95 protein-coding genes and 3 pseudogenes (1 of these 98 running past the window's edge) are annotated in these 96,421 nt (G+C 70.3%); 43 read left to right on the top strand and 55 right to left on the bottom strand.

Features of this window, described 5'->3' with window-relative positions; translation table 11 throughout:
• Positions 1–453 precede the first annotated feature (453 nt).
• Complete coding sequence (locus tag B5D80_RS09405) at positions 454–864, top strand: Imm1 family immunity protein (protein WP_088643411.1); 411 nt, start codon at positions 454–456, stop codon at positions 862–864.
• Between the two features lie 55 nt (positions 865–919).
• Here the strand turns inward: B5D80_RS09405 and B5D80_RS09400 are convergent, their stop codons facing one another.
• On the bottom strand, positions 920–1,477 hold the full coding sequence (locus B5D80_RS09400; protein ID WP_144081623.1) for a hypothetical protein: 558 nt from the start codon (positions 1,475–1,477) through the stop codon (positions 920–922).
• 349 nt (positions 1,478–1,826) lie between these two features.
• On the opposite strand from B5D80_RS09400, the gene B5D80_RS09395 reads away from it, so the two are divergent.
• The gene (locus tag B5D80_RS09395; protein WP_245854388.1) at positions 1,827–2,369 is read left to right on the top strand and encodes an excalibur calcium-binding domain-containing protein; all 543 of its coding nucleotides are present in this window, start codon (positions 1,827–1,829) and stop codon (positions 2,367–2,369) included.
• A 1,612-nt stretch (positions 2,370–3,981) separates the two neighbouring features.
• Here B5D80_RS09395 and B5D80_RS09390 read toward each other — a convergent pair.
• The 12 genes from B5D80_RS09390 to B5D80_RS09340 form a co-directional block, all read right to left on the bottom strand.
• Positions 3,982–5,211 (bottom strand): hypothetical protein, encoded by a 1,230-nt coding sequence (locus tag B5D80_RS09390; protein ID WP_144081622.1) that lies wholly within the window; start codon positions 5,209–5,211, stop codon positions 3,982–3,984.
• A gap of 415 nt (positions 5,212–5,626) precedes the next feature.
• Positions 5,627–6,079 (bottom strand): hypothetical protein, encoded by a 453-nt coding sequence (locus B5D80_RS09385; protein ID WP_088643407.1) that lies wholly within the window; start codon positions 6,077–6,079, stop codon positions 5,627–5,629.
• A 42-nt stretch (positions 6,080–6,121) separates the two neighbouring features.
• Complete coding sequence (locus B5D80_RS09380; protein WP_088643406.1) at positions 6,122–7,099, bottom strand: DUF4192 domain-containing protein; 978 nt, start codon at positions 7,097–7,099, stop codon at positions 6,122–6,124.
• Between the two features lie 264 nt (positions 7,100–7,363).
• On the bottom strand, positions 7,364–8,653 hold the full coding sequence (locus tag B5D80_RS09375; protein WP_088643405.1) for a hypothetical protein: 1,290 nt from the start codon (positions 8,651–8,653) through the stop codon (positions 7,364–7,366).
• Positions 8,650–9,351, bottom strand: a complete 702-nt coding sequence (locus B5D80_RS09370; RefSeq protein ID WP_144081621.1) for a GGDEF domain-containing protein — start codon at positions 9,349–9,351, stop codon at positions 8,650–8,652. The genes B5D80_RS09375 and B5D80_RS09370 overlap by 4 nt, the downstream gene beginning before the upstream one ends.
• Before the next feature lie 146 nt (positions 9,352–9,497).
• Positions 9,498–9,881 (bottom strand): hypothetical protein, encoded by a 384-nt coding sequence (locus B5D80_RS09365; protein WP_088643403.1) that lies wholly within the window; start codon positions 9,879–9,881, stop codon positions 9,498–9,500.
• Positions 9,874–10,293 (bottom strand): hypothetical protein, encoded by a 420-nt coding sequence (locus B5D80_RS09360; RefSeq protein ID WP_088643402.1) that lies wholly within the window; start codon positions 10,291–10,293, stop codon positions 9,874–9,876. The genes B5D80_RS09365 and B5D80_RS09360 overlap by 8 nt, the downstream gene beginning before the upstream one ends.
• A gap of 19 nt (positions 10,294–10,312) precedes the next feature.
• The gene (locus B5D80_RS09355) at positions 10,313–10,888 is read right to left on the bottom strand and encodes a hypothetical protein (protein ID WP_144081620.1); all 576 of its coding nucleotides are present in this window, start codon (positions 10,886–10,888) and stop codon (positions 10,313–10,315) included.
• Between the two features lie 282 nt (positions 10,889–11,170).
• Positions 11,171–11,632: a hypothetical protein gene (locus B5D80_RS09350; RefSeq protein ID WP_088643400.1), complete on the bottom strand. Its 462-nt coding sequence runs from the start codon at positions 11,630–11,632 to the stop codon at positions 11,171–11,173.
• A 589-nt stretch (positions 11,633–12,221) separates the two neighbouring features.
• Entirely contained in the window at positions 12,222–12,902 is a 681-nt protein-coding gene (locus B5D80_RS09345) for an SDR family NAD(P)-dependent oxidoreductase (RefSeq protein ID WP_088643399.1), read from the bottom strand.
• 32 nt (positions 12,903–12,934) lie between these two features.
• On the bottom strand, positions 12,935–13,105 hold the full coding sequence (locus B5D80_RS33310) for a hypothetical protein (RefSeq protein ID WP_158224156.1): 171 nt from the start codon (positions 13,103–13,105) through the stop codon (positions 12,935–12,937).
• On the bottom strand, positions 13,102–13,779 hold the full coding sequence (locus tag B5D80_RS09340; RefSeq protein WP_088643398.1) for a DsbA family oxidoreductase: 678 nt from the start codon (positions 13,777–13,779) through the stop codon (positions 13,102–13,104). Before B5D80_RS09340 ends, B5D80_RS33310 begins: the two co-directional genes overlap by 4 nt.
• Positions 13,780–13,845: 66 nt before the next feature.
• Between B5D80_RS09340 and B5D80_RS09335 the strand changes: the two genes are divergently transcribed.
• Positions 13,846–14,547, top strand: a complete 702-nt coding sequence (locus B5D80_RS09335; protein WP_245854386.1) for a TetR/AcrR family transcriptional regulator — start codon at positions 13,846–13,848, stop codon at positions 14,545–14,547.
• A gap of 165 nt (positions 14,548–14,712) precedes the next feature.
• Here B5D80_RS09335 and B5D80_RS09330 read toward each other — a convergent pair whose 3' ends face one another.
• On the bottom strand, positions 14,713–15,552 hold the full coding sequence (locus B5D80_RS09330) for a TRM11 family SAM-dependent methyltransferase (RefSeq protein WP_245854384.1): 840 nt from the start codon (positions 15,550–15,552) through the stop codon (positions 14,713–14,715).
• Positions 15,553–15,556: 4 nt separating this feature from the next.
• The gene (locus tag B5D80_RS09325) at positions 15,557–16,099 is read right to left on the bottom strand and encodes a hypothetical protein (RefSeq protein ID WP_245854383.1); all 543 of its coding nucleotides are present in this window, start codon (positions 16,097–16,099) and stop codon (positions 15,557–15,559) included.
• A 447-nt stretch (positions 16,100–16,546) separates the two neighbouring features.
• On the opposite strand from B5D80_RS09325, the gene B5D80_RS09320 reads away from it, so the two are divergent.
• Complete coding sequence (locus B5D80_RS09320; RefSeq protein WP_088643395.1) at positions 16,547–17,137, top strand: hypothetical protein; 591 nt, start codon at positions 16,547–16,549, stop codon at positions 17,135–17,137.
• Positions 17,138–17,495: 358 nt separating this feature from the next.
• On the opposite strand, the gene B5D80_RS09315 is transcribed toward B5D80_RS09320, so the two are convergent.
• From B5D80_RS09315 to B5D80_RS09295, 4 genes are all read right to left on the bottom strand, one after another.
• Positions 17,496–18,290, bottom strand: coding sequence for a hypothetical protein (locus B5D80_RS09315; protein WP_088643394.1), 795 nt, complete (start codon positions 18,288–18,290; stop codon positions 17,496–17,498).
• A 14-nt stretch (positions 18,291–18,304) separates the two neighbouring features.
• Entirely contained in the window at positions 18,305–18,502 is a 198-nt protein-coding gene (locus tag B5D80_RS34240) for a hypothetical protein (RefSeq protein ID WP_245854381.1), read from the bottom strand.
• A gap of 116 nt (positions 18,503–18,618) precedes the next feature.
• Positions 18,619–19,368, bottom strand: a complete 750-nt coding sequence (locus tag B5D80_RS09305) for a YbaB/EbfC family nucleoid-associated protein (protein ID WP_088643392.1) — start codon at positions 19,366–19,368, stop codon at positions 18,619–18,621.
• Between the two features lie 655 nt (positions 19,369–20,023).
• On the bottom strand, positions 20,024–20,338 hold the full coding sequence (locus B5D80_RS09295; RefSeq protein WP_281253448.1) for a winged helix-turn-helix transcriptional regulator: 315 nt from the start codon (positions 20,336–20,338) through the stop codon (positions 20,024–20,026).
• Between the two features lie 160 nt (positions 20,339–20,498).
• On the opposite strand from B5D80_RS09295, the gene B5D80_RS09290 reads away from it, so the two are divergent.
• The 7 genes from B5D80_RS09290 (at position 20,499) to B5D80_RS09260 (ending at position 27,524) form a co-directional block, all read left to right on the top strand.
• On the top strand, positions 20,499–21,389 hold the full coding sequence (locus tag B5D80_RS09290) for an alpha/beta fold hydrolase (RefSeq protein WP_088643389.1): 891 nt from the start codon (positions 20,499–20,501) through the stop codon (positions 21,387–21,389).
• 527 nt (positions 21,390–21,916) lie between these two features.
• Complete coding sequence (locus B5D80_RS09285; protein ID WP_245854379.1) at positions 21,917–22,654, top strand: hypothetical protein; 738 nt, start codon at positions 21,917–21,919, stop codon at positions 22,652–22,654.
• A gap of 109 nt (positions 22,655–22,763) precedes the next feature.
• Entirely contained in the window at positions 22,764–23,207 is a 444-nt protein-coding gene (locus tag B5D80_RS09280; RefSeq protein ID WP_088643387.1) for a SitI3 family protein, read from the top strand.
• Positions 23,208–23,619: 412 nt separating this feature from the next.
• Positions 23,620–23,907, top strand: coding sequence for a pilin (locus B5D80_RS09275; protein WP_088643386.1), 288 nt, complete (start codon positions 23,620–23,622; stop codon positions 23,905–23,907).
• A 10-nt stretch (positions 23,908–23,917) separates the two neighbouring features.
• Complete coding sequence (locus B5D80_RS09270) at positions 23,918–24,826, top strand: conjugal transfer protein TrbL family protein (protein WP_088643385.1); 909 nt, start codon at positions 23,918–23,920, stop codon at positions 24,824–24,826.
• A 47-nt stretch (positions 24,827–24,873) separates the two neighbouring features.
• The gene (locus B5D80_RS09265) at positions 24,874–25,767 is read left to right on the top strand and encodes a PrgI family protein (RefSeq protein WP_088643384.1); all 894 of its coding nucleotides are present in this window, start codon (positions 24,874–24,876) and stop codon (positions 25,765–25,767) included.
• Positions 25,764–27,524 (top strand): VirB4 family type IV secretion system protein, encoded by a 1,761-nt coding sequence (locus B5D80_RS09260; RefSeq protein ID WP_245854378.1) that lies wholly within the window; start codon positions 25,764–25,766, stop codon positions 27,522–27,524. Before B5D80_RS09265 ends, B5D80_RS09260 begins: the two co-directional genes overlap by 4 nt.
• A gap of 170 nt (positions 27,525–27,694) precedes the next feature.
• Here B5D80_RS09260 and B5D80_RS09255 read toward each other — a convergent pair whose 3' ends face one another.
• The 5 genes from B5D80_RS09255 to B5D80_RS34230 all read right to left on the bottom strand — a co-directional run bounded on the left by B5D80_RS09255 (position 27,695) and on the right by B5D80_RS34230 (position 29,557).
• On the bottom strand, positions 27,695–28,399 hold the full coding sequence (locus tag B5D80_RS09255) for a cation efflux transmembrane domain-containing protein (RefSeq protein ID WP_088643382.1): 705 nt from the start codon (positions 28,397–28,399) through the stop codon (positions 27,695–27,697).
• Positions 28,399–28,728 (bottom strand): ArsR/SmtB family transcription factor, encoded by a 330-nt coding sequence (locus B5D80_RS09250; RefSeq protein WP_088643381.1) that lies wholly within the window; start codon positions 28,726–28,728, stop codon positions 28,399–28,401. The genes B5D80_RS09255 and B5D80_RS09250 overlap by 1 nt, the downstream gene beginning before the upstream one ends.
• 130 nt (positions 28,729–28,858) lie before the next feature.
• Positions 28,859–28,984: a hypothetical protein gene (locus B5D80_RS34770; RefSeq protein ID WP_281253447.1), complete on the bottom strand. Its 126-nt coding sequence runs from the start codon at positions 28,982–28,984 to the stop codon at positions 28,859–28,861.
• Between the two features lie 76 nt (positions 28,985–29,060).
• Positions 29,061–29,384, bottom strand: a complete 324-nt coding sequence (locus B5D80_RS34235) for a hypothetical protein (protein ID WP_245854375.1) — start codon at positions 29,382–29,384, stop codon at positions 29,061–29,063.
• A 20-nt stretch (positions 29,385–29,404) separates the two neighbouring features.
• Positions 29,405–29,557 (bottom strand): hypothetical protein, encoded by a 153-nt coding sequence (locus B5D80_RS34230; RefSeq protein ID WP_169733045.1) that lies wholly within the window; start codon positions 29,555–29,557, stop codon positions 29,405–29,407.
• Between the two features lie 376 nt (positions 29,558–29,933).
• Between B5D80_RS34230 and B5D80_RS09240 the strand changes: the two genes are divergently transcribed.
• From B5D80_RS09240 to B5D80_RS09230, 3 genes are all read left to right on the top strand, one after another.
• Positions 29,934–32,294: a type IV secretion system DNA-binding domain-containing protein gene (locus B5D80_RS09240; protein ID WP_245854373.1), complete on the top strand. Its 2,361-nt coding sequence runs from the start codon at positions 29,934–29,936 to the stop codon at positions 32,292–32,294.
• Positions 32,295–32,506: 212 nt separating this feature from the next.
• Complete coding sequence (locus B5D80_RS09235) at positions 32,507–33,361, top strand: replication-relaxation family protein (RefSeq protein ID WP_088643379.1); 855 nt, start codon at positions 32,507–32,509, stop codon at positions 33,359–33,361.
• A 120-nt stretch (positions 33,362–33,481) separates the two neighbouring features.
• Positions 33,482–34,855 (top strand): ArnT family glycosyltransferase, encoded by a 1,374-nt coding sequence (locus tag B5D80_RS09230; RefSeq protein ID WP_144081619.1) that lies wholly within the window; start codon positions 33,482–33,484, stop codon positions 34,853–34,855.
• Positions 34,856–34,946: 91 nt separating this feature from the next.
• On the opposite strand, the gene B5D80_RS09225 is transcribed toward B5D80_RS09230, so the two are convergent.
• The gene (locus tag B5D80_RS09225) at positions 34,947–37,205 is read right to left on the bottom strand and encodes an NACHT domain-containing protein (protein WP_088643378.1); all 2,259 of its coding nucleotides are present in this window, start codon (positions 37,203–37,205) and stop codon (positions 34,947–34,949) included.
• Complete coding sequence (locus B5D80_RS32855; RefSeq protein ID WP_144081618.1) at positions 37,202–37,516, bottom strand: hypothetical protein; 315 nt, start codon at positions 37,514–37,516, stop codon at positions 37,202–37,204. The genes B5D80_RS09225 and B5D80_RS32855 overlap by 4 nt, the downstream gene beginning before the upstream one ends.
• A 389-nt stretch (positions 37,517–37,905) precedes the next feature.
• On the opposite strand from B5D80_RS32855, the gene B5D80_RS09220 reads away from it, so the two are divergent.
• From B5D80_RS09220 to B5D80_RS09190, 6 genes are all read left to right on the top strand, one after another.
• Positions 37,906–38,595: a hypothetical protein gene (locus B5D80_RS09220; protein ID WP_088643377.1), complete on the top strand. Its 690-nt coding sequence runs from the start codon at positions 37,906–37,908 to the stop codon at positions 38,593–38,595.
• Between the two features lie 81 nt (positions 38,596–38,676).
• Entirely contained in the window at positions 38,677–39,402 is a 726-nt protein-coding gene (locus B5D80_RS09215; protein WP_144081617.1) for a hypothetical protein, read from the top strand.
• Between the two features lie 14 nt (positions 39,403–39,416).
• Entirely contained in the window at positions 39,417–39,992 is a 576-nt protein-coding gene (locus B5D80_RS09210; protein ID WP_088643375.1) for a hypothetical protein, read from the top strand.
• Between the two features lie 142 nt (positions 39,993–40,134).
• Positions 40,135–41,403, top strand: a complete 1,269-nt coding sequence (locus B5D80_RS09205; RefSeq protein WP_088643374.1) for a MarR family winged helix-turn-helix transcriptional regulator — start codon at positions 40,135–40,137, stop codon at positions 41,401–41,403.
• Positions 41,404–41,473: 70 nt separating this feature from the next.
• A complete protein-coding gene (locus B5D80_RS09200; protein ID WP_088643373.1) occupies positions 41,474–42,463 on the top strand; it encodes a DUF932 domain-containing protein in 990 nt (329 codons plus the stop codon).
• Positions 42,464–43,054: 591 nt separating this feature from the next.
• Entirely contained in the window at positions 43,055–44,065 is a 1,011-nt protein-coding gene (locus tag B5D80_RS09190) for an NlpC/P60 family protein (protein ID WP_088643371.1), read from the top strand.
• Positions 44,066–44,187: 122 nt separating this feature from the next.
• Here the strand turns inward: B5D80_RS09190 and B5D80_RS09185 are convergent, their stop codons facing one another.
• Both B5D80_RS09185 and B5D80_RS09180 read right to left on the bottom strand, forming a co-directional pair.
• Entirely contained in the window at positions 44,188–44,781 is a 594-nt protein-coding gene (locus B5D80_RS09185; protein ID WP_088643370.1) for an AAA family ATPase, read from the bottom strand.
• A 206-nt stretch (positions 44,782–44,987) separates the two neighbouring features.
• Positions 44,988–45,299 (bottom strand): hypothetical protein, encoded by a 312-nt coding sequence (locus B5D80_RS09180; RefSeq protein WP_088643369.1) that lies wholly within the window; start codon positions 45,297–45,299, stop codon positions 44,988–44,990.
• Positions 45,300–45,314: 15 nt separating this feature from the next.
• On the opposite strand from B5D80_RS09180, the pseudogene B5D80_RS09175 reads away from it, so the two are divergent.
• Positions 45,315–45,968, top strand: a pseudogene (locus tag B5D80_RS09175) (HAD family hydrolase).
• 72 nt (positions 45,969–46,040) lie between these two features.
• On the opposite strand, the gene B5D80_RS09170 reads toward B5D80_RS09175, so the two are convergent.
• Both B5D80_RS09170 and B5D80_RS09165 read right to left on the bottom strand, forming a co-directional pair.
• Complete coding sequence (locus B5D80_RS09170; protein ID WP_088643425.1) at positions 46,041–46,481, bottom strand: VOC family protein; 441 nt, start codon at positions 46,479–46,481, stop codon at positions 46,041–46,043.
• 110 nt (positions 46,482–46,591) lie between these two features.
• Complete coding sequence (locus B5D80_RS09165) at positions 46,592–46,759, bottom strand: nitroreductase/quinone reductase family protein (RefSeq protein WP_342747094.1); 168 nt, start codon at positions 46,757–46,759, stop codon at positions 46,592–46,594.
• 23 nt (positions 46,760–46,782) lie between these two features.
• Between B5D80_RS09165 and B5D80_RS09160 the strand changes: the two genes are divergently transcribed.
• Positions 46,783–47,169, top strand: a complete 387-nt coding sequence (locus tag B5D80_RS09160; RefSeq protein WP_088643368.1) for a hypothetical protein — start codon at positions 46,783–46,785, stop codon at positions 47,167–47,169.
• A gap of 240 nt (positions 47,170–47,409) precedes the next feature.
• Here B5D80_RS09160 and B5D80_RS09150 read toward each other — a convergent pair whose 3' ends face one another.
• Positions 47,410–50,016: a LysM peptidoglycan-binding domain-containing protein gene (locus B5D80_RS09150; protein ID WP_245854371.1), complete on the bottom strand. Its 2,607-nt coding sequence runs from the start codon at positions 50,014–50,016 to the stop codon at positions 47,410–47,412.
• Positions 50,017–50,307: 291 nt separating this feature from the next.
• Here B5D80_RS09150 and B5D80_RS09145 point away from each other — a divergent pair, with 291 nt between their 5' ends.
• Positions 50,308–52,242: an Hsp70 family protein gene (locus tag B5D80_RS09145; RefSeq protein WP_088643366.1), complete on the top strand. Its 1,935-nt coding sequence runs from the start codon at positions 50,308–50,310 to the stop codon at positions 52,240–52,242.
• A gap of 379 nt (positions 52,243–52,621) precedes the next feature.
• Here B5D80_RS09145 and B5D80_RS09140 read toward each other — a convergent pair whose 3' ends face one another.
• Both B5D80_RS09140 and B5D80_RS09135 read right to left on the bottom strand, forming a co-directional pair.
• Positions 52,622–52,822, bottom strand: a complete 201-nt coding sequence (locus B5D80_RS09140) for a hypothetical protein (protein WP_158224154.1) — start codon at positions 52,820–52,822, stop codon at positions 52,622–52,624.
• 70 nt (positions 52,823–52,892) lie between these two features.
• Positions 52,893–53,270 carry a hypothetical protein gene (locus tag B5D80_RS09135; RefSeq protein ID WP_245854369.1) on the bottom strand — a complete coding sequence of 126 codons (378 nt, stop codon included), beginning with the start codon at positions 53,268–53,270 and terminating at the stop codon, positions 52,893–52,895.
• On the opposite strand from B5D80_RS09135, the pseudogene B5D80_RS35080 reads away from it, so the two are divergent.
• The 3 genes and pseudogenes from B5D80_RS35080 to B5D80_RS09125 all read left to right on the top strand — a co-directional run.
• Positions 53,202–53,368 (top strand): annotated as a pseudogene (locus tag B5D80_RS35080) (nucleotidyl transferase AbiEii/AbiGii toxin family protein); the annotation flags it as partial. The gene B5D80_RS09135 and the pseudogene B5D80_RS35080 overlap by 69 nt on opposite strands.
• 538 nt (positions 53,369–53,906) lie before the next feature.
• A complete protein-coding gene (locus tag B5D80_RS09130; protein WP_088643364.1) occupies positions 53,907–54,752 on the top strand; it encodes an HpcH/HpaI aldolase/citrate lyase family protein in 846 nt (281 codons plus the stop codon).
• An 87-nt stretch (positions 54,753–54,839) separates the two neighbouring features.
• On the top strand, positions 54,840–56,306 hold the full coding sequence (locus B5D80_RS09125; protein WP_088643363.1) for a dihydroorotase: 1,467 nt from the start codon (positions 54,840–54,842) through the stop codon (positions 56,304–56,306).
• On the opposite strand, the pseudogene B5D80_RS09120 reads toward B5D80_RS09125, so the two are convergent.
• The 6 genes and pseudogenes from B5D80_RS09120 to B5D80_RS09095 form a co-directional block, all read right to left on the bottom strand.
• A pseudogene (locus B5D80_RS09120) lies at positions 56,303–56,828 on the bottom strand (transposase); the annotation flags it as partial. The gene B5D80_RS09125 and the pseudogene B5D80_RS09120 sit on opposite strands and share 4 nt — an antisense overlap.
• A gap of 248 nt (positions 56,829–57,076) precedes the next feature.
• Positions 57,077–58,432: an FAD-dependent oxidoreductase gene (locus B5D80_RS09115; protein WP_088643362.1), complete on the bottom strand. Its 1,356-nt coding sequence runs from the start codon at positions 58,430–58,432 to the stop codon at positions 57,077–57,079.
• Positions 58,429–59,526 (bottom strand): amidohydrolase family protein, encoded by a 1,098-nt coding sequence (locus B5D80_RS09110; protein WP_088643361.1) that lies wholly within the window; start codon positions 59,524–59,526, stop codon positions 58,429–58,431. Before B5D80_RS09110 ends, B5D80_RS09115 begins: the two co-directional genes overlap by 4 nt.
• On the bottom strand, positions 59,523–60,497 hold the full coding sequence (locus tag B5D80_RS09105) for an aminopeptidase (RefSeq protein ID WP_088643360.1): 975 nt from the start codon (positions 60,495–60,497) through the stop codon (positions 59,523–59,525). Before B5D80_RS09105 ends, B5D80_RS09110 begins: the two co-directional genes overlap by 4 nt.
• Entirely contained in the window at positions 60,497–61,300 is an 804-nt protein-coding gene (locus tag B5D80_RS09100) for an acetoacetate decarboxylase family protein (RefSeq protein WP_088643359.1), read from the bottom strand. Before B5D80_RS09100 ends, B5D80_RS09105 begins: the two co-directional genes overlap by 1 nt.
• Before the next feature lie 118 nt (positions 61,301–61,418).
• Positions 61,419–62,459: an amidohydrolase family protein gene (locus tag B5D80_RS09095; protein ID WP_088643358.1), complete on the bottom strand. Its 1,041-nt coding sequence runs from the start codon at positions 62,457–62,459 to the stop codon at positions 61,419–61,421.
• Between the two features lie 97 nt (positions 62,460–62,556).
• Here B5D80_RS09095 and B5D80_RS09090 point away from each other — a divergent pair, with 97 nt between their 5' ends.
• Genes B5D80_RS09090 through B5D80_RS09080 form a run of 3 tightly spaced genes read left to right on the top strand, consistent with a single transcriptional unit; the run spans position 62,557 to position 66,180 of the window.
• On the top strand, positions 62,557–64,275 hold the full coding sequence (locus B5D80_RS09090) for a thiamine pyrophosphate-binding protein (protein ID WP_088643357.1): 1,719 nt from the start codon (positions 62,557–62,559) through the stop codon (positions 64,273–64,275).
• A gap of 4 nt (positions 64,276–64,279) precedes the next feature.
• Positions 64,280–65,200 (top strand): isocitrate lyase/PEP mutase family protein, encoded by a 921-nt coding sequence (locus tag B5D80_RS09085; RefSeq protein WP_088643356.1) that lies wholly within the window; start codon positions 64,280–64,282, stop codon positions 65,198–65,200.
• Positions 65,197–66,180, top strand: coding sequence for a D-2-hydroxyacid dehydrogenase (locus B5D80_RS09080; RefSeq protein ID WP_088643355.1), 984 nt, complete (start codon positions 65,197–65,199; stop codon positions 66,178–66,180). The genes B5D80_RS09085 and B5D80_RS09080 overlap by 4 nt, the downstream gene beginning before the upstream one ends.
• A 73-nt stretch (positions 66,181–66,253) precedes the next feature.
• On the opposite strand, the gene B5D80_RS09075 is transcribed toward B5D80_RS09080, so the two are convergent.
• The 5 genes from B5D80_RS09075 to B5D80_RS09055 are packed head-to-tail and all read right to left on the bottom strand — an operon-like array spanning position 66,254 to position 72,160.
• Complete coding sequence (locus B5D80_RS09075; protein WP_088643354.1) at positions 66,254–66,847, bottom strand: cysteine hydrolase family protein; 594 nt, start codon at positions 66,845–66,847, stop codon at positions 66,254–66,256.
• Positions 66,817–68,724, bottom strand: coding sequence for a dipeptide ABC transporter ATP-binding protein (locus tag B5D80_RS09070; RefSeq protein ID WP_088643353.1), 1,908 nt, complete (start codon positions 68,722–68,724; stop codon positions 66,817–66,819). Before B5D80_RS09070 ends, B5D80_RS09075 begins: the two co-directional genes overlap by 31 nt.
• Positions 68,711–69,619: an ABC transporter permease gene (locus B5D80_RS09065; protein ID WP_144081615.1), complete on the bottom strand. Its 909-nt coding sequence runs from the start codon at positions 69,617–69,619 to the stop codon at positions 68,711–68,713. Before B5D80_RS09065 ends, B5D80_RS09070 begins: the two co-directional genes overlap by 14 nt.
• A complete protein-coding gene (locus B5D80_RS09060; RefSeq protein WP_088643351.1) occupies positions 69,616–70,545 on the bottom strand; it encodes an ABC transporter permease in 930 nt (309 codons plus the stop codon). The genes B5D80_RS09065 and B5D80_RS09060 overlap by 4 nt, the downstream gene beginning before the upstream one ends.
• A gap of 13 nt (positions 70,546–70,558) precedes the next feature.
• On the bottom strand, positions 70,559–72,160 hold the full coding sequence (locus B5D80_RS09055; RefSeq protein WP_088643350.1) for an ABC transporter substrate-binding protein: 1,602 nt from the start codon (positions 72,158–72,160) through the stop codon (positions 70,559–70,561).
• 171 nt (positions 72,161–72,331) lie between these two features.
• On the opposite strand from B5D80_RS09055, the gene B5D80_RS09050 reads away from it, so the two are divergent.
• Entirely contained in the window at positions 72,332–73,507 is a 1,176-nt protein-coding gene (locus B5D80_RS09050; protein WP_158224153.1) for an MFS transporter, read from the top strand.
• Between the two features lie 22 nt (positions 73,508–73,529).
• On the opposite strand, the gene B5D80_RS09045 is transcribed toward B5D80_RS09050, so the two are convergent.
• From B5D80_RS09045 to B5D80_RS09020, 6 genes are all read right to left on the bottom strand, one after another.
• Positions 73,530–74,393, bottom strand: coding sequence for an amidohydrolase family protein (locus tag B5D80_RS09045; RefSeq protein ID WP_158224152.1), 864 nt, complete (start codon positions 74,391–74,393; stop codon positions 73,530–73,532).
• Between the two features lie 31 nt (positions 74,394–74,424).
• Positions 74,425–75,810 carry a phenylacetate--CoA ligase family protein gene (locus B5D80_RS09040; protein ID WP_088643347.1) on the bottom strand — a complete coding sequence of 462 codons (1,386 nt, stop codon included), beginning with the start codon at positions 75,808–75,810 and terminating at the stop codon, positions 74,425–74,427.
• 46 nt (positions 75,811–75,856) lie between these two features.
• Entirely contained in the window at positions 75,857–76,657 is an 801-nt protein-coding gene (locus tag B5D80_RS09035) for an IclR family transcriptional regulator (protein ID WP_240762795.1), read from the bottom strand.
• 83 nt (positions 76,658–76,740) lie between these two features.
• Positions 76,741–78,183, bottom strand: a complete 1,443-nt coding sequence (locus B5D80_RS09030; protein WP_088643346.1) for an MmgE/PrpD family protein — start codon at positions 78,181–78,183, stop codon at positions 76,741–76,743.
• On the bottom strand, positions 78,180–79,025 hold the full coding sequence (locus tag B5D80_RS09025; protein ID WP_088643345.1) for a cyclase family protein: 846 nt from the start codon (positions 79,023–79,025) through the stop codon (positions 78,180–78,182). Before B5D80_RS09025 ends, B5D80_RS09030 begins: the two co-directional genes overlap by 4 nt.
• Positions 79,022–80,239: a CaiB/BaiF CoA transferase family protein gene (locus tag B5D80_RS09020; protein WP_088643422.1), complete on the bottom strand. Its 1,218-nt coding sequence runs from the start codon at positions 80,237–80,239 to the stop codon at positions 79,022–79,024. The genes B5D80_RS09025 and B5D80_RS09020 overlap by 4 nt, the downstream gene beginning before the upstream one ends.
• Before the next feature lie 217 nt (positions 80,240–80,456).
• Between B5D80_RS09020 and B5D80_RS09015 the strand changes: the two genes are divergently transcribed.
• The 7 genes from B5D80_RS09015 to B5D80_RS08985 all read left to right on the top strand — a co-directional run bounded on the left by B5D80_RS09015 (position 80,457) and on the right by B5D80_RS08985 (position 86,159).
• The gene (locus B5D80_RS09015; RefSeq protein ID WP_088643344.1) at positions 80,457–81,227 is read left to right on the top strand and encodes an N-acyl homoserine lactonase family protein; all 771 of its coding nucleotides are present in this window, start codon (positions 80,457–80,459) and stop codon (positions 81,225–81,227) included.
• Positions 81,220–82,188, top strand: a complete 969-nt coding sequence (locus B5D80_RS09010) for an LLM class flavin-dependent oxidoreductase (RefSeq protein WP_088643343.1) — start codon at positions 81,220–81,222, stop codon at positions 82,186–82,188. The genes B5D80_RS09015 and B5D80_RS09010 overlap by 8 nt, the downstream gene beginning before the upstream one ends.
• Positions 82,189–82,294: 106 nt before the next feature.
• Positions 82,295–83,383, top strand: a complete 1,089-nt coding sequence (locus tag B5D80_RS09005) for an ABC transporter substrate-binding protein (protein WP_158224151.1) — start codon at positions 82,295–82,297, stop codon at positions 83,381–83,383.
• Complete coding sequence (locus B5D80_RS09000; RefSeq protein WP_211291442.1) at positions 83,368–84,147, top strand: ABC transporter ATP-binding protein; 780 nt, start codon at positions 83,368–83,370, stop codon at positions 84,145–84,147. The genes B5D80_RS09005 and B5D80_RS09000 overlap by 16 nt, the downstream gene beginning before the upstream one ends.
• Before the next feature lie 3 nt (positions 84,148–84,150).
• Entirely contained in the window at positions 84,151–84,975 is an 825-nt protein-coding gene (locus B5D80_RS08995; protein ID WP_088643341.1) for an ABC transporter permease, read from the top strand.
• A gap of 12 nt (positions 84,976–84,987) precedes the next feature.
• Complete coding sequence (locus tag B5D80_RS08990) at positions 84,988–85,461, top strand: RidA family protein (protein WP_088643340.1); 474 nt, start codon at positions 84,988–84,990, stop codon at positions 85,459–85,461.
• A 110-nt stretch (positions 85,462–85,571) separates the two neighbouring features.
• Positions 85,572–86,159, top strand: a complete 588-nt coding sequence (locus B5D80_RS08985; protein ID WP_158224150.1) for a tyrosine-type recombinase/integrase — start codon at positions 85,572–85,574, stop codon at positions 86,157–86,159.
• A gap of 358 nt (positions 86,160–86,517) precedes the next feature.
• On the opposite strand, the gene B5D80_RS08980 is transcribed toward B5D80_RS08985, so the two are convergent.
• The 5 genes from B5D80_RS08980 to B5D80_RS08960 form a co-directional block, all read right to left on the bottom strand.
• Complete coding sequence (locus B5D80_RS08980) at positions 86,518–86,955, bottom strand: hypothetical protein (RefSeq protein ID WP_088643338.1); 438 nt, start codon at positions 86,953–86,955, stop codon at positions 86,518–86,520.
• A gap of 158 nt (positions 86,956–87,113) precedes the next feature.
• On the bottom strand, positions 87,114–88,160 hold the full coding sequence (gene tsaD / locus B5D80_RS08975) for a tRNA (adenosine(37)-N6)-threonylcarbamoyltransferase complex transferase subunit TsaD (protein WP_088643337.1): 1,047 nt from the start codon (positions 88,158–88,160) through the stop codon (positions 87,114–87,116).
• Between the two features lie 3 nt (positions 88,161–88,163).
• Positions 88,164–88,712, bottom strand: a complete 549-nt coding sequence (def, locus tag B5D80_RS08970; protein ID WP_088643336.1) for a peptide deformylase — start codon at positions 88,710–88,712, stop codon at positions 88,164–88,166.
• A 101-nt stretch (positions 88,713–88,813) separates the two neighbouring features.
• Positions 88,814–89,356: a CGNR zinc finger domain-containing protein gene (locus tag B5D80_RS08965; protein ID WP_245854366.1), complete on the bottom strand. Its 543-nt coding sequence runs from the start codon at positions 89,354–89,356 to the stop codon at positions 88,814–88,816.
• A 77-nt stretch (positions 89,357–89,433) separates the two neighbouring features.
• Entirely contained in the window at positions 89,434–89,892 is a 459-nt protein-coding gene (locus B5D80_RS08960) for a Fur family transcriptional regulator (protein WP_158224149.1), read from the bottom strand.
• An 84-nt stretch (positions 89,893–89,976) separates the two neighbouring features.
• Here B5D80_RS08960 and B5D80_RS08955 point away from each other — a divergent pair, with 84 nt between their 5' ends.
• The 6 genes from B5D80_RS08955 to B5D80_RS08930 form a co-directional block, all read left to right on the top strand.
• Positions 89,977–90,591: a superoxide dismutase gene (locus tag B5D80_RS08955; protein ID WP_088643334.1), complete on the top strand. Its 615-nt coding sequence runs from the start codon at positions 89,977–89,979 to the stop codon at positions 90,589–90,591.
• Positions 90,592–90,596: 5 nt separating this feature from the next.
• Positions 90,597–90,857, top strand: coding sequence for a superoxide dismutase (locus B5D80_RS08950; protein ID WP_088643333.1), 261 nt, complete (start codon positions 90,597–90,599; stop codon positions 90,855–90,857).
• A gap of 213 nt (positions 90,858–91,070) precedes the next feature.
• Positions 91,071–93,716, top strand: a complete 2,646-nt coding sequence (alaS, locus tag B5D80_RS08945; protein WP_088643332.1) for an alanine--tRNA ligase — start codon at positions 91,071–91,073, stop codon at positions 93,714–93,716.
• Positions 93,713–93,967, top strand: coding sequence for a superoxide dismutase (locus tag B5D80_RS08940; protein WP_088643331.1), 255 nt, complete (start codon positions 93,713–93,715; stop codon positions 93,965–93,967). The genes alaS and B5D80_RS08940 overlap by 4 nt, the downstream gene beginning before the upstream one ends.
• A gap of 60 nt (positions 93,968–94,027) precedes the next feature.
• Positions 94,028–94,699, top strand: a complete 672-nt coding sequence (locus tag B5D80_RS33865; protein ID WP_211291441.1) for a hypothetical protein — start codon at positions 94,028–94,030, stop codon at positions 94,697–94,699.
• A gap of 494 nt (positions 94,700–95,193) precedes the next feature.
• Positions 95,194–96,421, top strand: partial view of a methylmalonyl-CoA mutase family protein gene (locus B5D80_RS08930; RefSeq protein WP_088643330.1) — the 5' portion only. The gene runs 626 nt beyond the window's last position; 1,228 of the gene's 1,854 nt are visible here — the first part of the coding sequence; the start codon lies at positions 95,194–95,196; its stop codon lies beyond the right edge, outside the window.

Genomic DNA, 96,421 nt, shown 5'->3' with positions numbered 1-96,421 from the left:
GGCGGCGGTGCACGACGAACCCTTGCTGGTCGGCGGGTTTGCGGACGATCTCCAGGGTGGTGCGCAGGATGTCGCGGGCCCAGTCGACCAGACGCCCGGCGAACCCGGAGTCGGCGAACACGTGCCGGATCGGGGTCGCCGCACAGCGGCATGGTGAGGGCGTATTACGCCGCGCCCCCACACCCACCAGGACGAGCACGCGGGGCACCTCCACAAACAGCGCCCCCTCGGAAAGGCGCATCCTTCCCGCGCCCCGAGCCGCAGCAGGAAGTCAGCGCCGTTGCCGGCCGGGTCAACGCCTTAGCCGAACCCGGTCGGCCACCTCCATGCCGTCGAACAGACCGCCCTACACCCGCTACAGACTCGATCTGACCTGACTGTCTGGGCGACACAGGACAGCGGACGAACCTGGTGGACCACGACCTACACAGGCACGGGTGAGAGGATCAGGTGATGACATTCCGCGTGGTGTTCGACATCTGTGAGCAGGAGCTACCTGACGCGGAGGCCACCCGGGTGTTCCTCGACAAGCAGACGCTGATGATCGGACCGCACGGCACCCGGGCACACGCATTCTGGTTCGCACCGAGCGGGGCTGACGACGTCCTACGCCTCGACATCGACTACGACAACGCAAGGGCCGCGCTGCGCTGGCTGCCCGATGGCGGTCACGCGGTGGAACAGCCGCCGGCCGAACCGATCGTGGTTCTGGAGTCGTCTGACTCCCCTCTGGTCACCATCCCCGCCGAGTTGGCGGTGCTGTCGGTGGAAACCGCCCACCGGGCAGTCATTGAGTACATCGCGACCTGTCAACGCCCATCGCTCGTCCGATGGGCAGACCACACGGCATCGCAAGAGAAGTAGGGCTGCTGAGGTTGGGAGATGGTCGTGAAGCGGCAGCTGCCGTTTCCGCACACCGTCACTTCACGTTCAAGTCGACGATGACTCCCTGGTCGGCGCATGCCGACTGCAACCCCGACAGGTGCGTTCCCAGCGGACCCATGAATGCCAGTCCCGCCATCCCGCTGTCGTCGTCCAGCCCCTGCATCTGCCATGCCACGTCCACGATCGCCGTTCCGTGCTCGCGTAGCTTCTCGTACCGTGAATCCTCGAAGATCGCCCGTGCCTTCCGGTATTCGGCCTCGGTCATCTTCTTGTCGACGGTGGTGTCACCGCCGGTGGTCTTGGGGCTGCCGTCCATCTTCTTCCCGGCGGCCATCGCCTTGCACGCGGCCACCCCCGAGTCCTCGCGGATGAACTGGTCGTACACGGCGTACCCGCCGAAGCCGAGGACGACGAACACGGCCAGGGCGACGGTCGCGGCAAGGAGGATCGGCTTCCCCGGCTTCCCTGCCGACGTGGGTGCCCACGCGGTGGTCCCGGCGTTCGGGTAGTCGTGCTTTTGCCCGTCGGGGCTGACCCACTGCTGCTGCGGGCTGGTGTCCTGCGGGCTGCCGGGGTACTGCGGCATGGTCACGATCACTCCTTGGTCGGATACTCGGTTGATGCTGGCCGGTCGGGTCGGCCCGATGGGAGCGATGTCGGCTTGGTGACAGCGAGTGTGGCCAGCTGAGGGATGCGGCTCCACTGGTCGGGCCCGGCATGCACCAACCCGCGTCCGAAGGCCGACCCGAAAAGCCACGCCATCCCGCCAGTTTTCTGCGGCTCGATGCCGCAAGCGCAAAGATCGCCAAGCTTTCGGGTAGGGGCCCATAGGTGGTACGGCAAATCCTGCTGCCGCCGCCGAACCCGCAGTCGCCTACTCGACAGACGCCCGCCTGAAAGGACCATCCCGCGGCCTGGCTCACCGCCAGCACACTCGGCCGGTGACGAAAGCACTCACGGCCAAACAAACCATCGGCATCACTCTCGCCGGATTATTCGGCGTGTGCTGCTGCGGCAGCGGCCTTGCCGGCGCATTCGGCGACAACAATGACACGAAGCCGGCATCGGCACCGACGGCGTCCGCAACGGTAGAGGCGCGCAAACTCGGCGATGCACTTGCCACCGTCACCCCCACCCCCGACGACACGCCAACCCCCACTCCGAGCCCCACCCCGAAGAAGACCAGCAAGCCGAAACCTGCCCTGTACTACAAGAACTGCGACGCGGTCAGGGCAGCCGGTGACGCCCCGTTGTTCGAGGGCGAGCCCGGCTACCGGCCCGGGTTGGACCGAGACGGCGACGGGGAAGCCTGCGAGCCGGGCGGCGGCAACGGCGACCTGGGCGGCTACGACGACACCAACGGCGACGTCTACTACGCCAACTGCACAGCCGTACGCGCGGCGGGCGCGGCCCCGATCCGACGCGGTGACCCCGGGTACTCACGGAAACTGGACCGCGACGGCGATGGGATCGCCTGCGAGTAGCGCCGTCGGTGTGCCGGCTGGGAGGGAACCACCGTCACCTGACCCCGACCGACCGGCCGCCGCGTCAGGGGATGGGGGGGCGTGGGCTTGTCACGGCGATGCATCCCGGGCTCGGGCCCGCTGTATGCCGGGGCCGGTGTCAGTCGCCGGTTGCCTCTCGGGCAGCCCGGTGGGCGGCGACGGCGGCCTGTCGGCGGGCGCTGGCCTCCGCGATGGCCTGGGCGACCCGGTCGGGTCGGCGCAGCGGATTGTGGGGCAGCCGAGGCACGGCTGCCGGGTGGCCGCTGCCGACATCGTGCGGCACCGTCCGGGTGGGGTCGTCCCCGATCGCCCGCAGGGGCGTCGGTCCGCTCGGGGTGTCGAGGGTGGAATCGGGGCCGCCGTCGCGTGTGCGCGCTACAGCAGGGTCCGTACGGACGACAGTGACTTCTTCCTGGGTTGTCTCGCTCCTCCTGGTTCCTCCTGGTTCCTCTGTCACCCGTTTCCCGGGGGACGTGGGGACGGTTTCCGGGGGACGTGCGGACGCATTTCGGGGGACGTCGTGCCCGGTTTCCGGGGGACGTGGCCGATCAGGCGCCCCCGTGTCGTCCCCCGTTTCCCGGGGGACGTGAGGGGTGTCGAGGTGCAGGCGGTACCGGGCGGTGTGGGTGCCGTCGCGCCGCAGGGACGCCTTCCGGTCGGTGCTGATCGCTCCTGCGGCGGCCAGGGGGCCGATGGCCCGTTCGACGGCTTTGATGTCGGCGCGGGTGAGCGGTCCGCTCCTGCCCCGGCCGAGGGCGAACTCGGCGAGGGCGTGGTGGCCCCGACCGAACCAGGGGCGTGCGTCGTCGTCTCTGGATACGGCGGCCATGTAGGCGAGTAGTTGCATCGAGGTGGCAGGTACCTTGCCGGCGTACAGGGCGTACGCGGTGAGGACGTTGCTGGAACCCACAGAAGCCGCTCCTGATCTGTCGCGCGGACAAGACGGTGCCGAGCCGGACAGCGGGAGAGTGCCGCCCGGCTCGGTGGTCAGGGGTCATGCGTCATTGCTGGCGCGCAGTTCATGTGTCCCGCACCCGGATTGCAGCGGTCACGTTCTGCATGCATGCAAACTGCACGTCGTGTGCGTCCTGGTTGACGGGTGCCGCCCGACACCGCCGCCCGGGTCGTTGCGAAGGCCGTGACTGCCCGCAGACTGCGCCCCCGCTGCGCCGTCGGTCGGGATGCTGCCCTGGTCATCGGCCTGGCCCGGTTGCTCTCCGACTGGATGCTCGACCGTGTCGTCCGGCCTGCCGTTCGTCGACATGCCGAAGGGCCCGGACAGCCCGTTCCACGCGATAGTCGTCGGGGTCGAGACCGTCGTCGGCGACGGCATCCAACGCGGCGAGTTCCGCGACGTCGGCGACGTGCACCTCGTGGTGGAGCTGCTCTGCGGGTGTCATGCGCGTCGGCGCGGAACGCCTCGGCCGGAACCAGGACAGCTACTCCCCCACAGTCCGCGCCGCCCGGGAACTCATCCTCGCCTCGCTCGGATAGACGGCAGCACCGTCATCCGCAGGACGACGCCGCCACCGATCTGCTGCTGACGGTGCAACCGGGCTTGCCGGGGTGGATGCCGGCGGACCGCCGAGGGTCAGCCCGCAGGGGCGTCGAGGTAGGCAAGCATCGCCTCCCGGCTGCGCGGCAGCCCGTAGTCGCCGACGAGCGACGCGAAGTTGCCGAACGACACACCGTCGATCAGCCACGCCCCGGGCGAGCGGGCCAGCACCTCGACGAGCCGCCGTTGCCGGGAAGCCAACGCAGCCCGGGGCACCCCGGCGGGCAGCCGGCCATCGGGGAACGCCAGGCGCAGCGCCTCGGCCGCCACCGGCAATGCCTGTTCACCGGCGGCGACGGACAGCCGGTCGAGCAGCGCGTCGAGTGCCCGATCGGTGTGCCGGGGGCCGAGCAGGCGCAGGGACATCCCCGCGTACCCGTTGAGGTCGCCGTCGAGGAAAGGCACTCCGACTCTGCCGGTGGCCGGCTGGTTGTCCGGCTCGGTGGCGGCGGTCCAGGCGAGCAGTTCGTCGACCGTCGCCTCGTCGGCGTCGACGCCGAGCACCCGGGCCCGGCCGATCGCGGCGGCCCAGCGGATCACCGGCCGCGGATCGGCCAGCAGCCCGGCGTCGGGCGCGGCGCCGAGCAACCCGGCCGCCACCAGGGCTGTCGCCGTCTCCCCCTCGTGCACCTCCATTGCGGCCTCGGCTGCCGCGACGAGCGCCGGGATGCTGCCGGCCGCGTCCTGCGGGAACCAGGCCAGCGCGTACGCCGCACCGGCGCGCAACCCCGGGTCGGCGTCGGTGAGCAGGTCACGGAAAAGGGGCACGCCGGCCCGCACCGCGTCGTAGACGGTCAGCTCGATGTACGCCCACAGCCGCTGTTGGTCCGCCTCGTCGAGCGACTCCACATACGTGTACTCGACGTACTCCTTGCGGGTCTCGTCGTCGCCGTGCCACGGGGGCGGTTTGGCGGCGAGTAGTTCCCGCCCGCCGTCGGCCGCCCGACGCAGCTCGACCACCGGGACGCCCTGCGGTAGCCACCTCGCGTCGTGGCCCACCGCAAGCACCGTCACCAGGTAGAGCACCAGTTCCCGGTCGGGGGTGGCCGGGTCGGCGAGCAGCTCCAGCAGGAACGGCACGGCGTGAGCCGACGCATCGTAGCGGGTGCCCTGGTGGAAGATGCTGGCGTAGAGCGCACCGAAGGCAGTGTGGCGCTCTTCCTCGTCGGGCGAGCGCAGGGCGCGGAGCAGGCCGGGCACGTCGCCGGCCGAGCCGTAGGCGTGACCGAGCCGGACCCAGTCGATGTCGTCGATCCCGTCGAACACGCGCCCATCCTCGCGCACCACACCGACGATCCCGCCGGACGGGTTGGCACAGGGCAGCGGCGACCCGGCCGCCTGACTCGGGCCCGTGCTGCCCCGCGCGACCGGGACACCGTGCGGGGCGGCGAACACCTTGTCGGCGGTGCCCTCACGCTGCGCCTGCAGGGTCTCGGGCAGCTGGTCCAGGCCCGTAGAACGCCGGACACCGGCGGTCCAGGCCGAGGGATGCCTCGACGTGATCTGCCTACGCGGCAGCCAGCCGACCCCCGGAGCCCTCAGAATCGGCCTGGACGAAACCTGCATGGGGCTGCCGGCCCAGCATCGCGCCCCAAGCCGGGGGTGACCGACGAGGGGCGCGATGACCACAGTGCTGAGGCGGAGGGGGGACGCGGCGGCCGCGAGCCCTGTCAGGTGGCTGCTATGGCCTCGGGTGGGAGGCGCGTACTTCGGCGGCGGCGATGACCTTGTCGCGGCGGGCTGGGGTGAGGGCGGCGAGGAGGTCGACGTACTGCTGTTCCTGCGCGGTGATCGGTTCGGCGAACGCCTCCCGGTAGGCCTGTCGGGCTGCTTCGTGGGTGGCTTCGATGGGTCCGTGCCGGTCGTAGGGCAGGGCGAGGTCGCGCAGCTGCTGCGCTGCGGTGACGGGGTCGGTGGACAGGGTGGTGTCGTGGATGCGGAAGGTGGCCGGGAGGTCGGCGGCGGTGATCGCGGTGAGCAGGCACAGGTTGGCTTGGATGTGGTGGGCGAACGCCTCGTTGCGGTGGGGCGTTTCGCCGCGGGCACGCACTGCGGCACGGCCGGCCTGCCAGTCCAGCCGGGTCTCTTCGGCCCGTTTGGCGAGGGCGAGCAGCATGCTGCGGGTGGGGTCCACGGGTGTTCTCCTGTCGTGTGGGTTGTGCCGGGAGGGGTCGGGTTATGCCTGGTCGAACGTGGAGGGCGGCAGTCCGGCCTGGAGGGTTTGCAGGAGCAGGTCGGCGAGCGGGTAGTTGGGGTCGATCTGGAGGGCTCGTTCGACGGCGATGAGGGCCAGGGCGCCGTTGCCGTTGCGCCAGGCGGTGAGGGCCAGGACGGTGGCGGGCGCCGGGACGAGGGGTTCGTCGGCGCGGCGGACGGCGTCGACCCAGAAGGTGATGTGGTGCTCCTCCGGTTCGGTGAGGTCCACGGCGGCGTCCCGTACCGGGGTCTGCGTCAGGAGCAGGGTGAGCCACGCCATGTCGGTGTCGGGGAGTCGTTCGCCGTCGTCGTGCTGGCGTAGGGCGTAGCGGATGGCGTCCGTGCCGGCCTGCTCGAGGACGTTGTTCCCGGCGGCGAGCAGGGTGATGAGGCGGGGGGCCGCTTCGACGGTGGCGAGGTGCATGGCGTCGCGGGCGGTGCCGGTGACGGGGGTGATGCGGGCGGCCAGGGCTGCCCGGTTCGGGAGGGCGACCTGCCCGGCGGCGGTTGCCTGCACGGCGACGAGGCTGGTGGTGGGGTCGAACGGGGTTCCCTCGGGCGGGCAGCAGGTGGGGTCGCCGCAGGTGAGGCTGGTGATCCGGGTGCCGGTGACGCAGAGCAGGTGGCGGACGGTGATCCCGCTGGCGGTGAACGCCTCGTCGTAGAGGCGCAGGGCGGGGTCGATGCGGTCGACGGGTCCGTAGCCGATGATCACGGTGTCGGTGATGTGGTGCTGCCGGTGGATGACCGCTGCCAGGTGGGCGGCGTGGTCGAGGAATTCCTGTGCTGCGGCGTCGGTGGCGGGAAGGTCCCCGCGGGCGGCGAAGACGATGCGGTGTTCCCGCATGGCGATGACGACGGCGCTGCCGTCGTCGGGGTGGAAGCCGAGCAGGTACGGCACGGCGGTGGCCAGATCGCTGGAGGAACGGACGGTGAGTTTCTTGTCGGGGAATGACATGGTGCTGTCCTTGTCTGTGTTGGTGGGAGAAGCCGCAGCCGGGGAGATCGGGGTTGCCCCTGGCGCTGCGGTGGTGCAGGTCGGGCCGGGACGCGTACGGCAGTGCCACCAGGTGCGGTGACACCGCCGTACGGCGCGGGACGAGGCGAGGCCGGCAGCGGCTCACCGGGGGGTGGGCCGCCGTGTCGAGGGGCCCGGGGTGTGGGCAGCCGACAGGGGCGCGGGTTCCCCAGGGCAGGCCCTCTGGTGCCGCGTGCGGTGCTGTCAGCCCTGGTCGGGGGACGGTTCGGTGCCGGGGGTGCGGTCGCCGAGGACACGGACGGTGGTGCTGAGCTTGATCGGGAGGTGCTTGTCGCCCTTGAGGAAGGGTTGGATGTCGACCGGGCGGCGCAGGCTTCGGCCGGGGCCGTACGCCTGTTGACGTTCGTGGCCGGAGACCCAGAACCGGTGGTCGGGCTTGGCCCGGGTACGCAGGCCGGCGGGTGCGGAGGGTTGCGGTGCGGTGGTGGGGTGCGGTGCGATCCGCACGATCCGCACGTCGGGGGCCGGTCGCCGTTGGCGTTGGTACGCCCTGGTGGTGCCCTTGGGGAGTTTCGCCGCGACGGTGTCGGTCAGCTGTTGGTGGATCAGCAGCCAGGTGGTGATGAGCGGGCCGAGGGGGTGGTGTCCGTCGAGGGTGGCGCGGCGGGTGAGGTGTTCGGTGTGCAGGGGTGTCAGCCAGCCGATCTCGTGGCGTAGTGCGGGCATCAGGTCGTCGTCGAGGGCGGTGCCGATGCTGCGGTAGCCGGTGAGTTGCCAGCCGTCGCGGTGGGGTGTCCAGGACGCGGCAGCGAGGTGACCGGTGGCACCGATGGGGGTGGGCCAGGTGATGAGGCCGGCGGGTGAGGCGACGAGGTCGTCGGTGACGGTCGCCGGCGGCTGTGTGGTGGTGACGTCGGCGATGTGGTCGGTGAAGTCCTGGTTGATCCAGTAGAGGGGGGCGAGGTCGAGTTGGTCGGCGAGGGTGCGGCGGTGGCCGGGCTCGTGCAGGGGTGCGGGCAGGTGGTCGGGGCCGCGCAGGAGCCGGGTGAGCCGGTCGCGGATCTTCGGGAGCATGTCGGCGGTGATCCGGGCCGACGGCCAGTCGGCGGCGGTCAGCAGCGTCCGGTGTTCCCTGCCGAGCAGGAGGCACCGGTGCAGGGTGCGCAGGATGAGGTACTCGTCGCTGCGGGGTGGCCACTGCATGCGGGCGGCGCAGTGCGCGGTGAGAGCGTCGACGTCGTCGGATTCGATGTGGTGGGCGCACCGGTAGCAGACGTGCCACTGGTCGTTGTAGGTCTCGACCGCGCCCGCAGCGGCGATCTGGATGAGACCGGTGTGGTAGTTCCACACCGGTGGCGCGCCGGTGCAGGTGTGGCAGCGATCGAACACGGCCGGCAGCTGGCGGGCGTCGACGGGGACGACGGCGTGCCGGCCCTCGGCGACAGGATGCCGGTACACGGTGCGGCCCTCCTGCGTGGACTCGGTCAGCACCAGGTGGCAGGTCGCGCAGGCGGTGCGGGAGGTGAGGTTCATTCGACGCTCCCGGACCGGTCGCGGCGCAGGTCACGGGGGCGTGGTCCCCGACGGTGTCCCTGCTCGGGCATGACCATGCCGGGCGTGTAGAGCAGGTGCCGGTCGCCGCCGTGGTGTTTAGCCTGGTACATGGCGGTGTCCGCCCGGTGCAGCGGCCCGTCCTCCAGCCGGTCGGTGCTGGCCGTGATCGTCATGCCGACGCTGGCGGTGACGGTCACCGTGACCGGGCCGTTGCCGGCCTGGATCGTGACCGGTGCGGCGATCGCCGTGGTGATCTGGTCGGCGACGTCGTCGAGGCGGTGGTGGCGCAGGGGCAGGATGGCCGCGAACTCGTCGCCGGACAGGCGGGCGGCGGTGCCGTCGGCGGCGTCGGCGAGGTGCCCGAGCCGGTCGGCGACCTCCATGAGCAGGTCGTCGCCGGCGTCGTGGCCGTGGGCGTCGTTGACCTCCTTGAACCGGTCGAGGTCGAGGAGGATGACGATGAGCGGGCACGGTGGGCCGGCTGCGACGGCGTTGTGGGCGGTGCGCAGGCCGATGCGGTTGAGCAGACCGGTGAGCGGGTCGTGGGTCAGCTGCCAGGCCGCGTCGGCCAGTTCGGCGCGTAGCCGCTCGACGGTCCGCCGGGTGGCCAGGTAGCCGGCAGCGGTCCCGAGGGTGACGGCCACGGGGATGGCGATCATGAGGAGTGTGGTGGGCACGGGTTCCTCCCATCATGGGAAGGACCCGGGACGTACTCCGTGGGCAGGTGGAGTGTCCCGGGTCCTGAACGACGACGGCCCGCCTGTTGGCGGGCCGTATTTTTCGGTGGCCGCCGCAGCGGGGCCGGCGTGGTGAGGTCGACCGATCAGTCGGGCTCGGGGAGGGAGCCGTCGAGGCTCCAGGTGGCGCCGACGTGGGCCGGCCAGCAACCGCAGTGGCCGCCGTCGCCGGGATGCGCTGGCCGGTAGGGGTCGTCGGTGCGTGCACGCCGGCCGATGAGCCGGTCGGGTCTGGCGGGGCTGCCCGCCGGCCGGGAGGCGTGGCGTTCGGAGCGCAGAATGACCAGGTCGACGTGGGAGGCGTAGGGCACGTAGACGCCGTGCAGGACGGTGCCGCCGAGCCGGTCGCAGCACGGCACCGACACCGGGTACCAGCCGCTACGTTCGACGGTGACGAGGTGACCGCAGTTCAGCCACAGGGCGAACACCCGCACCGGGTGCGTCACCTCACCGTTCGGCTGCTCACGCACGACGGTCCCGCCGCAGCTGCTGCTCGACGCCGGCCGCGGTCAGCGGAGCACCGGTGAGCCGGGTCGGGGTGTCGATGGGTTTCCAGCCGACGAACTCGCACGCCAGCCAGGTGGTGTCACCGCGGGCGGTGACCGCGACGACGTCTCCGGTGGACAGCGATCGCAGCCGCAGCAGCCGGTAGGTGCAGGCGATGAGGAAGTCGGCTTCACCGTGCGGTGCCGCCCGGTTGGCTTCCAGGGTGTCGAGGTCGACGTTGAACAGTGTGGAGATCCAGTCGGCGGTGTGCTGCGGGGTGGCGGTGTCGGGCAGATGCCGCCAGTGGGAGATGACCTGGGTGAGTGTGTGGCCCGGCTGGTGGGGCAGGAAACGACTGTCGGTGTTGTGGTAGACGGCGATGACGTGCAGCGTCATGGCAGGACTCCGTTGCGGGTCAGGGGTGCGATGCCGGGCCGGCGGGGGTGCCGGTGTCGTCCGGTCTCAGCGGGGGCGGTCCGGTCGGGCGGACACGCAGGATCTGTTCGGGCAGCACCAGCGCGGCGGGCTGACCGGTGAGGGGGTTGATGATCGGCTGGTAGCCGGTGACCCAGAGCAGGTGCCATCGCTCGGCGGGGGCTGCCGCCCGGCTGCCGGTGGGGTCACCGTGGGAGGTGACGCCGAGGTCGGCCAGGTGCGCGGCGGGGTCGCTGGCGCGGTGGTGGGGTAACCGGCCGGCCAGCATCGGGCAGCCGCGGGCGGAGTAGTCGGCGCAGACGGGGTGCATACCCGGTTCAGGGCTAACGAGCAGCTTCAGGTCGCTGTCGCGCATCGCGAAGACGATCCGTGCAGGGTCGAGTGGACCGCCGCAGGTCTGGCAGAGCCGATCGCGCAATGCGCGGCGGTGCCGGTGGTAGTCGACGGCGCCGAAGCGGTACCGACCGTCGGGCATCCGTACCGTGATCCACGGCACCGCGAGGCCACCCACCAGCGGGCGGGACGCCAGGAGCGCCGGAACGTCGGGCGCGATCATGCCGGCACCGTCGGCAGAGACCCGGGACCGGCGGCCGCAGGGCACGTCCGGTGGATCGACCGCCGCCGGCAGCCGCCGGTGTCCGGGTCTGGGTATGAGTGGTTGGCCGAGGTGGCCCGCAGCGGGCCGCAAGGGTGGGGCATCGGAATCCTCCGCAGGGATGGGAATCCGGGCACGACGGTCGGCCGTGCCCGGACGGTGCGCGGGATTGCGCGGTCGGCCGGGCACGGCCGGTGGAACAACAGGGAACGGCGGAACCGGTCCCGGGGCTGCGCCGGGGTGTTACGCAGTCGTCGTCCGCAGCACCGTGTGGGCGTCCTTGAGGTGGCCGGCGAGGGCCTCACCGACCGCACCCGCCGTGGTCAGACGTGCGGTCAGCGCCTGCACGGAGGTGGCGGGCATCCGGGCGAGGCCACGGAAGCTGCGGTTGTCGGCGTGCCGGGCGGTGTGCTGGATGATCTGGGTGAGGTGGGCCTGGATGAGGTTGAGACCACACAGCAGCCGCCCCAACTCGGTCGTGTCGTGGGTTGCGGCGGCGTACGTCATGGTCTCCCCGACCTGCTCGAGGGCCATGAGAATCACGTACGTGGCGGTGACGGTCGTGGCCGGCCCCAACGGCGCTTCCCCGCCGAACAGGTCGGCGAGCTGACCGATGACGGTGCTGTTGTCGTCGGTCAGACGCGGTGCGTCGGGCAGGGTGGCGAACCAGTCGATGTCGTCCAGGTACCAGGTGTGCTGGAGCATGTCGTCCTCCGTAGGGCAGCACGAAACGGCGAGCACCGGGCGGTGAACGCCTGAGGATGGGTGGAAAACGCTGCTCGCGATCTACAACGCGAGAGGTGCAGCGTGGGATGAGCGCCAGATCCGAAACCGACGACGGCGGCCGACCGAACAGGGTGGGCGCGATGCCGTCGCGGAAGGCATCAGATCAGTGGCACGGAAAGTAGGGAGAGTCCCCAGGTTAGGTTCCGTCGACGGCGGCGAGGCGACGTGTCAGGTTCGGTGGTCTGTCAGCGCCTGACAGCCCGCAGGCGGCAGCGGTACCTGTCCGCCGCAGACCCGGCGGCACCCCGGCCTGCCGTGGCGCGACCACCGGCAGCCCTGGCGGGGCGGACGGCGGTTCACACAGCGGGCCTGTGGATCTAACAGAGCCATTGGCGAGACAGGCCCCGCTGCGGCTACAGCCGACCGATGACTGGCTTTGGGTCGTGAACTATCGGCTCCGGAACACGTTCCGCGAATGACCGGAGCACAACGGGCTTGGGATGGTCAAGCCGCCAAGGCCACATCCGCGTGGGTGAGTGTGGTGGTGCGGCCTTGAGGTTGTGGGCTTTCAGAACGTGTTGTAGTGGTGCTCAGCGCCGTCTCGTTTGGTGTAGAGGTCCCAGTAGTGCTGGGCGATCGTGTCGGGCTGGGTCTCGGGGCCGCCGGTGCCGATCCAGACCGAGAGGGGGACGTGGGCGGCGTAGACGCCTGTGCCGTCGGTGACCTGGTGCAGCTTGAGGACCCAGGAGCGCAGGGCCGCGCCCGCGATGGCGATGTTGGCGAACTCCGGCGCGGCCTGGGTGGGGTTGAGCGAAGCAGCGCCGGTGGTGAACAGCAGGGTGCCGCTGCCGCGTTCGAGCATGTCGGGCAGGACCTGCTGGGCGGCGGTGATGCCGCCGTAGAGGTAGTAGTCGAGCTGCGGCTGGATGTTCTCGACGGTGACGTCCAGAGGGCTCGCCATGGTGATGCCGGGAACCGGGGTGTGCGGGGCGGGCGAGTACTCCAGGACGTCGACGGTGCCGAAGCGCTGCTTGATCCGGGCGGAGGCGTCGACCAGCGAAGGGCGGTCCATGACGTCGGCGGCGAAACCGGCGGCGTCGATTCCGGCCTGGCCGAGTTCGGCAGCGAGGGCGTCGAGTTTGCTTTGGGTACGCGAGACGAGCGCGACGGAGAAGCCGTTACTGCCGAAGGTTTTCGCGATGGACTGGCCGAGGCCGGAGCCGGCGCCGACGATGGCGATTGTGGGCATGATGGTTCCTTTCGGGGTGTGACGGTGGGTTGTCAGTCGCAAAGTTCTCCGGGCCGGCAGGAGTCGCCGCCGGCCACGAGGTGGATGATGGTCCCTGCGGCCGGCTGGTCGCGGGGACCGTCCGGGTCTTCGCCGATCGGTAGCGGATCGTCCTGTGGGATCGGATCGGTCTGGTCGGCGGGAGCGGCCGGGTTGCTGGTCACGAGAGGGACTCGCGGGCGCGGGTGATGGCCTGGGCGTACGCGTCGATCGACTGAGCCCCGGCGACGGCGAACCGCTGGTCGAGCAGGACGAATGGGACTCCGGTGACGCCAAGCTCGCGGGCGCGCCGTTCGTCATGGCGAACCTGCTGGGCGTAGGAGTCACCGGCGAGGACGGTGCGGACCTCGTCGCCGTCCAGGCCGACTTCTACGGCGACAGCGTTCAGGCTCGCGTGGTCGTACGGGTTGATCTCGCCCGCGAAGAAGCGCTTCTGCACTGTCTCGAAGAAGACGGTGCCGGCATCGCGCCGGTTCGCCAGCTGCAGGACGCGGTGCACGTCGAAGGAGTTGGCGTGCAGCCGGTCGGTGGTGAAGGGCAACCCTTCGGCGGCGACCCGGTCGCGCATGGCGGCTTCGGCCTGCATCGCGGCCTGGACCGGCAGGCCGTGCTTGCGGGTGAAGATCTCCGGGATCGTCATCGGTTCGGCCGAGGCGTCCGGGTCCAGCTCGAACGAGCGCAGCATGAGCGTGATCCCGGCCGTGCCGGTGCGGTCCACAGCGTGGCGCAGCCGGTGGATACCCAGATAGCACCAGGGGCAGCCGAGGTCGGTCCAGACCTCGACCGTCAGCCGACCCGCCACGGGCGCGGTGGTCTTCACCGTTGCGGTGTCCGTCATCGCTGTCTCCTCATCACAACACGCATAAGTGGTGCCTTAGCTCCACTTAACCGTAGCAGCAAAGTGGTGACCTGGCTCCACTTGTGCGATGGTGAAGGTGTGACAAGCCGGACACCCGCCGAAAAGCCCCTGCGAGCCGACGCTGCGCGTAACCGCAAAGCGATCATCACCGCCGCCCGGCACGCGTTCGCCGAACAAGGGCTACAGGTGCCGCTCGACGAGATCGCCCGCCGAGCCGGCGTCGGCGAGGCGACCCTGCACCGGCGATTCCCGGACCGCGAGTCCCTGATCGCCGCCGCGTTCAACGACAAGATGACCGACTACGCCGACGCCGCAGCACAGGCGCTCGCCGACCCCGATCCGTGGGCCGGATTCTGCGGCTACGTGCGCCAGGTGTGCGCGATGCAGTCCGGCGACCGCGGCTTCGCCGACCTACTCACCCTGACCTTCGCCGCCACCAATCCCACGATCGAGGACCTCGAAGGCCACCGGGCCCGCGCCTACCGCGACTTTGTCACCATCGTGCGCCGCGCCAAAACCTCCGGGCAGCTGCGCGCCGACTTCCACCCCGACGACATGATCCTGCTGCTCATGGCCAACGCCGGAGTCGTCGCCGCCACCGCCGGCACAGCCCCGGACGCCTGGCAACGCATCGTCGAATACCTGCTCCAGGCATTCGCCAGCGAAAATGCTCGCGAACTGCCCGCCCCGGCACCACGCGGAGCCCTTCTCCGAGCCATGCACCGCAGCCAGCAGACCCCCGTCTGAGCATCAGCGCCCGCGCCACTGTCCGCGAGCAACGCCGCCCGACCCCTTGCGAGTTCTCCGCAATCACTTACCGATTGGGTTCGACCGAACCCGAGTACCCGCATGGCATGATGAGCCCTCCGGACACCCGGATTCGTCGTGCGAACACTTGGGTTCGTCGGAACTTCAGGACTTTCCACTGCGGCGCAGGACCAGTACGTCCTCATGCGCCACCAGGTGCACCGGGATGCCCGCGTCCCTGGCCCGCCGCACGGCCAGCAGACCGAACATGTTCGCCCGGTGCACGATCCGCCCGTCCCGCACGGCGGCGAGCATCGCCGCACACCGCTGCACCGGCAGCAGCCCCACCGACCGGGCCACCGCAAGCAACTCCCCCGGCAGGTCGATCAGATCGTCGCGGTGGCGTCGCACCGGCCGACACGTGATCACCACGAACCCACCCGGACGCAACAACTGGCAACTGGCTGCCAGGATCGCGGCGAACCCGTCGAACAGCCGCGACCAGCCGCCGTAGGCGAGGTTGCCAGCCTCCCGATCCCCGTACAGGTGGTGGCGCTTGCGGACCCCGCTGCTGGTGAACCGCACGAGCCCGTGGGTTCCCCGCCCGTACGGCGGGGAGGTCAGCACCAGAGCCACCCGCCCGACCACCGATGACGGCACCAAATCCAGCAGACCCGTCGCGTCACCCGTGAAGACCTGCCCGCTACCCGCCGCGCCCTGTGACGCCGCGAGCGCCACATTCGCGGCCGCCAACGCGGTGAACCGGGGCTCGACGTCTATCCCGATCCCCTGCCGACCCAGATGCATGGCCTCGACCATCGTGGTCCCAGACCCGCACATCGGGTCGAACACCAGATCCCCCGCCGCGGTGTAGGCACCGATCGCGTGCGCGGCCAGATGCGGCAGCATCTTCCCGGGGTGGCTGGATGTCGCCGACACGTACCGGCCCCGCCGCTGATCCCGCGCCGGCTGCTGACACGTCAACCACACTGACGTCACCGGCATCGGCTCAACCATCGGCTTGCCCGGCCGACGTCGTGCTGCGGGTGAGGATCAGCACGTCGGTGTGGATGTCGAGCAGACCTTGGTGGCCGCGTCGCGGCGGCCGGTCGGCCGCCACCACATGCTGCAGGTACGCCAATCCGGCCTGCCTGGCGGCGACGACCACGTCAACCGGCACGATCACGTCCCCGTGCGGCAACAGGACCGCCACGCACCCACCCGGCACAAGGTTGGCCAGGCACCGCTGGAAGAAGCCGACCGGGGACGCTGCGGTGCCCGGCCAGCCGGTGACGATCAACATGGCCGGCTCACGACCCCACCCCACGTGCCGGCCCGCGTGCAGGTGGCTGCGTCGTCGGGCGGCGATGACCGCACGCGCCAACTGCGGCCCCGTAGTCAGATCGATGACCAACCCCGACGGGTGGGTGAGGTTGTGGACCAGCCGCACCCCCATCGCGTCGGACATGGTCTCGCCCGCCCGGGGCGCGGGAACCGGCCAAACGGTGATCGGCACCGGCGGATCACCGGGCACCACGTCCCCGACGGGCATCGGCGCGCGGTGTGAATCTCTGTCGGCCATAGGCACGATGGCCCCCGGACCGGCGGACGTACTGACGACTCTCAGTGCGCCACTGACAGACCGATCGAACCCACCCCCGGCCTGACAGAAACTGGCAACCCGCCCGGCGCAGGGTGCCGAGCGTAGTCAGAAGGGCGAGAAGGAGCAGGTTGCTCAGGACGAACCCACGTCAGCTCCCGCCAGTCTGCGGCATGGTAGCGAAGCCCACTGGGCAGAGGCGACGGGCCGACCTGCGGGTACCCGGTCGCGGCGGCAGGGTGGCGACGCTGCCCGACCCGTAGCCTTTGACGATGGACCAACCCTTGGAGATGGTGTGGTCGCGGTCGTTGTGCGTCCGATCGTGCGCGACGACAGTTGCCGCCTCCAAGGTCCTTTATCTCACTACCCACGGCAGAGCCGTGAAGGCAGACTGCTGGGATGACTGAGGCAACGGCGGCCACCCCCGACCCCTGGTCGCCAGCACACCACCCAGAATCCATCGCCGTCACCGAAGCGCAGTGGTGGGTCTGGACGCTCCGGCTCTGCGCACGCCGCCTCGACGAGCAGGAGCTTGGCCTGTGGCTGCCTGACCCCCGGCAGATTGACGCTCGGCAGTTCGTGGTTGCCCTGCGGCAGGTCGAGTACGCCACCCGTTTGATGCTGAAGGGGACGCTGCTCGACTGCTGCCCAGCAGCTCGGGCGAAACTAGAGGCCGCTCGGGAGCGCTTCTTGGATAAGGTCCCAGGCGCAATCGCAGCCCGAGACATTCTGATCCACTTCCACGACTACGCCCTCGGTGAAGGCACCCGTCAGAAGCAGCAGAAGAAACGAGACGGTGCAGTAGCCGCAGCTCGCGATCACTGGGGAGGCGGGTACGACCCGGCCACCGGTGAGTTCAAACTCGGCCCGCACCGCATTAACATCAAGCGGGCATTGGAGGAAGCCGAGGTCCTCTCTGATGCCATCTACTTGGCGGCGAAGGCGTTCGACGACTACCAGGCAGCCCAGCGGGGGGCCAGCAGCTCCTAGCGGCGGATCTCTGTCCGACCAGCGGGAAACCGGAGCCGCCCCTCACGCCCGTTGTGGACTAGCACCTGCAGGCCATCTCGACGGCGACGAGGGCAGGCGGAGAACCCCGGCAAGACGAAGGCCGGCCCTTGCTGACAAGCGCTGCCTCGCTGACGGCGAAGCGATACTGCACCCAAGCTCTGAATCTGAAAAGGTTTGCCCGCACGAGTCGGGCCAGCATGGACGGAGCCACCACCGTTGATCATTCTGGACACCAACATCCTCTGGGACGTGACGCCAGACAGCAGCACTGCCGACCTCCTCCGGGCACTCAAGGCAGCCAACATCCACGTGGGTCTGCACGCCCCGCAGCACTGACTTAACCCGGCGCCAGCGACCAGTCCGCGTCTCCGTCCGTCACAGTCGCATCGCTATAGGTGGAGGTGTTGGGCGACGGCCACTTTCCGCCAGGGAACGCCGTCGCATCGACAGCCTCGCCGTGCAGGTTGACCATCGTGGCGGCCTGGGCCGTCAGGAAGGTCGTCAGGGTGCCGATGGCAGTGGCGATGACTGCGGTGCTGAAGCCTGCCTCCTCCAGGAGCAGGGCCGCCCCTGCCCACGAGAAGACAGCTGTCCCCAGGAACCCGATGGCAATGGTGGACGCTGCGATCAGCTTGGTCAGTACGACTGCCAAGGTGGCGTAGAAGGCAGCGCCGGCCGCAGCGCACGCCAGCAGGTGAACTGACGTGCTCGAAGCGATGGTGCCGATCCGAGACGCCGCGGTGGAGTGGCTCTCCACACTGGCCACGTAGGCGTCGCGGGCTTTGCCGGACCAGTCCGAGTCATCGACCACCAGGTGCTGCGCGGACAGAGCGCTGGCTACCCCCGTGGCTGAACCGCGAACGTTCATCCACTCCCAGGCATCCATGAACATGAAGATCGGCGCAGTCGCGCCCTTCAGGATGTCGAGGAAGAGTTCGATCAGGTACTTGCCAACCTTGACGCTCTCGCGGCCCAGCCACAGCAGGGCCTGCGAGACCTCTTCAGGTACGTACCAACGAGCGGCGGCGGCGATGGTAGCCGGCATGATCTCGTCCAAGCGCCTGTCGAAGTCGTCTAGACCGCTCCTGATGTCGGCAATCAGGGCCTCGAACTGTGCCTTACTGAAGTCCACCGGTCAGCCCCAGCTCAGTAGAGGTTTCGGATCTTGTGCGCGTTGTTCCGGTCTTCCTCGTCGTAGGTGTCAGCAACCTTCCGTAAGGTCTGCCCCACCTCGGTGGTGGCAGTCCGTCCCTCGCTGCATCTCTGGCTGACCTGGCGCACTACGTCGTTGTACGGCGACACGATGAGCTGGAACAACCCGGCCTCGACCCGACCCAACTCCATCCCAGCGACCTTCGACCCGATCGTCCCGATGGCTTCGCTCTGAAGGTCCCACTCATTCGCCTCAGAGCGAAGAGTGTTCGTAGCTACGGTTACCTGGCCACGATCTGGGGGCGGCATCAGCGTTCCTCTCGCTCGTGGTCGGCCTGCGCGAGGTGTGCCAGGGTCGCCAACGTCTCCCGGGCCAGGGTGTCGGCAACCGCCGCCGCATCCTCACGTTTCAATACTTGATCATGTAGAGCAGACCGCGCCCGCCCCAACGCCTCGGACAACCCGGAGTTGATCTCCGCTGCGCCTACACGTTGCGCCCAGCTCGCCGCGATCTCGATCTCCTGCAAGCCGGCAGGCGAGAGCGTGATGAAGATCGTCCGTTCACGGTTCCGGCCCGATGCCGACGCCGGCTGCTCCCTGCCACTTGTGCGGACCGCCTGAAGGGCCTTCAACACGTCCTCGGTCAGGGCGAGATTGTCTCGTGGCTGGCCGTATAGCGGGGTCTTGGGCAGCGGGTCCGAGGTCTCACCCCTGTAGTTGCGCTGAGCGCGCGTCTCGATGCGCTCCACCCTGGCCAGCCAGGAGGCGCTGTCGAACCCCTCCGACCATGCACGCTGCGCCTCGGCTACAGCGTCCTGGAGGGCTGCCGTGACGGCCCGCCCCAGGTCCTGCGGCTCCACACGGTGCTGCCAAACGCTCTCAACACGGATAACAGTGGGCAGGCCGTCTGCCCCGACCGTCACTCGCACGGCGCCGCTCGGATCAGTTCCCGTCGCCTCTTCTGAGGGCGTACGCGCGTTGACCGAGGCCATCAAGGCGTTCAGATCCGCCGTGTACTGATGAAGCCGACGCAGCCTGCCGAGGATCTCGTCACTCATCTGCTCGCCGCCGGTCCAGACGTCACGCTGCTGGCCGAGCGAACGGCAAGCAGTCCGAGAGCGGCAAGAGCTACGGACGAGTGAGCGAGCAGTACGCCGAAGATCACCCAGGCGCCACCGACGAAGAATCCGAGCATGACCGTAGCCACGAGGCCCGCCGATACCCAGGCGAGGACTCCAATCCCGCGCCGGGCAGCAGTCGGGACCTGCTTTTCTGCCCACGTCACGACAGCAGCCAGCAGAGCTACCGCGAACGCGGCGGCGAGTGCCACCTGTGTCCAGGGAGAGCCGAGGAGAGCGAATTCGGCGACATCAGGGAAGGAGGACACAGCCATGATCGTCACGGGCAGCTCAAAGATCGGCCCAACCAGCCAGAGCGTGGGGAGTGTCCAAGTCGAACGCGTGCGCCCCGCAGTCGAAGTTGACGGTTCCAATTCTGTCCCCCGTCTGCAGGCCACCGAGGCGAACCCGCATCTCTGTGCAACGAATCAGTAGCTTTCAGTGGCTAATCAGCTTGCCGGAACATCTGACCGTGCAGCAACCCAGTCAGCCACTTCGTCGATGACCGGACAAGTCGGAGACGTGCAGCGCGATCCACGCAACTGGTACCTCAGCTGCTAAAACTCTGCCGGGGCACTGAGGCTCACCCCCTCACCTACTGGTCCCGACGAGACTTGACCGCCGACGTATGCAGCGCGTCGATCGTGCCCATGTTCGTCTCGGCCCAGCGTTTGAGCTCGCGCAACGGACCGACGAGCGTGTCGCCGAGCGCGGTCAGGGAGTAGTGCACGGCGGGCGGACTCGTGGGCTCCACCCGGCGGTGGGCGAGACCGTCGTCTTCGAGTTGCCGCAGGGTGTGGGTGAGCATCTTCTGGGAAACGCCAGGCATCCGCCGGCGCAGCGCACCGAACCGCAACTCCTGGTCGTCGGCGAGCAGCAACACGATCATAACGGTCCATTTCGATCCCACCCGGTCGAGCAGGAGCCGCGTCGGGCAGTCGGCGTCGAAGAGGTCACCGCGCCCTGCGGTGGTTACCTCGGGGTGACCAGGGCTGCCCGATGTGCCTTCTTTCCCGTTCACAGAAACTCTCCTAACGTTCCCAGGTAACCGATGGTAACCAGGAGTTGTGATGAGTTGTACCACCCACGGGTACCGGGCGACGATCGAGAAGATTCAGCTCGACGATCTCCACGTGAGCGTGCGCCGAGCCGGTACGGGAAGCCCCGTCATGCTGCTCCACGGCTTTCCGCACACCAAGGAGATCTGGCGGGAGGTGGAGCCACTGCTGGTCGCCACGGGCCACCAGGTGCTCATGCCCGACCTGCGGGGAACGGGCGGCACCCAACGGACGACGGGCGGCTACGACGCCGCGAGCCTCGCGATGGACCAGATCCGCCTCCTCGACGCGTTCGCCGTGCGGGCAGCGCATGTCGTCGGCTTCGACGTCGGCGCCGCGCCCGCGTTCGCTCTCGCCGCCGCCCACCCCGACCGGGTGCTCAGCCTCACCATCGTCGAGGCGGTCATCAGCGGACTCGCCGGCGCGGAGGATTTCCTGAACGCCAGCGGACCGTGGTGGTTCGGGTTCCACCAGGCACCGGCCGGTCTCGCCGAGAGCGTCCTGAGCGGTGACGAGGACCGCTACCTCCGGTTCTTCCTCGGCAACGGGTCCCGCGCCGGGGTCCCGGAAGACCTCGCACGACACTTCGTCCGCGCCTACACAGGACGGGACAGTCTCCGTGCGGCCTTCGAGCACTACCGCGCGATGCCCGCGAACGCGCAGTGGAACCGTTCCTGGGCCGAGCACGGCCGGCTGACCATGCCGGTGACAGCCGTCGGCGCCTCGACGGTGGGGGACGCCCCGGCGCGGCAGCTCACGCTGATCGCGGACCACCTCGACGAGCACCTGCTCCCGCACAGCGGACACCTCGTTCCCGTCGACGCCCCCGACGACCTCGCCGCGATCGTGGCGGCGACCGCGGCCCGGGCGACATCGGCCCGCACCCGACCGCGAACGAGATGAGCAACTCCGCCCAGGGATGGTTGCCGGACCGAAACGAAGCCGTTGTGTGGCAACGACTGCACGAGGTGCTGCCGGTCGCCGATCAGCTGGGCACGTCCCGGGTGATGGTCGACGGCTCGCACATCCAGGCGCTCAGGGGCGACCTAAAACCGGTACGAGCCCAGTTGACCGCCACAAGCCAGGCTCACAACACCACCTCATCACCGACGCGCCAGATCAGAAGCACTCGTGGTCGACTCCGGCAACGACCCGCCGGCCACGGACGGTCGGCATCGTCGGGCCCCTCGGCGAGCATCGACAGTCAGCGGCAGGTGGCCGGGGCGCGCAGGGACTTCGTCCGCCGGTTGGCCGTGTGTCGTGCCGAGCAGCGAACCTGTCATGGGCTGACAGGTCCTGTCGCGGTCTGACAAACCGGGTCTCGTGTCAGGTCCTGCTGACCCAATCGGTGGTCTCGGTTCCCGCAGTCAGCGAGGGACCATCTGTCGAGGGGCATCTGCATGACTGCGACCAGCCGTTCCCGTGGTGCCGTGACGGCCCTGACCACCGCCGAGTCGGCGTTCGCGTTGTTGACCTGTGAGCCCGCACCGTTGGTGTTCGATGCCCGTCCGGTGCCGGGCCTACCGGATGTGCTGCTGCCGCTGACCGAGTTGCGGGTGTTGCTACGGTGCGAGCGTTTCGACAGCGACACCACCGACGAGTTGTGGCGGCAACTGGCGCAGCATGCCCGCGAATTGGGTCCGGTGTGGGTGGTGGGAGCGATCGGTGTCGCATTGCCCGCGTTGACGCATCTCGCGGCGAAGATCAGTCGTGGTCGGGCAGCCCGGCATGCCGACGATGTGGACTCCGAGGTCCTGGCGGGTTTCCTGCAGGCGCTGCGTACGGCGGACCTTGCCGCGCCCCGGTTGTGGCTACGGCTGTGCTGGGCGGCGTGGCGGGCGGGTGCCTCAGTCGTCAGGGCCGATGAGGGTGAGGAGTTGCCGGCGGATCCGTCTTGCGGGTCGCGGCTGCCGCGGATGCCGTACGGGCATCCGGACCTGCTGCTCGGTCGGGCGGCGGCAGCCGGTCTGATCACCGGGGAGGCAGCCGAGTTGATCAGCGCGACCCGGTTCGGTGACGCGTTGATCGAGCAGTTGGCGGTGGAGCGGGGTGTGACAGCGGCGGCGCTGCGGATGCGTAGGCGGCGAGCGGAACGGGTGGTGGCGGCTGCTGTCGTTCGAGGCGACCTGTCCGGCGGGGTCCGGGTTCCGGTTCCCGCGCGATCGTGACGGTCTGACCGCATGACGTGGTCGGCATGGCGGGCCATACGCTGGGCGTCGCACGTAACCCCGCAAAGTTCATCGGATCGTCGGGCGAGACTACGCAGAGGGGCCGGGGATGGGCGTCGAGTTCCGGCTGGTCCTGGCCGGTGATTCTGCCGTCGGCGAGGTCACCGCCGCGACCCGCGACGAGACGCCGCAGCCGACGTCGAACCCGCGCCTGTTCGCTGCCCGCCTGTACGACCAACGCGGCTGCGCCGTCACCGTGCGCCCCGGCACCCACGGCTACTACGAAGCCGAGGCCGACGACGAGGCCCGCTGGGAATGGGAACCGGCCATCTACGTCAACGTCACCTTCTCGATGCGCGCCGACGACCTGGCCGACAAGGCAATCCCGAACATGCTGACGGCGGTGGCCCGGGTACTGGCCGGTCGGACCGAGGACGCCGCTCTGATCCAGGACGGCAACTACCTGCTGCTGACCCGCACCGACGGAGTCGTCCGCCTGCACCGCAGCACCTGGTGGGACCACTACCAGCTCAGCCACCTCTTCACCGTTTGAACTGGGCTTCCCGGCCACTGCCGCCCCCTGCGCACCGGGCTCATTTGCGTGCGGCGAAGCGGTACCGCCGGTGAGTCGAGAGATCACCGCAGGGGCGTCGAGGACCCGCCGGTGTGTGCGGTGCGCGGGCCCGGGGAACCCCTGTTGATCGGTTCGGTCAGGTCGTGACAGGCCTGCGGTGGGTTCGATCGGCCTGACAGCCGAGATCTGGGTGGTGCATGTCATCCACGGCATGCCCGCCCGGTGGGGACCACCTCTGGGACGAGGCACTCGGTTCGGCACGGTCGGCGCGGCGTACTGACACCGCTATCCCTTTCACCACTGGTAAGGGAGGAGCGCCCCCACCGGACCACCGGTCTCGTCTCTCGGTCCCCGCCTGGCGGCCCCCGCAGACCCGTTGTGGAGCGCCGCCATGCACCTCACGTTCTCCGTGCTGTCCGACCTCGCTGCGTCGCCGCCGTTGGCGGTGAACAGCATCAACCAGGTCATCGCGAACATCACCGCATGGATCATGGGCATCATCGCGATGGTCGCGACGATGTTCCTGGTCATCGGTGGCCTGCGCTACATGTCCGCCGGTGGCGATCCGGCGCAGATCGAACAGGCCAAGACCAACTTCAAGTCCGCTCTGGTCGGCTACGCCCTGGCGGTGTTGTCGCCGGTGATCCTGCAGGTGCTACAGGGCATCCTCGGCGGCTGAGGCCCCGGTCATGGCCACGTGGCTGATGGACGACATGGTCGGTTGGCTCGCCGGGAAGGTCGTCGATCTTCTCGGCGCTCTGCTGACGTTTTTGACGTCGTCGTTGTTCGTCTCGCCGGACGTCACCGTCCTGCCGCAGGTCCAGTCGATCGCCGCCCGCAGCGCACTGGTCGTCAACGCCTGCTTCGTCCTGGCGATCATCGCCGCGGGCGTCACCGTGATGGTCGGTGACGCGGTGGAGACCCGCTACCAGGTGAAACAGCTGCTGCCCCGGCTGGTGGTCGGGTTCGTCCTGTCGGCGTTCGCGGTCCCGCTGACGGGGGCCCTCATCGATGTCGCGAATGCGCTGACGGTGTCGATGGTCGGGGTGTCCGCACCGACCACCGAGGCGGTGACGTTCGTGCGGGCGCGGCTGGTCTCGGCGATGACCGACCAGAGTGCCGCCCTGCTGACGGTGGTGATCGGGCTGCTGATCGTCGGGTTGCTGTTCACCCTGGTGGTCAGCTGGCTGGTGCGGATCGGGGTGCTGGTCATCCTGGTCGGGATCGCCCCGGTGGCGTTGGCCTGCTACGCCACCCCCTGGACGCAGGGTGCCGCGCAGTTGTGGTGGCGCAGTCTCCTGGGTTGTCTGGCCACGCCCACCCTGCAGGCGGTCGCGTTCTCCACCGGCATCCACCTGTTGACCGATCCGGAGTCGAACCTGCCGATGCTGCTCGGCCTGCCCGGCTCCGACGCCCTCAACCTGCTGCTCGTGATCGTCGTGCTCTGGACCACGGTGAAGATCCCCAGCCTGATGGGGCGTTTCGTCACCCGGCCCGGCCGCAGCCCGAACATCGTCGGGCTCGTCCTGCGCACCGTCACCCTCCAGGGGATGACGCGTGGCCTGGGTCGCCTCGCCCCGGTCCGCCGCCCGAGATAACCCACCACCCCGCCCGCCCTGTCGGGCCGTATGCCTGGGAGAGGCACATGAACAACTCTGATGACGGCAGCCCGCATGCTGTGGTTCCGGCGAACATCAACGAACCCGACCGGATCGCGTTCGGGTTGACGTTCCGGCAGCTCGGCATCATCGGCGGCACCGGCCTGGCCGGATTCGCCGCCTACCGCACCTACGGTCCGCTGCTGCCGCCGGTGGTGTGGATCGTCGCCGGGATCGTCGGGTTCGCCGCCGCGACCGTGGTGGCGTTGGGCCGCCGCGACAACCTACCCCTGGACGTGTGGCTACGCCACGGCGTGATGCTGCGCCGCAGCCCGCGCATCCTGACCCCGGGAGCGGCACGAGCCAGCGCGGTCGCCGTGGCTGCCGGCACACCGCCGGTGCCGGCGCCGCTGCGGTCCCCGGTCACGGCAGTCAGCCCGAGCGGTGTCCTCACCTGCGAGGGCAGCGACAAGGTGCTGATCGCCTGCGGCACCACGAACATCCACCTACGCACCGGCAGTGAGCAGAGCGCACTGCTCGACGGGTTCGGTCGGTTCCTCAACGGCCTGACCGGGCCCGCGCAGATCGTGGTCGCCGCACAACGCCACGACCTGACCGGGTACGCGCAGGCGACCGTCGACCATGCGTCCCGGCTGCCGCATCCGTCGTTGCGGGCGGCCGCCGCCGACTACGCCGACTTCCTGGTCGACCTGGACAACACGCGGGATCCGCTGCGCCGGCAGGTCCTCGCCGTCGTCACCGGCGCACACACCGCCGACACGGCTGTGCGCGCGTTGTCCGGTCTCGGTGTTGAAGCCACCGCCCTGGACGGGCCCGCCGTCGCTGCCGCGCTCGCGGGCGCGGTGGACCCGTTCGCTGCCCCACCGCCGGGCCCCCGCGCGGTGCCCGGCATCCCGATCACCCTACGGAGCACCCCATGAAACGACCCACGAGCATGACGAGGAACGCCGCAGGTGGGGACCTGATGCCCTCCCCCGCCGCCGTGTCGGTCACCCCGGGATATGTGCAGGTCGGCGAGGGTTACGCCGCCACCTACGTGCTCTGCGGCTACCCCGCCGAGGTCGGTCCGGCGTGGTTGGATCCGCTGCTGTCGTATCCCGGGCGGGTCGACGTCGCGGTGCACCTGGACCCGGTGGCACCGCAGCTGGCCGCGCCGATGCTCAAGCGGCAACGCGCCCGCCTGGAGTCGTCCCGCCGTCTCGACGCCGACCGGGGACGTCTCGACGACCCGATGGTCGAGGCGGCAGCCGCCGACGCGGCCGGTCTCGCCGACCGGGTCGCCCGCGGCGCTGCGAAGCTGTTCGACGTCGGTATCTACGTCACCGTCCACGCCCGTACCCTCGACGAACTCGCCACCGTCACCGCCGGGGTGAAGGCCGCCGCCGCGGGGGTGCTGCTGGATCTGCAACCGGCCACGTTCCGCCATCAGCAGGGCTGGATCGCCACCCTGCCCGTCGGGGTGGACCCGCTGCGGATGCGCCGCATCCTGGACACCACCGCCCTCGCCGCCGCGTTCCCCCTCGCCTCAGCCGACCTCGCCGCCCCGGCCCCCGGCGTGATCACCCCACCCGACGGGGTGCTGTACGGGGTGAACACCACCAGCAACGGGGTGCTGATCTGGAACCGGTGGGCGCAGGACAACCACAACTCCGTCGTCCTGGCCCGCTCCGGAGCCGGCAAAAGCTATTTCGTCAAACTCGACGTCCTGCGCAACCTGTACCAGGGCACGACCGTCAGCGTCATCGATCCCGAAGACGAGTACGCGGCCCTGGCCGACCACGTCGGCGGCACCGTCATCGCCCTGGGCCGGCCCGGCGTCCGCCTCAACCCCCTCGACCTGCCCGCCGACACCCGCCCCGACACCCTGACCCGCCGCGGCCTCTACCTGCACACCGTCATCGCCGTCCTCCTCGGCACGCCACCACCACCGGCCGAACGCGCCGCCCTCGACCGGGCCATCACCGCCACCTACCACCGCGCCGGCATCACCAGCGACCCTGCCACCTGGACCCGACCCGCGCCGCTGCTCCGCGACCTGGCCGACACGCTGACCGCCGACAGCGACCCGGCCGCCCGGCAGCTCGCCACCCGACTGGCCCCGTGGACGGTGGGGAACTTCGCCAGCCTGTTCGACGGGCCGACCACCACCACACCGGGCGGGCACCTCGTCGTGTGGTCGCTACGGCACCTGCCCGACGAACTGCGCACCGTGGGCACCCTGCTGGCGTTGGATGCAATCTGGTCGGGCATCGACACCCCGACACCCGACACCCACCGCCGGCGGCACCTCGTCGTGGTCGACGAGGCATGGCTGCTGATGCGCGACGGCGAGGGCAGACGGTTCCTGTTCCGGATGGCCAAAGCCGCCCGCAAACGCTCCGCCGGGCTCGCCGTCATCACCCAGGACGCCGCCGACGTGCTGTCCACCGACCTCGGACTCGCCGTGGTGTCCAACGCCGCCACCCAGGTACTGATGCGCCAGTCCACCCAGTCGATCGACGCGGTCAGCGAAGCGTTCGGCCTGACCACCGGGGAATCGCGGCTGCTGCTGTCCGCGTCGCGGGGTGAGGGCCTGCTCGTCGCCGGCGGCAGCCGCATCCCGTTCCGCAGCGTCGCATCGGCCGCCGAGCACACCCTTGCCGTCACCGGCTTCGAGTTGGAGAAATCTGATCGGTGATCCCGACCGAACTCTGGGGTCCTTTGCTCCGGTTCCGAAGGGGGGACCCCAGGGTTTAGGGAACATCGGATTGTCTGGTCCTGCGTGTCGACACATTCGAGGTGCCTTGACCCTCCTCGGTGCCTGGAGGGCTTTGTCGAGGTCAGGGGTTCTGGTCTGCCGGCGGGTGGTCAGGTGGTCTGGTTCGCGGGGGTGCAGCACCGGTCGGTGCAGGCCGAGGCTTCGCCGGTGGGTGCCGGGGCGCAGCAGGTTTCTCCGCGCCAGGCGTCTCGGCCTTCTTTGAGGGCGACGGCGGCGATGACCAGTGCGGCGATCGGGTCGGCCCAGTTCCAGCCCAGGACGCTGTTGAGTCCGAGGCCGACGAGTAGGACGGCGGATAGGTAGGTGCACAGCAGTGTCTGTTTGGAGTCGGCGACGGCGGTGCGGGAGCCGAGCTCGCGGCCGGCCCGTCTTTGTGCGTAGGACAGGCCGGGCATGAACGCGAGGGAGAGTGCGGCGAGCATGAGGCCGATGGTGGAGTGCGCTGCCTCGCTGCCGCCGAGTAGCGCGCGGGCGGATTCGACGGAGATGTAGGCGGCGAGCGCGAAGAAGGAGATCGCGATGATCCGCAGGGCGGTTTTCTCCCGGGCTTCGGGGTCGTGGCCGGCGAACTGCCAGGCGACCGCCGCAGCGGAGGAGACCTCGATGATCGAGTCCAGGCCGAAGCCGATCAGTGCGGTGGAGTCCGCGGCGGCACCGGCGCTGATGGCGACGACGGCCTCGATCAGGTTGTAGCCGATGGTGGCGGCGACCAACAGCCGAATTCGGCGGGCCAGGACGGTGCGACGCGCCGGGTTTGGCCTTGCGGGCGTGACGGGCAGCAGCGGAAGGCTCATCAGCAGCAGCCCTTGTCAGCGGCATCGGGGCAGACTGCGGGGTCGACGGCGAGGACGAGGCCGAGTAGGTCGTCGAGGGCGTGGCGGATGCGGGTATCGGCGAGTTCGTAGCGGGAGCGGCGACCTTCGGGGACGGCAACGACCAGGCCGCAGCCGCGCAGGCAGGCCAGATGGTTGGACAGGTTCTGCCGGGTCACCCCAAGCAGATCGGCCAGGTCAGCCGGGTAGCCAGGCGCGTCGCGCAGGGCGAGTAGCAGTCGGGCCCGGGTCGCGTCCGACAACGCGTGGCCGAAGCGTGCAAGGGCTTGGCCGGGGGTTACGGTCTCCACACCCTCAACAGTACATCAGGCAGTGTATTCAGCAGGTAGTGAACTGATTCTCGTGTGATCTCTGCCCCGTGCACCGCCGACACCTGCGGGGCTTCGTGTTCGAACGCGGGCGGGGACTGATCGAGGCGTGTCAGATGCGGTACGTGGCCCTGCGGTCGGGGCTGTTGACGGTCTCGATGTAGCGCATGGCTCCGGCGGTGGACAGCCCGAACAGTTCGCAGAGCATGCGCAGGTAGCCGCTGGCGGCGTGGGCCACGTCTCTTCGCGCCCCGCCCACGGCTGCCCTTGCCGAACCTGACGTACACACTGCCGTACCCACCCCGATCGCGGCATCATTCCCGCAGGTCCAGCATCCGGGTCTCGTTCATCCTCACCCCGATCCGCCGCCACAACGACGCCGCCAGGTAGTCCCGCGCGGCCGACAGGAACTTCCGCGCCGACGGCAGCCACTGCCGCCACTGCGAGAACAGCAACTCGACGTCGTCCTCGCCCGGCGGCACTCGCGCCGCCCCATGGTCGGCGTTGACCGGCCGGTTGAACTCGTCGATGACCTGGTCGACGACGCAGCCGGTCAGCTCATGGATATCGCCCTGACGTCGGGCGGCCAGGAAGGTGAAGAACTCTTCGACGCTCCACGCCTTCTTCTGCACCGTCAAAGCCGCTCGACCTCACGGCGCTACGCAGCGAGCAGGCGGTCGGCGTCAGCTGGCCTCGCGGTCCACACCGGCCGCCCCAGGAAGCGGATGAACTCGAACAACGTCGACCGATCACCGGCGAGGGTGCTGTCGCAGATCCCCGCCCCCACACACGCGAGCAGGTACTGATCCACCAATTTCCTGCTCGCAGTCCCCTCATCCTCAGCAGATCCGAGCCGACACGGCGAACCCAACGAACGCACGACAGCCAGCCCCACACCCCTCCAACGATCGAAGAGATTGGCAGGACGTCATGAAGCCAGGATTCAGGTCAAGATTCCCGACCAACGGTCAACCGGCTGCACAGCCGACGAGAAACGTGAGATCGCCGCACTGGCCACCGACTACATTCGCCACCAACAGCATCGACAGAGATCAACTCTTGGTAGTTCCGGCAACCGGCATCGGGCAGGCCGCATGACGACCACATCGTGGCCGGCGGACCTTGCACAGTGGGTCCTTGCCCGGCCGTGGCTCGGTGTCGTCGCCGCCACCGCAATCGTCGTTGCGGTGATCAGCTATGACCAGGTGCTCGCCTGGCGGCATCGCCGGTTGACCGCCGGGGCACGCTGGTTGACCATCGCCGTACCCCCGGAGGTCACCGCGCAGGCCGCTGCCGTGTTCTGGACCCTGATGGTCGGTGCGCTGACCCCACCGGCGTGGCGGCGACGGGTGTTCGGCTACCCGCACGTCGGCTGGGAGTACACCTGGACCGGCCGGTCTCTGACCATCCGGGTGTGGGTGCCGGCAACGGTGCCGCTGGGGGCGGTCGAGGCCGCCGTCCGCGCCGCGTGGCCCGCCGCCACCCTGACCGTCAGCGACACTGCCGCGCCGATTCCCACCGACGTCGGCGTGGAGGTGGGTGGGGCGTACTGGCCGCAGCGTGGCGACGGGGTGCCGCTGCGGACCGTGCACGACACGGATCCGCTGCGGGCGCTGTTCGCCGCCGGTGCCGAGGTCCGCTACCGGGAACACGCCTGCGTGCAGATCCTCGCCCGCCCGGCGTCGACGCGCCGGGTCCGCGCCGCCCGCCGCGCGGCGGCGACCGCCGCCACCCACCCCCACGGTCGACCGGACCCGGCCGCCCGGGCGGTGTCGCAGGTGGCCGGGATGGCTGTCGCCCCGCTGCTGTGGTTCCTCGACGTGTTCACTCCCGGGTCGCCTCGACCGGGCAACCCGGCGTCGGGGGTGCGGGTGGCGGAGCGGGACCCGGTGGCCACGGCCGACGCCCGGACGGTCGTGGAGAAGGCGGTGCGGGTGCCGCACGTCGAGATCGCCGTACGGTTCGCCGTCGCCGCCGACGACAGCCCCACCGACACCGACCGCGTGGCGCAGCTGCGGGCGCGTCTGATCGGCCTCGGGCACACGATCGCTACGGCCGCCGCCGCGTACACCGGCCCGAACCGGCTACGGCGGATGAGGATGCCGCAGCCGGTCGCGACGCTCGCCGGCCGCCGGTTACGCCGCGGGTTCCTGGCGACCGTCCCGGAACTCGCGGTCCTCGCCGCGCTGCCGCAGGACCTCGCGGTGCCGGGCCTGGACCGGGCACGCGCCAGAGCGGTGCCGGCGCCGGTGCAGGTGCCCTCCGGTGGACGGGGGGTGAAGGTGCTGGGCCGCTCCCAGCTCGGCGGTCACAGCGTCGGGTTGGCGGTGGCCGACGCCCGGCAGCATGTGCACGTGGTCGGCAAGACCGGCGTCGGTAAGTCCACGCTGCTGCTGAACATGATCCTCGCCGACATCAGGGCCGGCCGGGGAACGGTCGTGGTCGACCCGCGTGGGGACCTGGTCACCGACGTCCTCGACCGGCTACCCGCCTCCCACGCCGACCGGATCGTCATCATCGACCCGGACCAGGAGAATCCGGGCTGCTTCAACCCCCTCGACGACCAGGGTGATCCGCACCTGGCGGTGGACAACCTGGTCGGGATCTTCGCGAAGATCTTCGCCGGGCAGTGGGGGCCACGCATGGACGACACGATGCGGGTGGCGTGCCTGACGCTGATGCGGCATGCGAAACCCACGCTGAGTCTCGTGCCGTCGCTGTTGCAGGACCGCCAGTTCCGGGGCCGGTTCACCCACGGCCTGGACGACCCGGACGGCCTCGGCGGGTTCTGGCTCTGGTACGACGGCATCAACGACCAGTTCCGCGGTCAGGTCATCGCCCCCGTCCTCGCCCGACTCCGGGCGTTCCTGCTGCGGGACTTCGTCAAGAGCGTCATCGGCAACGCCCACTCCTCGTTCGACATGGGTCGGGTCCTCAACGGCGGTGTGCTGCTGTGCCGCCTACCCAAGGGTGTTCTCGGTGAGGAAACCAGCCGCATCCTCGGATCGCTGATCGTGGCCCGGGTGTGGCAGGCCGCCATCGCCCGCGCCAGCATCGCCGAGGACCGCCGCCGCGACGCCGTCCTCTACATCGACGAATGCCAGAACTTCCTGACGTTGCCCGGCAGCATCGGCGACATGCTCGCCGAAGCACGTGGCTTCCGCCTCGGCCTGGTGCTGGCACACCAGGATCTCGCCCAGCTACCCCGGGATGTGGCGGCGGCGGTGTCGGCCAACGCCCGGTCGAAGCTGTTCTTCACCGTCGACCCGGCCGACGCCCGGGAGTTGTCCCGCCACACGAAACCCGAACTCGACGAGCACGACCTCGCCCACCTCGACGTCTACACCGCCGCCGCCCGGCTGCTCGTCGGCAACCGGGAGCTACCCGCGTTCACCTTCACCACCCACCCGCCGACGCCGGTTGTCGGTGCGGCGACCGCGATCCGGCACGCCTGCGCCACCGCCCACACCCGCACCGACGGCGAGCCGCCGATGCAGCAGCTCGCCCGCACCGCGATGAAGCGACGGATGACCTCCCGCGACCGCTGACTCGTCTGAGGGCCCGGCGCGTTCGGGGCCTCGACCGGGTACGGCATCGGGGGCTCGTTTGGGGGTGTCCACGACACGAGCCCCCAACCGAGCCCCCACCACCGGACCTGTCAGGTGCCCGACCTGCGCACACCGTGGCATCAGCCCCCACGACAGGACGATCAACTCATCCAGACTCCCTACGGGATTCTCTCTCCACGGGGTGACCCTTCATGCCCACACCACGTTCTCCCAACCTGCTGTCCCTCTACCCGCACATCACCGCCCGCGACCGGGCCCTGCTGCACCTCCTCGACGACCACCAGGTCCTCACCACCGACCAGATCCACCGCCTGTTCTTCCGAGCCCGCCGCACCTGCCAGATCCGCCTCGGTGAACTCGCCGACCTCGGCCTGCTGGACCGGTTCCGGTTCGCCCGCGCCGGCGGCGGCAGCCAACCCTGGCACTGGACCCTCGGCCACCAGGGATACCGCTTCCAGGCCGCCGCCCACCGACGCCCGGAGCCCACCCTGCGGGCAACCCGCCAGGCCGTGCACCGGCTGTCGGCGAATCCGCACCTGACCCACCTGCTCACCGTCAACGAGTTCTTCGTCCGACTCACCACCCACACCCACCACCATCCGGGGACCCACCTGGACCGGTGGTGGTCCGAGGCACTGACCACCCGCCAGTTCCGCACCATCACCGCCGACGGGCACGGCCTGTGGCGCGTCGGCGACACCACCGTCGGGTTCTTCCTGGAAGCCGACACCGGCACCGAACCCCTCACCCGGGTCATCGCCAAACTCGACCGGTACGCGCAGCTGACCCGCCGCGGCGGCCCCCGCTACCCGGTGCTGTTCTGGCTCGGCAGCCAACGCCGCGAGGAGCATCTGCACCGGGCTCTGCGCGACCGGCACGACGACGTTCCGGTCGCCACCGCCACCCATCCCGGCGACCCCGCCGAAGCGGTGTGGCTGACCGCCGGCACCACCGTCCGGGTCCCCCTCGCCGGGCTACCCAGCAGCCACGGCCAGCCCGTGGCGGACAACCCGAACTTCGACGACGACGGAACCTTCGTCTGTTGACAGCGCTGCTCGCGGCGTCGCAACCGCTCGCTGACTGCCTGATGGGCCCCTCCGCCGGCGACATCCATCGACCGCGCATCTCCAACCGGTTACGCGGCTGCTGTCGTTAGAGTCCTGCCCGTGAATGTCTCCGCTGCGGCGCGTAGCTCGCTGGCCGCCACCGGTGTCGCTGTCGTGGCGAACTTCTTGGTGCGGGCAAGCCACCTGCGGATGGTGCAACTCGACTACGACGACGGGGTGTACTGGCAGACGGCGCTGGCGGTGGCCGACGGACACCAGCCCTACGCGGAGGTGTTCTTCGCACAGCCACCGCTCTACGCGTGGCTGTCCGCCCTACCGTTCGCGCTCAACGGCGGGGAACTGGCGGCACGGATCCTCACGATCGGCTGGGCGGTACTACTCGCCGCCGGAGCCGGCATCCTGGGCCGTGGGCTCGCCGGCCGGTACGCCGGGATGGCTGCGGCGCTTCTGGTGGCATTGCTGCCGCCGGTGCAGCGATACTGCTTCCAGTTCGGTGCTGATCTGCCCACCGCTGCCCTGGTCACCTGGTCGGTGGTGTGCGCAGGCCGGGGACGGCTGCGCTGGTGGCTTGCCTCGGGGACGCTGCTGGGTGTGGCCCTGGCCATGAAGCTCATCGCGGTGGTCGTGCTGCCTGCCCTACTGGTCGTGACGCTGATGAGCCGACGACGGCTGGCCGCCCTCGCATCGATGTCAGTCGCGGCGGTGGCGGTGTGCGTGCTGACGCTGATCGTGACCAGGCCGCCAGCGGTGGTGTGGGACCAGGTTGTCGCCCTGCACCTCAGCGCGGCTGATGCTCCAGGACAGCCGGTCCCCGCTGGGGCGACCACCATGCTCGCCGTATGGATCGTGCCGTTCGGTCTGCTGTCCGCAGCCGGGGCGTTCCTCTGCCTGCGTCGCCTGTCCAGGGCGCAGCGTCCCCTGGTGCTCGCGCTGCTGGTGTGGGGTGTCAGCGGAGTGGTCTTCGCGGGTCTGCACCGGCCGATCTTCGAGCACCATCTGTTGCTGTTCGTCGCTCCGGGAGCGGCGATCATCGCCGCCGGCTTCTTCACGCTGCTACGCCCAAGGATGCACCTGGTGACGACAGCGGCACTCGTGCTGACCTGTGTCGTGCAGGTGCTGACGATGCCGGTCAGTCCGCGCCTGGAAGCCAGCGCCATGCTGCGCTGCCTGCGCACCCTGCCCGTCGGGTCAGTCCTGGTCACTGACGATCAGGAGATCGCCGCCCGTGCCGGCCTGCGTACACCGCCGTGGCTGGCCGACACCTCACGGGTACGGATCAGCAGTGGCTACCTCACCACCAGCGACATCATCACGGGGGCGCAGGGTGCCGTGGGTGTCCTGTTCGCCCCGTCGGACCGGGCCAAGTTCGTTGATCCCGCCATCGCCGAGTGGGCACGGCAGGAATACCCCGCCACCTACAGGGCCGACGGCTACCTCTTGGCAACCGTCACTCCCCTGGGCTGCCGCCAGTGACGGGCACCTCACTTCGGTGCCGTCGGTCTGGATCCGCCGCTCTCGACAGTGCCGCTGGTGCCGTACCACGCGCCGAGAGCGTGGCGCATGCTCAGCGGGCGGCGGTGATGTGCGCCTGCCCGTCCTGGTCGAGGCTGTCGTGGGCGAACCACTCACGCAACTGGCGGTGGCGGAACTGATAGCCGATCCCGGAGATCCGCATCAGCCCTGCCAGGTATGCCCAGTCGAGGAATGCGCCGAGCCGCCACGGCAGGTCACCGCGAAGCTTCATGATCGTCATGGCGATGACGTAGCGCAGCCACGCCTGCAGGCTGAGGACGAAGGCGCCGGCGAAGCCCAGGATCGCTCCGATGGCAGCACCGGCCCACAGCGGATAGCTGAGGAAGATCGGGAAGACCGTGCCGCAGAGCACGGCGCAGAGCAGCGCGAGGATGAGGTCGTTCTGCCAGGCGGTTCGCAGGTCGCTGCCGCCGGAGAGCCCTCGGTCCAGCCGGACCTTGTCCATGACCAGGCCGAAGAGGATCGCAACCACGACCCCCACGACGGCACCGACGATCCAGCCGCCGACCAGCCAGGCCAGAAGGCCCAGCGCCGCGCCGATCGCCAGGCTGATCTCCGCGGCTGCGGCGACGCGCTGGGGGACGGTCATCTGCCGCATCGCGCGGCTGCGGTACTGCGCAGTTTTCGTTTTCGACCGTCGGGGCGTGGGGGTGATGGCGAGCCACCCGGCCCAGACGATCAGCACGATGCCGGCGCCAGCCAGCCAGACCAGGGCGACCGTCTGCTGCTCGGAGAGCCGCACCGAGCCGCTCCAGAGAGCACGCAGTGCCGACCCGCCGTGCCCTGCACCGCCGACGATCGCGAGCAGGCACGGGATAAGGAACCCCAGCGCGCACGCCAGGTGGATGACCAGGTGAACGAGACGCACCAGGTGCTGTCCGGCGATGGCCCACATCGTGTGTAGGGCCAGTGTGGAGTTCGAGTAGCGGGCCAGTACCCGCAACCAGCGCCGCAGTACCTGCTCGTTCGGCACCGTGAAACTCGATCCGGAGCCGCCGCGCTGTCCCGGCCGGATGATCCTCTGCTCTTTCCGACGGCGGTTCAGCATCGCCGACGGGAAGGCATCCAGCAGCATCGCCTCGAACCGTCCCGCCGTCTCACCGAGAAGCGTGGTGGGATCCAGCACGTCGGCGTCTGCCGCGGCCGTCAGCGCGAGGGTGAGCCGCCACGGCGTGCGCAGCAGATGGTACGCCGCCCCGTCTGCTCCGGTCCTCAGCGACGTGAGTACCGGAAGCCACCGCTGCTGCTCCACGCGGTCGCCGTCGAGACGCTCACTGACGAACTCGGTGATCTGATCAACGCTCAACGCACCGACCCGCACGACAACGGCCTCCATGACCGGAGGGTCGAGGGACTCGTAGACCGCGTCCCGGCACGTCAGCACCACCCCGGCGGTGTCCTGATGCGATCTGCGGAAATCGTTGATGCGGTCGACAGCCCACTGCGGGTCCCGTGGGCTGTCCGGCGCGGGCTCCATCTCGTCGAGACCGTCCAGCACCGGCAGGATCAGACCGGAGAGAGCAAGTTCCTCGGCGTCCTCGCGGGGAACCTGGTACTGCGCCTGGAGTTGATGGGCGAGAAACCCGGAGAGGTCACCATCCGACCAGTTCGCCAGATTGAACCGGATAGGGACTGAGTTGGGTTCGGCTGGCCACTCCTCGTTGGACAGCCCAGCATCGAGGAGCTGGATAATCAGCTCCGTCGCCAGCACCGTCTTGCCCGCGCCCGGCTCACCGAGAATGACCAGACGCTTCGCCGAGAGCGCCCGATAGTAGTTCGCCACCTCACGCAGCGACCCGGACGGAAGATCACTACGGGCGGGTCGACCAGTCAGTACGTTGTCGGCCTCGATCGGGGTGAAGGTCAGGTCCGCCGGGAGTTCGGAAGGCCCCTTGTGCAGCAGCACCGAACGACCATCGAGTTCCTTGGTACGCACGACCAGCGCCAACTGCCGTGCACACTCGCGCAGTCGGGCGGGATCAGCGGCACCTGACCTCTCATCCATGTACGCCGCCTTCGATGGTCCCGAGCGGAACCCGGTCACCAGGAAGAGAGCAGCCATGCCTCCGCTGACCACCATGATGCTGTACAGCAGGGTCGACCGCGCATAGAGCGGGGCGGTCAGGAACCCGGCGAGGCACAGCACGCCGAGCCCCCAGGCGCCCACCTGACTGTAGTGGCGGAAGATGTTGATCTGCTTGGCGCCGGGAGCGGCGATCGGTGCGATGCCGCCATAGACGTTGATGGTCTGGTGGTGCGTCTCCGGCGGCGGGCGGGACTGCGTGGTCACGTGCCCGGCGGTGGGGTGTTGAACGTGTTGGTCTGAGTCCCACCAGGACCCACGATCGGTGCGATGCCGCCGTGGACATTGATGGTCTGGACGCCGCTGGACGGCGATGGTCCGCCGTCGCCTGCCGGCGACGACGTCGGGCTCGGCGTCGGATTCGCTGATCGTCGTGCCGTCACCAAGCCGAGAACGCCGAGTACGACAGTCCCGATGAAGGCCGCGACACTGGACCACTTGTCGGCCTTGTCCAAGCCCTCGCTGATCAGGAACACGGCCCAGAGCGCAGATGCCGCACCGGCCACGAAGAACGCCACAGAGGCCCGACCCAGGCGCATACCGTCATCATGCCCGACATCGAGGCGACGAGACGGCCCTCGCGTGGGGTGCCGCTGAGTACAAAACCTGACAGAGGCCCGACACCATCTGGCAGCACAGCTCAGCCGCATGATCACGATTCCTGACAGCGCCGGTGCTGTCAGGTCACCGCGCTACGGTGCGGCTTCTTCTTTCTGCTCGCACCGCCGCCCGTCTGTCCCTCCCGGACCTGCCCCCGCGCCACGGGATCACCCTCAGCCCACCCTCCCGGTCGGCCCGTGATCCCCACCCGCACCCCAAGGCAGTGCTCCGCCGCAGACGCCGCACCCCGGTGACCCCACCCCACACACCACCTCACCCTGCCCTGTCGCGAAGGGAGCACTCCGTCATGCCCACCCCCACTCCCCCCACCGGCCACGTGATCACCGTCTGCTTCACCCCCGGCGTGAACGCCGACTGGTTCGCCGCCTCGGAGAAGGTCCACGACCTGCTCCACATCAACGGCACCCCCATCCGCCGCTACCGGGTCCGCCACCGCCCGCTGATCGGTTGGCTGACCCGGTTCTTCGGCTACTGGCTGCTCGACGCCGCCCGACGGTGCGGCGCGGTCACCCTCGCCGCCGGAGGCCGCAAGAGCCGCCTGGACCTGACCGGCACCGCCGCCCGCGCCGCCCACGACGCCGCGCTGCGCTGGCGGGCCTGGAACACCCACATCGGCGCCACCACCAAACCGGCCCGTCCCTTCGAGGACTTCCTCGCCCAACACCACATCGCTCCGAGCACCGTCACCCTCTACGAGGCCCGCCGCCGCTTCGAGCTGCAACCCCGCGTCCTGGCGATGCTCGCCCACACCTTCGACCCCTACGAGCTGTCCCTCTACCAGGCAGGGGAAGCGACCTACGCCGGCCTGCACTGGCGCATCGCACTCATCGGCGACGCCCTGATCACCACCGACGGCCGCCTCCTCACCCCCGCCACCGACTCCGTCGCCGACCGGTTCCGCTTCCTCAACGAAGCCTGCGCCTACCTGCGCGCCCTACGCCCCGACGCCCGGCTGTGCGCCATCGCCACCGCCTGAACCCCCACACACCCCCCGAAGGCTGGCCACCGCCCCACGCGGTGACCGGCCTTCGCCATCCCGTCTGTGAAGGAGACCCCGGTGTTCCTGACCGATCCCGCGCTGCGACGTATCGCCGCCGACACCAACGACGTCCTACCCGAACACCTGTGGCGACACGACACCGCCACCCTCGACCCACTCGGCGACCTCGCCCGCCTCCTACACCGCACCGCCCGCGACTTCACCGACAGCACCACCACCCTCGACCAGACCCTCACCCGGCTCGGTGCGCTCGCCGACACCACCCGACACCGGCTCACCTCCCACGCCGACGGACCCCTGACCGGCTACCCGCACACCCTCACCGACGTCCTCACCGCCCGTGAACGCCACCGCCTCCTCGGCACCCTGCTCACCGCCTGCTACCGCGCCTGGCGCAGCCACCGGCCGATCAGCGGCACCAACGAACGGCACCTGCTGCTGCACCCCGGCGACCCCGCGCAGGGTGTCGCCACGCTGCGCCGCCACCCCGACCGCACCTGGCTGGTGATGCCCGACGCCGAAGCCGCCACCGCCTTCGACATCCCGTACGCCAACCGCATCGTCGGGGAGGTCACCGACACCGACCAGGGGTGGACACCGACCGCATACACCGACCCCCGCCACCGCCACGGCCCGATGGCGTACCCGCTGCCCGACTGCGACGACCTCCCCACCGCCTGCCGGGCGCTGCTGCGCTGGTGGCAGCTGCGCCACTCCGACGCGTGGCGCAACCGCACCCCCGCACAGCTCACCCCCACCGAACTCGCCCACCTCACCAGCTGACCCCGGGACACCTGATGCCGCACCTCGACCCGGTCAACCGGTGGATCACCCTCACGACCGGCCGCACCCTCGACCAGCACGCCACCGACCCGATCCCCGCCGCCGCGCACCTCCCCGACGCCGCCGCCACCCTGCGGCACCTACGCACCGAACTGCTCCTCGCCGCCGACCAGCTCCGCACCCGGCTCATCAACACCGACGACCTGACCGATCTCACCGCCACGGTCACCGGCGTCGTGCAGACCATCACCGACCTGGGCCGCGAGTACCGGCAGGCCCGCGACCGCGTCGACACCCTCATCGCCGACACCACACGGACCGTCCACGCGCAGACCCACGAGGGCAGGGTGGTGCAGCGGCGCTACGTCAACCCCGGCGACACCGTCCTGGTCGTCCTGCCCCATACCGACTCCTGCCGCCGGCTGCACCTCGCCGGCCACGCCACCCACATCACCGTCGGTAGCTGCGACGCCCGGCTGCGACCGTCCGGCAGCGTCGAGCCGCTGCGACTCGCCCACCCCGACGCCGGTATCTACCGCGACCCGACCAACGGACGCCTCTACATCCTGCGCACCAGCACCGGCCACTGACGTCGCCGACGAGCCCATGCCACCCGTCGGGTCGAGCACCACCGCACGGCAGCGCGGGCCCGTGCTCGCCGCTGCCCACAACCCCGACACACCGCCGTCCGACACCGGGTCGGACGGCTCTCACCCCAGGAGGGAAACCCTGATGAACGACCTGTCCCTGACACCTGCCACGCAGGCCGTCCTCGACGCCCTGACCGAACTCGGCCAGGGCGACATCCACGAATTGGCCGAGAAGGCCGGCAAGGCCCGATCGACCACCGACAAGGCAATCAAGACCCTGACCGACGCCGGCCTGATCATCGCGGTGGACACCGACACCGACGGCATCCCCACCCGGTGGACCCTCCCCACCGCCGCCGGTGACACCGCGCCGCCGGACACCGAACCCGCCGACGCGCACACCACCGGGGCCGACACCACCGTCAACCAGAACGCAGACACCGAAACCGGGGAACGGACCGACCAGCCGGCTGAGGACACCGGCGAGTCGACCGACCACATCGCGAGCAACCCCGACGACGGCAGCAGCGACCGCGACGGCACCGAGGTAGGGACCACTCCGCCCGACCGAGACGACGACACTGACGCGAACGGGCCGGCCGTCCCCGACGAGGAGGGGGCCCACATCAGCGGCGACGACACCGAGCCGAACTCCGACGTGCAGGCCACGGCACAGCCGGCAGCCGCCGTATCGCCTGCCCGCCCAGGTGACCGCAAGGTCATGACCATCAAGGCAGTCCTGGCCGACCACGGCGACATCGGCGCGACCCTGGACGTGATCGTCGCCGAAAGCGGCATCGGACACCCGACGGCCACCCGGCTGCTGACCGCGATGGAGCAGGCCGACGCCGCCCGACGCCTACCCGGCCTGCCGCCACGGTGGATCCCGGGACCGACCAAGGCCAGCGAGGTCGACCCGAACCCGCAGCCGCCCCGCTGCCCGCTGTGCTCCCAGGCCATCCGAGGACTGGCCACCGCACCGACCGCCACGACGGCAGTACAGCCGCTGATCCACCCGGACGGCACCCTGCACATCGTCGCCCCCGACGGCGAGACCCACATCGTCGTCCTACCCACCCGCCCCACCCTCCGCGCGGCGAGCACCACGACCCGGGTCGGTGACACCACCGTCAACGCCGACGGCAACCAGCCGTTCGGCCGCGGCGAACTGGAACGCCTGACCCTCGACTACCTCGCCGCCCACCCCGGCCGCCAGATGACCCCGCAGGACATCACCACCGCCCTCGCCGCGCAGCTCAACCGGGCAGTCAGCAACGGGGCCGTCCGCAACAACCTCACGAAGGCCGCCGCTGCGGGCCGCATCCTCCTGGTCGCCGACAACCCGCTCACCTTCCTCCACCCGGCACCCGCCGAGACCGGCACCGACGCGGGCACCCCCGACCAGTCCTGACCATCGCCAACCACCGCGGGGGCCGAGCCACACGCCCGGCCCCCGCACCCGTATCGACAGGAGAACCCCTGTGCCACACGAACTGGAAACGTTCGCCGACGGGACAACCGCCTTCGCGTCCGCCCGCGTATCCGCCTGGCATCAGCTGGGCACCGTCACCCAGGACACCATGAAAGCCGAAGAGATCATGGCCGCCGCCCGCCTCGGTGACTGGGGCGTACGCACCATCCGCACCGTCGGCATCGACCTCATCGACGGCGTCGAGGTGCAGGTCCCCGCCGACGACAAACGGATGACCGTCCGCCGTAACCCGGCCACCGGAGCCACCGAGTACCTGGGCATCGTCGGCACCGACTACACCGTGGTCCAGAACGAACAGTGCGCCGAGATGCTCGACCGCCTCGTCGACCAGGTCGGCGGCGCCCACTTCGAAACCGCCGGCAGCCTCCGCGGCGGCAAGAGCGTCTTCGTCACCATGAAACTCCCCGACGCGATGCACATCGCCGGCGTCGACCGACTGGACCTCTACCTGATCGGCACCACCTCCCACGACGGCACCGCCGCCCTGCGCGTCGACGCCAGCCCCATCCGGGTGGTCTGCGCCAACACCCAACGCGCCGCCTTCCAACACACCGTCGGGCACTACACCTTCCGGCACACCTCGAACGTCACCTCACAGATCAGCCAGGCCCGCGAGGCCATCGGCCTGATGTGGACCTACATGGACACCTTCGAGAAGGCCGCCGAGCGGATGCTCCAAGCCGAGCTGACCATGCGCGAGTTCGAACAGATCGTCGGCCAGGTGTGGCCCCTCAAGGACAACGCCTCCGAGCAGACCCGCAAAAACGCCAAGCAGCGCCTCGGCACCCTCAAGTACCTGATCCGCGAAGCCGACACCCAGAAAGCCATCACCGGCAGCCGATGGGCCGGATACCAGGCCATCACCGAGTACCTCGACCACTACCAGCCCGCCAAGAACGACACCGCCCGCGCCAATCGGGTCGTCACCGGCAACGTCGGTGACCTCAAGATCACCGCCTTCGACCTGCTCACAGTCTGACCACCCACAGCCCGGGGCAGTGGCCATCGGTGCTGCTGCCCCGGGCCCCGACCTCCGATGGCGCCGACCCCACCGGCCCACGCTCAGGAGCACCGCCGTGGCCTACGCGCCGTCATGGCAGCGACTCTGCGACCGCCGCTGCACATCCATCACCAGCTACCACCTACCGCGAGTCGGACTGCGCCTGCACCATCCCTAGGCAACCCAGCCCCTTGGCACTCCTCGCGGAGCCTCGGAGCCGCGTCTGGTTCCTCGACCAGCACGACACCGTCCGGCACGTCCCCGCCATGTCCAACGGCACCTGGGACTGGGCGTACGCCGCACCCCGGTCCGACCATCCCCACACCAGCCGTGTCATCGACAACCCGCTCCGCTGCGCCGCCACTTGTTCATCCCACCTGCCACCACACCCTGACCGCCACGGTGGGCCGTCCGTTCCGGGCGGCCCACGGTCCTTTTCGTGCTTCACCACCCGACGCGGAAGAGATACGCAGCCACGAGAGCGACTTCGGTGCCGCTGTCCATCAGCCCGGAACCCCCACCTGACCAGCAACATCCGTTCGCACACGACGCAAAGGACGTGCCGTCACGATGACCAAAGTCATCATCGGAGTTGTCACCGTGGTCGTCGTAGCCTGCCTCGGCCTCCCCGCGGCCCTCATGTCGGCCACCACCCGCTCCGGCACCTGCGACACCGCCTCCGCACCCCATCCACCCTCCGACCAGCCGCCCAACACCGGCACGTGGGATACCGAGCAGCTCGACATCGCCACCACGATCATCGACGTCGGACGGGCCAGGGGCGTGCCCCGCCGAGGCTGGATCATCGCCGTCGCCACCGCACTGCAGGAATCCGGACTACGGAACCTGCCCCACCTCGGCCACCGCAACGACCACGACTCCATCGGTGTGTTCCAGCAACGCCCCAGCCAGGGCTGGGGCAGCGCAGCCCAACTGGCCGACCCCGCCTACCAGGCCAACGCCTTCTACCACAAACTGCTCGCCGTTCCCAGCTGGGAAACGATGCCACTGACCCAGGCCGCACAAGCAGTACAGATCTCCGCCTTCCCTGACGCCTACACCAAGTGGGCCGACGACGCCTCCCACCTGGTTCAACGCCTCACCGGCACACTGACCGACTGTGCCGCCACACCTACTGCCATACCGGACGGCTTCAGGGTGCCGGCCGACACTCCGCCGGCCGTCGCGACCGCCATAACCTGGGCCGTCGGCCAACTCGGCACCCCATACCACTTCGGCGGTTCCTGTACCGCCCCGCACTCCGGCGACCCTGCCAGGCAGTGCGACTGCTCATCCCTCATGCAGGCCGCGTACCGGACGGCCGGCATCACCATCCCCCGCACCACCCAAGATCAGATCCACGCCGGCACCCCCGTCACCGACCCGACGCAACTCCACCCCGGCGACCTGATCCTCATCCCCGGCAGCCAGGGCACCCGAACCACACCCCGCCACATCGGCATGTATCTCGGCAGCGGACTCATCATCCACGCGCCGAGTAGCGGTGATGTCGTCAAGCTCGTGACACTGAACGGCTGGGCCAACCAGATCGCAGCGATCCGCCGCATCGTGCCCCGCTGAGCGTCAAGCCTCCGTAGCACTCGGACCGGCCCCCAGCACCCTGACCACATCGGGATCTCCCGGGTGGAGTGCGATACAGGGCATCGCTCCGGTGGTACCTGGTGCGGCGCAGTGACGCGTCGTCACCCTTGCCGTGGCTCTTCAGCCCCGGATTCGGTCGGGCCCGCACCTGGGCCCGCTGATGCTGGTTTCAGGACGTCGAGGATCGCCTCCAGCCGGTTGTCGAGCGGTCCACTCAACTCCAGGACAGGAGTGTCATTCCAAGCATCGAGGGGGTCGTCGTAGACGAGTTCCAGGAGCGCGTCGTTCATGCGCGAGCGGAGCCCGGACAGCTCCGCGGCGGGCAGGACTCGTTCAGTCTCCGGCGTGATCACCGCGATAACCAGTAGATCGAGCGTCGCGAACGCGGGACGCAACATGGAGGCGTCAGCCTCCTGCGCCGGGTCTGCTCCGTTCGCGGCCAGGTAGGCGAGGTAGTCCAGTGGTGTGCGGTCGAAGACGGCCCTGGAGGGTGGCGGCGACCGCAGGCTCCGCACCGAGCAGGCCAACATCGCCCGGTAGTCCTCCCGTGACGGCGGAAAGTCGAACTCGTACCCCTGCTCTTCCAGGAGGTAGTACGGCTCGTCGACCATGACGTGACCCGGCAGACGCGCACACAACGCGTCGGCAAGAGTGGTCTTTCCGATTCCGTGCGTCCCGGAGATCGCGACCCGCATCGGCCCCCACCCTTCACGATCTCGCTGATCATAGGATCGCACCAGCACAGCCGCACCGTCGCACCGGCGCGGTGATGTCGAGGCGGAGTATCGCGAACTGCCGCCGATCGTGCGCCGCACCACGCAAGTGGTACCCCGGGCCCGGCACGGAGGACGAACCCGACACGCCTGCCCGGCGGGCCCGGAACGTCGGACGATCCTGATGCTCAGTCGTCTTCGATGTATCCGCTGCCGGCGTCGATGGTGTCCAGTAAGTCACGGATGTTCGTGGTGTGCTCGTCAAGCGACAGGTTCGCCGTCGGGCTGACGCCGAAGCCGTAGCCGGGGTTCGGCCCGCTGAGCCACGTGTAGGCGGTGCCACCGAACGCGTTCGAGCGGAGAACGAAGGTCTCTCCATCGACCTCAAGCGTGTGGGACGTGGCGTCGGCCGACCCTGTGGTCTCGGGGCGCAGACCGGGCACAGCCTCGGGATCCCCCTCTCGGTCGCCGTCGCGGTCGTCAGGGTAGATCGCCTTCACGGCACAATCCGCCAGGTGATCGCCAGCATGTTCTTTGATGTGGGCGGGACCATCGTTGACGAGTCCCGCGAGTACGGCACCTGGGCAGAATGGTTCGGCGTACCACGCCACACGTTCTCCGCCGTCTTCGGCGCAGCCATCGCCCGCGGCTCCGACTACCGGGAAACCTTCCAGGTCTTCCGACCGGGATTCAACCTGACCCAGGAACGGCAACGCCGCACCACAGCAGGACAACCGAATCAATCACCGAAGACGACCTCAACCCCGACTTCCGCCCCTGCCTGATCGCGCTACCCCCCGCAGGACTCCACGTCGGCCTCGCCGGTGACCAGACAGCACGCGCAGAAGCCATCCTCCGCGCCCTGAACCTACCGGTGGACGTCATCGGCACCTCGGACAGCTGGGGCGTGGAGAAACCGTGCCTTGCCTTCTTCGACCGGGTAGACCGAAGCCGGCTGCCGCGCCGACCAGGTGCTCTACGTCGGAGACCGCCTCGACAACGACATCCGACCAGCGCAAGAAGCAGGAATCCCCACCGCACTCATCCGCCGGGGCCCCTGGGCACACATCCTCAACGACACAGCGATCAGCGACCGCGGCCTGTTCCACCTCGACTCACTCACCGAACTACCCGAACTCATCCGCAAACACAACAAGCCAACCACCTGACCAACCCGAAGAGCCGCCCAATCGCCCGCAATGACGGCACGCGGCACACCGCGGATCCGGGCGTCGCGCGGCTCAGCCGATCCGCTCGGCCAGCGAGACGACGATCCCCTCCGGCCCCCGGACGTAGGCCATCCGCCACGCACCCTCATACTCGCCGATGCCACCGACCAGTCCGTAACCCTCGCCCGCAGCCCAGTCGACGACGGCCCGCACGTCGTCGACCTCGAACGACACGTTACGCAACCCCAACTCGTTGGCCATGGCCGCCGGCGAGCCCGGCACGGCATCCGGCCGGACGAATCTCGCCAGCTCCAGACGGGCACCGCCGTCGGGTGACCTCAGCATGACGATCTCGGTACGGGAGTCGGGAATGCCGCACACCGTCTCCAGGAACTCCCCCTCGACGAACGCCCTCCCCTCGACCTCCAGGCCAAGCGCCACGAAGAAGGCCGTCACGACATCAAGATCCGCCACCGTGATACCGACGTGGTCGAAGCGTCGCACATGTGCCATGGACCGCACCCCCGTCCTATCGATCAAGCATCCTCCCGCTGACGCTACCCGCCCCAACTGCCGATGATCTGCGACGCGCGGTCCACGACAGGAGCGAAGCTGGCCCCCACCTACGGCGCGGGTTCCAGCACCACGACAGGGATCTCGCGGCCGGTCTTCCGCTCGTAGTCGGCGAAACCCGGGAACGCAACCTTCTGCGCGGCCCAGATCCCTTCCCGCTCCTCCCCGTGGCGACCATGGCGACCAACTCGACCGTGTCCGTAAGAGACGTCTCGCAGATCCGAGCGGGGTTCGCAGCCGGATGCAATCCTCAGGGCATGAGGGGCCCAGGCAGGATGACGCCGAGGTTGCCTACCTGCGGGAGGTCACCGCACTGGCCGAGAGCGTCATCACCGCGGAGGATCCTTACGAGGCAGCGCTGAGCATCCACGGGGTGTCCGCGCATACGTCGATCGAAGTGGATGCGGCCGGCTCCGTGCACTTCATCTGGGGCGAACTTACCGACCGGGTGGAACTCAAGCCTGACGAGCATGAGCAGGCCAGAGCTGAGAGGGTCCGGGCAGCACGGGAGTGGCTATCGCTGGACCTCGCCAATCGCGAGGCCGTGGCCAGGTATCTGGGGTACTGGGTGTACGACGTTTGCGGCTATGCAAGGCGGGCCGGACCTCGGGCATTGCCGAGATGCTGAACGGGCGGCCCATGATGGCCGACGGCGGCTACCGCAGGAACCCCGAGAGATCATGCCCTCCCGCAAACCCGCCGACGGCAGCTCGCTACCCGCCTGAAAGGAAGCCCTGAACCTCGAGCACCGGACCGTCCGAGCGGGGGTCGACCATGCCCTGGCCAGGATGAAGTGCTTCAAGGCCCCTTCATGACTACCACCGTGCCGCCCACACATTGACCGAGCCCTGTTTGTACAGCTCTGAGCTTACTTGCTCAGGTTGGTGCGCAGCTGGGTGGCCAGGGTGATGGTGTCATCGTGGGGTTGGGTGTCGAGGTCGGTAAGGGCTTTGGTGAGGGCGCGGAGGAGGGTGCGGATGCCGTCGGCGTCGCCGAGGGTGTGGCGGGCGTGCATCGCTTTGACGTAGAGGGCTTCGTTGTAGTGGTCGAGGGTGATGGCTTTGTCGAGCAGGTCCGATGCAGCCTGCGGATCATGGTGGAGTAGGTCGTCGGCGAGGAGAAGGTGGGCTTCGGTGCCCCAGCGTCGGATGGTCTCGCGGTGTGGGGGTAGCCATTCGTAGTCCTGGCCTTCGGCCAGTGGTGCGGTGCAGAGGTCGCAGGCGGTGGTGAGGAGTTCGCGGCGGCGGGGTCCGGTGGCGATGGTGGCGTTGCGCATCAGGTCGCGCAGGGTCCACACGTCGACGTCGACGGTCGTCGGGTCGAGTCGGTACCGGCCGGCGGTTTTGATGACGTAGGCGTTCTTGGTGTCTGCGGTGCCGGCGCGACCGAGTACGTGTCGCAGGTTCGACACGTTGGTGTGGACGCGTTGGTCGGCTTGGCTGAGGCGGGCGTCGGGTTCGAGGTACTCGCCGATTTCGCGGGTGGCGGCCCCGTCGGGGTGCACGGCGAGGTACACCGCCAGTTCGAGGGCTTTGGCGCGCAGCGGACGTCCCGGCCCGGTGATGCCTTCGATGCGCGGTGGACCCAGTACCCGCAGTCGAGCGCGTCCCGTGGGGACATCGTCGGCGGGCCGGTCGGTGCCCGGCGGTGGTGCGGTGTCGGCGGGTGGCGTGTCAGCTCGGCTGGTGTGCAGGGGCACGGGCACGGCGGGTGCAGCGGCGGGTGGTGTGCCGGTGTGCGCCTCGCGGAGGGTTTGCAGGATCTGCATCGCCGTGGCGGCTTCCAGCACCGGCAGTTGCGGCGGCACCGGTCCGGCGGGCTGCTCGGCCGCAGGGTGGGTGTGTCCGTCGGTGGTGACGTCGACGGTGGCGTCGGGTGTCCATTCACCGAGCAGTAGCGCGGACACGTGCAGGTCCGCGCCCAGGGTGAGGGCGGTCCTGGTTCGCATCCGGGCAGTGGGGGGTGGTGCGTCGGTGATGAGGACGATCGGTGGCAGGGCTCCCGCGTCGGGGGTGTCCGGGGGTGGGGTGGTGTCGAGGTCGGTCAGGGTGTGGTCGTCGAGGATGCGGCTGCGGTGCAGCAGGTGGGTTTCGATCGTGGTGAGTGCGTCGGTGAGGGTGTCGACGAGGTGCAGCCGTGGCCATGGGGTGAGGGTGGTGGCGTCGGGGCCGAGGAGGGTGGTCAGGGTGGCGGTGTCGATGATGATTTCGCCGCGGTTGTCGGGGTGGTGGGGGTCGCCTGCGGCGAGGACGGCGACGAGGGTGGCGCGGGCGGCGGCGTGCGCGCCGTCGCCGATGATGCCGATTCCACCACCGGGCGGCGATGTGAGTACGGGGTGCAGGCGCGGTGGCTGCTCGTCGCTGCCCGGCTCTGATGGGTGGGCGGTGACGGCGCGGCGGACCTGGACGACCGGTGCCGGCAGCGCGGTGAGGGGTTCGGTGTCGGGTTCACCGGTGTAGCGGCGGCGACGGTGCAGCCAGACCATCGTGGCGGCGGCGCTGATCGCGGCGGCCAGCGACCAGGGCAGCCACTCGGTGGCCGACAGCCGTACCCCATGGTCGTCGGTGGTCGTGGGTTCGGTCGGGTCGACGGCGGTGGGTTGTTGCGGGGTGGGGGTCGGCTCGGTGGGTGAGGGTGCTGGCGGCGTCCCGCTGATGGTTGGGGTTGCCGGCGTGCTGCTCGGGCTGGCTGGCGGCGTTTCGGTGGTGGTGTCGGACGGTCGGGTGGTGGGTGCTGGGGGTTGCGGGTCGGCGCTGGCGGAGGTCGGTGGTGGCACCCGACGGGGCGGGGCTTGCGGTGGTGGGGTGGTCGGGGTCGCTGGGGTCGCGGCGTGTGGTGGGCGGGCGTCGGCGGGTAGCCGCAGTTCCCAGCCGGGGTAGATGAGGTCGCAGTCGCGCAGGGTGCCGCCGGTGCCGGGGAAGTGGCGGTGTTTGTTCAGTTGGCAGATCTGCGGCCACCGGTTCGCGTCGCCGAGCCATTCCTTGGCGACCTTGGACAGGGTGTCGTGGCGTTCGACGGTGTAGAGGTACCGCTGGTCGGCGACCTGGATGATTGCCGGGCCGGAGGCGGGTGCCTGGCGGGGAACATCGATGTGTTCGGCGGTGGCGACGGGGGTCGTCGGCCGGTCAGGTGTTGCCGCCGCGTCGAGGGAGCCTGCGGAGGTGACGGCGAGCGCGGCGGTGCCGGCCAGGCCGAACACCAGGCGGTGCAGGGGTGCCGGCAGGGTGAGCGCCGGGATGCGCCACCGGGTCAGCGTGGTGACGAGTTCGGCGACGAGGAGCAGGGCGAACACCGCCCACAGCAGCCACATCACCCAGAACGCCGCGCCGATGAGGACGTCGGGGGTGAACCGTCCGCTGGAGCGTTCGAACCAGGCGGGGATCTGCGACCACTGCGGTAGCCGCCGCAGCGGGTTCCCGCCGGCGAGCCACAGCACGGCTGGCACGACCACCAGGAGGATGCCGGCGGCGGCCACGACCCGGGCTCCGGTAGCGACGGTGCGGGAGAGAGGTACTCGACGGGGTGGGATGTCGCGGGGTGGGTGGACCGTGGCCCGTGTGCCGTACTCGGCGAGTCTGTCGCCCCTGTCCGAGGACACCTTCGGCACCCGTCCCTCCCTGCGACTCATCGGTGAAGCTCTCCGCTTACAGGAGAATGCACGTCGCTGGCTATTGCGTCGAGAAGGATTCTCACCATCCGCGCACAAAGGATCACGCGGACAATCAGGGTTGACGTCGCCACACCCCCACGGGCCAGACTGCCCCCCATGCCACACGGGGACACCACGGCAGCCGTCGATCTGAGCTCCGCCGCCATCGCCGCGACCGTCAGCCGCGACGGCGTCCGCGTCCCGATCCTCATCGACGGCCGCCTCGTCATGCCCCCCGGTGTCGTCATCGGCCCCACCGGGCACCTGTACGTCGGCGTTGACGCAGCGACGTCCATCCCGGCGGACCACCGCTTCGTCGACGACCCGACCGCCCTGCTCGGCAAAACCGCTCTCACCGACGCCACCAACGCCGCACCCACCGACCCCGTGGACCTCCTCGCGGCAGTGCTACGGCATGTCGGCCAGCACGCCGCCCACCAAATCGGTCAGCCGATCACCGCCCTCACCGTGACCATCCCACCGAGCTGGGGGCCACGCCGCCGCCACCAGGTCACCGAAGCCGCACAGCGCGCCGGACTACCGTCCCCTGCCCTGGTCACCGCACCCGCCGCGCTCGCCGCCCACGCCACGACCCTCGGCCACCCCACACCCGCCGGCTCCTGCGTCCTCGTCTGCCAGGCCGACCGGCACCCGGCGACCCTCACCGTCCTACACACCACCGACGGCGGCTACACCGAACTGGCCACCCGAAGCCTCGACGACGCCCCCGACCTCGACCGCCTCATCACCGACCACGTCATCCACACCGCCACCGGCGACGACGATCCCCTCCGCGCCCCCGGCGACGATCCCGCCACCGCAGACGACCACCGCGCCCTCACCGACGCCGTCCGCACCGCCCGGCAACTCCTCGTCACCCAGGAACGCGCCCCCGTCCTCCTCCCCGCACCCCGCCAACCCGCGATCATCACCCGCGCCGACGTCACCCGCGCCGCGCAACCCGTCCTCGACCAGATCCCCCGCGCCGTCACCGACCTCCTCGACGCCGCCGACGTCGACACCGGCCACCTCCCCACCGTCATCCTGCGACCAGACCCCACCCTGCCCTCCGTCGCCGAGCACCTCGCCCACACCACCGGCACCACCCCCGTCCTCGTCGACCACCCCCACGCCCTCACCGACGGCGCTCTGACCCTCACCGCCCACCACCAGCCCGCACCCCGCGCCACCGCCGCTCGGCTGCCCCGCGTCCGGCTGCGCATCAGCGACCTCACCGGCACCCTTCTCATCGGCGCCTGCTCCCTGGCGCTGCTCGTGCAGGCCGTCCTCACCGCCGACATCACCATCCACAACACCTGGGTCGTCGGCGCCCGCACCTCGCTGCCGCAACTCGGTACCGCCGGTGCCCTCGCCATGCTCACCGCCATCGCGATCGCCCACCTCGCCCCCACCACCTGGCTCACCGGCACACCCACCACCCCCACCGAGGAACCCACCACCGGCAGCCTCATCCGCCGCAGCTACCTCGCCGCCGCCGTCGGCGGCACCATCACCGCCACCCTCTACGGCCTCGCCACCGGCACCGCCTTCTCCTTCGACTACACCTCCTACCTCAAATGGACCCTCGGCGGCGCACTTCCCCTCGCCGCCTGCGCCACCCTCATCGCGGCCACCGCACCCCGCATCCCCGCCCACGCCCTCCCCCACTGGCTCACCCTCACCCGCCCCGCCATCACCCACGCCGCCACCGCCGCCGCCGGCATCTGGCTCATCCGCGCCGCCTACACCCTGTCCACACCCATCGACCTCACCGGCATGCCCGGCCTGGCCAGCACCATCGGCGCCGCCCTCCTCGGCACCGCCACCGCCCTGACCGTCAGCCGCACCCGCACCATCCGCCTCATCACCACACCCGGCCTCACCATCGGCTACGCCCTCGTCATCAGCTACAACACCCACAGCGCCCTGATCATCGGCTACCTCGTCGCCCTCACCTGGTGGGGCATCCGCCTCACCGCCGACACCCTGCGACTCGCCTTCCCCCACACCGGAAACGCCCTCCGCCGCCTCATCGATCGCCCCGGCAACTGACGATCCGAGGAAACGCAGACCAGCGCCTACGCTGACAGCCCGACGATTCCGCATGCCGGATCGGCGGCGGGGCTGGGCACGGCGTGGAGAGGTTGACCGTGATCAGTTGGCTCTCGGATGTGTGGTCGCGGACGCACGTCGTGCGGATCCTCGACGGCGGCGAGGACGCCGGCCCCTGGCCGACCGGGCGACCCTGGCCGAACTACGGTCCCCCTCGACGATCGAAGCGGCGCGAAAGCTGACCACGACCGGCCTCTTCACCGAGAACATCTGCCGCTGCCCCGGCGACACCACCATCGCGCTCCGCGATGACTCCGATGCCCTCGTCACCGCTGCCAGCCTCCACGGCTACGACAACGTCAGCTGGGAACGGCAACGCCTACACAACGACCTGCACGTGGCAGATCCCGCCGCGCTGCACCTGTTCCTGGCCACCCACGGCGTCCCGGACCAGATCCCGCTGTTCCTGGCACCACTGACCGACCTGCTGAATCTGCACGAAGGACACCCACAGTTCCGACCCGCTGGAGACGCCGGCAGGCAGCACCTGACCGAGCGGGCCGTCCCCCACGTACTCCATCTGGTCCTGCTGCCCCTCACCGGCCAACAAGTAGGCGAACTGTCCACCACACAACTTGATGCCAGGACGATCAGCTCAGCACCATCGCACCTTCACTGGTCGCGCGCGAATCCTCGCGTATGTTCGGCAGGCTGTGGCTGTTGCGGGAGAGCAGGTCGGTGGTGAGCTGTTGTGCCCAGGGCCGGAACCGGACTTCCTGTGGGGTGTCGTGTTCGGCTGCCAGCAGAGCCTGGAACGTGGCCTGTGGGCGTCCACGGCCGCGCAGCGCCAGGGCGGTGTCTTCCCAGTACCGGGCACGGCGTTCGGGCGAGATGATCCGGGCCGGGTCGACCAACCGGGCGTAGTCGACGGCACTGCCGGCCACCCAGACCAGCAGCACCGCGTGGAACTGGTCGCGGACTGGCACGCCCAGCCGCCAGTCCAGATGGACATCGGTCCGGTCCTGCACCCCGACGACGTGGTGGTCGGCAAGATGGACGCCCTCTACAACCGGGCAGCCGACCGCGACTTCCTTGACACATCGATGCCGCCATCAGCAGCGGCCGTATACACCCTCCAGCAGCCAACCGGCCAGGCTGATCGGGTTCGGCAACGCCGCCGCACCCGCCTTGGCGTACAGGTCCATGAGTCAGGTACGTCAGGGCTCGGGTGATGCGGTCGACGGCCTTGCGCAACACCGGCACCGCGAGATCCGCTCACCCCTCGGCGACCAGTCGATCACACTCCTCGGCCACCCGGCGGGCGGTCTGTGAGTATTCCCGTCGCCCCCGGTAGGGATGCCGCCGGCGATCCCATCGCAGCCGATCCGCCAACACCGTCAGATCGTCACCGGTCATCTCTCCGTCTCAGCGGACCGCTACCCGGCCTCGGGCACGCGCCACCTATCGCGTGGAACATGCCAAATAACCAGGACCTGGACAACCGGATCGGTGCGATCCCCGTTGACCCGGCATTTCTCCGACCGGGGTCGCCGAAGCCCGACGTGACTGCCTGGCACGGGCCGGGCCGGGCCGAACGGCAGGCCGCGCGCTTCGCCTCAGCACACCGCGCTAGATTGGAACACCGTTCCAACTGAGGAGGCGTTATGGTGTCCCGGTCCTGGCTCTATGTCCCCGGCCACTCGCCCCGGATGCTCAACAAGGCCGCCGGCGTCGGAGCCGACGCCATCATCGCGGACCTGGAGGACGCGGTACCGGTAGCGCAGCGGCCGACCGCCCGTTCGGTGGTCGCCGACTGGCTGGACTCCGGCGCCACCGGCGACGCCGACGCCTGGGTCCGGGTCTCGCCGGACGCCCTGGAGGAGGATCTACGGGCGGCGGTCCGCCCCGGCCTCACCGGCCTGGTGGTGGCGAAGGTGGACGGCCCGTCCCTGCTGAGTCGCCTCGACGCCCTGCTCACCGACCTGGAGAGCGAGCGCGGCCTACCGGTAGGGCACATCGCGGTCTCGCCCCGACTGGAGTCGGCGCGCGGGCTCCGGCAGATCGACGCCGTCGCCGCCGCACCCCGGGTGTTGCTGCTCGGACTCGGCGAGGCGGACCTGACCGCCGACCTGGGCCTGCGTGCCGGTCCGGACGAGCTGGAGCTGCTTCCGGCCCGGTTCGAGGCGGTCGTCGCCTCGGCGGCCGCCGGGCTGGCCGCGCCGGTCGGCCCGGCCACCGTGAACTACCGGGACACCGACAAACTGCGGGCCGGCACCGAGGCCCTGCGCCGGCTCGGCTTTTCCGGACGGACGGCGATCCACCCCGCTCAGGTGCCGGTGATCAACGAAGTCTTCACCCCGACCGCCGAGGAGGTGGCCGAGGCCGAGCGGGTCATCGCCGCGTACGCCGGCGGGGGCGGCGGGGCGGCGGCGGTGGACGGCACCGGAACGATGGTGGACGAGGCGGTCGCCCGTTCGGCCCGGGCGGTGCTGGCTCGCGCGCGTCGGTAGCCGATCCATCTGTTCCGCTCAACGGATCGGTGTTGCGCTCAGCGGTCCAACGGGCTTAGCCTGTGCCCACCGCAAGGAGGTGGCCCCATGGCTTATGACCTGCTCATCGCCAACACGCGGGCGGTACGCCCGGGCGAGGACGAGCCCGTCCCAACATCCATCGCGGTCCGGTCGGGCCGGATCGCGGCCATCGGGCCGGACCTCTCCCCCGCCGGTGCCGAGGAGGTGGTCGACGCCGGCGGCCGACTGGCCTTCCCCGGCGCGGTCGACGGACACCAGCACTGGGGGATCTACAACCCGCTCGACGTCGACACCGCCAGCGAGTCGCGGGCCTCGGCGCAGGGCGGTGTCACCACCGGGCTGACCTACATGCGCACCGGGCAGTACTACCTGAACCGGGGCGGCAGCTACGCCGAGTTCTTTCCCGAGGTGCTGAGCCTGGCCGAGGGGCGGGCCTACGTCGACTACGCCTTCCACCTCGCCCCCATGCAGGCCGGCCACATCGACGAGATCGGCATGCTGGTCGACGAGTTCGGGGTCAGCTCTTTCAAGATCTTCATGTTCTACGGTTCGCACGGCCTGCACGGGCGCTCCACCGACCAGTCGTCGTTCCTGATGACCCCGCCCGGTGAGCGCTACGATCTGGCGCACTTCGAGTTCGTCATGCGCGGCCTTCAACGGGTCCGGGAACAGCGGCCCGAGCTGGCGGACGGCATCAGCCTGTCGCTGCACTGCGAGACCGCCGAAATCATGGCGGCCTACTCGAAACTGGTGGAGGAGGCCGGGGATCTGAAGGGATTGGCCGCCTACAGCGCGTCCCGCCCGGCGCACTCGGAGGGGCTCGCGATCACCATCGCCTCCTACCTGGCCCACGAGACCGGCCTGCCGGCGATCAACCTGCTGCACCTGTCCGGCGAGAAGGCGATGGAGTCCGCGCTGCGGATGGCCGCCGCCTTCCCGCACGTGGACTTCCGCCGCGAGGTCACCATCGGCCACCTGATCGCCACCTACGACACCGCCGCCGGGCTCGGCGGCAAGGTGAACCCTCCGTTACGCGCCGAGTCCGACCGGCAGGCGCTCTGGCGGGCCGTGCTCGCCGGACAGGTCGACTGGGTGGTCTCCGACCACGCCTGCTGCCGGGACGAGGCGAAGTTCGGCGCCGACCGGGACGACGTCTTCGTGGCGAAGTCCGGGTTCGGCGGGGCGGAGTACCTGCTCCCCGCCCTGATCACCGAGGGACGGCGGCAAGGGCTGCCGCTGGGCCGGGTCGCCGAGTTGGTCTGCGCCAATCCGGCGAAGCGCTACGGGTTGTGGCCGCGCAAGGGGGACCTGGCGGTGGGCTTCGACGCGGATATCGTCCTGGTCGACCCGGACCGCACCTGGACGGTGACGGCGGAGGCCAGTGAGTCCACTCAGGAGTACACCCCGTTCGAAGGGTTCGAGCTGACCGCCCGGGTGGACGACGTATGGCTACGCGGACATCGCATCCTCCGCGATGGCGCGGTCGTCGGCACCCCGCGCGGTGAATACCTGCGCCGCCCGGTCAGCCGCTAGGCCGTGTTTCGTAGGGCGCGGAGCCATTGGTTGATGGCGGCGATGGTGAGGGTGGCTTCGTAGCGCACGGCGAGTCGTAGCGGATGGCCATGGCGCGGTGTTGTTCGAGCTGGTTGATGCCGCACTCCACGGCGTGACGCAGGCGGTAGGTCTCGGGGTCGAAGGCGGGCGGACGTCCGCCTTTGGAGCCTGTGGCCTTGCGGTGGGCATCCTGGCCGGTCTTGCTCGGAATGCACACGCGGATGCTCCGGGATCGCAGGTGGGCTCGGTTGGCTGTGGACGTGTTCGCCTTGTCGGCCAGCACGGTGTCGGGGCGGGTCCGTGGCCGGCTGCCACCGGGGCGGGGGACGCGCACCTTGGCCAGCGCGGGGATGAACCGCGGGCTGTCGCCGCGTCGTCCGGCGGTCACCACCACGGCCATCAGTTTGCGGCCCTTTCGCAGGCCAGATGGGTCTTGGTGGTCCAGCCGCCCCGCGATCGGCCGAGCCCGTGATCGGCCGGTTCGGTCTGCACACCACGAGGTGAGGAGCCGGGCCAAGATAGCGTCACGCTGCCAGCGCCGAAATCATCGATACAGGGTCTGCCAGGTCATGTCGCCTCACCGCCGCTACGCTCGGCACGAGGTCTCCGGTGTGAAGTTCTGCTTGGTCGCTGAACCAACTACCGGAGACCTCTTCGATTAGCGACCACCGCCATGCCACAGGCCGCTACGAAACACGGCCTAGCGGCACCGCCGGTACCGGCCCGGGTCAGACCGGACCGGTACCGGATCAGGCGGTGGCGTGCCGGCCGGCGAGGTATCCGAGGCCGAGGGCCGCGAGCAGGCCGTTTCCGGCCAGATACCCGTCCGCCCCGTGCCCGGAGATGCCTACGGCCGCGCCACCGGCTGCGTACAGTCCCGGCACCGGCTGCCCGGCGCGCAACACCCGGGCGTGCCGGTCCACCCGCAGCCCGCCCTGGGTGTGGAAGAGCGCCCCGGTGACCCGGACGGCCGCGTACGGCGGACGCAGCGGCGCGCCCCAGGCGCTCCGACCGAACGCGTCGGACGCGGTTCCGGAGGCGGCCGCGTCGGCGTCGGCCAGGGTGGCCGCCAGCGCGTCGGTCGGAGCGCCCAGCACGGCGGCGAGCGCGTCGACGTCGTCGGCCCAGCGGACCGCACCGGCGGCCAGCACGTCCCGGTAGTCCTTGAACGCCCGGCAGGCGTCGTGGACGCGTTCGTCGTAGACCACCCAGGCCCGGCCGTCCGGACGGGACAGCACCGGTACGGCGTACTCGGAATAGCCGACCGTCTCGTCTCCGAAGCGTCGCCCGGTGGAGTCGACGAGGAAGCCGCCGTGCATGACCGTCGCCCAGGTGAGCAGGATGGCGTCCGGTACGGCCAGCGAGCCGTGCCCCTGGTAGGCGTCGAGGTAGCCGGTGTCCAGGCCGAGCCGTTCGGCCAGCCGCAACGCGTCCCCGCGCGACGCCTCCCCGCCGTGGTAGACGCCGTGGGCGATCTCGGGCAGGTGACGACGGACCAGGTCGGGGTCGGCGGCGAAGCCGTTGGTGGCCAGCACCACCGCCGGGCAGCTCAGCTCCTCCCGGCTGCCGTCGGGTCGTTCCAGCACCGCGCCCCGGACCGCGCCGCCCTCGTCGGTGCGCACGTCGACCAGCGTGGCCGGCACGATCAGGTGCAGGTCGTCCCGGTCCGCGGCGGCGTCGAGCAGGGCGCGGTGCAGGGCCGCACCGGAGCGGTCCGGCACACTGTGGCAGCGCAGCGCCGAGTGCCCCGGGTAGCGGAAGTCGGTGACCAGTTCGAGAGGGACCCCGCAGTCGTCGGCCAGCCAGTCGACCAGCTCGGGGGCGACCGAGGTGAGCGCGGCGGCCACGACCGGGTCGACCCGGTCGTGGGTCTTGGCCCGGATGTCGGCGAGGAACCGACCGGGTGAGTCCTCGACGCCGGCCGCCCGCTGCCAGCGACTGCCGGCGGCCGGGATCATCGAGGTGCTCATCGCGGTGTTGCTGCCCTGCCGGAACGTCTCCCGAGCCTCGGCGAGGACGACGGTGCGGCCGGGTCGGGCGGCGGCCAGCGCGGCAGCCATGCCTGCCGCTCCGGCGCCGGCGACCAGGGTGTCGCAGTCGTTCATGAGCCGGCCGTCCCGGGCGGGCTGTCGGGGTCGAGGCCGTAGAAGCGGGCCGCGTTGCGCCAGAGGATCTTCTCCCGGGCCGTGGTGTCCAGGAAGTCGGCGCTACGGATCCAGTTCGCGGCGCCACCGGGGTGGTCCCAGGCGAACGGATGGTCGGTGCCGATGGTGAGCTGGTCCACCCCGACACGCTCGATCACCATCTCCAGCGCGCGCTCGTCGTGTACCAGCACGTCGTAGAAGAGGTTGCCGGCGGAGAGGTACTCACTGGGCGGTCGGGCCATCGTGCGCTGCGCCGGGGAGATCATGTGCCAGCGGTGGTCGAACCGGCCCAGCGAGTGGATCGCGATGCCGCCGCCGTGGGTGAAGCACATCCGGAAGTCGGGGTAACGGTCCAGCAGGCCGGAATGGATCACCGTCATCAGCCCGATGCTCGCCTCGACCGGCGCGGCGAACGAGCTCTCGAAGTAGTACCGGCCGAGCCGGTCGCCGGCGCCGAGCTTGTCGAAGAACGCCGGGTGGACGTTGGCGGTCACGCCGGCCTCGGCCATCGCCTCCAGCACCGGCAGGATCTGCGGATCGTCGAGGTTGCGCCCGTTGACCGCCGGGGTGAGCACGAAGTGCCGCAGCCCCAACTCCGTCACGGCGTGGTCGAGCACGGCCAGCGCGGCTTCGCGGTCCTGGAGCGGTAGTTGCGCCAGCCCCCGGTAGGTGCCCGGGGCGGCGGCCTCCAGTTCGGCCAGCTCGGTGTTGAGTTCCCGGCAGAAGGCCGCGCCGCGGGCCGCGTCCAGGTGGTAGTTGAACAGGAACCCGGCCACCTGGACGGCCTCGAAGCCGATCCCCTGCTGCTCGGCGCGGGCGGCGAGCCGGGCCGTCGGGTCGGCCAGGTCCACCTCGGGCGGGGCGAAGGCCAGCACGGTACGTCCCAGTGCGAACGCCCGCCGGCCGTCGGCCTCGGTGACCGGTCGCCAGCCGTACCAGTCCCGTCCTTCCCGCCCGGCGGTGAGCAGCCCTCGGGGCCAGAAGTGGGTGTGGGTGTCGATGGCCGGCACCCCGGAGACGGCGTCTCCGGGGGCCGGGGCGGATGCGGCGGTCATGCCACCTTCACGATCTTCCCGTCCTGGACCAGGATCTCCCCGTCCACCTCCACGGTGGGGGTGAGCAGCAGCAGGTCGACGTGGATCGGGGCCTTGACCGTCCCGCCGACCACACTGTTGCCCAGCGCGAAGTGGACGGTGCCGACCTGCTTCTTGTCCTCGGTGATGTTGCCGAGGAAGCGGGCCGCCGGGTTGGTGCCGATGGAGATCTCACCGAGGTTGTCGCCGTTCTCCACCCCGTCGATCATGCGGCGCAGCTCGCCGGCCTGGTCGCCGCCCTCGATCCGGACCGCGCGCCCCTGGTCGAAGTGGACCCGGATCGGTTCGCGCAGCTTGCCGAGCTGGTGCGCGGAACCGTCGGCGACCAGGACGCCCTGCCCGGTGCCGGTGGCCGGAGCGCTCCACGCCTCGCCGCTGGGGTAGCTGGAGATCTGGCCGGGCTCACGGGCGAAGGACGCGCCCACTCCGCAGGTGACGCCCTCCAGGCTGGCCGTGAGGTCGGAGCCCTGCTGCGAGGTGACCCGGATCCGGGAGCCGGCGGTGATCGCGTCGGCCAGCGGTTTGGTGATCCGGTGGACCTCCTCGTAGTCGGCGATGCCCGCGCCGCCGGTCAGCTCGGCCCGGGTCACCCCGGTCATCACGATCGCCCGGGCGCCCCGGTTGAGTGCCTGCTTGAGTTCGGGGGTGAAGCTCAGCGCGGTCGAGGTCGGCGAGATGATCACGTCCGCGCCGGCCAGTGCGGCGGCGACGATCCGGTTCGCCGGTTCGCCGGCCCGGGCGCGGGCGGGCTGGACCAGCAGGGTGCCCTCGGCGCCGGCGGCGGCAACCGCCGCGAGGAGCGCGTCGACGACCGCGTGGTCGGAGTTGTGGTCGGCGGCGACGGCGACGAGTTCCCCGGGCCGCACGGCCAGGGAGGTGTTCACGATGTTGTCGGCGGCCTTGGCGACCTGGATCGCGGCCCAGTCGGTCATCAGTGGTCCTCTCGCAGCAGGGTGGCGCCGGCCTTGGTGGTCCAGCCGCGCTGGAAGCTGTACGCCTCGACGATCTCCAGTGGCTGGAAGCCGTCGAGGTCCTCGTTGATCACGTCGGTGAAGATCTCCACGCCGCCGGTGCCCTTCCAGGCGTCGATGGTGGTGGCCCGGTCCAGGTCGAGGGCGAAGAGCTGCCGCTGGTCGGGCACCTGCGGGCTGGGCGAGGGGATGTGCCGGTAGGTGTAGACGCGGTGCCCGTGCGAGGGCACCGCGTCGTCGTCGATCTTCTCGGTGAGCTGGATGTCCACGTTGAAGATCCGCCGGCCGAACCGGTCCACGGTCCCCCGCATCCGGCTGCCGGGGCCGATCGGCCCGAACGCCGGGTTGGCCGGTTGGATCTTGGTCTTGTGGATGACGCCCTGCTTCTTGGCGAAGCCCATGAAGTGGCCGAAGACCACCGACCAGTCCTCGCTGACGTAGATGTAGGCGCTGAACCGGCCGGGCTGGCCCTGGTAGGTGCAGTAGAGGCCGAGGATGCCCTCCTGGTACTGCGACCACTGCGGTTCGGTCCAGGCCTGGTCGGGGTGGCTGTCGCTGACCTTGACCATATCGGCGACGTAGGCGTAGGCCAGGGCCTCCGGGTGCAGGTCGAGGCCGTCGGGCAGGTAGGCGCGGGCCTTGTCCGGGTCGACCCGGTAGATCACCTGGATGGCGTCGGCGCTGATGTGGTGCGGGGGGTCGTCGACGAGCGCCGCCCGACCCGACGGGGACAGGGGATTGCCGAACCCTCGAAGCGTGGCCATCACATTCCTTCCACTCAGCGAAACGGCGTTCCACGAAACGTAGGGGGGCCCGTCGAACCGTGTCAAGGGCCGGACGGACGCCGTGACCAGCGAATCCGCCGTCGGGCGCGACGGGACGTCAGCCGGCGCCGCCGACCGCCCGCCGGGCGCCGTCGAGGAAGAGAGCCGCGTTCTCCCGGACCACCATGTCCTTCTCCCGGCTGGTCAGGAACGGCTGATCGGCGACCCAGCGCACCGCGCCGACCTCGGGAATGTCCCCGCCGTACGGGTGGTCGGTGCCGATCACCACCCGGTCCGAGCCGACCCGCTCGACAAGCAGTTGCAGGGCACGCTCGTCGTGCACCAGGCAGTCGTAGTGGAACCGGCGCAGGTACCGGTCCGGAGCCTCGGCCAGCAGGCCACTGTCCCGCCCCTGCAGGTAGCGCAGGTTGAGCCGGCCGATGCCGTACGGCAGCCAGCCACCCCCGTGCGAGCAGCAGATCCGGGCGCCCGGGTGCCGATCCAGCAGGCCCGAGTAGATCAGCGACGCCAACGCCAGCCCGGACTCGAGAGGCACACCCACCGAGTTGTCGAACATGTGCCGGCAGGTGCGCTCACGCCCGGCACGGGTGTACCAGTTGGCGTGGATGACGATCGCCGCCCCGGCGGCGAGCACCTGGTCGAGGATGGCGACCACCTTCGGGTCGTCCAGATTGGCGTCCTCGACGTTGGTGCCGATGCTGAACGCATACAGGCCGAGGTCCTTCACTGCGTGGTCGAGCACCCGCAGCGACGCGTCGTGGTCCTGCAGCGGCAGCAGTCCGAGGCCGGTGAAGGTGCCGTCGGAGGCGGCCTGTGCGTCGGCCAGGTCCGCGTTGACGTCTCGGCAGTACGCCTCGGCCTCGGCAGCCGGAAGGTCGTACCCCCAGAGGAAGACCGGGACCATCGCCGCCTCGCGGACGATGCCCTCGGCGGCCCGGCGTTCCCGACGGGCGGCCAGGTCGGTCGAGTACAGGTCGACCGGGGCCGGGGCGTCCCGGTCCCCGGCCACGATCCGAGGGGTGGCGGCGGTGAGGTCGGCGTCCCAGGCGTGCCAGCGCCGGCCGGCCCGGACGGCCGACGCGAACTCCCGGGGCCACCAGTGACTGTGCAGATCCACGGCCTGACCAGGTCGATGCATGACACGCACCCCTCTTGTTCCGGTTGATGAAACGGTGTTTCATAAAGTAGCGCAGCCGACGGGGGCGGGACAGGCCGACCGACACAGGACGTGACACATGGATCTGACATACGGAAGCGACGTGATGGTGGCGCTGCTCCAGCGCCTCGGCATCCGGTACGTGGCAGCCAACCCCGGTGCCTCGTTCCGGGGCCTGCACGACTCCCTCACCACCAGCGGAAGCCCCGAGGTGATCTCGGCGCTGCACGAGGGCGTAGCCGTGGCCGTCGCCCACGGCTACGCCAAGGCCTCCGGCGAGGTGATGGCCGCCGCCGTGCACAACCTGGTCGGCCTCCAGCAGGCCGTGATGGCGACCTTCAACGCGTACGCCGACCACGCGCCGGTGCTCCTGCTCGGCGGCTCCGGCCCGGCCGACCAGGCCCGCCGCCGACCGTGGATCGACTGGGTGCACACCGCGAACCAGCAGGGCCAGGCTGTCCGGGACGTGGTCAAGTGGGACACCGAACCCACGTCCGTCGCCGCCCTGCCCGACCTGATGCTCCGCGCCCACCAGCTCGCCGTGGCCCAACCGCCCGGCCCCACCTACGTGGCCCTCGACGCGCTGATGCAGGAGTCGCCCGCGCCCGCGGTCGACCTCGGCGACTGGGGGCCGGCCCCGCTCGCCCCGCCGACCGCCCCGCTGGATCGCCTCGAGGCCGTCGCCGACCTGCTCGTCGCCGCCGACTCCCCGGTCGTCCTCGCCGACTTCGTCGGCCGCAGCCGGGCCGGCTTCGACGCGCTGCGCCGGCTCGCCGAGACCCTCGCCGTGCCCGTGGTGGACCTCGGCAGCCGGCACAACTTCCCCACCGGGCACTGGGCCGACTGCACCGCCGACCGGGCCGGCCGGCTCGCCGACGCCGACCTCGTCCTGGCGCTGGACTGCCGGGACGTCCGCTGGGCCACGTCCCAGGTGGACAACGACCGGCGCGGTTACCGGATGCTCACCCGGCCCGGCACGAAGCTCGCCGTGATCACCCTCAACGACCTGAAACACAACGGCTTCCTCGACCTGGAACCGCCGATCCGGGCCGACGAGTACCTGGTCGCCGACACCGCCGTCGCCCTGCCCGTCCTCGCCGACCTGGTCGCCGAGCGGGTCGCCCGCCGCGCCGACGCCGTCGCCGCCCGACGCGAGTGGCTGACCGGCCACACCGCCGCGCTGCGCGCCGCGCAGGGTCCGCCGCCCGAGTCGCCGCACGGCGGGATCACCGAGGGCGTCCTCGCCGCCGCCACCTACGACGCGGTACGCGACGGCCCCTGGCAGATCGGCTTCACCATGTTCCGGGGCTGGCCCCGGCGCACCTGGGACCTGGTCGACTACAACTGCCACCTGGGCGGCTCCGGCGCCGGTGGCCTCGGCTTCGGCATCGGCGGTTCGATCGGCGCGGCCCTGCACCACCGCGACGACGACACCGTGGTGGTCGACCTGCAACCCGACGGCGACCTGCTCTACACCCCGCAGGCGCTCTGGACCGCCGCCCACCACCGGCTCCCGCTGCTGGCCGTGGTGGTCAACAACCGCAGCTACGGCGCGGACTGGCTGCACCAACGTCGGGTGGTGCAGACGCGCGGCGGCGACCTGGACCGGGCCCGGCACGGCATGGACCTGACCGGACCGGACGTCGACCACGCCGGGATGGCCCGCGCCCAGGGCGTCGAGGCGTTCACCGTGACCGACCGCGACGCCCTGGCATCCACCCTCACCGAGGCGGTCAAGAGCGTCCGCGAGGGTCGTCCCGTCCTGGTCGACGTGGTCGTCGACCTGCCGGAGGTGTGATCCGATGCCGGTACACGCCCCGGTCGGCTTCGCCGACGTCCTCGCCGCCGAACCGCCCGTCTACGCTGCCGGCGTCTGGGACGGGCTCAGCGCCACCCTGGCCGCCGCAGCCGGTTTCCGCTGCCTCTTCGTCTCCGGTTTCGCCGTGGCCGCCTCGCTCGGCCTGCCCGACGCCGACCTCTACACCCGCGCCGACATGACCCGCGCGGTCGGCGTCGCCGCCCGGGCCGGCGGCCTGCCGGTCATCGCGGACCTGGACACCGGCTGGGGCAACGCGGTCAACGCGTACCACGCCGCCCGGGACTTCGAGCAGGCCGGCGCGGCGGCGCTGATGCTGGAGGACCAGATCTCCCCCAAGCCGGGGCCGCTGAGCGAACAGGCCGGAGTGAGCCTGGTGCCCCGGGCCGAGGCGGCGGCGAAGGTCCGCGCGTGCGTCGACGCCCGGGACCGGGCCGCCGTGGTCGCCCGGACCAACGCCGACACCGTCGACGAGGTGCTGCGGCGCGCCGAGGCGTACGCGGCGGCCGGGGCGGACGTGGTCTTCCCGATGCGCCACGACGAGACGTTCCCGTTCGAGGCGTGGCAGGCCACCCGGGACGCCTGCGGCCGGCCACTGGCCGCCGCGGTCGCCCCCGGCAGTTGGCTGGAACGCGAACTCACCCCCGGCATCGCCCGGGAACTCGGCATCGCCGTGGTCATCTACGGGCTCCAGGGCCTGCTCGCCACCGCCCGCGCGCTCACCGCGGCGTACACCGACCTGCTCGGCCCGGAGCCCGGCGTGGTCGCCGCCCGGGGCGTACCGCTGCGCGAGTTCACCCGGCTCATCGGCTACGACGAGGTCACCCGGCTCCGCGACCGCTACCTGGACGCCGGCGGTGTCCCGCCCCGGCCGGGCGGCCCCGGGGCCGGGCCGGGCGACACGTGAGCGGGTCGAGCGGCACCGTCCTGGCCGCCGCGCACGCGCTGATCGCCCCGCTGACCGAGGCGCAGGTCGAGGCGATCCGCGCCGCCGCCGCACCCGAGCAGGTGGTGGTCGCCCGGGACCCCGCCACCGTGCTGCGGCACGCCCCCGACGCGGCCGTCCTCTTCGGTGACATCCAGCCGGCCGCCCTCGACGCCGCGCCGAACCTGCGCTGGGTGCAGTCGGTCGGCGCCGGCGTGGACCGGATCGCCGCCCACCTCGCCGGCCGGGACGTCCGCCTGGTCTCGGCCAAGGGCGGGATCGTCGGCGCGCACCTGGCCGAGCACGCGTTCGCGCTGCTGCTCGCCCTCACCCGGGGCGTGGCGACGGTGCTGCGCGCGCCCGACTGGACCGACGCGTACCGCATCGCGGTGCGGGCCACCCAGTGGGAGTTCACCGACCGGACCATGCTGGTGGTCGGCCTCGGCGGGGCCGGCCGTGCGGTGGCCCGCCGGGCCCGGGGCTTCGAGTTCGCGCGGATCGTCGCGGTCGAGCCGGAGTCCGTCGAGCCCGGCCCCGACGTGGACCTGCTGGTCACCCCGGACCGACTGGACGAAGTGCTGCCCACCGCCGACGTGGTGGTGCTCACCGTGCCGCTCACCCCGGCCACCCGCCACCTGCTGGACGCCAGCCGGATCGCCACGCTGAAACCCGGCGCGATCCTGGTCAACGTCAGCCGAGGCGAACTGGTCGACGAATCGGCCCTGCGCGCCGCGCTCACCGGCGGACGCCTCGGCGGGGCCGGGCTGGACGTGGTGACCAGGGAGCCCCTCGCCCCCGACGACCCGCTGTGGCGACTGCCCAACGTGGTGGTCACCCCGCACATCGCCGGCGGGTCGCCGCGCCGCGCCGAACGGGTGGTCGAGCAGTTCTGCGAGAACCTGCGCCGCTGGCACGCCGGCGAACCCCTGCTCGGCGAGTTCGACCGCGACCGCGGCTACTGAGATCCGGGACCCCGCCCGACCAGACGTCGCGCCGGCGGTCCCGGGGCGGCACGGCGTGCCGCCCCGGGCGGGTTCAGGCGGACAGGACGGCGGCAGCGGGCCGGACGGTGGCGACGGCGTGCGCGAGGGTGGCCAGTGTGGCCCGCTGCACCTGTTCCGCCGGCAGGTCGAAACCGGCTGCGGTGACCGGCAGCGCGGCGGTCAGGTCGGCGACCACCAGCACGTCGAGGTCGCGGGCGCGGGCGTCCTGGGCGGTGGCCTGGACACAGATGTTGGTGGTGACACCGGCGAGGACCACCCGGCCCGCGCCGAGCGTGCGCAGCACCACCTCGAGGTCGGTGCCGTAGAACGCCGACTGGCGGGGCTTGACCACCCGGATCTCGTCGTCGCGTGCGCCGAGGCCGGGATGCAGGTCGGCGGCCGGGCTCCGGAACATCTCGGCGACCGCGGCGCCGTACCCGGCGGTGGTGGCGGCGCCCATCGACACGCCGGGGCGCAGCTCGCGGGTCACCCACACCAGCGGTACGTCGCGGGCGCGGGCCGCATCGGTGAACCGGGCGATCCGATCCACCAGCCCGGCGGCGTCCGGGACGGCCAGCGGACCCGTGACGTACTTGCGTTGGACGTCGATGACGATCAGGGCGTCACCGGGGCCGAGGGGACGCACGACGCCTCCTTCCGGGTCGTCGGGCGATCCCGGTACCGGCCGAGGTCGGTCTCGGGGTCGAGCACCGCGTCGAGGAGTTGCCGGGTGTACGCCGCCGCCGGCCGCTGGTAGATCGCGTCGACCCGGTCCAGTTCGACGATCTTCCCGCTGGACATCACCGCCACCCGGTCGGAGATGTACGCCACCGCCGCCAGGTCGTGCCCGATGAACAGGTACGTCAGGCCGAGCCGGGCCTGCAGATCGCGCAGCAGGTTGAGGATCTGCGCTTGAATGGAGAGGTCCAGCGCGGCGACCGGCTCGTCCAGCACCATCAGCGCGGGTTCCAGCGCGAGCGCGCGTGCGATGGCGACCCGTTGGGCCTGCCCGCCCGAGAGCTGGTGCGGGAAACGTCCGGCGTAGTCGCCGTCCAGCCCGACCAGGTCGAGCAGTTCGGTGACCCGGCCCCGCCGCTGGGCCTTCGAGCCCCGTTTGTGCACCAGCAGTGGCTCGTCGACGATCTGCCCGATGGTCATCCGGGGGTCCATGGAGGAGTACGGGTCCTGGAAGACCACCTGAAGGTCACGGCGGACGTCACGCATGGCCTTGCCGGAGAGCCGGGCGATGTCGACGCCGCCGATGACCACCCGTCCGGAGGTGGGGGCGAGCAGCCCGGACATGATCATGGCGGTGGTCGACTTGCCGGACCCGGACTCCCCCACCAGGCCGAGAGTGGTGCCCTTCGGAATGGTGAAGGAGACGTCGTCCACCGCCCGCAACACCCGGCCCTTACGGCCGGAGCCGAGTGGATATTCCTTGACCAGGTTCTCGACCGCCACGAACGGTTGTTCCGCATCGCCGGGCCGGGCGTCGACGAGCGGATCGCCGCCCGCACGCCAGTAGCCGAGGTCGCCGTCGGCGCTCAGCCGTTCGGTCCAGTGGCAGGCCGCGACCTGGCCGGCGCCGCTCAGTTGCAGGACCGGCAGTTCCTCGGCGCAGCGGTCGGTGGCGAACCGGCACCTGGGGTGGAAGGAGCAGCCGGCCGGCAGCCGGGCCGCGTTCGGAGGCGCGCCGGGAATGGCGGTCAGCGTGGACCGGAGCCGCCGCAACCGGGGCAGCGACCCGAGCAGCGCGGCGGTGTACGGATGGCCGGGCTGGTGCAGCACCTGCTCCGCGGTGCCGTACTCGACGACCCGGCCGGCGTACATGACGGCGACCCGGTCGGCGACGGCCGCCGCCACGCCGATGTCGTGGGTGATCAGGACGACCCCCATCGACAGGCGGTCCCGCAACTCGATCATGGTCTCCAGCACCGCGCCCCGGACGCTGGTGTCCAGCGCGGTGGTCGGCTCGTCGGCGAGGAAGAGCGGCGGGTCCAGGGCGATCGCCATGGCGATCATGACACGCTGACGCATGCCGCCGGAGAGCTCGTGCGGGTACTGCTTCGCCCGGCGGGCCGGGTCGTCGATTCGGACCACGCTGAGCAGGTCCATGGCCCGCTGCCACGCGTCCTTCGCCGACGCGCCCCGGTGCACCCGTAGGATCTCGGCGATCTGGTCGCCGACGGTGAAGCTGGGGTCCAGCGAACTCATCGGGTCCTGGAAGACCATGCCGTAGTTCTCGGCGCAGAACCGGCGCAGCTGCGCGCCGCGCAGCCCGAGCACGTCACGGCCCTGGAAGCGGACCCGGCCGGCGGTGTGGCCGTTGGCCGGCAGCAGCCCCGCGACGGCATGCAGCGAGACGCTCTTGCCGGAGCCGGACTCGCCGAGCACCACCAGGGTCTCGCCCTGCCGCACCGACCAGTCGGCTCCCCGGACGGCGTGCACCGGCCCGCCGAGGGTGTCGAAGGTGACGTCCAGCCCTTCGACCTCGAGCAGCGGTACGGCGTCAGCGCCGGCCATGCGGATCCCACCTCTCACTCAACCAGTCACCGACGACGTTGACGCTCAACACGACCAGGGTGATGGCCACGCCGGGGACCAGCGGGATCCACCATGCGGTGTCGAGGTAGCCACGGCTGGCGCTCAGCATCCCGCCCCAGGTGGCGGTGGGCGGCGGCACCCCGAGCCCGAGGAAGCTGAGCGAACTCTCGATGACGATGGACCGGGCCACCACGAACGTCCAGACGACGATGAGCGGACCGGCGATGTTGGGCAGTACGTGCCGGGCGAGGATGCCGACGCCCCGGCGGCCGATGGCCACCGCCGCCCGGAAGTAGTCGGTGGAGACCACGTTCAGCGTCTTGGCGTGGGCGAGCCGGGTGAACGGCACCCATTCCCAGAGCACCAGCACGATGATCAGCACCGACAGTTTGGCGCCGAAGACGGCGACCACGGCGAGGGCGACGATGAGGAACGGGAATGCGGTGAGGATGTCGACCGTCCGCATGATCACCGACTCCACGATGCCCCGGTAGTAGCCGGCGACGACGCCGAGGACGGTGCCGAGCAGCCCGGCGAAGGTGGCCGCGACGAACCCGACGGTGAAGCTGACCCGGCCGCCGTAGATGGCGCGGCTGAGCAGGTCCCGGCCGAGTTCGTCGGTGCCGAGCAGGTGCCCGCCCTCGCCGCCGAACAGCGACGGTGCGGCGAGCCGGTTGAGCAGTACCTGCTCGTTGGGGTCGAACGGCGCGACGGCCGGGGCGAAGATCGCGGCCAGGACGCCGACGATCAGGAAGCCGAGCGCTATCCGGGCACCGAAGTGTCTCGGCAGGAGGCGTCGGCGTCGGGGCGCGGGGACGACCTCGGCGTCGGGTTCGGTCCCGCCGGGGCCAGGGACGGTCAGCACTGTGCTCATCGGGTCACCAACTGCGCCTTGAGTCGGGGGTCGACCACCTGGTAGAGCAGGTCGACGATGAAGTTGATCAGCACGACGAGCACGCCGATGACGAACACGCCCGCCTGGAGCACCGGGTAGTCGCGGGCGGTGACGGACTCGACCATCAACCGGCCCAGGCCGGGCCAGGAGAACACCGACTCGATCACTACCGAACCCGCGATGAACTGGCCGAGTTCCAGCCCGACGAGCGAGAGCATGGGCACGGTGACGTTGCGCAGGATGTGCCGGTAACGGATCCGCCGGGTGCTGTAGCCGAGCGAGTTCGCCGTCCGCACGTACCCCTTGCTGAGTTCCTCCAGGGTGTACGCCTGCACCAGCCGCATCTGCCGGGCGCAGATGAAGGCGGCGAGGGTGACGGCCGGCAGGATCAGGCTCATCGCCCCGTCCCCGCCGAAGCTCGGCAGCCAGCCCAGGCTGACCGCGAAGATCATGATGAGCACGAGGCCGAGCACGAAGTTCGGCACGCTCTGCCCGAGGATGGCAAGGCCGTTGACGGCCCGGCCGAGGAGCCCGTCGCGGTGCACCGCACCGAGCACCCCGGCCGGTACGCCGAGTCCGACCGCGATGAGCATCGCGATGATGGTCAGCAGCGCCGATGCCGGGAACCGGTCCAGCACCAACGCCATCGCGTCGCTGCGGTACTGGTACGAGTCGCCGAAGTCGAGCACCAGCAGGTCGCCGAGGAACCTCACGTACTGGACGAGCACCGGTTCGTTCAGCCCGAGGTTGCTGCGGATGGCCGCCAGGGTCTCCGGGTCCGCGTCCGCACCGGCGATGGCCGAAGCCGGGTCGCCGGAGATGCGGACCAGGAAGAACACCAGGCTGGACAGTCCGAGGATGACCAGGACCAGCTGCAGGAGCCGCTGTCGCAGAAGCTTCGCCACGGTCGGACCCCGTTTAGCCCGTCACCTTGGTGATCAGCTCCCAGGCCGGGTTGCCCGCCTGGTCCACCTTGAATCCCCGGATCTTGTCGGAGCTGGCCCAGACGTCCGGCATGGTCATCACCGCCACCGACGGGACGTCCTCCTTGTAGATCTTCGACAACTCGCAGAACGCCTGCTGCCGCTCCGGGGTGCCCTCCTCGGCCGAGCGCAACTTGCCGAACCACTCGTCGTACTTCGGGTTGGAGTAGCCGATGTTGTGCTGGGGGTAGCCGCTGACCAGGCGCTCGAGCTGCACGGAGGCATCCACGAATGGTGAACTGCTCATGCCCCAGGCGAAGAAGTCGGCCCGTTCGGTGCGGTTGTAGTACACGTCGAGGTAGTTGGAGAACTCCATGGGGGCGATCTCCACCGACTCGACCGCGTCCAGCTTGTTGACCATCTCGCCGATCGCCTGGGCCAGCAGGGTGTCGTTGAGGATGAAGCCCTGCGAGGTCTGGAACTTCAGTTTGAGCCCGGAGACTCCGGCCTCGGCCATCAGCTTGTTGGCCGCGGCCAGGTCGTACGGGTACCGGGTGACGTCCTTGCAGTAGCCGGACATGAAGCTCGGCGCCAACTGGCCCTGGCCGACCTGACCCTTGCCGCCCATGACGCCCTGGACCAACGCGTCCAGGTCGAGGGACTGGGCGATCGCGCGCCGGACCCGCACGTCGGTCAGCGGCCCGGAGTCGGTGAACAGGTCCACCACGTAGGTGCGGGGTTCGACCGCGTCGTAGAGCGTGAAGGCTCCGGACTCCAGGGGCTTGATTCCGTCGATCGGGACCTTGGTGATGATGTCGACGTCACCGGCGCGCAGGGCGGCCACCCGGGCCGCGTCCTCCGGGATCGCCTTGAAGGTGATCGAGGCCGGCAGGGCCTTGCCCTGTCCGGAGTTGGGGTTCGGCACCAGCACGAGTTCCTTGCCGGGGACGAACTTCTCCACCATGAACGCGCCGGTGCCGATGGGCTTGACGTTGAACGCCTTCGCGCCCACCCGCGCGTGTTCCTTGGGCGGGACGATCGGCATCGCGCCGAGCAGCCGGGGCAGGATCGCCTCCGGCGCGCTCATGGTGAACCGGATGGTGTTGTCGTCGACCGCTTCGACCTGCTTGATGATGCCGAGCTTGCCGCGGATGCTCGCCTCGTTCTTCGGGTCGAGCATGAACTTGGTGGAGTAGACGACGGCCGCGGCGTCGACCGGCTCGCCGTTGGCGAACTTCAGGTCCTTGCGGAGGACGAACTGCCAGGTCAGATCGTTGACGCGGGTCCACGACTCGGCGACGCCGGGGACCACCTTGGCACCCTCACCGAGGGTGTCGACCCGGGTCAGCAGGGACCAGACCGGGTAGGCGTAGAAGGAACGCGGCGGGGACGTGGCGGAGAATGCGTCAAGGTCGGGGTTGATCGCCCCGACCCCGACCACGATGTTCGCCCCGGCTGCTCCCGGGGAGGAGTCCGCCTCCGCCTTCTTGTCCCCGTTGGACGAACCACAGGCTGTGGCCAGGAGGGCCACCACCCCGACCAGAGCAGAAACCTTCAGGGCTCTGAACCGGCCGAGAACTTCCGTCTTCGGACTCATCCCGGCACCCCTCTCCCGTACGATTCGCACTTCGATCCGCTTGGCGGAACAGCGTTTCTACACACTAGGACCGGCTTCTCCGGAGTGTCAACGGCCTGACGTGCCGTTATGGACCCATGCCAGGGTTTACGGTACGTTCAGCGAAACATCGTTCCGCTGAATGGACCGCCTGTGGCGCCTTCTCCACCGCTCGGTACCGACGCGATCCTGACCGTCACCGCCCTGTCCGCGGTCGGCGCCACCGGCTACGGAACACTCGCCCCGGCGATGGCGGAACTCGCCGCCGCGTACCAGGTCTCGGAAACCGCCGTCGGGCTCCTCCAAGGCGTGATCGCGGTGCCGGGCATCGTGCTGACCGTGGCGCTGGGCGGCCTCTCCGACCGACTCGGCCGCGGCCGGGTGGCGCTCGCCTGCCTGCTGCTGTTCTCCGTCGCCGGCACCGCCTGCGCGCTGGTCGACTCGTTCGGCACGGCCGTCGCGCTCCGGACGGTCCAGGGAATCGGCTTCGCCGGCCTGCTCACCATCCCCCCGACCGTGATCGGCGAAACCCTGACCGGCGCAGCCCGGCAGCGCGGCCTGGCGGTCAACACCTTCGTGCTGACCACCGCCTCCACGGTCGGACCGATGGCCGGCGGCGCGGTGGCAAGCCTGGGCGACCCGCGGGCCGCGTTCTGGCTCTACGCGCTGGGCGCGCTGCTGGTGCCCGGCACCGTCCGGGTGCTGGGACTCGGCCCCGGGCGACGGGCGACGGGCGACCACCGCTCCGCCAAGCTCCTGGCCGACCTGCGGCAGACCGGAGAGCTGCGCACCGTGATCGGCGCGCTGACCCTGACCACCGTCGTCATCGGCCTGATGACCGCGGCCACCGCGGCGATGCTGCCGCTGGCCCTGGACCGGGTCTTCGAGGTGCCCCTGGCGGCTCGAGGTCTGCTCGTCGGACTCGGCAACGTGGGCAGCCTCGCCGCCTCGGCGGCCCTGGCCCTGCTCGCCGGCCGAACCGCCGACCGGCACGTCGCCCGGATCGGGCTCGGGTTGTGCGCGGCCTCCCTGCTGCTCACCGCCGCCGCCGCGGCGGTGTGGGTGGTGGCGGTCGCCGTGGTCCTCCTCGGCGTCGGGGTGGGCTGCGCGTACAACGCCTCCGTGCACGCGGTCTCCCGGCAGCCGGTCGACGGCCGGGGCATGCTCATCGGCGCGTGGTCGGCGTCGTCGCGGCTCGGCCAGTCCACCGGCCCGGCCGTGGGCGCGGTGCTGGTCGGCACGGTCGGCCCGATGGCCGCGTTCTCAGTCGGTGGCGCCGCCGCCGTCGTCGCGCTTGTCGCCCTCACCGTGGTCGGTCGACGCCGGTGACGCGGGCCCGGCGGCGGGGCCGTCAGCCGGTGAGGCCGTAGAGGCGCAGGGCGTTGTCGCGCAGCACCGCCGTGGCCGACTCCGCCCGCAGGCCCAACTCGGCGAACTCCGTCATGGCGCGCTCCGGGTCGATCACCGGGTAGTCGGTGCCGAAGAGCACCTTCTCCCGGCCGAAGGTGTTCATGTAGTGCACCAGTGCGGCCGGCCAGTGCTTCGGGGCGTACGCGTCCACCCCGATGTACACGTTGGGGTGCTTGTACGCGACCGCGATCATCTCCTCGGTCCACGGCCACCCGGTGTGGATGCCGACCAGCTTCAGTTCGGGGAACTCGCAGGCGACCGTGTCGAGGGTGATCGGCCGGCCGACGCTGCGCAGCGGCCGGGCGTCGTCGTATCGCAGGCAGTGGCCCACCTGGAGCTGGATCGGTACGCCCAACTCGGCGCACTTGGCGTAGATCGGGTAGTAGCGCCGGTGGTCCGGGGGCAGCCCGAACCAGTGCGGGTACGAGTGCGCGCCGACGAAGCCGTACTCGGTGACCGCCCGTTCCAGGTGCCGCAACTCGGCCATGCCGGCGGTCGGGTCCAACCCGACCAGGCCACTGAATCGGTCCGGATGCGCGGCGACCAGTTCCGCGACCGTTTCGACCTGCAGGGCGTAGCTGTTGACATCACCGGCCGGGCCGAGCTTCGCGGCGATCAGGAACGACCGGGCGATCCCGGCCCGGTCCATCTTGGCCAGATACTCCTCGATCGTCGTCCCGGGCAGCCGGTCCCCGACCCCGATCTTGCGACCGAGGAAGTCCTTCGACCACGCCGGTCGCCCGGCCACGATCTCGGGTGTGTACGGATTGACGACCACGTCGATGGCACCGGTATACACGGTCACGACCTCTCTGAACAGCTTCGTGTCGACGACGTCAGCCGACGTGACGGCGGTCGACGAGACGACGGGGTTTGGCATCGGCCAGGGGGTCGTAGATGTCGTCCACACCGACCACCCGCACCTCGGGAGTGAGGTGGGTCAGGTCGCGGATCCGCGACCGCACGGCCAGGACCAGCGCGTCGGCGTCCCGGCCCGCGACCGGCGCGACCTCGACCACCACGCCGTCGCCGGAGAGCGCGTCACCGGGGAGCCGGTGGTCGAGGACCACCCGGTACTCGGCGACGCCGGCCAGGTCGACCAGGGCGTCGCCGAGCACGGTCAGGTTGACCAGGGTGCCGTTGACCTTGACCAGGTCCTTGGTGCGGATCGGCTGGGAGACGATCCGCTCGGCGCTCCGCCCGCAGGCACACCGCTCGCGGGTCAGCCGGACGATGTCGCCGACGGCGTACCGGAGGAAGGCGGTGCCCCGGGCCCGCAGGTGGGTGATGAGCAGCAGGCCGGGTTCCCCGTCGGGCACCGGCTCCCCGCTGGCCGCGTCGACGGTCTCGAGGTGGATCAGGTCCGGGGTGGGATTGTGCCAACCCGCCCCCTGCCCGCACTCGATCATCGACCAGCCCTCGGTCGAGCCGTATCTGTTGGCGACCCGGGCTGACTCCGCGCCCACCGCGCGCAGCCGGGCACGCAAGTCCTCGATGCCGGCGGCGCTCGTCGCCTCGCCGGTGACGAAGCACCAGCGGACCGCGGGAAGCCGCAGCCCGCGTTCGGCGGCCCGGATCAGCACCCGGCGGACGAACCCGGCCACCCCCCACAGCACTGTCGCACCGTGTGCCACCACCAGGTCGATCGCCTCGTCGAGCCGGCGGTGCACCGGCCAGTCCGGCGAGGGGCGACCGGTGTGCCCCTGGAAGATGGTCGCCCCGACAGCCGCCGCCGTCCGGTCGGCGCGGATCCGGGCGCCCATCGGAAACGGGGTGAGCGGGAAGAGGTTCGCGATCACCTCGTCGGCACCGAGACCAAGCAGTCGGGCGCAGCGCCGGGCGTGCAGCAGGTAGGCCCAGTCGTCGCTGGTGGTGACGTAGAGCGGGGCGGGCGCTCCGCTGGTGGTGCCGGTGGTGTAGATGACGTACGCGAGGGTGCGGTCGGCGACCGGCAGGTCGGCCGGGGCGGTCAGCCGGAAGGACTCGGGGTCACCGAGAAAGTCCTGCTTGCCGGTGACCGGAAGCCGGTGCAGGTCCGCGATCCCGCGTACCCGGTCCGGGTCGACGCCGGCGCGCGCGAAGAGTCGACGGTAGTGGGGGTGGTGCCGGGCCAGTAGCTGGACCTGCGCCGCGATCAGCGGGGCACGTAGCCGGTCCACCTCGCCGGGCTCCGCGTAGAGCACCGAGTCGCCCGATGGGTCGAGCACGGATGGCACCGACACCGCTGTTCCCTCCCGTGGGGCGGCGCGGCCCCACCACTGGCGGGCATCACTCCGTGGAGCGTTGCCCGATGATCGCCGACTCCCGGTGGCCCATCAGGGCCGAGAGTCGCCGTACGGCGTCCAGCAGCGCGTCCGCCGCCTCGTCGATCTTCGGTTCGAAGCGGCGCAGGGGGCCGCACACGCTGATCGCCGCGGTCGGCTTGCCCCGGTGGTCGAAGACCGGGGCGGCCACCGAGGCCGCGTCGGCCTGGCGCTCCCCCAACGACCGGGCGTACCCGCGCTTGCGGATGCGGTCCAGGTCGGCGCGCAGTTGCTCAGGCGTGGTGATGGTGGCGTCGGTCAGCCGCTCGAACGGGCCGGTCGCCAGGTAGGCGTCCTGCTCCTCGGGGTCGAGGAAGGCCAGCAGCGCCTTCGACGACGAACCGGCGTGCAGCGGGTACGGATGACCGAGCCGCACCGACATGCGGATGTCGGTGGGCGGGGTCTCCTGGTCGATGTAGATCCGGGTCCAGCCGCTGCGGATGGAGAGCGTGGAGGTCTCCTGGGTGGCGGTGACCAGCTCGTGCAGGATCGGCTGAGCCATGCGACGCACGTCGATGCCTTCGAAGTAGGTCAGGCCCAGCTTGAGTGCCGCGTGGCCGAGCGCGTACCGGCGGGTCTGCGGCTCGATCTGGATGTAGTCCTTCTCCAGCAGGGTCGACAGGATCCGGTGCACGACGGCCTTCGACAGTCCGAGCGCCTTGGATATCTCGGTGACCCCGAGGGTGGACTCCCTCCGTTCGGTGAAGAGGGTGAGCACCTCCATCGCCCGTCCCACGGTGAGAATCGTCTTGCTGGTCTCGCTCACTGACAGTCCTTCCGCTGCGGCGTCAGACCACTCCGGTCCGTGACGCGGCGAACGAGATTGTACGCCGAGGGCGACGTAGTTCCTCACAGCGGAATACCGTTCTCAAAGACCAGAGGGCTGAGCAGGTCATCCACCGAGGCCGCGTCGGGCAGCGCCCGAGCGGCCCGGGCGATCGCGGTCACCCGCTCCGGTGGCAACACCCGGCCGGCGTTGTCGCGGAACTTGCCGGCGACCTCGTCGTCGGTGAGCGGGCGGTGCGAGCCGCCCCGGTTGGCGAGCACCGCCTCCTCGAGGAGCCGGCCGTCGGTGGTGCGCACGCGCAGCACGGCCGGGAACTGGTGCGGGAAGATCTCGTCGCAGCGCGGGTCGGCGACCACGGTGATCCGGCTCATCAGGTGCCGCCGGACCGGGTCGCGGGCCAGGTCGTCGGTGAAGTCGTCCAGACCCAGACCGAGACCGCCGCCACCGAGCAGCGCGGCCGCGACGGTGTACGGGCCGGAGAACTGCGCCTGGTAGCCGGTTTCCGGGGACTGCTTGACGTCGAGGGGCTCGCCGATGGTACGGACGGTGGCGGTCGGCACCGCCAACTCGACGCTGGCGACGTCGGCCGGGCGCAGGCCGGCGCCGCGCAGCGCCAGCGCCGCGTCGATGCCGGCGTGCGTGAAGTGGTTCGCCGGGTACGGCTTGAAGAAGATCCCCGGCACCTCCCAGCGCTGGCCGAGCCCGTCGGTGACCGCTCCGGCGTCGAACTCGCCGCCGAGGAACGCCTGGAAGAAGCCGAAGCGCCCCTCCAACAGAGTCGGCGGTCCGGTGATCCCCCGTTGGGCCAGCTGCGCGGCGTACACCCCGGCGTGCGCGGCCCAGCCGCAGTGCATCCGCTTGACGGTGCCGCCGGTGCGGTTGCTCTCGATGATCCCGGACGCCATGCTGGCCGCGATGCCCATGGCGTGCAGCACGCCGTCGGCGGAGAGACCGAGCAGTTTCGCGGCGGCGGCGGCGGAGCCCACCGCCCCGCACATCGAGGTGGCGTGCTGTCCCCGGTCGAAGTACCGGTTCGCGCCGGTCTCGGCGTCGTACCCGGCCATCCCCACCCGTACGCAGATCTCCAACCCGACCGCGATCGCGGCGACCACCTCCGCGCCGGTGGCCCGGGTCCGCTCGGCGACGGCCAGGGCCGCCGGGACCACGCTGGCGCTGGGGTGCAGCACCGACGGCAGGTGGGTGTCGTCGTAGTCGAGCGAGTGGGCGAGCACACCGTGGGCGAACGCCGCCTCGCTGGCCGGCACCCGCTGGCGCAGCCCGACCACCCGGGCGTCCGGCCGGCCGCCCCGCTCGGCGACCAGCTCGAGCACGGCCACGCTGGTGGGCAGGGTGGTGGCGGCGACCGCGATACCCAGCACGTCCAGCACCCGTTGGGCGACGCTGCGCACCACCGGCGGGGGCAGGGCAACGCCTGCCGGCCCGTATTCAGCGGCGAACGCGGCGAGCTGACCGGCGAGGGTGGCCGCCGGCGGCGTGCCGGTCATCCGGACACGACCAGGGCAAGCGGGCGGACCGGGCTGCCGGTCGCGCCGACGATGTTCAGGTGCGCGAGGACGAGGGTGAACTCCCGCACCCCGGACTCGGCCAGTTCCTCCAGGGCCATCGCCTCGATGAGGTTGATCCCGTGCTCGGCGAGCAGCACCCGGTGCGCGGGCAGCAGGGCGTGCCCGGACCCGGCGGCCAGGCGTTCGAAGGCGATGGTGTCCGCACCGGCCACCCGGACGTCCCGGGCGGCGATCCACCGGGCACCGGCCTCGCCGACGCCGGGCACCCCGGTCGCGTGTCCGAGGTAGGCCTCGCGGTCGTCATAGCGGCGCCCCCAGCCGCTGCGGATCAGGACCACGTCGCCCGGTCCGACCGGGGTGCCCTGCCGGGCGACGGTAACGTCCAGGTCGGCGGGCGTGATCTCGTATGCCGCATCGAGGGCGGGCACCCCGAGCGCGGCCGGCACGTCGAGCAGCACCCCTCGTCCCACCAGTGGGGGCAGTTCGTCGATCGCCCCGGTGCTGAAGCCGCCGCCGGTCTGCGCCCGCATCGCGTCGGAGCCGCCGTGCAGCCGGCCGTCGACGGAGACGTGCGCGAGGGCGTCGATGTGCGTGCCGACGTGGGTGCCCAACGAGATCAGGTCGTTGGCGGCGGACATCCCGTCGGCCCGGTAACTGTCGCCGTGGCGGCGGGGCAGGGTGTGCCAGAACGGCGGGTGGTTCGGCGACTGGGGCATGCCGATGCGCAGCGGCCGGCCCAGGTCGAAGACCCGGACCCCCGCCTCGACGGCGGCGAGCAGAACGTCGCCCCGCCGCTCGCTCGGGATGGTCTCCACGGTCATCGCAGCACTCCCCGGTCTCGCAGCTCGGCGAGTCGTTCCGCGCCGATACCCAGTTCGTCGCCGAGCACCTCGTCGGTGTCGGCTCCCACGCCCCGCCCGGTGAAGCGGATCTCTCCGGGGGTGTCGCTCATCCGGAACAGCACGTTCTGCATCCGGATGTGGCCCAGGTCCGGATCGGGCACCTGGGTAATCATGTCCAGCGCCCTGACCTGCGGGTCGGCCAGGAGTTCGTCCGGCGCGTACACCGGCGCGACGGCGGCCCCGGCGGCGGTGAACGAGTCGATCACCTCGACCCGGGTCCGCACGCCGATCCAGTCGGCCACGTACCCGTCGAGCAGGTCGGCGTGCCGTGCCCGGCCGGCGCCGGTGGCGAACCACTCCTCGCCGATCACCTCGGCGTGCCCGACCAGGGTCAGCACCCGTTCGGCGATGGAGGTCGCCGAGGTCGAGATGGCCACCCAGTGTCCGTCGGAGGTTCGGTACGTGTTGCGCGGGGCGTTGTTCAGCGACCGGTTGCCGGTCCGTTGCTGGACCACGCCGAGCTGGTCGACGTAGATGACGCTCGGACCGACCGCCGTCATGATCGGTTCCAGGATGTCGAGGTCGATCTCCTGGCCGGTGCCGTCGCCGGTGGCCCGCGCGTAGAGGGCGGTCAGCACCGCCGCCGCGCCGGCGATCCCGGCGATGGAGTCGGCCAGTCCGAAGGCGGGCAGCATCGGCGGTCCGTCCGGCGCCCCGGTCAGGTGGGCGAAGCCGCTCATCGACTCGGCGAGGGTGCCGAAGCCGGGCCGGGCGGCGTACGGGCCGGTCTGTCCGAAACCGGTGACCCGCAGCAGCACCAGCGCCGGGTTGAGCGCCCGCAGGTCCGCCCAGCCCAGGCCCCAGCGCTCCAGTGTGCCGGGGCGGAAGTTCTCCACCACCACGTCGGCGGTGCGGACCAGTTCCCGGAAGATCTCCTGACCCTCCGGGTCGCCCAGGTAGAGCCCGACGGTCCGCTTGTTCCGGCCGATCATCTTCCACCAGAGGCCGATGCCGTCCTTGCTGAGGCCGTGGCCCCGCATGCCGTCTCCGTGCCGCGGGTGTTCGACCTTGATCACGTCGGCGCCGAAGTCGCCGAGGATCTGGCAGGTCAACGGACCCGCCAGGATCGTCGACACGTCGAGCACCCGGACACCGTCCAGTGCCCGCCGGCTCCGCGACTCCTGACCACCCACCCGGCCCACTCCCGTCGTTCGGTCGTTCCGTTAGCAGGAACGTCGTTCCTCAAACCGTACCGAGTGCCGGACCTGCTGGTCAAGGAGAGGAAATGGCGGTCCGCCGACCCTGGGATTCACTCTCACGCACTGTTACCGTGCCGCTCAACGGAATGGTGTTCCACCAAGCGGGCCGACATGGACCGATCGACGGCTGGCCCGTCGGGGCGGGAGGACGATGAGATCGCAGATCGTGCCGGTACGAGTGGGTCGCGCCCCCGGCATCCGACGCGCCGACCTGCTCTGGGGGCAGCACCCCGGGGACACGGTGGACAGTCCGCACATCATCTGGGTGGTCCGGGACGAGCGGGGCGACGTGACGGTCCTGGACACCGGCTCGCCGGACGCGGAGTGGGTGACCCGGCACCACCGGCCGTTCGAGCGCACGGCCGAGGAGGAACCGGCCGCCGCGCTCGCCGCCGCCGGCGTGGACCCGGCCGCGGTCCGGACGGTCGTGCTCAGCCACCTGCACTACGACCACTGCGGCAACAACCACCTGTTCCCGAACGCCGAGTTCGTGGTGCAGCGCAGCGAGGTCGCGTACGCCGTCGCGCCATACCCGGTGCATCAGGCCGCCTACGAGGCCCCGGCGCTCGGCTTCACCCCCCGCTGGCTGGCCACCATGGACCGGACGCGGCTGATCGAGGGCGACGTCACGCTCCGTCCCGGTCTACGGTTGCTGCACATCCCGGGGCACACCCCCGGCATGACCGCCATGGTGGTGGACACCGCCGCCGGCCGGTACGCCCTCGCCGGGGACCACTGCGCCCAGTTCGAGAACTGGCGGGGCGCCGGGCCCTACCGGGTGGTCCCGTCCCGGACCCACGTCAACCTTGCGGACTACTACCGGTCCTTCGACCGGTTGGCCGAACACGCCGACGTGGTGCTCCCCGGTCATGACATGAGGGTGTTCGACCAGGCCAGCTACCCGGCGGCCGACCGTGGCTAGGCTCCGACTCGGGGTCCGGCTGCCCGAGGGCGGGCCGGACGTGCGCCGTACCGTCGCCCACGCCGTCGCCGCCGAGGCGATGGGGTACGACTCGGTCTGGCTTGGCGAGCACCACGGCTACCCCACCTACTGGCCCTCTCCGCACCTGGTGCTGGCAGCGGTCGCGGCCCGGACCGACCGGGTCCGGCTGGGCACGAACATCTTGATCCTGCCGCTGGTCGACCCGGTGCGGCTGGCCGGGGAATTCGCACTGCTCAGCAACCTCAGCGAGGGCCGGGCCGTGCTCGGCGCGGGGATCGGCTGGGACGAGCCGGAGTTCGCCGCGCTGGGCGCCGACGTCCGCCGGCGGGGTGCCGTCACCGACCGTCACCTGGCCCTGATGGACCGGCTCTGGCAGCAGGAGTCGATCTCGTACCGGGACGACGTCCGGACCCTGGTCGACTTCACCCTCTCCCCCCGTCCCGCTTGGCCGGTCCCGGTCTGGGTCGGCGGTCGGTCGGTGGCCGCGATGCGCAGGGCGGCCCGACACGCAGAGGCCTGGTTCCCGGACGCGGCGCTCACCGTGGACGAGGTCGTCAAGGGCTTCGCGACCGTGGACCAGCACCGGGCCGCTTCGGGCCGGCCACCGGCCGCCCTGCGACCCCTGGTCCGGCACGTGGTGCTGGGCGAGACGGACGCGCAGGCCCGGCGGGACGCCGAGGAGTACCTGCGCGTCTCGCACGAGCTGCACCTGCTGCGGGGCAATCCCATGGTGGCCCAGGCCAGCGTCGGTGACTTCGCCAGCCGGCTGACGGATCGGTACGTGGTCGGTGACCTCGCCACCTGCGTCGACTGGGTACGGCGGCTGAAGACCGAGGTCGGGGTGACCGATCTGGTGGTCAAGTTCGCCGGTCGGATCAGCGGCGACGACGCGCTGGCACAGATGGCCGACTTTGCCACCGCCGTCCGGGCGATGTCTTGACAGCGATCCCGACCACTCCCTAGCTTCATCAACCATAGAAACAATGTTCCACCAAACGGAACATGACAGTCGGGGGCCTATCCGGAACGGTCGTGGAGGTAGTCGGATGATCAGAAAGCGGTTGTTCCTCGCCGGTGTGCTCGCCGTGTCGCTCTCCGCCACCGGGTGTGGCGACGACGGCGCGGACGGCGGCGCGGACGGATTCAGCAAGGTCCGCTACGTCTACTGCGCCGAGACGCTCGCCGCCAGCGGCGCGACGTTCTGGATCGGCGAGAAGCTCGGCTACTTCGCCGAGGAGAAGATCTCCCTCGAGATGCTGCCCGTCTCCGGCGGCACCGGCGCCTGCCTGCAACTGCTCGCCGCCGGTCAGGCCGACATCTCCGCGCCCAGCCCGGACGTGTTGGTGCAGGCCGCCGCCGACGGTCGCAACCTCGACCTGCGGTACTTCTACGAGGTCGCACCGAAGTTCCTCTTCGACGCGACGGTCCTGCCGGACAGCCCGGTCCGGTCCTTCGCCGACCTGAAGGACGCCACCATCGGCCTGGCCTCCCTGGGCGGCAGTTTCGAACTCTTCGCCAAGGCCGGCCTGCGCGCCGCCGGTGTCGACCCGGCCTCGGTCGACTTCGTCGCCGTCGGCACCGAGGCGGCGGCGGCCGAGTCGCTGAAGAAGGGCGACATCGACGCGTTGGTCATCAACGACGTGCGATACGCCGCGCTGGAGGCCGCCGGGTACCAGTTCCGCTACCTCGACAAGCCCGGCGTGACCGCGAACCTCTTCGGAGCCGGGCTGCTCGCCCGCAATGCCTGGCTGACCGAGAACCCCGAGGCGGCGGCGGGATACGCCCGCGCGTACACCAAATCCGTGCTGTTCGCCAAGGCGAACCCGGAGGCGGCCATCCGCATCCACTGGGAGCAGTACCCCCAGTTCGCCCCGACCGGCGACCGGGCCAAGGCCATGCAGGCCGCACTGCCGGTGCTCAAACGCCGGATCGACGTGATCGAGGACGACGGCTCGGCGGAGAAGCCGTACGGCCAGTTCACCACGGAGTCGTGGCAGGCATACGTCCAGTTCCTCGGTGTCCAGGACAAGGTCAAGGACGTCTCGGCCTTCTACACCAACGACGTGGCCGCCAAGATCGGCTCGATCGACGCGGCGGCGGTACGGGACAAGGCGACGTCGTGGCCGACCTCGTGACCCGGACACCGGTGGTATCGGCCCGGGGCCTGTCCAAGGTGTACAGCACCCGGACCGGCACCCCTGTCGTCGCCCTCACGGACGTGTCGTTCGACGTCGCCGAGGGCGAGTTCGTCTCCATCCTCGGCCCGTCCGGCTGCGGCAAGTCGACCCTGCTGCGCATCGTCGCCGGCCTGACCGGCGAGACCGAGGGCACGGTGGACGTCAACGCCGCCGGAGCCGGACCGGGGACCGACGTCGGCCTGATGTTCCAGCAGGCGGTCCTGCTGCCGTGGCGGACGGTCGAACAGAACGTCGCCCTGCCCGGGATCGTGGCCGGACGCCGGTTCCGGGACGTACGGCCCCGGGCCCGATCCCTGATCGAGATGGTCGGGCTGGACGGATTCGCCGAGAAGTACCCCGGCGAACTCTCCGGCGGCATGCAGCAACGTGCCGCACTGGCCCGCTCGCTGTTGCAGGATCCCCGGCTGCTGCTGCTCGACGAACCGTTCGGAGCACTGGACGCGATGACCCGCGACCAGATGAACCTCGAGGTGGAGCGGGTCCGGCAGCAGACCGGCAAGACCATCCTGCTGGTCACGCACAGCATCGCCGAGGCGGTGTTCCTCTCCGACCGGATCATCGTGATGACCGGACGCCCCGGCACGATCCGCGAGATCGTCGACGTCACCCTGGCCAGGCCGCGCGAACTCGAGGTCACCGGCTCGGCGGACTTCGGCGCGTACACCAACCAGATCCGTAAGCTCCTCGACCGACCGGAGTGACGCATGGCAGTGTCGGAGAAAGTCCTGTCGGCCCGGAAAACCCTCGGCGGCGGGGAGCCGGCCGAGCGCCGCATCACCGCGCGACTCTGGTTTCCGGCCTCCCTCCTGCTCATCATCGTCGGCTGGGAGGTCGCGGTCCGGGTCACCCAGGTCAACTCGGTGCTGGTCCCCACTCCGGTCAGTGTCGTGCAGGCGCTCTGGCGAGGACTCGCGCAAACCGGTCCGGCCAGCTTCTACCCGCACTTCTGGCGCACGCTCCAAGAGGTGCTGCTCGGGTTCGGCGGCGGCGTGGTCATCGGTCTCCTGCTGGGCGGCCTGGTTGCCATCTCCCCCACCGCGCAGGCGATCATCCGCCCGTACATCGTCATGATCGAAGCCGTACCGAAGATCGCGATCGCTCCGCTGATGGTGGTCTGGCTGGGATTCGGCATCGAGTCGAAGGTCGCGCTGGCAGTCCTCGTCACGTTCTTTCCGATCTTCGTCAACACCGTGTCGGGAATGCGTTCGGTGCCGGCCGAGCGGCTCGAACTCATGCGCTCGCTCCGCGCCGGCCGGGCGCTCACCATCCGTCTGGTGATCGTGCCCAGCGCCCTGCCGTTCATCTTCGCCGGCCTGGAGATCGCCGCGGTCTACGCGGTCATCGCCGCGATCGTCAGCGAGTTCGTCAGCGGCCAGATGGGGCTGGGCGTGCTGATCCTCCAGGCCAACTTCCGGCTCGACATCGCCACCGTCTTCGCGATCCTCATCCTGCTCGGGCTGATGGGCATCGGCATGACGAAGCTGATCGAGCTGGCCCGCAAACGGATCGTCTTCTGGGACCGGAACTGAGGGAGCAGCACGATGGAGATCGAGAAGAAGATCGCGGAACTGGGCCTGGAACTGCCCGTGCTGCCGGAGAAGCCGGGCACTCGCCGGGTCCGCGCGGTCCGCACCGGCAACCTCGTCCACCTCGCCGGCCACGGTCCGTTCCACGAGGGGGGCTACCCCTTCAAGGGGCCCGTCGGGGTGACCATCGGCGTCGCCGAGGCCCGTGCGGCGACCCGCTACAACGCGCTCGCCCTGCTCTCCTCGCTGCGTCAGGAGATCGGTGACCTGGACGACGTGGTCCGGATCGTCAAGATCAACGCATACGTCTACGGCGAGCCCGGCTTCAACAAGCCGTCGGTGGTCGCCGAGGGCTGCTCGGACCTGCTCATCGACCTGTACGGCGAGCGCGGACGGCACGCCCGTTCGGCGGTCACCGTCGCCGCGCTGACGCTGGACATCTGCTGCGAGACGGAGATGATTGTCGAGGTGCGCCCGCTGCAGTCCTGACCACGCGGCGCGCGATGACCGTGCGGCGGCCAGCCGCCCGCGACCTCCTCGCACCCGGAGCGGATGGACGAACTGGCGGCACCTGCTCAGGCATCGGGCCGGATCGCCCGATGCTGAGCAGCATGACACAAGGCGACGCAGGTCATGAGGTGCCGACAGCGACGTGTGGTCGCGCGGACCGCTGCCTCAATCCCGCGAGCAGGAGGCGTTCCTGCGAGATCGCGGACCTCGATGCACGGGCACTGTTCGTGCGCTCAACGTTGGTCAGCGTCGACAACAGCCGCAGCATGTTCAATGCGCCTAATACCCACGGCAGCCGGGCCTGGATCGCCCTGTCCACCCGCGCCGTCGACGCGTTACAGCGGCAACGCCGCCGCCAATGCCGGCAACAGGTGCCCACCCGCCATCACGACAATCTCGACCTCGTGTTCGCCAGACCCGACGGGCAACCCCTACTGCCGCAGTACGTGCTCGACCACCTGCGGCGTCTCACCGCCGACGCCGGGCTTCCGGCGATTCGGGTGCACGACCTGCGACACATCGCCGCCACGACCACGATCAACCGAGGGGTGCCGATCGCCGTGGTGTCCAAGACGCTGCGCCACAGCAACGTGGCCACCACCATCGATATCTACGGCCACCTCACCCGCGACGCCGCCGTCACGCATGCTGTCCCCACGATCAGACCGTGTGGTTGACGGCATGCCCGCCACCACTGCGCACACCGTGTGGTCCCCTTCTGGCCCCCCGGCGCTACAGATCTCGATGGGCAGGTTCGTCCAGTGGTGAACGGGTGTTGGCCGTCTCAACGATGGATGCCTCGTCATCGGGGCTGATCTGGCCGGGACAGCCCCACCGCCCGCCTCGGTCGGTGAGCCGGCTCCCCGACGGGTGGCTCTGAGCAGCTGCTGACCTTCTTGATCGCTGAGCCGCCGCACGCGTACAAGATCTGCCACAGCCTGATCGCCACGACGGACACCACGGGCGGCGTGTCAATCAACACCGTGAACGTTCATGGTCACGGCACAACCCGCACCCGGTGCCGGGGGTTCCCGGTCAGGTCCGCTTGCGGCTCGCGATCTGGTCAGAGAGTTGCCGCACACGGGCGGGGTCCGCGTCCCGGGCGAGGGCGACGTAGTGGTCCATGACGGCCGGCCGGTAGCGCACGGGCAACGTCTGTCCTGGGGCGAGTCGGGCGAGCTCGGTGATCGTGAGGTCTTCGTCGGCGACACCGCGGAACGAGATGCCCTCGGCGGTCTCCACGTCGAACATCAGGACCACGCGAGGGTTGCTGTTCACCTCCCGCCAGCCGACGAGGACACCGAGCGCAAGCGCCCCTGTACGCAGTTCCGCATTGCGCTTGCGTGCATCACTGCTCAGGAGCGGATTCGGGGCGACGCCCGGGAAGCCGGGCCCGACGCCCAGCGACTCCCGGCTCAGGTCAGGCCTGAGCTGCGCCACCATAGCGTCGAGCTTCTTCTTCCGACCAAACACCCTGACCCCTCCCTCGCACCAGTGCCGGGATCTCGGCGTTACGCCTCGCCACCACCGCGATCGTACGTCGCCGGCCATTCCCCTCCGACCCGCGCGTCCTACCGGTCTCAGTCCTGAGCCGTTGATGTGGCCGGACGTCGGGTCGGGCGCCCGGAAATCTACGCGGTCCCGCGTGGGCCGTGTAGGAGCGCGCCGCGTAGGACGGCGGACGGGTCTGCGCTGAGATCGAGTCGGTCCGGCGCGACGTTCGCGCGGACGAGTAGGTCGCCGACGGCGGCGATCATGGCACCGTTGTCGGTGCAGAGTCGTGGTGAGGGTACGCGCAGCCGCACTCCGGCGGTGGCGGCACGTTGTTCGGCGAGATGTCGCACCCGAATGTTGGCGGCGACACCACCGACAAGCAGCAGCGTGTCCGCGTGGTGGTCGCGGCAGGCGGCGATGGCTTTCTGCGTGAGGGTGTCCGCGACGGCCTCCTGGAAGGAGGCGGCGACGTCGGCCACGGGTACGGGCTGGTCCCCGTGCTTTTCGATCCAGCGGGCGACGGCGGTCTTGAGGCCGGAGAAGGAGAATTGGTAGGGCGGGTCGTGGGGGCTGGTCATGGGGCGCGGGAAGGTGATGGCGTCAGGGTTGCCGTTCTGGGCGATGCGGTCGATGGCGGGTCCGCCGGGGTAGGGCAGGCCGAGGAGGCGGGCGACTTTGTCGAAGGCTTCGCCGGCGGCGTCGTCGACGGTGTCACCAAGGTGGATGACGGGGTCGCGGGCGAGGTCGCCGAGCAGGAGGAGTGAGGTGTGTCCGCCGGAGACGATGAGTGCGACGCAGCGATCGGGTAGGGGGCCGTGTTCGAGGGTGTCGACGGCGGCGTGGCCGGCGAGGTGGTGGACGCCGTAGAGGGGGACGCCGAGGGCGAGGGCGTATGCCTTGCCGGCGGCGAGGCCGACCTGCACGGCGGTGGCGAGGCCGGGTCCGGCGGTGGCGGCTACGGCGTCGATGTCGCCGTAGCTGATCCCGGCGCGGTCGAGGGCGTGGCGGACCATGGGGGTGACGGCGTGCAGGTGCGCGCGGGCGGCGATCTCGGGGACGACGCCACCGAAGCGGGCGTGCTCGTCCATGCTGGTGGCGAGGGCGTCGCCGAGCAGGATGCCATCGGCGACGATGCCGACGCCGGTCTCGTCGCAGGAGGTCTCGATGCCGAGGACGACCGGCATCGGTCAGGCGTCCTGCGCCGCGCCGGCGCCGACGCCGGGGTGTTCGGCGCTGGCGGCGAGGATCTGTTTGCGGAGTTTGGTGGGGAGCCGGTCGACGTAGGCGAGGCCGTCGAGGTGGTCGACCTCGTGTTGGAAGCAGCGGGCGAGGGTGCCGGTGCCGTCGAGCCGGATCTCCTGGCCGTCGAGGTCGAACCCGGTGACGGTGGCGGTGGCGCAGCGGGCCAGGTCGGCGTGCTGGCCGGGGACGGACAGGCAGCCCTCGGAGTCGGTCACCAACTCGCGGTGCTCGGGTAGGTGCAGAACCGGGTTGATGACGGTGGCGACGGTGTGGGTACCGGTGGCGTCGGGGCAGTCGACGACGAAGATCCGTGCGTCGACGCCGATCTGGTTGGCGGCCAGACCGACGCCGTGGGCGGCGTACATGCTGGCGAACATGTCGGCGACGAGCTGGACGAGCCTGTCATCGAAGTCGGTCACCTCGGCGCAGCGGCGGTGCAGCACGGGGGTGCCGTAACGGGTGATCGGGCGCGGAGCGCCGGCCGAGGTTTGCACAATTGCCAATCATAGGTAGTTGCCATAACTTTGCAGTAAGGGTCTCCCGCCGCTTGATACTGCGGACTGGGTACGGGCGCGTCGGTCTGGTCGGGCGGCGGTCAGGGGTGGGTGGCGCGGCGTCTGGCGCGGTGGGCTCGGACGTGGTTGCGGGTGGCGCAACGGTCGGAGCAGAACCGGCGGCATCGGTTGCTGCTGTCATCGAGGAACGCGTTGTGGCATCGGGGTTCCGCGCAGACGCCGAGTCGATCGATCCCCCTTTGGCACAGCCATACGGCGAGTCCCCACACGGCAGCAGCGAGGTACTCAACTGGAGGAGTGCCGGGTGCGGCGACGTGGATATGCCAGTCGCCCGCGTAGGTGCCGGAAATCGTCGGCCGAACCCGATACCGGGTCAGCAGGCCGTTGAGACGGTCGACTGCCTCCCGCTCGTGTCCCGCCGTCACGGTCTGGAACACCTCGCGCAGGCGATGTCCGGCCACCCGCAGTGTGTGCAGGTCGGCTTCCGTGGCAATGTCGCGCAGCCACGGCTGGTCCGCCAGCAGCACCCACACGTCCGCAGGGTCTTCGAGCCGCGCGTTGGCCAGTGCCGTCGCACGGAGGGCCAGTGAGTAAGTGCCGGTCAGCCCGCTGCGGTTGCCCACCCCGGTGCCGTGAGCGCGCGACGGACGTTCGAGTGTGACCGAAGCCGGGGCGAAATGTGCACCGGCGGGTGCGGTCCTTAGCGGTCCGTCGTCCGGCACCGCACACACCGCCCGTAGACGACGACACCGTTGGGATGGCCCGACTGGTCTGTGTCGATCCCGACAGCGCGGGCGGCGGCCACGCTCGCCGCGACCGCCTCGGCCGGTAGCTGCCGCATGTCGCCGCAGGTGCCGCAGACGGCGTGGTGATGGATGTCGTCGGCGAGCCCGAAGGTCGTCGTCCTGCCGACCGGCACCGTGTGGGCGATGCCCAGCTCGACCAGTTGCCGCAGCACCCGGTGCACCGTCGACAGTTCCACGACCACGCCACGGGCGAGCAGCGCGTGATGCAGCTCACTCACGCTGAGGTGCCCGCGGCCGCCCACGGCGTGGGCGAGTTGGTCGAGTACTCCGCGGCGGGCTGCGGTGTTGCGCAGGCCAGCGCGGCGTAGTCGCTGCACCGCAGCGTTCACGCGCTCGGTCTCCGACGTGGTCAACCGCCACTCCTCGCCGCACAGTCACCGGATCTATTGCAAGATAGTGGCAAGAGCACCAACTTGGCAGCAACCCGAGGAGTTCTGATGGCGGTCTATACCCTGCCCGATCTGCCCTACGACTACGGCGCGCTGGAGCCGGCCATGTCGGGGCAGATCCTGGAGCTGCATCACGACAAGCACCACGCCGCGTACGTCAAGGGCGCCAACGACGGCCTGGAGCAGCTCGCCGAGGCCCGCGCGAAGGGAGACTTCTCGACCCTGGTCGGCCTGGAGAAGACGTACGCGTTCAACCTGTCCGGGCACGTGCTGCACTCGATCTTCTGGGGCAACCTCTCCCCGGACGGCGGTGACCGTCCCGACGGCGAGCTGGCCGCCGCGATCGAGGAGCACTTCGGTACGTTCGACGCGTTCGCCGGGCAGCTGTCCGCCGCCACCAAGGGCGTGCAGGGCTCCGGATGGGGCGTGCTGGCCTGGGAACCACTCGGGCAGCGGCTGATCGTGGAGCAGGTCTACGACCACCACGGCAACGTCGGCCAGGGCTCCGTTCCGCTGCTGGTCTTCGACGCCTGGGAGCACGCCTACTACCTGCAGTACCGCAACGTCCGGCCGGACTACGTCGACCGGCTGTGGAACCTGGTCAACTGGTCGGACGTGATCGCCCGCTTCGACGCCGCCCGCGCCACCACGCCAAAGATCTGATCGGCGTGACCAGCCCCACCCCGGCAGCGGCCGAACTGGTCCAACGCGCCGCCGGGGTCATCGCGGCCAAGCACCGCGGTGACCTCGACGGCGCCGAGGAGCTGCTCGCCGCGTTCGGTTCCGAGCAGGCCAAGAGCCTCGGCTTCTACCTGCTGGCCGATCTGAGCCTCGGGCTGCTCCGCGCGCAGAGCGGCCAGTCCATGGACGATCTCGTGCGGGAACTGTCCCTGCTCGTCGCCGCCACCGCCACCCCGCCCGACAGCTGACGGCGGTGGTCATCCGGTCGGTGCCGCCAGACGTGACGGCGGCACCGACCGGAACCCGCGCTCGCGCAGTGCCTGCCGTCCTCCCCAGTCGGCTCGCTGGCCGCACCGCACCACGGACAGTCGAGCGGGGCGGTCGACCGTGGGGCGTCCCGAACCGCCTCACCCTCCTGCCAATAGACTGCAGTTGCAAAGATGCGGCAATAAGGGGGCGTTGTGCAGACGGCGGAGATCAAGCGGCGCTTCCTGGCGCACTTCGAGGCCAACGGACACACGGTGGTGCCCTCGGCACCGCTGCCCGCGATCTCGGATCCGAACCTGCTGTTCATCAACGCCGGGATGGTGCAGTTCGTCCCCTACTTCCTCGGCCAGCAGGCCGCGCCCTACCGGACGGCCACGTCGGTGCAGAAGTGCATCCGCACGCCGGACATCGACGAGGTGGGCAAGACCAGCCGGCACGGCACGTTCTTCCAGATGAACGGCAACTTCTCGTTCGGCGACTACTTCAAGGCCGGGGCGATCCCCCTCGCCTGGGAGCTGTCGACCACCCCGGTGGAGCAGGGTGGTTTCGGGTTGGACCCGGAACGAATCTGGGCGACGGTCTACCTGGACGACGACGAGGCGTACGACCTGTGGCTCAAGACCGGCGTGCCGGTCGAGCGCATCGTGCGGCGGGGCAAGGCGGACAACTTCTGGTCGATGGGCATCCCCGGCCCGGCGGGTCCCTGTTCCGAGCTGTACTACGACCGCGGCCCGGCCTACGGCGCCGAGGGCGGCCCGGAGGTCGACGAGGATCGCTACCTGGAGTTCTGGAACCTCGTGTTCATGCAGTACGAGATCACTGACGTGGCGTCGAAGACCGACTTCCGGATCATCGGCGAACTGCCGAACAAGAACATCGACACCGGGATGGGCCTGGAACGGATCGCCTCGATCCTGCAGGGGGTGGACAACCTCTACGAGATCGACGAAGTGCGTCCCATTCTGGCCAGGGCCGCCGACCTGACCGGCAAGCGGTACGGGGTGCACTCCGGGCAGGCGGCCAACCAGTCCCACCCCGACGACGTCCGTCTGCGGGTCATCGCCGACCACGTCCGCACCTCGCTCATGCTCATCGGCGACGGGGTCACCCCGTCCAACGAAGGCCGCGGCTACGTGCTGCGGCGGATCATGCGCCGTGCGATCCGCGCCATGCGCCTGCTCGGCTGGCACGGCAAGGCCCTGCCCGAGCTGCTACCCGTCGCCCGCGACTGCATGGCCCCGTCATACCCGGAACTCGCCGCCGACTTCGACCGCATCTCCTCGGCCGCCTACGCCGAGGAGGACACCTTCCTCGGCACGCTGCGCGCCGGCACCACCATCCTCGACACCGCGATCGCCGAGACCAAGAAAGCCGGACGTTCGTCACTGCCCGGCGACAAGGCGTTCCAACTGCACGACACGTACGGCTTCCCGATCGACCTCACCCTGGAGATCGCCAACGAGCAGGGCCTGACCGTGGACGCCGACGGGTTCCGGGCCCTGATGACCGAGCAGCGCGCCCGCGCGAAGGCCGACGCGAAGGCCCGCAAGACCGGCCACACCGACCTGTCGGCCTACCGGACGGTGCTGGACGCACACGGACCCACGGACTGGTTGGCCTACGAAACGCTCGACACCGAATCCCGGGTCGTCGCGATCTGGTCCGGCGGCGCGACGGTGAACACCGCCGGGGCCGGCGACATCGTCACCATCGCACTCGACCGCACCCCGTTCTACGCCGAGAGCGGCGGACAGGACTCCGACGCCGGCCTGCTCACCGGCCCGAACCTGCGCGCCGAGATCATCGACGTGCAGCGACCGGTCAAGGGCCTGATCGCGCACACCGTCCGGATCCTCGAAGGCAGCCTCACCGTCGGTGACCCGGTACACGCCGCAGTCGACCCCGAGTGGCGCATCGGCGCCCGGCAGGCCCACTCGGGCACGCATGTCGTGCATGCCGCACTGCGCCAGGTCCTCGGGCCGAACGCGCTGCAGTCGGGCTCGTACAACCGGCCCGGCTACCTGCGCCTGGACTTCGCCTGGCGTGGTGGCCTGAGCGACACCACCCGCAGTGAGATCGAGGAGGTCGCCAATCTGGCGATCCGCCGTGACCTGCCCGTCGAGGTCCGCCACCTGCCGCTGGCACAGGCCCGCGCCGAGGGCGCCCTGGCGCTGTTCGGCGAAACCTACGACGACACCGTCCGGGTCGTCGAGATCGGTGGCGAGTGGTCCCGTGAGCTGTGCGGCGGCACCCACGTCGCGCACTCCGCGCAGATCGGCTCCCTCGCGCTCACCGGCGAATCATCGGTCGGTGCCGGCCACCGTCGCATCGAAGCGGTCACCGGAATCGAGGCGTTTCGGTATCTGGCCCGCGAACGCGACCTCGTCACCCAACTCGCCGCCCAGCTCAAGGCCCGCCCCGAGGAACTTCCCGACCGGATCACCACCCTGCTGGCGCGACTCAAGCAGACCGAACGCGAGGCTGACGACCTGCGCGGCCGGCTCATCGACCTGGACGCCGACACGTACGCCGCCAACGCCGTCGACCTCGACGGCGTTGCCTACGCCGGTATCACGACCACCGGCGACGCCCGCCGTCTCGCCGAGAAGGTCCGCGATCGCCTCGGCCGCCGCCCCGGCGTCGTCGGCGTCGTCGGCGGGGCGAGCATCGTCGTCGCCGTCACCCCCGCCGGCGTGCAACGCGGCCTGGCCGCCAACGACCTGATCAAGCGTCTCCTGGCGGGAAAGGGCGGTGGCAGCGCCGCATCCGCCCAGGGCAGAGCAGACGCAGATCCGGCGGAGCTGCTCGACCGGCTGCGGGACCTCGCCCGCGCCGCATGACGCCCGACGCCGCTGCTCTGCTGACCGGGATGCAACGTGCCGTGGGGATCGTCGCGGCCCGCCACCGCGGCGACCTCGCCGGCGTCCAGGCGCTCACCGACGCGTTCACCGACGACGCCGAACGCGCCCACGCCTTCCTCCTGCTCACCGAACTCGCCCTCGCCATCACCAGCGACCACACCGGTAGGGAGTTACCCGTCATCGTCCGGGAGATCTCCCTGCGCATCGCCGCCCTCGCCGCCACTGACTGACCGTCCCCACTTGAAGGTCCCGCCGCCACCGGCCGGGCACCCGCCTGCCGAAAGGAACCCATGAGCGCCGGCACTGTCGTTCGTTCCCCCGATGGCAGCAACGTCGTGCTCGGCGAGGTTGGTCAGCGGGTCCTGCTCGCCAATTCCCGGGTACGGGTCTGGGAGGTGGCCCTCGCCCCCGGCGAGTGCCAGCCCTGGCACCTGCACCACAACCCGTACCTCGTGCTCTGCCTCGACACCTCGGCCTGCCGCATGGACTGGCTCAACGGCAGCCCAGCCCGGTTCATCAACGAACAGGTGGGCGGAGCCCTCTACCGCCCCGTCTCCCCGGTGCACATGCTCACCAACCAGGGCCGCAGCCTGTACCGCAACCGCCTCATCGAACTACTCGACCTCGGCGAGGACACCTCGGGAGAAGCACTCGAAGCCCTCATCGACACGAGCGACGGTTGGCCCGAGAACGCACCCGAGGGCGCAGCGCTGACCGCGGTCCTGAACACCGACGACGTACGCATCCAGCGCCTCAGGACCCGCCCCGAAGACGAACACACTGTGCGCGCGGGACCGGTACCCCTGCTCATCGTCGACCTGGCTGGCGGCACGGATGAACGGCCCGCAGTGCGCTACATCCATCCAGGCGACACTCACCTGATCCGCAACCCGACCCCCGCACCAATCGACACACAGATCGTGGAGCTGCGGTACCTGCTCGCCACGCTAACCCGCCGGTAGCGGTAGTCGCATCACGACCTGCCGTCAACCTGGGCCATCCGCCGCGCCGATCGCCGCACCAGGTTCTTCCTTGATGTGGTCCTCCGCGTACGGAGCTGCCGCTTCCCTGAACCGTGCGGTTCGGTGCTTCATTCACGGCGGCCGTTCCCACTCACTGCTGCGGGGCCATCCCGATCTTCCACCGGGTTGCCCTAAAAGACGCCTAGCCCGAGAACCGGAGAGTCGAACCAGCATCGGCCGCGACCGTACGACGCCGTACGGATCCGAAGGTGTCCGAGGCGCGAGACGCCGCCACATTCAGCACTTGTGAACATTTCGCGTCCTAGGGTGCCGGATGGGCGGGCCGCGTTTCGTCGAGGGCGCTGCTCATGGCTGCTCGGTCCGGGGCATAGACGACCGGGCTGGGCCTCGTCGTAGTTATGACGCAATCGCGTTCGTAGTTGATGTCATCACATCCCGATCTCGTCTTGCCAGGCTGCCCTTACTATCCCGGCATGAAGGTGCCGCCAGAGACGCTTCCCCTCGCTGCCGACTTCCCGGCCACCACACGCGAGCAGTGGCAGCGGTTGACCATGGGGGTGTTGCGTAAGTCCGGCCTTGCCGGCGATGACACTCCGGTCGGCGCGGTCGAGGACCTGCTGGCTTATCACGACGACGAGGTAACGCTGGCACCGTTGTACACCGCCGAGGATCCGACGCCGATGCCGGGGCCGCCGGGACTGTTCCCTTACACCCGCGGCGGTCGGGCGACGGGAGCGGTAGCGGCAGGATGGGACATCCGGCCGCGGCACGCCGACCCGGACCTGAAGGTCACCGCCGAGGCGATCGGCGCCGACCTGGAGCATGGTGCCACCTCCCTGTGGCTGGTGCTCGGCGAACACGGCCTGCCGCCGGCCGGGCTACCGGCCGTGCTGGAGGGCGTCTATCTGGACCTGGCCGGAGTCGTGCTGGACGCCGGGGCCGCTGCGGTCGAGGCTGTGCCGACGTGGTTCGCCCTGCTGGCCGAACGGCGGGTGCCAGTGGCCGGGGTGCGGGGCAGCCTCGGTGTGGATCCGCTCGGATGGTTGGCGCGCACCGGGCAGGTGTGGGAAGGCCCTACGGGTGAGTGGGCCCGTCGCTGCGCCGACGGCTTTCCTGGACTGCGGTCGATGACCGTCGACGCGACGGCCTATCACGACGCGGGAGCATCGGACGCGCAGGAGCTCGGCTGTGCGGTGGCCACCGGCGTGGCGTACCTACGGGACCTCACTGCCGCCGGGCTGAGCGTGGCGGCCGCGTTCGCTCAGCTGGAGTTCCGGTACGCAGCCACCGCCGACCAGTTCGCCACGATCGCGAAACTGCGGGCGGCCCGCCGGTTGTGGGCTCGGGTGGCGCAGGTGTGCGGGGTGCCCCAGGACGGTGCGCAACGCCAGCACGCGGTCACCTCCACGGTGATGATGACCGCCCGCGATCCTTGGGTGAACATGCTGCGCACCACGCTGGCCTGCTTCGCTGCCGGTATCGGCGGCGCGGATGCGGTGACCGTGCAGCCGTTCGACCACTGCCTGGGGCTGCCGGACGACTTTGCCCGCCGGATCGCCCGCAACACCCAGTCGCTGCTGTTGGAAGAGGCGAACGTGGGTCGGGTGATCGACCCTGCTGGTGGCTCGTGGTACGTCGAGCGATACACCGAGGAACTGGCCCGGTCGGCGTGGGCGTGGTTCACCGAGATCGAGCAGGCCG

The organism is Micromonospora wenchangensis (assembly GCF_002210435.1).
GTDB classification, from domain to species: Bacteria; Actinomycetota; Actinomycetes; order Mycobacteriales; family Micromonosporaceae; genus Micromonospora; species Micromonospora wenchangensis.
Note: the sequence above shows the minus strand (reverse complement) of the source record. Positions and strands in the feature narration are given on the sequence as shown.

Bases quoted from the DNA above. Each gene is read 5' to 3' on its own strand.
- B5D80_RS09405 (WP_088643411.1), top strand. From the start codon at position 454: ATGACATTCCGCGTGGTGTTCGACATCTGTGAGCAGGAGCTACCTGAC.
- B5D80_RS09380 (WP_088643406.1), bottom strand. From the start codon at position 7,099: ATGTCATTCCCCGACAAGAAACTCACCGTCCGTTCCTCCAGCGATCTG.
- B5D80_RS09375 (WP_088643405.1), bottom strand. From the start codon at position 8,653: ATGAACCTCACCTCCCGCACCGCCTGCGCGACCTGCCACCTGGTGCTG.
- B5D80_RS09360 (WP_088643402.1), bottom strand. From the start codon at position 10,293: ATGACGCTGCACGTCATCGCCGTCTACCACAACACCGACAGTCGTTTC.
- B5D80_RS09355 (WP_144081620.1), bottom strand. From the start codon at position 10,888: ATGATCGCGCCCGACGTTCCGGCGCTCCTGGCGTCCCGCCCGCTGGTG.
- B5D80_RS09350 (WP_088643400.1), bottom strand. From the start codon at position 11,632: ATGCTCCAGCACACCTGGTACCTGGACGACATCGACTGGTTCGCCACC.
- B5D80_RS09345 (WP_088643399.1), bottom strand. From the start codon at position 12,902: ATGCCCACAATCGCCATCGTCGGCGCCGGCTCCGGCCTCGGCCAGTCC.
- B5D80_RS09340 (WP_088643398.1), bottom strand. From the start codon at position 13,779: ATGACGGACACCGCAACGGTGAAGACCACCGCGCCCGTGGCGGGTCGG.
- B5D80_RS09330 (WP_245854384.1), bottom strand. From the start codon at position 15,552: ATGCCGGTGACGTCAGTGTGGTTGACGTGTCAGCAGCCGGCGCGGGAT.
- B5D80_RS09325 (WP_245854383.1), bottom strand. From the start codon at position 16,099: ATGCCCGTCGGGGACGTGGTGCCCGGTGATCCGCCGGTGCCGATCACC.
- B5D80_RS09320 (WP_088643395.1), top strand. From the start codon at position 16,547: ATGACTGAGGCAACGGCGGCCACCCCCGACCCCTGGTCGCCAGCACAC.
- B5D80_RS34240 (WP_245854381.1), bottom strand. From the start codon at position 18,502: ATGGAGTTGGGTCGGGTCGAGGCCGGGTTGTTCCAGCTCATCGTGTCG.
- B5D80_RS09305 (WP_088643392.1), bottom strand. From the start codon at position 19,368: ATGAGTGACGAGATCCTCGGCAGGCTGCGTCGGCTTCATCAGTACACG.
- B5D80_RS09290 (WP_088643389.1), top strand. From the start codon at position 20,499: ATGAGTTGTACCACCCACGGGTACCGGGCGACGATCGAGAAGATTCAG.
- B5D80_RS09280 (WP_088643387.1), top strand. From the start codon at position 22,764: ATGGGCGTCGAGTTCCGGCTGGTCCTGGCCGGTGATTCTGCCGTCGGC.
- B5D80_RS09275 (WP_088643386.1), top strand. From the start codon at position 23,620: ATGCACCTCACGTTCTCCGTGCTGTCCGACCTCGCTGCGTCGCCGCCG.
- B5D80_RS09270 (WP_088643385.1), top strand. From the start codon at position 23,918: ATGGCCACGTGGCTGATGGACGACATGGTCGGTTGGCTCGCCGGGAAG.
- B5D80_RS09265 (WP_088643384.1), top strand. From the start codon at position 24,874: ATGAACAACTCTGATGACGGCAGCCCGCATGCTGTGGTTCCGGCGAAC.
- B5D80_RS09260 (WP_245854378.1), top strand. From the start codon at position 25,764: ATGAAACGACCCACGAGCATGACGAGGAACGCCGCAGGTGGGGACCTG.
- B5D80_RS09255 (WP_088643382.1), bottom strand. From the start codon at position 28,399: ATGAGCCTTCCGCTGCTGCCCGTCACGCCCGCAAGGCCAAACCCGGCG.
- B5D80_RS09235 (WP_088643379.1), top strand. From the start codon at position 32,507: ATGCCCACACCACGTTCTCCCAACCTGCTGTCCCTCTACCCGCACATC.
- B5D80_RS09220 (WP_088643377.1), top strand. From the start codon at position 37,906: ATGCCCACCCCCACTCCCCCCACCGGCCACGTGATCACCGTCTGCTTC.
- B5D80_RS09210 (WP_088643375.1), top strand. From the start codon at position 39,417: ATGCCGCACCTCGACCCGGTCAACCGGTGGATCACCCTCACGACCGGC.
- B5D80_RS09205 (WP_088643374.1), top strand. From the start codon at position 40,135: ATGAACGACCTGTCCCTGACACCTGCCACGCAGGCCGTCCTCGACGCC.
- B5D80_RS09190 (WP_088643371.1), top strand. From the start codon at position 43,055: ATGACCAAAGTCATCATCGGAGTTGTCACCGTGGTCGTCGTAGCCTGC.
- B5D80_RS09185 (WP_088643370.1), bottom strand. From the start codon at position 44,781: ATGCGGGTCGCGATCTCCGGGACGCACGGAATCGGAAAGACCACTCTT.
- B5D80_RS09170 (WP_088643425.1), bottom strand. From the start codon at position 46,481: ATGGCACATGTGCGACGCTTCGACCACGTCGGTATCACGGTGGCGGAT.
- B5D80_RS09160 (WP_088643368.1), top strand. From the start codon at position 46,783: ATGCAATCCTCAGGGCATGAGGGGCCCAGGCAGGATGACGCCGAGGTT.
- B5D80_RS09145 (WP_088643366.1), top strand. From the start codon at position 50,308: ATGCCACACGGGGACACCACGGCAGCCGTCGATCTGAGCTCCGCCGCC.
- B5D80_RS09140 (WP_158224154.1), bottom strand. From the start codon at position 52,822: ATGGAGTACGTGGGGGACGGCCCGCTCGGTCAGGTGCTGCCTGCCGGC.
- B5D80_RS09130 (WP_088643364.1), top strand. From the start codon at position 53,907: ATGGTGTCCCGGTCCTGGCTCTATGTCCCCGGCCACTCGCCCCGGATG.
- B5D80_RS09125 (WP_088643363.1), top strand. From the start codon at position 54,840: ATGGCTTATGACCTGCTCATCGCCAACACGCGGGCGGTACGCCCGGGC.
- B5D80_RS09115 (WP_088643362.1), bottom strand. From the start codon at position 58,432: ATGAACGACTGCGACACCCTGGTCGCCGGCGCCGGAGCGGCAGGCATG.
- B5D80_RS09110 (WP_088643361.1), bottom strand. From the start codon at position 59,526: ATGACCGCCGCATCCGCCCCGGCCCCCGGAGACGCCGTCTCCGGGGTG.
- B5D80_RS09105 (WP_088643360.1), bottom strand. From the start codon at position 60,497: ATGACCGACTGGGCCGCGATCCAGGTCGCCAAGGCCGCCGACAACATC.
- B5D80_RS09100 (WP_088643359.1), bottom strand. From the start codon at position 61,300: ATGGCCACGCTTCGAGGGTTCGGCAATCCCCTGTCCCCGTCGGGTCGG.
- B5D80_RS09095 (WP_088643358.1), bottom strand. From the start codon at position 62,459: ATGCATCGACCTGGTCAGGCCGTGGATCTGCACAGTCACTGGTGGCCC.
- B5D80_RS09090 (WP_088643357.1), top strand. From the start codon at position 62,557: ATGGATCTGACATACGGAAGCGACGTGATGGTGGCGCTGCTCCAGCGC.
- B5D80_RS09085 (WP_088643356.1), top strand. From the start codon at position 64,280: ATGCCGGTACACGCCCCGGTCGGCTTCGCCGACGTCCTCGCCGCCGAA.
- B5D80_RS09070 (WP_088643353.1), bottom strand. From the start codon at position 68,724: ATGGCCGGCGCTGACGCCGTACCGCTGCTCGAGGTCGAAGGGCTGGAC.
- B5D80_RS09065 (WP_144081615.1), bottom strand. From the start codon at position 69,619: ATGAGCACAGTGCTGACCGTCCCTGGCCCCGGCGGGACCGAACCCGAC.
- B5D80_RS09055 (WP_088643350.1), bottom strand. From the start codon at position 72,160: ATGAGTCCGAAGACGGAAGTTCTCGGCCGGTTCAGAGCCCTGAAGGTT.
- B5D80_RS09030 (WP_088643346.1), bottom strand. From the start codon at position 78,183: ATGACCGGCACGCCGCCGGCGGCCACCCTCGCCGGTCAGCTCGCCGCG.
- B5D80_RS09025 (WP_088643345.1), bottom strand. From the start codon at position 79,025: ATGACCGTGGAGACCATCCCGAGCGAGCGGCGGGGCGACGTTCTGCTC.
- B5D80_RS09015 (WP_088643344.1), top strand. From the start codon at position 80,457: ATGAGATCGCAGATCGTGCCGGTACGAGTGGGTCGCGCCCCCGGCATC.
- B5D80_RS09005 (WP_158224151.1), top strand. From the start codon at position 82,295: ATGATCAGAAAGCGGTTGTTCCTCGCCGGTGTGCTCGCCGTGTCGCTC.
- B5D80_RS08995 (WP_088643341.1), top strand. From the start codon at position 84,151: ATGGCAGTGTCGGAGAAAGTCCTGTCGGCCCGGAAAACCCTCGGCGGC.
- B5D80_RS08990 (WP_088643340.1), top strand. From the start codon at position 84,988: ATGGAGATCGAGAAGAAGATCGCGGAACTGGGCCTGGAACTGCCCGTG.
- B5D80_RS08985 (WP_158224150.1), top strand. From the start codon at position 85,572: ATGCTGAGCAGCATGACACAAGGCGACGCAGGTCATGAGGTGCCGACA.
- tsaD (WP_088643337.1), bottom strand. From the start codon at position 88,160: ATGCCGGTCGTCCTCGGCATCGAGACCTCCTGCGACGAGACCGGCGTC.
- B5D80_RS08955 (WP_088643334.1), top strand. From the start codon at position 89,977: ATGGCGGTCTATACCCTGCCCGATCTGCCCTACGACTACGGCGCGCTG.
- B5D80_RS08940 (WP_088643331.1), top strand. From the start codon at position 93,713: ATGACGCCCGACGCCGCTGCTCTGCTGACCGGGATGCAACGTGCCGTG.
- B5D80_RS33865 (WP_211291441.1), top strand. From the start codon at position 94,028: ATGAGCGCCGGCACTGTCGTTCGTTCCCCCGATGGCAGCAACGTCGTG.